Origin of the sequence: Chromobacterium subtsugae (genome assembly GCF_001676875.1) — a bacterium.
GTDB classification, from domain to species: Bacteria; Pseudomonadota; Gammaproteobacteria; order Burkholderiales; family Chromobacteriaceae; genus Chromobacterium; species Chromobacterium subtsugae.
Map to the genome: position 1 here is coordinate 1 of NZ_JYKA01000005.1, position 108969 is coordinate 108969.

Consider the following 108969-nt stretch of genomic DNA (forward strand, 5'->3'; position numbering starts at 1 on the left):
GGCCAGCCAGGCTGGCGACGACCGCGAAAGCCTGTTCGCCGCCACCTTCCTCTTGATGAGCGAAGAGCTAGGTGAACTGGTCAGCGCGCTGGTGGAGGCGCTGGGCGGGCTTGAGGATAGCCAAAAACACAAGGAGGCGGCGTGATGGTGCACAAATCAGGCATCCATACCCCTGGCCCGTGGCGCTGGGAATTCAATGGCAAGAGCAAGTCTATTCAACTGGTCGGCGGCCGCCCGCAGTTCGACAAAACCGTGATGGACTTCGAACGCTGGGGCATGAGTGGGGCGTGCCCGAGGTTCAACGAAAAGATCTCCGGAGACGAGCTCAACATCATGACTCGTGTATCAGACCGGAACGATTGGATCGCGCCGTTTGAAGGCCGCGTCCATCATGTCGATTGGTGCGCCGATGTTGTCCACCCAGACGCGCGCCTTATAGCCGCCGCGCCTGTTTTGCTGGCGGCGCTGGAGGCTGTGTGCGACTCATTCCAGCACGTCCCGCTCAGCCCTGGCGCGCTGCAGGACCTATTCAGAGCACGCGCCGCCATCGCGGCATGCAAGGAGTCGGCCACATGAGCAAGCAGCCCTTAAATGTGAAAAAGCCAGCCCGCCAGAAGCTTGAGCGGTTCAGCCATCAGATCAGCCTCACCCTGTCCGATGGCGAGCGCACGCTGCCGCTGGGCGTGGCCAATATCCAGTGGAAAGCCCCCCCGGCAGCACTTTGTCATCCTCGCAGCTTTTCATGGCCGCAGTGCTGGGCGCCCAGCGCCGCTACTCGGCCACCATCAAGGGGTTGGGCCTGCGCTACCTCTGGCAGATAGCCGACGATGCCGGCAACCGAGTGACGCTTCTGGAAATCGACCAGCGGCACATGGAGGCCAAGGATAAGAAAGAGCCGCTAACCATCAAGCGGCTGGGCTTTGACTCAGTCGAAATCGTATAGCAGGCCGCGCGAAGCGGCCATTTTCTTGCCCGGCGCCCGCTCGGCGCCCTGGAGAGCAACATGAACACCCACATCAGCACCATGCGCTACGCGATGCAAATCGCCGTACTGGCACAGCTCCTGGAGCAACGTGAGCGCCAGATCGAGCAATTGGCTACCGTCATCGCCATCAAGGACGAGCAACTAGCCACCCAGAATAGCGCGGCAATGGAATATGTCGCGCGCTGCGACGAGCTGGAAGCCCGCAATAGCGAGCTGGCGCGCCAGCGCGACTTGCTGGCGCTGGAGGCACAAGAACGGAGGGCGGCGTGAGCTACCAGACCTACGGCGAGGACTACCACGTCACGCCGCGGCCTGATCCTCTGCCGGCTGCCGCCGGCAAGGCCGATGAGCCGCGCTACCCCGATGACGGGGTGGAGAGCGACGGGGGCGAGCTGTAGCAACCGCTAGATAGAAAACTCCCAGCAAGCGCCATGATCCTTTCCATCCATGTCTCGAGTAAAGTGCTGGCCGCAATCCCGGCAGAGATATTTCTTCAGCTCTGTTTTTCGGAATCCAGAGCCTCCATACGGCTCGGAGCCATCACATACTAATTTTTTGTGAGGAGGAGTGGCGGACAACTGCCGGTTCAGGGTGTTGCATAGATCGCACGGCATGGAATTTCTCCAATGTGATGGAGAAGAAAATATATCCGATTTGGAGGCCCTCACGGGCCTCTTTCTTTTTGAGGAGGCGCGATGTCTGAAATCACCAACCCGTATGAGCAGGTGGAACTGGCAGCTGAAGCCGCCGGCTATCTGGGAGCACTGGACGAAGGAAGCGGCGAGCGCCAATGGCTGGCAGATCACTGCACTGGAGATGAATTCGATCCGCGCGAGAGCTTTGAAGACGCGGTGCGACTGATTTGCACGCTTGGCCTACTTGTCGAGGTTGATCGCGGTGCAGGGGTGGTGACTGTCGTGATAGGCGCTGATCACGTTGTTGACCACTGCACCATGACCGAGCGTTTCGACCCTGACGGGCGTTTCGACATGGATGCGCCGGCATCCCCAGAATATGCGCTGAAACTGGCCGTCACCCGTGCTGCCGCTGAGATTGGCAAATGCAAGGTGATGGGGACCGCCGCATGACCTGCCCCTACGACAGCTGGCTGCCCGATCAGCCGGCACCAATGCCCGCCGCGCCCGAACTGTACCGGCCCTCCAGCGGCCAGGCCGGCGAGTGGTTCATCAGTGAATGGTGCGCCCACTGCGAGCGGGACAAGTGCCAGAACGGCAGCAAACCCATGGACGAGTGTGGCCAGGACGATCTCTGCCAAATCCTCGGCCGCACCATGTTCCTGGACGTGGACGACCCGGACTACCCGCGCGAGTGGATCGACGACCCGGAGCACGGCCCACGCTGCACGGCGTTTGTCGAAATCGGCCAGCCGCTGCCGCCTGCGCGCGACACGCAAACCATCGATATGTTTCAGCTGCCCGACCAGGGCGAGGAGTGAGCATGTCCGCAGTCACCCGCCCCGCGCTCCGGTACCACGGCGCAAAGTTTCGCCTGGCACCGTGGATCATGCAGTTCTTCCCGCCGCATCAGACCTACGTGGAGCCGTTCGGGGGTGCGGCCGGCGTGCTGCTGCAGAAGCCGCGCTCGTACGCCGAGATCTACAACGACCTGGACGGCGACGTCAGCAACTTTTTCCGGGTGCTGCGGAATCCTCTCCAGCGCGCGATGCTGATCGAGGCCGTCACCCTGACGCCATATAGCCGCGCCGAGTTCGAACAAGCCTGGGAACCGGCCACCGATCCAATCGAGCGAGCTCGGAGGCTGTCCATCCGCGCGCAGATGGGCTTCGGCTCCGCCGGCGCGACCAAAGGGACGACCGGATTTCGCATTGACAGCCGGCGCGAATATGGCACTGCGCAGCACCTTTGGGCGTACTACCCGGACCAATTGGCTAATGCCGGACAGCGGCTGGCCGGCGTGCTGATCGAGAATGCCTCAGCTATCGATGTTATGCACCAGCACGATAGCGCGCAGACGCTCCATTTCGTGGACCCGCCGTACCTACACGAAACCCGCGTGCGCGGAGCGCAATATGGCCGTTACTACCGTCACGAGTTAAGCGACAACGATCATCGCGAGCTGTTGGGCGTGCTGCTGGATCTGGAAGGGTTTGTGGTGCTAAGCGGGTACCCGTCGGACCTCTACGACCAGGTCCTAGCCGGCTGGGAGCGGCACGTCACGGGCAGCAGGATTTCTGCAGGCCGAGGCGGTGCAGTCCGGACCGAGTGCGTTTGGCTCAACCCCGCATGCAGCGCGGCGCTACACCAGAACGACCTATTCAAGGAGATAGCATGACGCACCTGACCCAACTGGCGGACGCCGCGCGCGCCGTCATCGCAGCTTTCGACCGTGCCGGCGAGCTGACCGACGAACTGATCAGTGCGCTGGAGCTGGCACTGAATGGAGCCGAGCTGTCGCCGGCCACCGAGCAGAGCGGCGAGGCGGTGGCATGGATAGAGATTCACGGAAGTGGCGTGATATACGGTGTGTATATGAACGCGGCAGAGGATTTGCCGCTAAACGTTAGGCTCAATCTCTACACCCGCCCGCAGCCCGCGCCGGCGGTGCCGGATGATGGCGCTGTCCGCGAGACGTTGCTAAACGTCATCCGCCGGTTAAACCAGAATCCGTACAGCCTGACCAAGATCGAGTGCATACGCGAGGTGGAGGCAATGCTCGCCGCCGCGCCGCAGCCCCTGACCTGCACCTGCCCGTCTGGCGACGGCTCGCTACGCTGGCCGTGCCCGCGGCATCCGCCGGAGTCGGCATGACGACCGCCGCGCTACCGGCCCCGCCGGTCTACCGCTACACCCAGCGCCGCGACGGCGCCGTCATCTACGTTGGCCCGGAGCCGCCGGCACCCGAGCCCGGCACCAGCTGCACCCGGATGGCGTGGTTGGCGGTGCCGGGCATGGAGTGGGGCGGCCAGTGGGCCGATCCCGAGATTGTGTTTTGAAGGCCGCCAGAGGGCGGCCCAACTTTTTTCTACCAGCTGACAGGAAGTAGGAGAGCAAATGAAAAATGAAATCCTGGCGCTCCCAGTAAAGTGGGTGCGTGGAGAATTGTATTGCCGAACTACTGGTGAGCCAATGGAAACAGTATTGGCTCGAATTCGAGATGGTATATGGGCTGCGGGAAAACATTATAAGCGGACTGGTCCGCGAACTTTATGGATTAACTTGATAGAGGCCAGCATATGGGTGGATCAACAGCCGCACGTCGAGTCCCTCTTCCAGAAGGGGTCGAAATCCGAGAAGGATCCCGCGGAAGCAGCTTAAGAATTATGTTTATCTGGCAAGGGAAGCGTCGGCGGGAGACATTAGACGTTCCTGCTACGCCTGCAAACATTAAGTATGCAGCGCGATTGCGTGGCGAAATACAAAATGCGATTGCGCGCGGCACTTTTGATTATGCAGCGACATTCCCTAATTCAAAGCTTGCACGGAGTATGGTGCCCGCGGAGCGTAAACGTTACCTTATTAGCGATCTATTGGATAAGCAACTTGATACTGCCCGCAAGTTGCAATCCCTTTCTCCATCGACAATCGCCAGCTACACCCGATGGGCACGCTCACGGATTATACCGAAGTGGGGGCAAAACTATATCGACGAGATAACAACGCTTGAATTGCGAGATTGGATTGTTGGAATGTCGGCGTCAATGGCCCCAAAATCGGTTAGAAATTGCGTGGGGCTTTTATCCGTCACGCTCAGTCAAGCGGTGGCAGATGGCATTATCACGACGAACCCGCTTGAGCCGATTAAGCTGCGTACCCTGCTTCCCAGAAAGAGAAGGTCCGAGGATGATTCAATCGACCCATTCAACGATGAGGAGATCGCCCAGATACTAAAGGCGGCTGATGCAGAAGAGGTCCGTGCTCTGTGGATGTTCGCCTTCGCAACAGGGCTGCGCACGGGCGAGCTGATCGCGGTCAAGTGGCGTCACGTTCTTGAGGGGCGAGGCGTCATCAGGGTAGAGGACAACATAGTCTCGACCGATGAGGGGGTGGTCGAAAAGGCAACGAAGACGGACACGGTAAGGGAGGTACCCTTGCTGCCTGCGGCCGTGGAGGCGCTCGAAATTATGAAGGGAATCACCATGGCATCTGGTGCCAACGGGTACATCTTCATTAACCCTAACACTCGGCGGCGATGGGCCAGTGAGAGGGTGATGCGGAAGCATTGGGCGGCAACCCTGGGGGCAACCGCGCTTCGTTACCGAAACCAGTACCAGACTCGGCACACGTTTGCCTCTCGCCTGCTAATGGCCGGAGAACCAGAGTTGCTGGTGGCCAAATTGCTTGGCCATGTGACCGTTGAGATGGTGCGGCGGCACTATGGCCGTTACATCACGCAGCCAAATGGAATCGTGCTGAAGGGGGACTATTCAGGCTTTGGTACCGATCCCGAAGGCAAGGCGGGATGACTGCCAGAATTTGGGGCAGATTTGGGGCACGTTAACCCGTGTAAATCATCTTTAACTGGCCGCAGCCTAGCCAAGCATGAAAATAAAAAGCCGCCTGTAATCCTTGTAGAATCTAGCTTTTGGGCTGATTTGCGCGGATTAAGGCGGCTTAAAATTTGGCGGAGGCTGTGGGATTCGAACCCACGGACGGTTGCCCGTCGGCAGTTTTCAAGACTGCTGGTTTAAACCACTCACCCAAACCTCCCCGAAGTGGCTGATGTCAGGACTTTCGCATGCCGAGCGGCTGCCGTTTTTCCTGAATCATTAAGAGCTGCGGATTGTATCCCGACTTGCCGCTTTTGCCTAGAGGGCGGCGGCGTTTGAGGCCAGCATTTCCGCCGCGTGCTCGCGGGTGGTTTGCGTCAGCTCCGCGCCGCCCAGCATGCGGGCGATTTCCAGCACCCGCTGTTCAGCGTCCAGCGGCGAGATGCGGCTGAGAACCTGTCCCTTTTGCTCGCGCTTGCTGACCTGCCAGTGATGCTTGCCGCAGGACGCTACCTGGGGCAGGTGGGTGATGCACAGCACCTGGTAGCGCTGGCCCAGGTCGCGCAGCATGTGGCCTATCACCTCCGCCACGCGGCCGCCGATGCCGACGTCCACTTCGTCGAAGATCAGCGTCGGCACGCTGGCCACCTGGCTGATGACGACCTGCATGGCCAGGCTGATCCGCGATAGCTCGCCGCCCGAGGCCACCTTGGCCAGCGGACGCAGGCTGGTGCCGGCGTTGGCCGCCACCAGGTATTCGATCGATTCCATGCCGTGCGCGCCGGGCTCGGCCAGCGCCGACAGCTCGATGGCGAAGCGGGAGCCGCCCATCGCCAGCCGCTGCATTTCCTTGCCGATGCGCTCGGACAGTTCGCGCGCGGCCTGGCGGCGCTTGCCGGACAGCGATTCCGCCTGCGCGCGGTAGCGCGCCAGGCTGGCGGCTTCGGCCACGCTCAGCGCTTCGATGTCCACGCTGGCTTCCAGCGCGGCCAGCTGCTGCTGCCAGTCGGCCAGCTTGTCGCCCAGATCGGCCGGCTGGATGCGGTATTTGCGCGCCGCGCTCATCAATAGCTCCAGCCGCCGTTCCATTTCGGCCAGCTGGCCGGGGTCCTGGTCGATGTCGCTGGCGTAGTCGCGCAGGCTGTACACCACCTCGCGCAGTTCGGCGTCCACCGAGTCCAGCAGCGACAGGGTGTCGGCCAGGCGCGGGTCCAGGCTGGACAGCTTGGACAGCCGGCTTTGCACTTGGGCCAGCTGGGTGAGGCAGCTGTTGTCCTGTTCGGACAGCGTGTCCACCGCCAGCTGCGCGCTTTGCACCAGTTCGGCCGAGTTGGCCAGCCGGGTGTGGCTTTGGCTGAGGGTGTTCCATTCGTCCGGCTGCAGATTCAGGTCGGACAGTTCGCCGATTTGCCAGGTCAGGCGCTCGCGCTCCACTTCCGATTCGCGCGACAGCCGCTCGGCGTCGTTGCGCGCCTGGCGGGCAGCCTGCCATTCCTGCCAGGCTTTGTGCACGTCGCGGGCCAGCGCGACCGAACCGGCGTAGGCGTCCAGCAATTGGCGCTGGGTTTCGCTTTTCATCAGCGACTGATGGGCGTGCTGGCCGTGGATGTCCACCAGGAATTCGCCCAATTGCTTGAGCTGGGCCAGGGTGGCGGCCTGGCCGTTGACGAAGCTCTTGGAGCGGCCGCTGCGGTCGATCAGACGGCGCAGCAGCAGCACGCCTTCGTCGCCGGACAATTCGTTGGTTTGCAGCCAGGCGTCGATTTCCGGGCGCCGTTCGGTGGAGAACTCGGCGGTGATTTCGGCGCGCTCGGCGCCTTCGCGCACTTGCGCGCCTTCGGCCCGATCGCCTAGCAGCAGGCCCAGAGCGTCCAGCAGAATGGACTTGCCGGCGCCGGTTTCGCCGGTGAGCACGGTGAAGCCGGCGGCGAAGTCCAGCGCGATGCTGTCGACGATGACGAAGTCTTTTACGGTCAGCGAGAGGAGCATGGTGTGTGGTAGGTCCAGGTTACAGCAGGCGCTCGCCCCAGTGCAGCTTGTGGCGCAGCATGTCGTAGTAGTTGTAGCCTTCCGGATGCAGGATGCGCAGCGGATTGCGGTAGCGGCGGATCAGCACCCGGTCCATTTCCATCAGGTCGCAGTGCAGCTGGCCGTCGAAATGCACGCGCGCGTCCAGGCCGCGGGTGAGCATGAATTCCACCTCGCAGGAGTCGTTGACCGCAATCGGCCGATTGGACAGCGACTGCGGACAGATCGGCACCAGCGCGATGGCCTGCAGCGTGGGATGCAGGATGGGGCCGCCGGCCGCCAGCGAGTAGGCGGTGGAGCCGGTGGGGGTGGAGACGATCAGGCCGTCGGAGCGCTGGCTGTAGACGAACTGGTTGTCGATGAAGATTTCGAACTCGATCATCGAGCCGACGGCGCCGCGGCTGAACACCACGTCGTTGAAGGCCAGCGCGCTGGCGACTTCGGCGTCTTCGCGCACCACCGAGGCCTGCAGCAGGATGCGGTCTTCCGGCACGAACTGGCCGTGCAGGATGGCGTCGATCGACGTCAGCATCTCGTGCAGCGGAATGTCGGTCATGAAACCCAGCCTGCCCTGGTTGATGCCGACCAGCGGCACGCGGTAGGGCGCCAGCAGGCGGGCGATGGACAGCATGGTGCCGTCGCCGCCCAGCACGATGCACAGGTCGGCCAGCTTGCCCATGTCGTTGCGGTCTATCAGGGCGTGGCCGCCGGCTTCTTCCGCGCTGAGGCTTTCCTTGTCTATCAGCACGGTGGAGCCGCCCGCGGCCAGGTGGTCGGCCAGCTGCAGCAGCGAGGCGGTGATGCCCGGCTTGCTGTGTCTGGCCACCAGGCAGATGTGTTTGAACAGTCTTTCCATGCGGTGATTCTACTGGTTTGGCGGCGCTTCGTTGAAAAAACTGTCTTCGCTGCGTTTCTTGCCGGTGGCTTCCAGCGCCTTCAGGTAGAAGCGCACCAGATCGGCCAGCGAATCCACGCCCAGCTTGCTGAACAGGTTGGCGCGGTGGACCTCGATGGTGCGCGGCGACAAGTCCAGCTCGCGGGCGATTTCCTTGCTGGACAGGCCGTCGGCCACCAGTTCCAGCACTTCGCGCTCGCGGCCGCTGATGCGCGACAGCTGGCCCATCACTTCCTGGGTTTCCTCTTCTTTCTGATGCTGCTGGATGCTCAGCCGTATGCCCTTGCGCAGGCTGTCTATCAGCCGCGCCTGGTCGATCGGTTTGGTGAGGAAGTCTATCGCGCCGGTCTGGAAGGCGCGCCGGCATTGCTCGATGTCGCCGTGGCCGGTGATGAATACGATGGGAATGGCGATGTCGCGCTCTATCAGTTGCTCCTGCAGCGCCAGGCCGGTGATCTGCGGCATGCGGATATCCAGCACCAGGCAGCAGATCTGATTGCCTTGGTAGCCGTCGAGAAACTCCATCGCATTGGGAAATGTGACGGTTTTCATGCCCTGGGCGGTGATGAGCATGGCCAGCGAATCGAGCACCGCCGGGTCGTCGTCGACAATGAATACGGTGGGTGTCGTGTTTTGCATCAGGCTTCTACTCCGGATGGTGCCGCCACGCGGCGTGCGCCGCATGGCAGGTCGATGATGAATTCCGCTCCCGAGCCGGGTTTGTTGCCGGCGATCAGCTTGCCGCCGAAGGCTTCCACCGCGGTTTGGCAAATCGCCAGTCCCAGCCCCATGCCGTTGGGCTTGGTGCTGAAGAACGGGTCGAAAATCCGGTCCAGCTTGTCTGGGGGGATGCCGCTGCCGTTGTCGCTGATGATGAGCTGCACCCGCTCGCCCTGTCGGCGGGTGGTCAGGCTGAGCCGTCCCCAGGGGCGGGTGTGTTCCATGGCTTCCACCGCGTTGCGCGCCAAGTTCAGCACCACTTGTTCCAGCTGGATAGTGTCAGCGTATACCAACGGCAACTCGGTTGAGAAGTTTTGCTCGATGTGGATGTCGTGGTCCTGCAGTTCGTAGTCGAGCAGCGACAGCGCGTTGTGCACAGCCTGATTCAACTGCACCGGCACCAGTTGCTGGTTTTTGCGGGTGACGAATTCGCGCAGCCGGTGGATGATGCGGCCGGCGCGGTCGGCCTGGCTGACCGATGAGGTGAGGGCGCGGCGCAGCATCGCCATGTCGATCTCGTCGTCGTCCAGCAGGCTGAGGCCGGCCTGGCAGTAGCTCATGATGGCGGATAGCGGCTGATTGATTTCGTGGGCGATGCCGGAAGCCATTTCGCCCATGGTGTTGATGCGGGCGACGCGCGCCAGCTCCATTTCGTGCTGGCGCAGCCGCGTCTCGCTGGCCTCCAGCGCGGCCAGCATGCGGCGGCGTATCGGCGCGGTGTCGCGGAAGGTGATCACCGTGCCTATCAGTTGGCCGCTGCGGCCCAGCAGCGGCGCCACCGCGCCTTCCACCAGCAGCTTTTCGCCGTTGTGGCGCTTCAGGTAGCAGTTTTGCGCCAGGTACACCACCTGGCGGCTGGCGATGGCCTGGTCGACCGGGTCTTGCACCGGATTGCGCGAAAACTCGTAATGCAGCGGCACCACCTGTTGCAGCCGCCGTTGCAGCACCTGGGCGGCGGGCAGGCCCAGCAGGGCTTCCGCGGCGGGGTTCAGGTACTGGATGATCTGTCGGGTGTCGATGCTGATCACGGCGTCGCCGATGCCGCGCAGGGCGACGCTGGCGTATTCGCGTTCGCGGAAGATGTCGTCCTGTATCTGTTCGCGCGCCTGGCGGTTGTATTCCAGCAGCGCCAGGATCACCAGCAGCAGGTAGGCGGGCAGCAAGGCGAACAGCGCGCTCAGCAGGATTTCCCCGGGCGAGGCGCGTTCGAACTGCAGCTGCCGGCTCAGCACCAGATCGTAGGGCAGCGCGGCGGCGGACAGGCTGGCGCGGTGGCTGAGCCGGGGCAGCAGGGCGGCGGGCCAGCCGCCGGTCTGGTCGTCGGATTGGCGCAGCAGGGTCACGACGCCAGTGTCGGCGCCGCTGTCGTGGCGTTGCAGCTTCAGGGTGTACCGGTTTTCCAGTTGCGGCGGTAACGCTAGCAGCGGCTTCAGGTACAGCACCTGAACGATCACGCCGTCCGCCTGCTCTATGCGTATCATCGGCACCGGAGAGGGCGGGGAGGCGCGATAGACCGCCTGGAACAAGGCTAGCCCCAGTTCGCCATTGTTCAGCTGCAGGGTGGGGGACGAAGCTTGGGTATGGCCCAGCGCGCGGTTGATCGAGGAAGACAGCACGCTGTCGTCGAGCAGGTCCAGGCCCATTTCATTCCAGTCCCGCGAGCCCAGGCCGGGCTCCGCCATGCTGAGCGGCAGATAGCGCGGCCGCGGCGGCGCCGGGCGCCAGGCGGCGGCGTCGCGCCAGTTGTTGTGTTGGTCGTGCAGGTAGTCGCGTATCAGATAAGGCTTGCCCAGCAGCTGCGATTGCTGCCGTTCGAAGCCGGCGCGCTCGTCTTGGTCGACCAGCGGCTGGTAGCCGATGTAGTAAAGCTGGGGCTGGCTTTGCGCCGCCGCCAGCGCCAGCGAGCGGATGCGGGCCTGGCGGCCGGGGTGGGCGCTGCTGACGATGTCGCCGACCTCCGCTTGCAGCAGTTCGCTATTGCGCAGCCGATGGCTGATGTTCTGCAGCATCAGCTCGGCGGTTTGCTGGAATTCCTGGCGCTGCAGGCGGAGGTCCAGCAGCAGATTGTGCGCCAGCAGCAGGCCGAAGCCCAGCAGCCAGCACAGCGCGGCCAGCCATTTGCTGCGCGCCGATGCGCGGAGCAGCAGCTGCAGATGCGTTTTGATCGCGCAAAAAGGTGACGGGCGGGGCACTTCGACGTCTGGCATGCTTCAGGCTTTGATTGGATGCAAGTATGATGGGCTGCCGCTGGGCGGGCGTCATTATACCGGCGTCGTCCGGTTTTGCGCCGGCTAGTTTCGCATCAGGGCGGCAAATCGGCGGCGTATTTTTGCCAGTTTGGGAGAAATCACCAGTTGGCAGTAGTTTTGCTGCTGGTTCTGCGCGTAGTAGCCCTGGTGGTAGCCCTCGGCCGGATGAAAGCGCTGGGCGGGTTCGACGCGGGTGACGATGGGGTCGGCGAAGACTTGTTCGGCGCGCAGTTCCTGCAGCGTGCGTTCGGCGATGGCGCGTTGCCCGTCGTCCAGATAGAAGATGGCCGACGCGTACTGGCTGCCGACATCGTTGCCCTGGCGGTTGAGCGTGGTGGGGTCGTGCACGGCGAAGAACACTTGCAGCAGGGTGGCGTAGTCGATGCGCGCGGGGTCGAAATGGATTTCAACCACTTCCACGTGGCCGCTGTGGCCGGAGCAGACTTGTTTGTAGTCGGGGTCGGCGGTGTGGCCGCCGCAATAGCCGGACACCACTCGCTCCACGCCGTCAAGGCCGGAGTAGGCGGCGTCCAGGCACCAGAAGCAGCCGCCGCCCAAAATTGCCTTTTCCATAGATTTCTCCTTGCTCAGCGCCGCGGCGAGACGGTTTCGTCCAGCTCCCCGGCGCCGAAGATCCTGCATGCCAGTCTGACGGTTTCAGTCTGGATTGTCACGGTATCCGTAATCGGCACCGCATATCCGCCCGCCATGGCGACGACCAGCGCGGCGCCGTGGCGGCGGCAGGTTTCCATCACCAGGCGGTCGCGCCGCGCCAGCCCTTCCTGGCTGAGGGCCAGCCGGCCCAGGCGATCGCCGCGGTAGGGGTCCGCGCCGGCCAGGTAGTACGCCAGGTCGGGCGAGGCGGCGGCGAATACGCGCGGCAGCGCATCGGCCAGGATGGCCAGGTATTCGGCGTCGCCGGTGCCGTCCGGCAGGTCGATGTCCAGATCGCTGGAGACGCGGTCGAACGGGAAGTTGCGCGCGCCGTGCATGGAAAACGTGAAGATGCGGTCTTCTGTGGCGGTGATGGCGGCGGTGCCGTCGCCCTGATGCACGTCCAGGTCTATCACCAGCGCGCGGCGGATCTGCCCTTCGCTCAGCATCAGCAGCGCGGCGACGGCGACGTCGTTGAACACGCAAAAGCCGCTGCCGCGTCCGCGGCCGGCGTGATGGGTGCCGCCGGCCAGGTTGACACCGCAGCCTTGCTGCAGCGCGCTGCGGCTGGCGGCGATGGTGGCGCCCACCGAGCGTCGGCTGCGCTCGGCCAGCTGCATCGACCATGGCAGGCCGATTTCGCGTTGCTGCCGAGCGTCCAGGCAGCCGTTCAGCACTGCGTCGACATAGGCTGAGTCGTGCGCGCGCAGCAATTCATAGCGGCTGGCGGCGGGGGCGGGGTCCAGCCGTTCCGGCGCGAATTGCGCCACTTGCTCGGCCAGCAGCCGGTATTTTTCTGCCGGAAAGCGATGGCCTGCGGGCAGCGGCAGCGGAAACTGGTCGGTGCGGTAGATGCGCATGCTGCGGCTACAGCGCCCGGATCAGCGAAAAGCGCGGCATCTGCCGTCCTTCGTGGTCCACGGTTTCGTCGAACATGCCGGCGGGGCGGGTCCACAGCGTGAAGTCGCCGTAAAGCGCGCGGTACACGGCCATCGGCTCACCGGTTTCCGAATGCCGGGCGATGCCCAGCAGCTGGTAATGCCGGCGGTTGCCGTAGTGCTGGTAGATTCCGGGGACAGGCATGCGAGGCTCCTGGGCGCGACGGCGAAGGCGGCTGAGCATGCCGCGCCCAATGGACGGCGTCAAGAATGCCGGCTGCTCCAGCCATACACGCGAAAATCGCGGTCCAGCGCGAAACCGTGGTTTTCGTACAGCTTTTGGGCGGCCAGATTGTCGTGGGCGGTCTGCAGCATGATTTCTCCGCCTCCCAGGTCGCGGGCGTATTGCTGGCAGCGCTGGATCAGCATCCGGCCGAAGCCCTGGCCCCGGGCGTCCGGAGCCACGAATAAATCATGCAGCATCCAGCAGGGCTGCAGCGATAAAGAGGAAAAGCCGGTATACATCAGGGCGAAGCCTTGCGGGCGGTTGTCGGTCGCGACGACAAACGCCACCGCCTGGCGGCGGCGCAGCCGTTCGCTGAGGAAATCCAGGCACTGCTCCGGCGGCTGGCTTACCTTGTAAAAGGCCAGGTAGGCGGTGAATAGCGGCAGCCAGCTGCCGACGGATTCAGGGGTGGCGATGCTCAGTTGTGTGGCCATCGATAATCTCCGTCATGTTCTTGCGGGGCTGCGTTACAATAACGCCCTTTTTCAGCAGGTTAGACAATGAAGCTGGTGCTTGCCCCGATGGAGGGACTGGTTGACGACGTGATGCGCGATGTGCTGACCCGCATCGGCGGCATAGACATGTGCGTCACCGAATTCGTGCGGGTCACCTCGGCCTTGCTGCCCACGCGCACGTTCATGCGTCTGGCGCCGGAGCTGGAGCGCGCCGGCAATACCCGCGCCGGCGTGCCGGTGCGGGTGCAGCTGCTGGGCTCGGACGCCGCCTGCCTTGCGGAAAACGGCGCCAAGGCCGCCAGCCTGGGCGCGCCCGGCGTTGATCTGAATTTCGGCTGTCCCGCGCCGACTGTCAACCGCCACCGCGGCGGCGCCGTGCTGCTGAACGAGCCCGAATTGCTGCATGAGATCGTCGCCGCGGTGCGCCGCGCGGTGCCGGCGGCTATTCCCGTGACCGCTAAAATGCGGCTGGGCTACGAAGACAAGAGCCGCGCGCTGGAGTGCGCGCTGGCGATAGAAAGCGCCGGCGCTGGCGAATTGACGGTGCATGGCCGGACCAAGGTGGAAGGCTATCGCCCGCCGGCGCACTGGGATTGGATCGCCCGCATCCGCGAAACCGTGGCCATCCCGGTGATCGCCAATGGCGAAGTGTGGACGCTGGACGATTACCGCGCCATCCGCGCGGAAAGCGGCTGTGACACGGTGATGATAGGGCGCGGCCTGGTGGCGTGTCCGGACCTGGCCGCGCGCATTGTCGCCGGCGGTCCGGCGGCGCCGATGGATTGGGGCGAGATGATGCCCTGGGTGCTGGATTTCTTCCGCCAATGCTGGAGCAAGTCGGGCGAGAACCGTTATCCGGTGGCCAGGCTGAAACAGTGGCTGGGCCTGCTGAAGCGCACCTGGCCGGAGGCTGAGCAATTGTTTGAAGCGATACGCCGCGAGCAAGAGCCTGAAAAAATAGACAATATTCTGATGGCAAGATTGGGTAAGTAGATATACTCATACCGCAAAGCGGGATCTGTTGTTAAGATCAAAAAGTGCCTTGTTTCGGTATAAACAAGGCGCTGTAATTTCTGCCGGCCACCTTGGCTGCGGATCTTACACTTCCCCGATACCTTGCAGCCCTCCCTTTCACGGGAGGGATTTTTTTTGCCCGCCGCCATCCGCTATCTATAAAAACAGAAAAGCGGCGGAGATAGCATGGAATCCACATCCTCGGTCGGCTGGCTGGAGCGGCTGATCCCGCCTGTCTGGTACGGCTCGCTTACGGTCTTCGTCGCCGCTACCGCCATTTTCGCCCTTATGCTTTGCCTGGCGCGGCCGGATAGCCGCAAGCGGGTGTCGCGCACCATGCTGATCACGCTGGCGGCGTTGCTGGTGGTCAACTTCAGCGGCCAGACGGGCGCGGGGCAGATGGTGCGCCAGAGCGCCGTGGTGGTGATGGGGCTGGCGCTGATCCGCTTGTGGGCGATGCTGTTGTTCCGGCTGTTCATGCCCGCGCTGCGCCTGCATCCGCCCCGCATCCTCGAAGACATTCTGGTCACGGTCGGCTATATCGGCTGGGGCCTGGTGCTGCTGCGGCTGGCGGGCTTGGACCTTAGCCACATCGTCACCACTTCCGCGGTGATCACCGCGGTGCTGGCCTTCTCCATGCAGGATACGCTGGGCAATATCCTGGCCGGCCTATCGCTGCAGTTCGACAACTCGGTGGAAATCGGCGAGTGGATCAAGGTCGGCGACCTGGTGGGGCGGGTGGTGGAGATCAACTGGCGCGCCACCACGGTGGAAACCCGCAACTGGGAAACCCTGGTAATCCCCAACAGCGTGCTGATGAAGAACCACTTCGCCATCCTGGGCAAGCGCCATGGCTGCGCCCAGCAGTGGCGGCGTTGGGTGTGGTTCAACATCAACTGGGACACGCTGCCCACCCAGATCATCACCGTGGTGGAAAGCTCGCTGCGCGAGGCGCAGCTGCCGGGGGTGGCGTTGTCGCCCGAGCCCAACTGCATCCTGATGGGTTTCGAAAACGGTTACAGCCGTTACGCGGTGCGTTACTGGCTGACCAATCTGGCGGCGGACGACCTGACCGACTCCATCGTCCGCACTCATGTCGACGCCGCGCTGCGCCGGCACAATCTGCGCATGGCCTCGCCGTTTTACAATGTGCTGACCATCAAGGAAAACGAAAAATACATGGAAGCGCGGATGAAAAAGCATCTGGAGGAGCGGGTGCTGGCGCTGCGCAAGGTGGAGCTGCTGTCCAGCCTGAACGACGAGGAAATGGTGGTGCTGGCCGACCAGCTGAAATTCACCCCCTTCGTCACCGGCGACATCATCATGCACCAGGGATCGGTGGCGCACTGGCTTTACATCATGCTGTCCGGCGAGGTGGAGGTGTGGATCAGCCTGGCCGACGGCAACCGCAAGCTGGTGGACGTGCTCAAGGCGGGCAGCTTTTTCGGCGAGATGGGGCTGATGACCGGCGAGTCGCGCTCGGGCACCGTGATCGCTCGCTCCAATGTGGAGTGCCTGCGGCTGGACAAGGATGCGTTCCAGGCCATTCTGGTGTCGCGCAAGGAGTTGGCGGAGACCATCTCTTCCATCCTGGCCGAACGGCTGGAGGAGCGGCGCAACCGGATGCCGGAGGAGTTGCTGGACGGCGGCGACCCGGCGCCGCGCCGCGCCGAACTGGTGGAGCGCATCCGCAACTTTTTCGGCCTGAGCAAGCATTGAGCCTGCCGCCGCGGCGCGGATTCAGACAAACTGCACCGGCATGAAGTAGTCGCGGCCGGGCCGGCTCACCAGCACTTGCGGCTGGCCTTCTATCATCGCCCGGTAGGGGCGCGGCAGCCGTTTCCAATCGTTGAATTTCATCTTGATGCAATTGCTGGGCTTGCCCATTTGACTCTCCTTCGGATCAGTCCACCTTGTGGATGACGCGGGTGACCACGCCCCAGATGAAGAACGAAGCGTCTTCCGGCACTGTGATGGGTTGGTAGGCCGGGTTTTCCGGCAACAGCCGCAGGCCATTCGCGCTTCTTTCCAGTCTTTTGACCGTCAGCTCGCCGTTGAGCGCGGCCACCACCACCTTGCCGTTGCGCGGCTCGCGGCTGCGCTCCACCAGCAGCAGGTCGCCATCGTGGATGCCGGCGCCCTGCATCGAGTCGCCCTTCACCGTCACCATGAAGGTATCGCCGGGGCGGTTTACCAAGTGGGCGTTGAGGTCGATGTCCGCTTCTTTCAGATCATCGGCCGGCACCGGCGAGCCGGCCGGCACGCTGCTGGCGAACAGCGGCAGCGACAGCTCGCTCAACTGGCTCCCCAGCGTGCGGAAATTGCTGGCTTCCTCGCTGTTGGCGGTGCGCCAGCTGCGGTAATCGTCCAGCCATTGCTGCAGGATGGGCTTCAGGGGCTCCGGCACGCGCAGGGCGATGGTCTTGTCGCCGCCGAAGGCGGACTTGCGCCCGGCGCCGCTGCGCTTGCCGCCGCGCGGCTTGTCTTTTGGCTGTTCCATGATTTGATTTTGTACAATATCAAATCGAATTGCAAGCCGGATGGCGCGCCAGCTGTCATCTGTCGGCTGGAAAGGGCGGGAGGGCAGGAAAATGCAGGATGGCGGCTGTGGGTTTTCGATACGGCGGCTTGCGCGCCGCCGCGGTTTGTTATACGTTTCATATATTATTTGTGTATGGAACGGATATGGGCATAGTCAAGATTTCGGAGCAGATGCATGACAATCTGCGCACCGCCAGCGAGGCGTTGAGCCGCTCGATCAACTCCCAGGCCGAGCACTGGCTGCGCATCGGCATGCTGGCCGAGATCCATCCCGACCTGCGCTACAGCGAAATCTGCCAGCTGTTGCTGCGCTCCAGCCGGGAAGGTCAGGCCTTGGATCTGCGCCAGCAGCAAGCGGCGGAGGCGGGCCGATGAGCGGGGTGAAGATCAAGACGCCGGCCGAGGTGGCGAAGGCGCGCGAAGCGGGCAAGCTGGTGGCGGAGCTGCTGGCGATGATAGGCGAGCACGTGCGGCCCGGCGTCAGCACCGAGGAACTGGACGCGATCTGCCGCGAGCACATCGTCAAGGTGCAGCGCGCCATCCCGGCCAACATCGGCTACTACGGCTACCCCAAAACCATCTGCGCCTCGGTCAATCAGGTGGTGTGCCACGGCATTCCGTCGGAAAAGCAGATTCTGCAGAACGGTGACATCGTCAATATCGACGTGGCGGTGATCAAGGATGGCTGGCACGGCGACAGCAGCCGCATGTATTTCGTCGGCGCGCCGCGGCCGGAGGCGAAGTTGCTGGTGGATACCTGCCATCGGGCGATGTGGGCCGGCATCCGCGAAGTGCGGCCCGGCGCGACGCTGGGCGATGTCGGCCACGCGATCCAGGCCGTCACCCAGCAGGCCGGCTTCAGCGTGGTGCGCGAATATTGCGGCCATGGCATCGGCAAGGTGTATCACGAGGAGCCCGAGGTGCTGCATTACGGCCGGCGCGGCGCCGGGCTGCGGCTGCGGCCGGGCATGGTGTTCACCATCGAGCCGATGATCAACGCCGGCAAGGCGCCGACGCGCCAGCTGGACGACGGCTGGACGGTGGTGACGCAGGATGGCTCCTGGTCGGCGCAGTGGGAGCATATGGTGGCGGTGACGACGCAGGGCTTTGAAGTGCTGACGCCGTGGCCGGACGGCGAAGGCGGTTATCCGGCGCAGGCTTGAGCGATGGCGCGCGCCGAACGCCTGCTGGACCTGCTGCAATTGCTGCGCCGCCATCGCTATCCGGTGACGGCGGCGGCGCTGGCCGCCGAGCTGGGCATCAGCGTCCGCACCGTGTACCGCGATATCGCCAGCCTGCAGTTGCAGGGCGCTGACATCGCCGGCGAGCCGGGGCTGGGCTACCAGCTGCGGCCGGGCTTTTTGTTGCCGCCGCTGATGTTCGCCGAAGAAGAACTGGAAGCTCTGGTGCTGGGCATGCGCTGGGTGGCGAAGCGGGTCGACGCCCGGCTGGCGGACGCCGCCGGCAACGCGTTGGCCAAGGTGGCTGCGGTGCTGCCGGCCGAGCTGCGCTCGCAACTGGAAGACGCCGCCTTGCTGGTGGGGCCGGCGCAGACCGAGCCCGCCGCCGTCGACATGGCGCGGCTGCGCGACGCCATCCGCCAGCAGCGCAAGCTGGTGTTGCGCTACCGTGACGCCAAGGGCGAGGAAAGCCGGCGAGTGGTGTGGCCGTTCGCGCTGGGTTTTTTCGAGCAGGTGCAGGTGCTGGCGGCCTGGTGCGAGCTGAGGCAGGATTTTCGCCACTTCCGTTGCGACAAGATGATCAGCTGCGACAGCCCGGGCGAGCGCTATCCGCGCCGCCGCCAGGCCTTGCTGCGGGAGTGGCGCAAGCTGCATGGCATCGCGGAAGGCGCGGTGTGACGCCGCCTGGCGGCGCTTAGGCGGGCCTGGCGTGTTCGGCGGCGTGCTGGGCGAGGTAGGCGTCCAGATCGGCTCCGCCTATGCCCAATGTGGCCAGGATGGCTGCCATGAAGCTGACCGGAGCGGTGCCGGGCGCGGTGACGACGCGCTGGTCAGCGACGGCGTAGGGCACGTCCTGGTAATGCGCGCCGCCGGCATAACCCGGCACCGCCAGGTTTTCCGCCGAATTGGACGTATGGCGGACGCCGTTCAGCACGCCTGCCTGCGCCAGCATGCGGGTGCCGTCGCAGATGCCGGCCAGCGCGATGCCGCGGGCGCGGGCCTGGGTCAGCAGCGGCGTGAGGTCGGGCGCCTGGCCGGTGCGCCACAGCGTGCCGCCGCAGACGATCAATAGGTCCAGCTCGTCGAGGGAAATGGACTCTATCGCCAGGTGCGGAGTCACCATCAGGCCGCCGGAAGACGTAAGCGCCGCGCCGCCCGGCGCGGCGAAGCGGACGTCAAAGCCGTAGTAGCCGCGGCCGGCGGAGTTGATCAGGGCGGTTTCCCAGTCGGAAAAATTCTCTGTGAGCAGGGTGATGGCGCGCGTCATGCGGATTGTCCTTGTCTGGCGTGAATGAAGAAGGCCCGCCGCGGTGCGCGGCGGGCCTGCCAATCTAAGCGGCGCCAGTGACAATTCCTGTCAGCAGCCTGCGTCTCGTCCGCTTGGGGCGCTTACCGCAGCTGTTCCGAAAAGTGGTAGCAGACGATGTCCATATTGCGGTTCAGGTAGAAGCGGTGCGCGCGGTGGCGCTGCACGCCTGAATCCAGGTGGATCTCGGCGCAGCCGGCGTCCAGCGCGGCCTCGCGCAGCCACGCCATCATCCTGGCGCCGCAGCCTTGCGAGCGCGCCGATTCATCGGTGGACAGGTCGTCCACGTACAGGCTTTTGCCCATCATCAGGTTGCGGTGGATCCGGTAGCCGGCGACGCAGGCCACCTCGCCGTCTTCCAGCAAATAGGCCAGCCGGTAGCCTTCCGCCATCTGCGCGCGCACGACGGCGACGAAGCCGTCCTCTTGCAGATGCGGCCGCAACTGGCGCATCACGGCGAAACAGTCGGCGATTTCCTGGTCGGTCTGGACGTCTTGGATCAAGCTTTTCTCCTTAGCAGTCAAGGCGCGGCTGGCGGCAGCGCCTCGGAAAAGTGGTAGCTGGATATGCGCATGTCCCGGTTCAGATAGAAGCGGTGCGCGCGGTGGCGGTCGATGCCGGAATCGAGGTGAAGCCTGACGCAGCCTTCCGCGCGCGCGGCCTGGCGCAGCCAGTCCATCATCCGCGCGCCGCAGCCGCGGGAGCGCGCGGCCTCGGCGGTGGACAGCTCGCCCACGTACAGGCTTTTTTTCATCAGCAAATTGCGGCTGATCCGGTAGCCGGCGACGCAGGCCACCTCGCCGTCCTCCAGCAGATAGGCTAGCCGGTAGCCTTCGGCCATCAGTTCGCGCATGGCATCGATAAAGCCCGCTTCTTGCAGGCGCGGCCGCAGTTGGCGCAGCACGGCGAAGCAGCCGGCGATTTCCTGATCGGTCTGCGCTTGCCGGATCATGCGTTTCCACCCTCAGCTATGTGGCTGTACATCCAGAAGTCCCGCGATGGTCCGCGCACCTTGCGGTAGCTGCGCAGCAGGCCCTCGCGCTGGAAGCCGCAGCGTTCCAGCACCTGGATGGAGCGCGCGTTTTCCGGCAGCACGGTGGCCTGAATGCGCGCCAGGCCAAGATGGCCATGGCCCCAGGCGAGCAGGCTGGCGCAGGCGGCGCGGGCGATGCCGCGTCCCTGGGCTGCGGGAGACAGGTCGTAGGCGATTTCCGCGCTGGCGTTGGCTGGAGTCACGGTGTGGAAACCGGCGGTGCCGAGCAGGTGGTCGTCGCGGCTGTCGGCGATGGCGAAGCGCAGCGCGCTGACTTCGGTGAACTGCTCCGGCTGCCAGGCATAGTGTTCCAGCTCGGACGAGCAGCGCACGTTCCAGCTGGTGTGTTGGTAGATCTGGGGGAGGGTCAGGTAATCGTGCCAGGCCAGGATGTCGTCGGGGTACAGCGGTCGCAGCATGGCGTCGGGGTGGTCCAGCGCGGGCATTTCGGTGAACAGCATGCGGGTTCCTTGTTGTTTTGCTTCCAGGGCAACCGTCGCGCGGCGCTTGCTCGCAGGAAGAATATTCTCACCCGATGAATTTTTACCCGGCCGGCATTTTTGCGCAAGGAGCGGCCGCGGCGGCTCGCTCCAGCGGCTCAGGGCAAAGCCGCCCAGCCATGGCAGCCCACATACAGGCCCACCAGCGCGATCAGGCCGCCGGAGAAATAAGGCGCCTTGCGCGCGAAATCGCCGAATCCGCTCCAGCGCCGGGACACGTGCTTGACGCTGACGGCGGCCAGCACGCCGGACGCCACCATGGTCAGCGCCAATCCTATGCCGAAACACAGCACCAGCGTCGCGCCCAGCGCCACTTTCTTCAGCTGCAGGCATAGCAGCAATACGGTGATGGAAGCTGGGCAGGGAATCAGCCCGCCGGTCAGGCCGAACATCACGATCTGGCCGGTGGTGACGTCGCTGTTGGCGAAGCGGCGGCGAATGTCGTTGGCGTGGGCCAGTTCGTGCGGGTCCTGATAGCCATCTGTCAAAGCTTCCAGCGCAGCCGCATTGGCCGGCGCCGGATGGCCATGCTCGGCGAAGGCCACGTCGTAGTCGTGGCTGTGATGGCCGTAGCCCAGGCTGAGCCGGGCCATGAACTGGTGCGGTTCGGGGATGGCTTGCTCGGATTCGATAAAGCCGTCGCGTTGGACAAAGGCGAAGCGCTGGCGGCTGCCGTCCGGCCGTTCCGTTTCAACCCAGGCCTGCTCCGCCGGCCAGCCGTGGCCGCGCTTGGCTTCGTCATGCAAGCGGAAGCGCGGCGGCGCGCCATCTTCGAATATCTCTAATCGTACCGTGCCGTGGCCAGTGTCTATGATCCGGCTTTCATCATGCGGGTGCGCATGGCGGTGCCCATGTTGATGTTCGGCGCGCAGATTGCGCCAAGTGCGCCAGACCATCCAGCCCGCCACCGCGACGATCAGCGCCGCCGAAGCCAGCTGGAAATAGGGCTCGGCCTTTTCCATATTCCAGTTGCGGCCGAAATACAGCCCGGCCATCGCCACGGCCCACACCACTGCGGTATGGGACAGGGTAGCCGACAAGCCCAGCAGCACGGCCTGTTTCACCGTGCCGCGCACCGCCACGATGAAGGCGGCCATCATGGTTTTGGAATGGCCTGGCTCCAGGCCGTGCAGGGCGCCCAGCAGGATGGCGCTGGGGATGAACAGCCAGGCATTGCCTTGCTGCAGCAGGGAAGAAAATTCGGTCATGGGGCGCGCTTTCGGCATGTGTATGCGGCGCAGTATACTGCCCCCCAGTATAAATATGCTACCCTCCAGTATATTCCCCAAGATTCAGGCAGAGACGGCATGGCGCATACGATACGAGACAAGGCCAAGTTGCTGGCGCGGGTGCGGCGCATCCAGGGGCAGGCCGCCGCGTTGGAAAAGCGGCTGGATGCGGGCGATGAGGATTGCGGCGCGGTGCTGCAGCAAATCGCCGCCATTCGCGGCGCGGTGAACGGTCTGATGGCGGCGGTGATAGAAGGCCACCTGTCCGAGCATCTGGTGAACGAGCCGGAGCAGGCGCAAAGGCAGCGCGATCTGGACGCGGTGCTGCAGGTGCTCAAGTCGTATCTGAAATAGCTGGGGGCTGCGCGCGCCAGCTTGCATGCGGCGCGCTTGCTCCTGCTGGAGATTTTTGATGGTAAAGGGAACATAGGGCGGCTGCGGCGATGCTGCCAATCTGTCCGAAGATTGCGCGCGCTTGTTGGCGATGCCTTGTCCCTGGGCCGGCGAAGCCGGACAGGAACAGCAGGCCGTTGTATTTGACAGCGTGAACATAAGGGTAGGCAGACTGGTCCAGCGCGGCGTGATTGTTTCTTTCAATCCGCATCTGAGGCGTTCTTTGCGGCGTGCTGGATCGGGGTGGCGGATAGCCATGCATCTCAGCCTGGGGCGCGGCCTGGCCGGGCAATGGAGGCAAGCGGCCAATGCCGGGACAGCCAGTTCTGGAGCGTTGCCAGCGTCTGCTCTTCTTGCAAGGGATTGTCGCCGAGGCTCAACCACAAGAAGGCTTGCGCTTGAAAGCTTTGCTTGCGCCAGTCGTTTTCCAAACGGGACTTGATTGGTTTCAAATACAGGCACCCCAGATAGTGTTTGCCGTCCGGAGTCAGCAGGCAATAGGCAAAGGCCTGGCGCTGTTCGAACTCCGCAAGGTGGCGGCGCAGGTCGGCCAGGTTTTCGTCAAAGCTGATATCGGTAGGTGGCCAGTGATTTTGCGGGCCGAACACATGGCGGATGGCATTGGCGCTGCGGCATACCGCTTGATGGTCGGCTTTGGCATGGTCGGGGCTTAGCATCTCCAGCCTGAAATGGGGGAAGCAAGCTTGGCGGGGCGGGGTGAAGGTCGATGGCTTGAATGCTACTGACAAAAACTGACAGCAGGCTGGCTTAGCATGACTGCATGCCGAAGCGATTTCGGCGCTCACCCAAGGAGAACAGCCATGCAACACCCCGACTTCGTGATTTTGTACGTGGACCAGCCGATGCGCAGCGCAGATTTCTATTCGCGGCTGTTTGATCTGCAGCCGATCCAGCTGTCGCCCACCTTTGCGATGTTCAAGTTCGCGTCCGGCATGCGGCTGGGCTTGTGGTCGCGCCACACGGCGGAGCCTGCCGCCGAGATGATGGGCGGAGGCGGGGAAGTGGTCGTGCGGCTGGAGGATTTCGCCGCGCTGGATGCTTGCCTCGCCGATTGGCGCGCGCAGGGGCTGCGCATTGTGCAACCCATCACGGATATGGATTTTGGCCGCACCTTCACGGCGCTGGACCCGGATAGCCACCGGCTGAGAGCCTACGTGCGGACGGAGTGAAAACGAGCGGTTTGGGCCGGTCGCTTGTCTATTGTCCCGCAGACGTTGGCAGTTTGGCGCGGATGCGGGCGGAGGGTTCGGGCGGCGTCAGGGCGCGTCGCCCAGATTGGCGCAGACGCGTTGCAGCAAGCTGGCCAGAACCGCTTCTTCTTCGCGGCTGAAGCCCGCCAGCGCCCTGGCGTTGCCGGCCGCCATCGCAGGAATCGCCTGCGCCAGGCGTTCCCGTCCCAGCGCGGTGGCTTCCACGATTTGCGCGCGTTTGCCGGCGGCGGAGGGGCGGCGCAGGATCAGCTGGTCGCGCTCCAGCCTGGCCAGCGTCTGCGCCATCGATGGCTGCTCCACCTGCAGCAGGCGGGCCAGTTCCGCCTGGGTGGCGGCTTCGCCGTTTTTCAGCGCCGTCAGCACCGGCAGGCTGGCCATGCCCAGGCCCAGCGGCCGCAGTTGCGCCTCTGCATGGCGCGTCAGCGCATGCGCAGCACGCTTGATCAGCCAGGAGGGGACGGTGCGCAATTCGGTCTTCAGCATGGGAGGATTTCGGCTATTTGCATAGGTGCCTATTATATGTAAGCATAGGTGCCTATGTAAATAATCGTCTGGAGATTCGTCATGCCGCTTCCTTCTGGCGTCGCCATTGTCGGCGCGGGGCCCGCCGGCCTGTTGCTGGCCCGCGGCTTGCTTCTGCGCGGCATTCCGTTCACCTTGTTCGATCGCGACGCCTCGGCGGCCAGCCGGCCGCAGGGCGGCATGTTGGACCTGCACCCGGACACCGGCCAGCAGGCGTTGCGCAGCGTCGGCCTGTTCGAATCCTTCCTGCGGATCGCCCGCTATGAAGACCAGGGCATGCGGGTGTTCGACCGGGATGGCCGTCTGTTGATGGAAAAGGGCGCGGAGGGCGGCGACTGCCCTGAAGTGGACCGGGGACCGCTGCGCGACATGCTGCTGGATGCGTTGCCGGCTGGCTGCGTCCGTTGGGGCCATGCCTTGCGCGAAGCGGAGGCGCTGCCGGGCGGCGGCTTCGAGCTGCGCTTCGGCAACGGCGCGGCGCGCCGTTTTGACTTCGTGGTCGGCGCCGACGGCGCCTGGTCGCGGGTGCGGCCCTTATTGTCCCGCGCCGAGCCGATCTACGCAGGCTTGGTGTACCACGAACTGTCCATCTCCGACATCGACGCGGCGCATCCCGAGCTGTCCGCCTTGGTCGGCCGCGGCACGCTGGTGGCCAAGGGCGGCGGCAAGACGCTGTTCGCGCAGCGCAACGCCAACGCGCAAGTGCGGGTCTACGCGGTTTTGCGCCAGGCGCTGGCGGCGGACGGCCGGCGCGCCGCGCCGGCAAGCAAGGCGGAGTTGCTGGCGGCGTTCGCTGATTGGGATAGCAGCCTGCGGCGCTTGATCCAGGCGGCAGACGAGCCGGCGCGGCCGTGGCCCATCCATGCGCTGCCGGTGGGTCATCGCTGGAAGGGGCGCGACGACGTCACGCTGATAGGCGATGCCGCCCATTTGATGGCGCCGGCCGGCGAGGGCGCGAACCTGGCCTTGCGGGACGCTTGCGACCTGGCCGCCGCGCTGGGGCGCGACGATTGGCGCGCGGCGTTGCGCAGCCATGAGGCGCGGATGTTCGCGCGGGCGGAGCTTGCCGCGGCGCGCGCGCAGCGGATGCTGGCCGAGGGCGCGGCGGGCGATGGGCGGTTGCGCGAGGTGTCCTGACGCCGCGCCGGCTATTCGCCGTTCATGATCTTGGCCAGACTGGCCGGCGACGGCGCGCCTTGGGCCTTGCGCAGCGCGCCTGTTGCGTCGAGGTAGAAAATGGCGGGGGTGGAGAAGGCGCCGAAGCGCTCCATCAATTGGTGATTGGCGGCCAGTTTGTCGGCGGCGGCGCGCGGCGGGCGGGCCAGCGGCTGGATGCCGCCGCCGGGCTGCCGCTCGTGGCGCGCGAGCGCCGCCTCCGGGTCGGCGTCGGCCAGCAGCGCCATCGCCTTGCCGGGGCTGTCGGCTTCCAGGATGCCCACCAGGATGTGGCGCAGCTGCACCTTGCCGGCGTCCACCCAAGGGCGGGCGTCGCGCCAGAACTGGCTGCAATAGGGGCAGTTCGGGTCGGTGAAGACGTAGACCGCGCGCGGCGCTTTGGCGTCGCCGTCCGCTATCCAGGCGCTGTTTTCCAGTTGCCGCAGCATCGCCGCGCCAAACTGCCGGTCCAGCCCGGCCTGGTTCCATTTGTCGCCGCGCGCGTCGGTGATGGCGCCGGCGATGGCGTGTTGGCCGTCCGGGGTCAGATAGACGGTTTGCGGCCGGCTCAGGTAGAGCGCGGCATAGCCGGTGAGGCCGCCGGGCGCTTCGAAACTGTCCAGAATCTCGTAGCCTTGTTGCGCCAGCGCCTGGATGGGCGCCGGCAGCGAAGCGGCGGGGGCTGCCTGCAGGCCGCAGGGCAGGGCCAGCAGCCATGGCAGGCAGCGTTTGCCCAGTGAATTCATCAGTTGCCTCTTGTTGCCGCGCGCGCTGCGGCACTTTGCCGTCGTCAGCGCTGGGGTTGGCGATCGCGCAAGCGCCGAGGTGGATGGGCTTCGGCCCAGCCTTCGCGGCGCGGGATCCAGATGGACAGCGTTTGCGGGCTTATGTTCCGGCGGCTTGGCGCCGAAAGGGACGCGCTTGGCTAGCGCGCGGCATCTGGCCGGCGGCAGGCGTCGGGCAGGGCGGCATCCGGCAGGGTGCTGCTGCAAACCCAGCGGATTCGGCCCTGGGCATCCGGCACCGGGGCGAGCACCAAGGTGTTGACCTTGTTTCTCGGCAGCGACATAGATAGGGTGAGCGCGCCGCTTTGCTTGTCGTATGCTGCCGCGCGCACGGATTCGGGTTGCGCGCCGGCCGTGTAGCCGCTGTCCGCCAGGGTTGAGGGCAAGGCGCGGCGCTGGCTGTAATACCGGCCTATCGCTTCCTGATAGCCCTGGTTGGCGCTCAGCGCGTCGGCAACCTGGGCGCGGATGGCGTAGTTCTGATAAGCGGGGATGGCGGTTGCGGCAAGCAGGCCCGCGCCAAACAACGCGGCCATGACGATGGCGATGGCTGGCGCGATCCGGCTGACTCCGCCGCTTTTCGCCAGCCACGCCAGGCGAGCGTCCAGATTCGGCCCGGCCTTTTGCGCGCTGAGGCGTATCTTGGCTTGGCAACGCCGGTAGTAAAAGGCGTCTGCGCAGAGCGGCGGCAACAGCAGCATGCCTGCCATGAAGGCTAGATACAGCAGGGAAAGGAAGCCGCTGGCCTTGGCGCCCGCCAGCGCGGACAGCAGGCCAATCGCCAGCAGGAAGAGTCCGGGCAGCAGATAGTAGATCAGCGCGGGCAGCCACTGCTTGCGGTACAGCAGCCAGAAGAAGGTGATGAACAGATTGGGCCAATGCCAGCCGGCCCCAGGCTTGCCTTGGCTATCGAATCGCAGAAAACGCGCCAGGTAATATTCCTGCCGCTGGGGGCCGATGGCGGCGCGGTACAGCTGCTCGCGTTCGGCTTCGTTGAAGTTTTGCATGGGCGTTCTCAGGCGGCTTGGCGTCAGGCTTTGTGGAAGCAGCGGCCGCACACGGCGCGGTAGCGCGCTTCGCCGCCGATTTCCACTTGCGGGCCTTCCTTCACCCGTTGGCCCGCGCCGTCGATGCGGATATGCATCGTCGCCTTGCGGCCGCAATGGCAGATGGTCTTGATCTCCTCCACGTCGTCGGCCAGAGACAGCAGCCAGGCGGAACCGGGAAAGGGGTGTCCCTGGAAGTCGGTGCGCAGCCCGAAGCAAATCACCGGAATGTTGCGGGAGTGGGCGAGCCGGTGCAGCTGCTGCGCCTGCTCGGGCGTCATGAATTGCGCTTCGTCGATCAGCACGCAGGCGGTGTCGCCGTAATCGTGGGCCAGGAAATCGAAACCGGCGTCGAAAGTGTTGGACTCGCGCTGGATGTTCAGCCGCGAGGTGATCATGCCCACGCCGTAGCGGTCGTCGATGGCGCTGGTGTACAGCGCCACTTTCTTGTCCATCGACTCGTAATTGTTGGCGATTTGCAGCAGCTGGGTGCTTTTGCCGCTGTTCATCGCGGCGTAGCGAAAGAATAGTTTGGCCATGCGGGGTGCGGAAACGGGTGCCGGGGCGCGCAGCATACCATGACGGACCCGGCTTGTGAGGCCCGGCAAAGTGGCGGGCGGACGCGTTTTTGCTTCCCGCTCCACATTTGTTGATGAGTTTTCGCTTCCGCGCGGTTCATCTGCAATGGAAAGACCGCAATATGACTCGGCAAAACTTCACGCTTGCCGCGCCGCATCTTGCGGTCAATGCGTATTTTTCAATTGGGCGTTTACGGAACAAGGGGGTTATCGATCGTGTCAGCCATCTTGAGTCGAGTTTGCTTCATTGGATGGATCGCCTGCTTTGTCGGGAGCGGCGCTGCCCGCGCCTCCGCCATCACGGTAAGCGCCGCGCCGGTTTCGAGCTTGGCCGATGGCCGCGCCGGCGCCTTCGCGTTCGAATCGGTCACGCCGGGGCAGATCATCGATTTCGTCAAGCGCGCGCCAGCGGACAAGGCGGTGGTGACCGGCATGCTGTCATTGCCGCGGCAGGCGCAAGGCCCGGTTCCCGCCGTCGTGATCCTCCATGGCAGCCTCGGCATCAATCCGGGGGAGTGGATGTGGGCCAAGCGGATGAACGAGCTGGGCTACGCCAGCTTCGTCGTCGACAGCTTCTCCGGACGGCATATCGCGGAGACGGAAAAAGACCAGACGCGGCTGTCGATGGCGGCGGATATCGCGGACGGCTATGCCGCTTTGCGCCTGCTGGCCACGCATCCGGCGATCGACCCCAAGCGCATCGCCGTGATGGGATTTTCGCGCGGCGGCGTCGCCGCGCTTTATTCGTCGTTGGAGCCATTCCGAAAGGGCGTCATCGATGACGATGTGCGCTTCGCCGCGCATGTCGCGTTCTACCCCAGCTGCGGCATCCACTATGCGGCGAATCATCTGGATGGCGCGCCTGTCCTGATGCTGCTTGGCGGCAAGGACGACTACACGCCCGCCGCGCCTTGCCTCGACTATGCCGATGCTTTGAAGGCCAAGGGCGCGCAGGTGACGGTGAAAGTGTATCCCGACGCCTACCATGCCTTCGACCGGTTCACGCCGCTGCGCGCCGTTTCTAGCGCGACCAGCGCCAGGTTGTGCCATGGCGAATATGACCTGGATTCGGGCCGGTTCACCATGGCCGGCAGCGCTGGCGTCGTGTCTGGAGGCGAGGCGAAGATCGCTGCGCAGGCATGCCTGAGCCGGGGCGTCACCATAGGCGGAGACCCCGTCGGGCGCGAGCAATCGCCGGCGCTGGTCGCCGACTTTCTGAAGTCGGTGTTCGCGAAGGATAGATAGGAGAGGGCGGGCGGCCGCACGGGCTCGCCCGCCGCTTGCGTGTTTTTCCCTGTTCGACTTGGCGAGTGCGGCCTTAGAAGAAGCTGGCGATCTCCTCCAGCGGTTTCTTGCCGATATTGGGGACCATGCAATCGTCCGCCGGGTAGCCGGCCACCAGCAGGATGTAGGGCTTTTCGTGGGCGGGGCGGTCCAGCAACTGATTGAGGAAGTTCATCGGACTGGGCGTGTGGGTGAGGGTGGCCAGGCCAGCGTGGTGCAGGGCGGCGATCAGGAAGCCGGCGGCAATGGAAACGGACTCCGGCACGTAGTAGTTCTTGATCTCGCTGCCGTCCTCCAGCACGGTTTTCTTCTGGCCGAAGATGGCGATCAGGTATGGCGCGGTTTCCAGAAAAGGTTTGTCTGAATCCGTGCCCAGCGGCGCCAGAGCGTCCTTCCATTCCTGCGGCGCGCGGTGTGTATAAAATTCGCGCTCCTCGGCTTCGGCCCCTTCGCGTATCTGCCGTTTCCGTTCCGGGTCGCTGACGACGGCGAAATGCCAGGGCTGGTGATTGGCGCCGGAGGGCGCGGTGCCGGCGGCGCGCAGCGCGTTTTCTATCACTTCGCGCGGCACGGGCTGGCTGGTGAATTCGCGCACGGTCTTGCGGCGGCGGATGTCGGCGTAGAAGGCGCGGGAGCGCTCCACCATTTCCGTTTCCGGGTAGCGCTGAAAGGTGGAGAGCGGGATGAAGGCCGGTTGGCCCTGGTTGAACGGCAGTTTGCTCATGACGGCTCCTTTGGGCGGGATTTGCCGGCGGCATGGCCTTCCATGCTGTTGCGGCGCCGACGCATGGATGATTTCTCTGCGGCCATGCGATGGAATGGCAGCGGCTTTCATTGTAATGCAATCGGCATTATGCATTTGAAAAGCCGCTTGTCATGTAATTTTATTTCAAGTAAAGATACTTGATATGGAATTATCTCGCCGGGAGGGTGGGGAGGCGCTGGCAGGGCGGTAGGCGCAAAAAAAGCGCCCGATTGGGCGCTTGCGGCGTGGCGGAAGGTTTTACAGATCGCCGCCGGTTTCCAGGATGAAGCTGGCTTTGGCGTCTTGGCCCAGATGCTGCGCCAGGTAGGGCAGCACTTCGTTCAGCGTCTTGGGCAGCGTCCATGGCGCATTCAGGATGAACATGCCGCTGCCGTGCATGCCGAAACCGTCGGCGGACGGGCCTTGCACGTGCAATTCGGCGCGCAGCCAGTTCTTGGCCGGCAGCTTTTTCAGCGCCGGGATCATTTCCTTCATTTCCGCGCGCTGCAGGCAGGGGTACCACACCGCGTAGACGCCGGTGGCGAAGCGCTTCAGGCCTTCCTTCAGCGCGGTGTTCACGTTCTGGTAATCGCGTTTGTCTTCATAGGGCGGGTCGATCAGCACCAGCGCCCGGCGCGGCGGCGGCGGCAGGATGGCCTTGATGCCTTCGAAGCCGTTGGCCTGCTGGATCTGCACCCGGCGGCCGCTGCCTTCGAAGTTTTGCTGCAGCAGCTGCGCGTCGGTGGGGTGTAGCTCGAACAGGCGCAATTTGTCGCTTTCCGGCATCACATCGGCCGCGCACCACGGCGAGCCGGGGTAGAACTTCAGCTCGCCGTCCGGGTTCATCCGCTTGACCACCTCCACGTAGCCGCGCACGGCTTCGGGCAGGTCATCGCGCTGCCACAGCCGGGCAATGCCGCTTTCGAATTCGGCGTTTTTGGTGGCGTAGCCTTCCACCAGCGAATAGGCGCCGGCGCCGGCGTGGGTGTCGATATACCAGTAGGGCTTGTCTTTCTGGCCCAGGTAATTCAGCAGTTCGATCTCGATCAGGTGCTTGAGCACGTCGGCGTGGTTGCCGGCGTGGAAGGCGTGGCGGTAGCTGAGCATTATTGTTTTCTTTCAGATGGTTAGTTCGATTCCGGCGGCGCGCGCGGCATCGGCCCAGCCCAGGCGCGTCAGCAGCGCGGAGAAGTTCTCTTCCAGCGGGCAGTCCAGCCGCAGCGGCTGGCCGGTGACGGGGTGGGTCAGCCGCATTTCCACGCAGGCGAGCAGCATGCGCGCGCAGTCTAGCTGTTCGGCGAACATCCGGTTGTGGCGGCCCTTGCCGTGGGTGGAGTCGCCGATGATGGGGTGGGCGATGTGCTTCAGATGGCGGCGCAGCTGGTGGCGGCGGCCGGTCAGCGGCGCCAGCTCCACCAGGCTGTAGCGGCTGGTGGGGTAGCGCTCCACCGCTATCGGCAGCTCGATGCGGGCCAGCGTGCGGTAGTCGGTCTGGGCCGGCTGCGGCGCGGTTTCCACCTTTTCGCCTATCCACTCCAGATCGTCCGGGCGGCGGCTGAGCGGATGGTCGATATGGCCGGCGTCGTCGGCATGGCCGCGCACCACCGCCAGGTAGCGCTTGGCCACTTGCTGGCGCTCGAACTGCCAGCTCATTTCGCGGCTGGCGTCCTTGTCCAGCGCGAACAGCAGCACGCCCGAGGTGCCCTTGTCCAGCCGGTGCACCGGGTAGACGCGTTGGCCTATCTGGTCGCGCAGCAGCTGGATGGCGAAGCGGGTTTCGTTGCGGTCCAGCACGGTGCGGTGCACCAGCAGGCCGGCGGGTTTCTGGATGGCGATCAGTTGATCGTCCCGATAGAGTATCTGCAGCATGGGAATGACGGGTGTGGCCAGGCCGGGATTGTAGGGCTTGCGCGCCGCTTTGGGTATAGCCGGTTTGCTTTGCGTCCGATCAATTCAAACAAGAATGGCCATGATTTGAAAGCGATGCGAAAACCATCAAGGCCCGCCCCGCCTGGCTTGCGGGCGGATAGGGTCGGCCGGGGCGGGAAATGATTGCGACACGGTATTTCAAAGTCGAGAGGAAATGGTTTACAGCCCGGTTAACGGTCATTACAATTCGCCGCGCTCAGAAGAACGACGAAAGTGGTGTCTGCAGCCGGTTTTTGCATTGCGCAGGGAGCGGTTCAGGCCGCTTCGGCACAGCTGAGGCTGTAGTCCGGCGGTTACATGCCGTCTGCAATTTCAGCTGTCACCATTTCAAGTCCAGCGCTGCGGCACACTGCGCGCCCGCATGGCCCGTGTGCGCGTTGACCAACTAACTCCAAGAGTTATAGAGATGACAATTCAATTGAAACGTATCAGCTTTGCAGTTGCCGCCGCGGTTCTGTCGGCAGCGGCTTGCGCCAAGGACTTCACTCCCGCCGTGATTTACGATTCGGCCGGCAAGTTTGACAAGAGCTTCAGCGAAGCCGCCTACAACGGCGCCGAGCGTTTCAAGAAAGACTTCAAGGTCAACTACCGCGACGGCCAGATCTCGTCCGACGCGCAAAAAGAACAGCTGCTGCGCAAGATGGCCGGCAGCGGCGCCGACGTGGTGGTCGCCGTAGGCTTCAACTTCTCCCAGGCCGTGGAAACCGTGGCCAAGGAATTCCCCAAGGTCAAGTTCACCCTGATCGACGCCGTGGCCAAGGGCCCGAACGTGCAGAGCATCGTGTTCAAGGAACAAGAGGGCTCCTTCCTGGTGGGCATGGCCGCCGCGCTGAAGTCCAAGACCGGCAAAGTGGGCTACATCGGCGGCATGGACATCCCGATGATCCGCGCCTTCGGCTGCGGCTACGCCCAGGGCGCCAAGTACGCCAACAAGAACGTGGCTGTGCTGCAGAACATGACCGGCACCACCCCGCAGGCCTTCAACGACCCGGCGCGCGGCACCGAACTGGCCAAGAGCCAATTCGACCGCGGCGCCGACGTGATCTTCGTCGCTGCCGGCGGCACCGGCATGGGCGTGCTGCAGGCCGCCAAGAACGCCGGCAAGTTCTCCATCGGCGTGGACAGCAACCAGAACTACCTGTTCCCGGGCTCGGTGCTGACCTCGATGGTGAAAAAAGTGGACGTGGCCGTCTACAACACCTTCAAGGACGCCAAGGACGGCTCCTGGAAATCCGGCGTGCGCGTGCTGGGCCTGAAGGAGCAAGCCGTGGATTGGGCGCTGGACAAGAACAACCGTCCGCAGATCACGCCTGACATGGAAAAGAAGATCGCCGCCGCCAAGGCCGAGATCATCAGCGGCAAGATCAAGGTTGTCGATTACCGCGCCAACAACAGCTGCCCGGTACAATAATAAAGGCAGTGACATCCCCGGCCGGTGGCGGGGACGCAGCCGCGATGAGTTTCTCGTCGCGGCTGTTTGTTCATGCCGGGGGGTGGATTTGAATGAAGATCGGGAACATATAAAGCATGACCGAGTTTGCCATTGAGCTGACAGGCATCAACAAGAGTTTTGGCGCCGTGCAGGCCAACCGCGACGTGACGATGAGCGTGCCCAAGGGCAGCATTCACGGCGTCATCGGCGAAAACGGCGCCGGCAAGTCCACGTTGATGAGCATCTTGTACGGCTATTACCAAGCCGACAGCGGCACCATCCGCGTGAACGGCAAGGATGCGCGCATCCGCAACAGCCAGGAAGCCATCCGTTTGGGAATCGGCATGGTGCATCAGCACTTCATGCTGGTGGACACCTTCACTGTGCTGGAAAACATCGTGCTGGGCGCCGAAGGCGGCCGGCTGCTCAAGGGCGGCATGGACGAGGCCCGCGAGCACCTGAAGGAACTGAACCGCAACTACTCGCTGGAAGTGGACCCGGACGCGGTGGTCGGCGAGCTGGGCGTCGGCCTGCAGCAGCGGGTGGAAATCCTCAAGGCGCTGTACCGCGGCGCCGACGTGCTGATCCTGGACGAGCCGACCGCGGTGCTGACGCCGCAGGAAGCCGACCACCTGTTCCACATCCTGCGCTCGCTCAAAGAGCAGGGCAAGACGGTGATCCTGATCACCCACAAGCTGCGCGAAGTGATGGACAGCACCGACAATGTCAGCGTGATGCGCGCCGGCACCGTGGTGGCCAACGTCCGCACCTGCGACGTGGACAAGGAAAAGCTGGCCGACCTGATGGTGGGCCGCAAGGTGACGCTGAAGGTCGACAAGGCCGAGCGCGCGCCGGGCGCGGTGGTGCTGGACGTCAAGAGCCTGTGCCTGACCGACGAGCGCCAGGTCAAGCTGCTGGACGGCCTGAACTTCCAGGTGAAGGCGGGCGAGATCGTCGGCGTGGCCGGCGTGTCCGGCAACGGCCAGTCCGAATTGCTGGAGGTGCTGGCCGGCATGCGCGCGCCCAGCGCCGGCGTGGTCGCCTACAAGGGCGAAGACCTGCTCAAGCTGCCGTGCAAGCGCGCGCCGCGCGCCGCCGTCTACCGCCGCATGGGCATCAGCCACATTCCGGAAGACCGTTCGCGCGAAGGCCTGGTGAAGAGCTTCTCCACCTACGAGAACGCCATCCTCGGCTATCACGGCGACAAGACGCTGAACAGCGGCCCGCTGTATTCGCGCAAGAAGTTGGTGGAGCGGACCCGCGACTTCATCGCCCAGTTCGACATCCGTCCGGGCAATCCGCTGCTGCGCGTGGGCCTGCTGTCCGGCGGCAATCAGCAAAAAGTGGTGCTGGCGCGCGAAATCCACGCCAACCCCGATCTGCTGCTGATTGGCCAGCCGACGCGAGGCGTCGACATCGGCGCGATCGAATTCATCCACAAGCGGCTGATCGAGCTGCGCGACGAAGGCAAGGCCATCTTGCTGGTGTCGGTGGAACTTGAAGAAATCCTGGCGCTGTCCGACCGCATCCTGGTGATGGCCGGCGGCCAGATCACCGGCGAAGTGGCGGCCAAAGACGCCGACACCATTTCCCTCGGCCTGCTCATGGGGGGGCACAAGCATTGAAATTCGGACAACCATCCACTTTGCCGCGTTGGGCGCAGCTGACCATCCTGCCGGCGCTCAATCTGCTGGCCGCCTTGCTGGTGACGGGCTTCGTCACCTGGATGATTGGCGAAAATCCGTGGGAATGCCTGCAGTTGCTGATACACGGCGCCTTTGGCTACGGCGAGGGCGCCGGCTACACGCTGTTCTACACCACCAGCTACATTTTCGCCGGCCTGGCGGTGGCCACCGCCTTCCACGCGGGGCTGTTCAATATCGGCGGCGAAGGCCAGGCGTATCTCGCTGGCCTGGGCGTGACGCTGGTGATGCTGGGCTTCGACCACACGCTGCCGTCCTATGTGCTGATTCCGCTGGCGGTGCTGGCGGCGATGGGCTTCGGCGCGGCCTGGGCCTACATCCCGGCCTATCTGCAGGCCAAGCGCGGCAGCCACATCGTGGTCACCACCATCATGTTCAACTTCATCGCCTATTCGCTGATGTTGTACCTGATCAGCCACCAGTTGATCGAAGCCGGCTCGCAAAACCCGACCACCCGCCAGTTCGCCGAAACCGGCTGGATTCCGCAGCTGCACACGCTGTTCTCGTCGCTGCCGAATTCGCCGCTGAACCTGACCTTCGTGCTGGCGCTGCTGGCGTCGGCGCTGTTCTACCTGATCGTCTGGCATAGCCGCTGGGGCTTTGAACTGCGCACCGTCGGCACCAACGAGCACGCCGCCGGCTACGCCGGCATGAGCGTCAGCCGCGTCATCATCATCGCCATGTGCGTGTCCGGCGCGCTGGCAGGCCTGTCGTCGGTGAACGATCTGCTGGGCTCCTCGCATCGGATGAACGTGCTGTTCACCAACGGCGTGGGCTTCGTCGGCATCGCCGTGGCGCTGATGGGCCGCAACCACCCGGTGGGCATCATCCTGTCCGCGTTGCTGTTCGGCGCGCTGACCCAGGGCGGCTCCGACCTGTCGTTCGAGAAACCGATGATCACCCGCGAGATGATCCTGTTCATCCAGGGCTTGATCATCCTGTTCTGCGGCGCGCTGGAAAATCTGTTCGAGCCGTTCATCGCCGGCCTGTTCAAGCGCAAGGACAAAAAATAATGGAAATGTTCTTCAGTCTTCTCGACTCCACCGTCCGCGTGGCGACGCCCCTGGTGCTGGCCGCGCTGGCGGGCATGTTCTCCGAGCGCTCCGGCGTGGTGGACATCAGCCTGGAAGGCAAGATGCTGGTGGCGGCCTTCGCTTCCGCCGCCGCCGCCTACGTCACCCACAACCCGTGGCTGGGCCTGCTGGCCGGCATCATGGCCGCGGTGTCGATGGCGATGGTGCATGCCTTCGTCTCCGTCACCTATAACGGCAACCAGCTGATCTCCGGCATGGCGATCAACACCGTAGCTTCCGGCATCACGCCGGTGCTGGGCCTGGCCTGGTTCCAGCAGGGCGGCAACTCGCCGCAGCTGCCGGACGAAGGCCGCTTCCACGAGATCGTGCTGCCGTTCGCCGACGCGCTGCGCGACGTGCCGGTGGTGGGCCTGGTCTACAGCAAGCTGATTTCCGGCCACAGCATTCTGGTCTACCTCACCGTGTTCGTCGTGATTCCGCTGGTGACCTGGGTGCTGTACAAGACCCGTTTCGGCCTGCGCCTGCGCGCGGTGGGCGAAAACCCGCACGCGGCCGACACCGCCGGCATCTCGGTGGCCAAGGTGCGCTACACCGCCTTGTTCTGGGGCGGCGTGCTGTGCGGCATGGCCGGCACCTATCTGTCCGTCTACCAGACCGGCAGCTTCATCAAGGAAATGACCGCCGGCAAGGGCTTCCTGGCGCTGGCGGCGCTGATTTTCGGCAAATGGCGTCCGGTGCCGGCGGTGATCGGCTGCCTGCTGTTCGCCTTCGCCGATGCGATCCAGATTCGTCTGGAAGGCGTGGCGCTGCCGGTGATCGGCCAGATTCCGTCGCAAGCCATCGCGGTGATTCCTTACGTGCTGACCGTGCTGCTGCTGGCAGGCTTCGTCGGCCGGGCGCTGGCGCCGAAGGCCATCGGCGTGCCTTTCGTCAAGTCGCGCTAAGCCGCGAAGCCGCACCCCGAAAAGCCCGCCGGCTTCCTGTTGGCGGGCTTTTCGCATGCTCGCGCGTGCTATGATGGGCGATCGAATCCGATCCGGACGGGACACATTTTCATGTTGAGCTACCAACAGGCGCGCGACTGGCTGCTGGAACGCGCCAGGCCGCTGAGCGCGCGGCAAATCCTTCCCCTGGCGCAAATTCATGGCCGCGTTCTGGCGGAGCCGGTGCGGGCGGCGCTGGACGTGCCGCCGCACGACAACAGCTCGATGGATGGCTATGCGCTGCGTTGCGCCGACTTCGCCGCTGCCATGCCGGTGTCGCAGCGGATCGCCGCCGGCGCGGCGCCGCAGCCGCTGCAACCGGGCAGCGCGGCGCGCATCTTCACCGGCGCGCCGATCCCGCCGGGCGCCGACGCGGTGATCATGCAAGAGCAGGCGCAGCTGGACGCCGACGGTAAGGTGAGATTCGCCGCCGCGCCCCGTCCCGGCCAGAACATCCGGCTGCGCGGCGAGGACATCGCCAACGGCCAGGAAATCCTGCCGGCGGGCCGCCGGCTGACCGCCGCCGATCTGGGGCTGGCGGCTTCCATCGGCCTCGCCGCGCTGCCCGTGCTGCAGCCCTTGCGGGTGGCGGTGTTCCTCACCGGCGACGAGCTGGTCGAGCCCGGCCAGCCGCTGGCCGCCGGGCAGATCTACAATTCCAACCGCTACTGGCTGCTGCCGGCGCTGCGGCAACTGGGCTGCGAAACCATAGACCTGGGCGCGGTGCGCGACGACCTGGACGCCACCCGGCGCCTGCTGCGCGACGCGGCGGCGGCCGCCGACGTGGTGATCACCTGCGGCGGCGTGTCGGTGGGCGAAGAGGATCATGTCAAGGCGGCGGTGGAGGCCGAAGGCGAGTTGACGCTGTGGACGGTGGCGATCAAGCCCGGCAAGCCGCTGGCCTGCGGCCGGATCGGCGACGCCGACTTCATCGGCCTGCCCGGCAATCCGGTGTCCGGCTTCGTCACGCTGCAGACGCTGGTGCGGCCTTTCCTGCAAAAGCGGATGGGTTTGCCGTTGGCGGAGCAGGCGATCCAGCGCTATCCTGCGGCCTTCGCCTGGCCGAAGCCGGACGCGCGGCGCAGCGAGTTTCTGCGCGTGCGCAGGATGCTGACGGACGAGGGCTGGCAGCTGGAGCTGTATCCGCAGCAAAGCTCCGGCGCGCTGACCTCCTGCGCCTGGGCCGACGGCCTGGCCTGGCTGGAACCAGGCCAGACGGTGGCGCCAGGCGACAGCCTGCGCTATTGGGCGCTGGACCTGGCGTGACGCGCATCCGCTTTGTCGGCGAGAGCGGCGCCTTGCTTGGCGAGGCGGACGCGCAGGCGGGCGACAATCTGCTGGACATCGCCCGCCTGGCCGACGTGCCGCTGCACTGGCGCTGCGGCCAGGGCACCTGCGGCACCTGCAAGGTGAAAGTGCTGGCCGGCATGGGCGCGCCGCAGCGGCCGGGGCGCAAGGAGCGCAATGTGTTGCTGCGCGCCGGCGCCATCAGCGAGCAGCTGGCGGGAATGGAAGAGTGGGAGGAGGCTCAGCCTTGGCGGCTGGCTTGCCATCTGGCGCTGGCGGAGAGGGCGGATTGGGAAGTGCTGTGTCCCGATGACTGAGCCGAGCCGCCGCGATGAAAAAAGCCCCCGGGAGGGGGCTTTGTCGTTTTCGGGGCTCAGCCCTGCTCGCCTTCGCAGGCCAGCTCCTCGTTGTCGTCGCGCTCCAGCCAGTGGCGCAGCATGGTCAGGCCCACCGCCAGCAGGGTGGGGCCGATGAACAGGCCGATCACCCCCCAGGCGATCAGGCCGCCGATCACGCCGAGGAAAATCACCGACAGCGGCATCTGCGCGCCCTGGCTGATCAACAGCGGCTTGAGCACGTTGTCTATGGTGTTGATCAGCAAGAAGCCCCAAACCAGCAGGAAGATGCCCATGCCGGTGTGGCCGGTGTAGAACACCCAGCCGGCGGCGGGCAGCCAGACGATCAGCGTCGGCATCTGCGCCACCGCGACGATGAAGCACAGGAAGCCCAGCACCAGCGCGCCGGGCACCCCGGCGATCAGCAGGCCGATCACGCACAGTATGGTTTGCGCCAGCGCGGTGCCCACCACGCCGGTGGTGACGCTGCGTATGGTGCGGGCGATGACTTCCGGCAGGTCGCTGGCGGTTTCGCCGCCCAGCTTCACCACGATGCGCTCCACCAGCTCCCACAGCTTGTCGCCGTTGATCAGCAGCAGGCCTGCCACCACGATGGCCAGCACGATTTCCAGCAGGCTGAGGCCCAGGTTGGCGCCGCCTGACAGCAGCCACAGCGCCGCATCGTTGATGGCGGGGCGAATCTTCTCGAAAAAGCCGGGCAGATCGGCTTGCACGCCTTGCCACATCTTCTGCAGGCTTTCGCCGACCACCGGCAGATTCACCAGCCAGGATGGGGCGTCGGGCAGGCGGAAGCTGGTCAGATCGTGCGCCAGGTTGGCCAGATGGGGCAGGGTGTCGGCCAGCGTCAGCGCCATCAGCCCGATCGGAATGGCCAGCGCGGCGGACAGCGCCAGCACGATCAGCAGCGCGGCCAGCTTGCGGCGGCCCTTCAGGCGCAGGCACAGCCGGCTGTACAGCGGCCAGGCGGAAATGGCGATGATGGCCGCCCAGGTCAGGGCGCCGAGAAAGGGTTGCAGCACCTTGATGCAGGAAATCACCAGCAGGGCCAGGATGGCGATGCGGAACACGCTGAGGATGCTGATGTTGGGAAAACCATTGGCGACGGGCATGGAAGCTTCCGAGGTGGGTAGGCGGAACGAGACGGCCGGCGCCTGAGACGCCGGCCGGAATACGGCGCTAGTTTGCCACCTTGGCCAGCTCCCGGGCAAATGCCTCTGCCGGGGTGTAGCCCACCACGCGGTTGCGTTCGGCCGCTTGCGCGTCGAACAGGATGATGCCCGGCGGGCCGAACAGGCCGAAGCGCTTGAGCAGCGCCTGATGCTCGGGGCTGTTGGCGGTGACGTCGGCGCGCAGCAGCGTGAACCGGCCCAGCTTGGCCGCCACCTGCGCTTGCGGGAAGACCTCGGCCTCCATTTCCTTGCAGGCGATGCACCAGTCGGCGTAGAAGTCCAGCAGCAGCGGCTTGCCCGCGGCCTTGGCCTCGGCTAGCCTGGCGTCCAGCTCGGCGCTGGAATTCACCGGCTGGAAGTTGGCGTGCGGCTGGGCGGCGCCTTCCGCGTTGCTGGCGGCGATCAGCTTGAGCGGGTAGCGCGGATTGTCGGCGCCGGAGAGCAGGCCGACCAGTTGGGCGGCGCCCAGCAGGAACAGCAGCAGACCGAGCGCCTTGCCCAGCCGCGCGCGGCTGCCGGTGCCGGCGGACAGGCTGTCGAACGCGCCGAGGAACACCGCGGCGCCGATCAGCAGCGCCGCCCACAGCAGCATCACCAGCGCGGCCGGCAGGAAGGGGGTGGCCAGCCAGATGGCCAGGCCCAGCATCAGCACGCCGAAGGCCGATTTCACCGCCTTCATCCAGTTGCCGGCGCGCGGCAGCACATGGCCGCCGAAGGTGCCGATGGCGATCAGCGGCAGGCCCAGGCCCAGAGCCATCGCGTACAGCGCCGCGCCGCCCAGCGCCGCATCGCCGGTGCTGCCGATATAGCCCAGCGCCAGCGCCAGCGGCGGCGCGACGCAGGGGCCGATCAGCAGAGCCGACAGCGCGCCCATCAGGAACACGGTGGCGGCCTTGCCGCCGGACAGGCGGTTGGAGGCGTCGTTCAGTCGCGACTGGATGCTGCTGGGGAGCTGGATGGAGAACAGGTCGAACATCGACAGCGCGAACACCACCATCAGCGCGCTGGCGGTCAGCACCACGGCCGGCTGTTGCAGCCAGACGGTGAGCAGCGAGCCGGTGAGGCCGGCCGCCACGCCGACGGCGGTGTAGGTAAGCGCCAGGCCTTGCACGTAGATCAGGGACAGCAGAAAACCGCGGCGGCGGGTAAGTGTGGTGCCCTGGCCGGCAATCAGCGATGAAACGATGGGCAGCAGCGGGTACATGCAGGCGGTGAACGCCATGCCCAAGCCCGCCAGCAAAAAGGTGCCCAGTGTGGGCAGCCACCCTTTGGCTGCCAACTCGCTGTTACCGGCCGACGCTTTTCCCGAGGTGCCGACCTCCGTCCAGGCGCTAAGCTTGTTGCCGGAGCCGCCCGCCTGCCCCACCTTCAGCTTGTGGGTGTAGGGCGGGTAGCAGACGCCGGCCTCGGCGCAGCCTTGCAGCCTGACGTTCAGCTGGAAGTCGGCCGGCGCGCCGGCCGCCAGCGGAATGGCGATGGTCTGCTTGCCGTGGTAGATGACCTGCTTGCCGAAGTAAGGGTCGCTCTTTTCCTGGCCGGCCGGCAGCGCGGGCTTGCCGGTCAGGTCGGCCGGGGCGCTGCTGATGCTGATGCGGTCGCGGTACAGGTAGTAGCCGGGGGCGACATCCAGCGTCAGCTCCAACTGGTCGCCATGGCGGGCGACCTTGGCGGCGAACGCCTGTTCCGGCGGCAGCAGATCATCCTGGTTGACCGCGTGGGCGGGCAGGGCGAAGCTCAGACAGGCGAGCAGCGCCGCCAGCCATTGCCAGGCGGTTCGGTAGGTGGAATATAGGTATGCTTGCACTTGCAGACTCTTCTGGGGGTTGGCGATGAGGGTGTGACGACGCGGACGGAAGACGGTTCCGTTTTTATGCGGCGTGATGCAATATGCATCAAATCACGCGATCCGGCAAACCGGAAGGTCTGCGGGTTCAGCGGCTAGTATATCCGGGCCGGACGGCGGCAGGCAGCCGCCGGCTTGTGAAAAATAAGAATGAGGTTATCAGAGGGGCTTATGCGGGAAACCATACACTTCGCCCACGCCAACAGTTTTCCGGCGTCGGTGTATCGCAAGCTGCTGGGGCGGCTGGCCGAACGCCACCACGTCGGCTATCTCGACACCATCGGGCATGATCCGGCCTACCCGGTCACCGATTGCTGGCCGCGGCTGGTGGAGGAGAGCATCCGCTTCATCGAGTCGAACTACGCCGGCCCGGTGGTCGGCGTCGGGCATTCGCTGGGCGGCTTTCTGATGTTTTACGCCGCCTTGAAGCGGCCGGAGCTGTTCCGCGCCATCATCATCATGGATTCGCCGCTGATGGGGCCGTCGCGCTCCTTCGGCATCTGGCTGGCCAAGCGGCTGGGCTTCATCCAGCGGGTGACGCCGGGCGGCAACACGCTGAAGCGGCGCGACAACTGGGCGTCGGTGGAGATGGTGCGCGATTACTTCGCCCGCAAGCCGGCGTTCGCCCGTTTCGACCCGGAGTGCCTGGCCGACTACGCCGAACTCGGCACCCAGGACGACGGCCGCGGCGGGCGGCGGCTGAAATTCCGCCCGCAGGTGGAGCATGACATCTACGCCACCTTGCCGCACGATTTCCCCCGCCATCGCGGCCGGCTCAAGGTGCCGGCGGCTTTTTTAGCCGGCGCCGGCTCCGACGTGCTGGGCGAATCCGACCTGCGCTTCATGCGCAGGCATTTCCCGATGCGGGTGGAAACCCAGCGGGGCAGCCACCTGTTTCCGCTGGAACACCCGCTAGAGACGGCCGACCGCATCCTGCAGCTGCTGGAGCAACTGGCGCCGCGCCAGCCGTGAGAGCCGGTCTTTTGCGCCAGGTGCTTGCGAGCGGCGGCCATCTCGCGGAAACTTAGCCTATCGAAAGGCCAGTTTGTCATCGTGAAAGACGGGAACCCGTGTCGGAATCACTACTCAAGCAACACCGCGACGCCATCGACGCCATCGACGTCGAAATCCTCACCCTGCTGAACCAGCGCGCCAGCCATGCCCGCGAGATCGGCGAGATCAAGGGCGGCGGCATCATCTACCGTCCGGAGCGCGAGGCGCAAGTGCTGCGCCGGCTCAAGGATCTCAACCCCGGTCCGCTGCCGAGCGAGTCCATCGCCCGCCTGTTCCGCGAAGTGATGTCGGAATGCCTGGCGCTGGAAAAGCCGCTGTCCATCGCCTATCTGGGGCCGGAGGGCACCTTCAGCCAGCTGGCCACGGTCAAGCACTTCGGCCATGCCGCCCGCGCCGTCGCCTGTGCTTCCATCGACGAAGCCTTCCGCCTGGTGGAGTCGCGCGCGCTGGATTACGTGGTGGCGCCGGTGGAAAACTCCACCGAGGGCGCGGTCGGCCGCACGCTGGACCTGATGGTCAGCTCGCCGCTGAAGATTTGCGGCGAAGTGGTGCTGCGCATCCATCACCATCTGCTGCGTAGCGCGGAGGGGTTTGACGGCATCCGCCGCGTCTACGCCCATGCCCAGGCGCTGGCGCAATGCCACGAGTGGCTGAACAAGAACCTGCCGGCCGATGTCGAACGGGTGTCGGTCGCCAGCAATGCCGAGGCGGCGCGGCTGGCTTCGGAAGATGCCTCCGCTGCCGCCATCGCCGGCCAGGCCGCCGCCGAGCGTTACGCGCTGCTGAAACTGGCGGAAAACGTAGAGGACGAGCCCAACAACACCACCCGTTTCCTGGTGCTGGGCCTGCAGGATGTCGGCGTCACCGGCCAGGACAAGACTTCGGTCGTGGTGTCCGCCCCCAACCGCCCGGGCGCGGTGCACCAGTTGCTGGAGCCGGTGGCCGCCAATGGCGTGTCGATGAGCAAGTTCGAGTCGCGGCCATCGCGCGCGGGACTGTGGGACTATGTGTTCTTCATCGACCTGGAAGGCCATCGTCAAGACGAGCGGGTGCAAAAAGCGCTGGCTGGCCTGGGCGAGCGCACCTCCTTCGTCAAGGTGCTGGGCTCCTATCCGGCTGCGGTGTTGTGAGGCTTTAAGACTCCAACGGGGCCGGAACTGTCCGGCCCTTGTTCTTTTGGGAATGCATGAGATGAGCGAGATAAAAGCGATCTGCCTGTTTTGCGGCTCCAACAAGGGCGCCAAGCCCGAATACGAGGCCGCCGCCCGGATTTTCGGCCGCACGCTGGCCGAGCGGGGCGTCACGCTGGTCTACGGCGCCGGCAAGGTGGGGCTGATGGGCGTGGCTGCCGACGCGGCGCTGGAGGCCGGCGGCCGTGTGGTGGGAGTGATCCCCGAATTTCTGAAGGCCAAGGAAGTGGCCCATCTGGGGCTGAGCGAGTTGCACGTCACCGAGACCATGCACCAGCGCAAGGCGCTGATGGCTCAGTTGTCCGACGGTTTCATCGCCTTGCCCGGCGGTTTCGGCACTTTCGACGAGCTGTTCGAGATTTTGACCTGGGCGCAGCTGTCGGTGCATGACAAACCGGTCGGAGTGTTGGATGCGGCAGGCTTCTTCCAGCCTCTGCAAGCCATGGTGCGCCATGCGGTGGAAGAGGGCTTCGTGCCCCCGGGCAATCTCGATCTGTTCCGCATCGACGCCAGCCTGCCGGCCATTCTGGACTGGATGCGGGCTTATCGCCCGCAACCGGTGGCCAAGTGGCTGGAGCTGGCGAAAACCTGATGCCGGCCATGCGTTCTCCGTCCGCCAATCGGGCGACTGTCTGGCAGCGCCTGCGCCGCGCGGCCAGCTGGCCGCTGGTGCTGCTGCTGGCCGCCGTCATCGCGTTTGAAGAGTATGCGTGGGACGAGCTTGCCGCGGGGCTGGCGTGGCTGGCCAAGTGGCCGCCGCTGACGCGGCTGGAGCGCTGGGTGGCCACGCGTTCGCCGCGCGTGGCGCTGGCGCTGTTCCTGTTGCCGGCGCTGGCGCTGCTGCCGGTGAAACTGGGCGCTTTGTTCCTGATCGAGCAGGGGCACGCGCTGTTGGGGCTGGGGGTGATTCTGCTGGCCAAGCTGGGCGGGACGGCGCTGGTGGCGCGCTTGTTCGCGCTGACGCGTCCGGCCTTGATGCAGGTGGCGTGGTTCGTCCGGCTGTACGGGAAGTTCAATGCCTGCCGCGATTGGGCGTTCGAGCGGCTGCGCAGTTCGCTGCCGTGGCGTTGGGCCCGGCTGGCGTTGCGTCGGGTTAGGCGTTGGCGCGGACAGCCGTCGGCATTCTCGCGGCTGGTGCGCAGGCTGGCCGGCAAATGGACGCATGCGCGGCGTTCCGAGGGACGGAGCGGCGCGAGAGGGGAAACCGAATGATCATAGTGATGAGCGGCAAGGCCGCGGAAGCGGATATCCAGGCGGTGGCCGAGCGCATCGCCGCCGCCGGCTTGAGCGCCCATGTTTCGCGCGGCTTGGAGCGCACGGTGATAGGCGCGGTGGGCGAGGAGCGCGGGTTGGAGCCGGCGATGTTCGAAGACCTGGCCGGCGTGGAGCGCGCGTTGCGGGTGGTCAGCGAATACCGGATCGTCTCACGCGAGGCGCAGCCGGAGGGCAGCGCGATCCGCATCGGCCATTGCGAATTCGGCGACGCCGGCTTCGCCTGGCTGGGCGGTTGCGCCTCCGCCCGCGGGCTGGATGAGCTGGCGCCGGTGGCGCGCAGCGTCAGCGAGGCGGGCGGCGGGCTGATGTTCGGCGGCGGCGCGCGCCGTCACGGCAATCCCTATCAGCACCAGACTTTCGGCGTCGCCGAACTGGAGGCCTTGCGCGAGGTTTCCAGCCGCTTTGGCCTGGCCGCTGCGGCGGAGCTGTCCGATGTGCGCCTGCTGGACATGCATCTTGAGCTGCAACTGGACGCGCTGCTGATCGCGCCGGACAGCTTGCGCAATATCGAGCTGTTGCGCGAAATCGGCCGCATCAACAAGCCTGTCATCTTGCAGCGGGACAATCGGACATCGCCGGCCGGCTGGCTGCTGGCCGCCGAGCGCATCGCCGCCGGCGGCAACCACCAGATCGTGCTGTGCGATTGCGGCCGCGAAGGCGACGGCCCGGGGATGGATGTCGGCGAGATCGCCTGGCTGCGGCAGGAGACGCACCTGCCGGTGATCGCGGCGCCGGTCGCCGCCGGCGGGCAAGCGCTGGCGCAGGTGCTGGCGCGCGCGGCGCTGGCCGCCGGCGCGAGCGGCCTGCTGCTGGAGACCGACCGCGACGGCAGAATGGCGGCGGGCGGCCTGGCGGATTGGCTGTCGGGCCTGCAGCCGGTTGGGCGTTAGCAGGGCGATGCGATGACGGCGCTGCCGGAGCTGTTGGGCAAGATCGCCGAATGCCAAGCCTGCGCCTCGTCGTTGCCGCATGCGCCGCGCCCGGTGCTGCGCGCCTCGACGCGTTCGCGCATTCTGCTGGCGGGGCAGGCGCCGGGCAGCCGCGTGCATCAGAGCGGCATCCCCTGGGACGATGCCAGCGGGCGGCGCTTGCGCGAGTGGCTGGGGGTGGACGAGGCGGTTTTTTACAATGAAGACTGCTTCGCCATCGTGCCGATGGGATTCTGTTATCCGGGCACGGGGGCGAACGGCGATTTGCCGCCGCGGCCGGAATGCCGGCGGTTATGGCACCCGCAGTTGCTGCCGCTGTTGACGGATGTGAGGCTGGTGCTGGCGGTGGGGGCCTATGCCCAGGCTTATCACCTGCCGGACCGCAAGGCGACGCTGACGGAAACGGTTGCCGGCTGGCGCGAATATCTGCCGCGCCGCATGCCGCTGCCGCATCCCAGTCCGCGCAACCAGCTATGGCTGAGCCGTCATCGCTGGTTTGAAGAAGAGCTGTTGCCGGAACTGAAATTGCGGGTCGCCGCCGCGCTGGAGCCTTGATCGCGGCGGCTCGGCCTGCCTATGAGCAAAAACTCTAAAATTGTGGATTTTCCCCATGCACCGGGCGATAATGCCGCCCAGCACTATGGAGAGACCCGTCACAATGAAGTGTGTTGATGATTTTCGTCTAAGGCTGGGCAAGCAGGAGCTGGTCCCCGTCATGATAGGCGGCATGGGAGTGGACATTTCCACCGCGACCCTGGCTTTGGAAGCCGCCAGGCTGGGTGGGGTCGGCCACATTTCCGATGCGATGGTTCCCACCGTCACCGACCGCCGCTTCAATACCAAATACGTCAAGAGCAAGCTGGCCCGTTACAAATTCAACGTCGAAAACCCGGACAAGTCGCTGGTGCAGTTCGACCTGGGCCTGCTGGAGGAAGCCACCCGCCTGCATGTGGGCAATACCATGCAGCGCAAGGAGGGCGGCGGCCTGGTGTTCATCAACTGCATGGAAAAGCTGACGATGAACGCGCCGAAGGAAACGCTGCGGGTGCGCATGCGGGCCGCGCTGGACGCCGGCATCGACGGCATCACCCTGGCCGCGGGCCTGCACTTGGGCTCTTTCGCCCTGATCGAAGACCACCCCCGTTTCCGCGACGCCAAGCTGGGCATCATCGTGTCTTCGTTGCGCGCCTTGCAGCTGTTTCTGAAGAAGAACGGCCGCAGCGGCCGGCTGCCTGACTACGTCGTGGTGGAGGGGCCGCTGGCTGGCGGCCACTTGGGCTTCGGCATGGATTGGGCGCAATACGATCTCGCCAGCATTTTCGGCGAAATCCGCGACTGGCTGCGGTCCGAGCAGCTCGATATTCCGCTGATCCCGGCTGGCGGCATCTTCACCGGCAGCGACGCCACCGCTTTTCTGGAAGCGGGCGCCGGCGCGGTGCAAGTCGCCACCCGCTTCACGGTCAGCCGCGAGTGCGGCCTGCCGGAGAAGGTGCAGCAGGAGTATTTCAAGGCCAGCGAGGAAGACATCGAGGTCAACCAGCTGTCTCCCACCGGCTATCCGATGCGGATGATCAAGAGTTGCCCGGCCATCGGCGACAGCATCCGGCCGAATTGCGAAGCCTATGGTTATTTGCTGGACGCCAAGGGCAGCTGCTCCTACATCGACGCCTATCACAAGGCGCAACAAGAGGCCGCGCCGGGCGCCAAGCGCGCGCCAGTATGGGAAAAAACCTGTCTGTGCACCCATATGCGCAATTTCGATTGCTGGACCTGCGGCCATTACGCTTACCGGCTGAAAGATACCTCGCACCGCCGGGAAGACGGCAGCTATCAACTGTTGAGCGCCGAGCACGTGTTTCAGGACTACCAGTACAGCAAGGACAACAAGATCGCGCTGCCTCCCCGTGAGGTGTGCCTGATGGTGGGCTGAGGCGCGGTTTTCCGCTTGGTTGGCGGCATCCATTCCCTGAGGGGATTGGGTGCCGTTTTTGCATTGTCGATGGCGCGCGGCATGCAGTGGCTTAGGAGGGGCAGCCATTCTAATGGCATTGCGCTTTCCGTTTGTCCATGGCAGTCTTGCTGGCTGTTCTGGCCGGAACCTGCGCCGCAGGCCGGCTGATTGTTTGCATCATCCCCTGGCCTGTTCTACCATCGGCGCAGCAAACGGCTTTGCGGAGCGCCCGTTTGCGGGCGGAGCGCCATGCCTGCATCGCATAGTTGCGGTATATTCCGGAATGATTTCCATTTTCTTGCGAACAAGTAATAAACAATGAGCAAAATCGACAAGCATGACCAGCAGGAAGCGGTTTCCCAAAAAATACGCTATCGCTTGAAACAGGCGGGAGCGCGCTTCCACGCCAACGACAATATCGCCGCCTTCATCGAGGAGGGCGAACTGGACGCCCTGCAGGACGAAGTGCAGGCCAAATTGGCGGGCGTGCTGGAAAGCCTGGTGATCGATACCGAGAATGACCACAATACGCGGGATACGGCCAAGCGGGTGGCCAAGATGTTCGTGCGCGAGGTCTTCCGGGGCCGCTATGCGGCGATGCCGTCCAGCACCGAGTTTCCCAATGTCGAGCGTCTCAATGAATTGATGATCGTCGGCCCCATCACGGTGCGCAGCGCCTGCTCGCATCATCTGTGCCCCATCATCGGCCGGGTGTGGGTGGGCGTGATGCCGAATGAAAATTCCAATTTGATCGGCTTGTCCAAGTACGCGCGTCTGATCGACTGGGTGATGACCCGGCCGCAGATCCAGGAGGAGGCGGTGTCGCAGATCGCCGAATTGTTGATGCGCAAGCTGCAGCCGGACGGTTTGGCCATCGTGATGGAGGCCGACCACTTCTGCATGCACTGGCGCGGCGTGAAGGACAGCAACAGCAAGATGACCAATAGCGTGATGCGCGGCTCTTTCCTCACCAACCCCGATCTGCGCCGCGAGTTCCTGTCCCTGATGCACAAACCCTGAAAGGAGCATGGCCATGCTGGTTCGCCTGATCTATTGCAGCCGGGCGCAACAACTGATAGACCAGGCGCTGGTGGACGACATCTTGAGCGCCTCGCGTAAATACAATCCCGCTCTGGGTATCACCGGGCTGCTGTGCTACAGCAAGGATGTTTTTATGCAGGTTGTTGAGGGCAGCAGGGCGCATGTCAACCGCTTGTACCTGAAGCTTGCGCGCGATCCCCGCCATCATTCGCTGACCTTGCTGTCTTTTCACGAGATAGAGCAGCGCAAGTTCGCCAACTGGAGCATGGCTGAGGTGGCGCTGGACAAGCTGAACGCCTCGCTGATCCTGCGCCATTCGCCGCTGCCGGCGCTGGAGCCGTTCACCATGCCCGGCGCCGGCGCGGAACGCCTGCTGGAGGATCTGGCCGAATCCGGCAGCATCCAGTACCGCTGAGCATTTTCTCATGCGGGCGGCTTGTCGCCGCCCTCGCTTTATGACATCCACGGAAAACAAACCATGTCCCGATTCCGCATCATCGCCGCGCTGGCCCTGCTGGGCGCCGCAGCGGCAGTCCAGGCGGCGCCCGCCGTCAAAACCTTGCCGTCCGGCGTCAAGATCGAGATCCTCGCCGCCGGCAAGGGCGCGACGCCCAAGGCCAGCGACACCGTCAAGGTGAACTACCGCGGCACTTTCAAGGACGGCAAGGAGTTCGATAGCTCCTACAAGAACGGCGGCCCGATCAGCTTCCCGCTGAATCGCGTGATTCCGTGCTGGACCCAGGGCGTCAGCGCGCTCACCGTGGGCAGCAAGGCCAAGCTGTTCTGCCCGGCGGCCACCGCTTACGGCAGCCGCGGCGCGCCGGGCGCGATCCCGCCGAATACCGATCTGTATTTCGAGGTGGAACTGCTGGAAATCCAGAAGTAAGCTCGAGCGATGATAAAAAAAGCCCGCATGCGCGGGCTTTTTTGTTGGCGGGAGGCGTCCGGCGCTCAGGCGGGGAACAGCGCCGCCAGCGGCGCGACGATGCGCTCCAGGTAATCGGCGTCGGTCTGATCGAAGCTGGAGAGCTGGTCCGAATCGATGTCCAGCACCGCGACGACTTTGCCGGCGGCGTCGCGAATGGGCACCACCACTTCGGAGCGGGCGCTGGACGAGCAGGCGATGTGGCCGGGGAAGGCGTCGACGTCGTCGACCAGCAGCGTGCGGTTCTGCGCCCAGGCGCTGCCGCAGACGCCGCGGCCATGCGGGATGCGGGTGCAGGCGATGGGGCCCTGGAACGGCCCCAGCACCAGCTGCTCGCCCTTGACCAGGTAGAAGCCGGTCCAGAGCCAGTCGAAAGTCATCGCCAGCGCGGCGGACAGGTTGGCCAGCGCGGCGACGAGGTCGGTTTCTCCGGCGACGAGCGCGTGAGCTTGCGGCAGCAGCGCCTGGTATTTCTCTTCCTTGCCGCCGTTTTCGACGATCAGATGTTCAGCCATGGGTATTGCTTGTCAGTTGGGTGGGATGTGACAGCATACACGGCTTTGGCAAAAAGAAAACGCCACCCGGGGTGGCGTTGTTCTCGACCGGCGCTGCCGGCGTCACATCATGTGCTGGCCGCCATTCATGGCGATATTGCTGCCGGTGATGAAGCCGGCGTTTTCGGAGCAGAGGAAGCCGACCAGCGCGGCGATTTCTTCCGGCTTGCCCAGCCGGCCCACCGGAATCTGGGCGACGATCTTGCTGCGCACGTCCTCCGGCACCGCCATCACCATTTCGGTGGCGATGTAGCCTGGGGAGATGGTGTTGACCGTCACGCCCTTCTTCGCCACTTCCTGCGCCAGCGCCATGGTGAAACCATGCATGCCGGCCTTGGCGGCGGAGTAGTTGGTCTGGCCGAACTGGCCCTTTTGGCCGTTGATCGACGAGATATTGACGATGCGGCCGAAACCCGCCTCCAGCATGCTGTCCAGCACCGGCTTGGTCATATTGAACACCGAGTCCAGATTGGTGCGGATCACCGCGTCCCAATCGTCTTTGCTCTGCTTCTTGAAGCTGGCGTCGCGGGTGATGCCGGCGTTGTTCACCAGAATGCTGATCGGGCCGATGTCCTTGGCGATGCGGGCGGCGATGTCCTGGCAGGCGGCGAAGTCGGTGACGTCGCATTGGTAGCTGTGGATGTCGTTGAAGCCAAGGCCCTTCATGTCGGCATGCCAGGCTTGCTCGCGGCCCGGTTTGCTATAGGTGGTCACTACGATGTGGCCGGCTTCTGCCAATGCTTTGCAAATGGCGGATCCAATGCCGCCCATGCCGCCGGTGACCAGCGCAATCCTTTTCGTCATGATGCTGACTCCTCTGTCGTTGCCTACGTTTATTCTTCCGTAATGCTCATTCCCTTTTGTTACAGCATATGTAGGCAGCCATAAAAAGTAAATAAAGAGCGTGTGCTCTTTTATTTACAATCTTACCGGCGCTAGCTCTTGAGTCAGCCGTTGCAGCAAGTCCAGCCGATGCCGGCTAATGGCGCCTGTTTCTGCTGCAGCCATGATCGCACAATTCGGCTCTACGCGATGCGTGCAGTTGTGGAAACGACACTGGCCAATATACTGGCGCATCTCCGGGAAATAGTGGATTAAATCCGCTGCTTGCAGGTGCTTTAAGCCAAATTCTTGCAGGCCTGGCGAATCGATCAGGTGACTGCTTTCGTCCAGGTGGTATAGCGCCGCGTGGGTGGTGGTGTGGCGGCCTGAGTCGAGCGCGATGGAGATGTCGCCGATGCGCGCGTTGGCGTCCGGCAGCAGCGCGTTGGTGAGCGTGGACTTGCCCATGCCAGACTGCCCGACCAGCACGCTGGTATGCCCTTGCAGCAAGGGCAGCAGCGGCGAGAAATCCTGCTTGGCCGACAATGTGACCAGTTGGTAACCAAGCTTTACATAGAGTTGCAATTTCGCCAGCAGCGCCGGCGTTTCCGGCAGGTCGCACTTGTTGACCACGATGACGGGTTCGATGTCGCCGGCTTCGGCGGCGATCAGGCAGCGGCCCAGCAGCTCTTCGTTGGGGCTGGGCACGGCGGCGATGACGAACAGGATGCGGCTGACGTTGGCGGCGATCACCTTGGCCTTCCAGTCATCCTGGCGGTAAAGCAGGCTGCTGCGCTCGCGCGAGCGCTCGATCACCGCCTGCTCCTGGTTCTGGATCAGGATGTCGACGAAATCGCCGCAGGCGAAGTCGACGCGCTTGCCGCGGGTGGTGCAATCGTAGGTGCGGCCGTCGGCTTCGACGATGAAACGGCGGCCATGGCTGCGTATGATCTGTCCGGTGCTGGCTGTCATGGGCGGCTGATCAGGGCTTCGGCTTTGGCCGCGCAGATGAAGTCGTTGAGGGTGAGGCCGCCGGCGTCGTGGGTGCTGAAGTTCACCACCGCGCGGTTGTAGTGCACCGACATGTCCGGATGATGGTCTTCGCGATGGGCGATCCAGGCCAGCGCGTTGACGAAGGCCATGGTGTCGTGGAAGTCGGCGAAGCGGAAGGTCTTGCTCAGCTCGATGCCGTCGATTTGCCAGTCCGGCAGGCCGGACAGCAATTGCTTGACGGTGTTTTCCGCCAGCGGGCTTTGGCCGTGTTGCGGGGTGCAGGACAGTTCCAGCAGATTCATGATTGGCTTCCTTTCAGGTGTTGGATGCGCAGCGCGGCGGGCGGGTGCGAATCGTAGAAGGCGGAGTGGATAGGGTCGGGCGTCAGCGTGGCGCCGTTGTCGCGGTACAGCTTCACCAGCGCGCTTTGCAGGTCGGCGGCGCGGGTTTCACCGGCGGCGAAGTCATCGGCCTCGTATTCGTGCTTGCGCGACGAGCGGCTGGACAGCGGCGTCAGCGGGAAGGTGAAGGCGGGAATGGCGATCATGAACAGCAGCAGCGCCATCGCCGTGCTGGGCGCGGTGACGCCGAGGCCGGCGTAGAACCAGGGCGCGTGCAGCAACTGGCCGAGCAGGGCCAGGAACAGCAGCGACAGCGTGAAGGCCACCGCGATGCGCTTGGCGATGTGGCGGCGCTTGTAGTGGCCCAGCTCGTGCGCCAGCACCGCTTCGATCTCGTCGTGGCTCAGCTTTTCCAGCAATGTGTCGTAGAACACGATGCGCTTGCCGGCGCCGAAGCCGGTGAAATAGGCGTTGCTGTGGCTGGAGCGGCGCGAGCCGTCCATCACGTAAACGCCGTTGCTGCGAAAGCCGGTGCGGGCGAGCAGCGCGTCTATCCTCGCCTTCAGCGCCTCGTCCGCCAATGGCCAGAACTTGTTGTACAGCGGCGCGATCAGGATCGGGTACAGCACCAGCCCCAGCAACTGCACCAGGCACAGCACCAGCCACACCCACAGCCACCATGCAGGCCCGGCGATGTCCATCAGCCACAGCACTACCGCCAGCAGCGGCAGGCCGATCAGGATGGAGATGCCGATGCCGCGCAGCTGGTCCAGCAGGTAAAGCCGCGGCGTCATTTTGTTGAAGCCGAAGCGCACTTCGACGCCGAAGGTGCCGTACAGGCTGAGCGGCAGCGATATCAGGCTGCTGAGCACGGTCATGCAGACGATCAGCGCCATGCCGGACAGCAGCGGGGAGGCGAACCACTGCTGGCTGTGGAGGGCCAGCCACTGCAGGCCGCCGCCGAAAGTGAAGGCGGCCGCCAGCGCGGTGTCCACCCAGGCCGACAGCAGGCCGAGCCGTGTTTTGGCGATGGTGTAGTCGGCGGCGTGCCTATGCTGCTCCAGCGTGATATTGTCGCGGAAGGCGGCGGGCACGGCATGGCGGTTGCCGCCGACATGGCGGATGTGGCGCCAGCCCAGCCACAGCTTCAGGCTGAGCGTGGCCGCCAGCGCGATGGCGAAGAGTAGGGAGAATGCCTCTATCATGGGTATCCGTACGGGTATCGGGTTTGCCGCGGAGGCGGCAATGAAGGAAAATGGCAGGGTTTTCTAAAGACTGACTAGTATGGCACAAGATACCAATAACCTCATCTGGCTCGACATGGAAATGACGGGCCTGAATCCTGACTCCGACCGCATCATCGAAGTGGCGATGATCGTCACCGACAGCCATCTGAACGTGGTGGCCGAGTCGCCGGTGCTGGTGGTGCACCAGAGCGACGCCATCCTGGATGGCATGGACGACTGGAACAAGAACACCCACGGCAAGAGCGGCCTGATCGAGAAGGTCAAGAACTCCGCTATCAACGAAGCCGAGGCCGAACAAGTGCTGCTGGCGTTCATGATGCAGTACGTTCCGGAGCGCGGCAGCCCGATGTGCGGCAACACCATCCATCAGGACCGCCGCTTCATGGCGCGCTGGATGCCCAAGCTGGAGGCCTACTTCCACTACCGCAATCTGGATGTTTCCACGCTGAAGGAGCTGTGCAAGCGCTGGAAGCCGGAGGTGGCCAAGGGCGTGGTGAAGCGCGGCAAGCACGAGGCGCTGGCGGACATCCTCGAGTCTATCGAGGAAATGCGCTACTACCGCGAGCACTTCCTCAAGCTTTGAGGCGCGGGGCAACATTGCCTGACAGCGGGGCCGGCGCGGAGTAACGCCGGCCCTTTTGTTCACCAGTTCATCATTCCACTGGCAGAAAACATGGTCGCACATCGCCACGCCGACATAAACGCCACGCCGATCTGGGCCAAGCTGCACCAGCATCAGCGCGCCACCCGCCACATGCATATGCGGGAGCTGTTCGACACCGACCCTCAGCGTTTCCAGCGCTTTTCGCTGGAGTTGGACGGACTGCTGCTCGACTACTCGAAAAACCGCATCACCGAGCGCACGCTGGAATTGCTGTTCGACCTGGCGCAGGCGGCCGACCTGAAAGGCTGGATGGAGCGGATGCGCGCGGGCGAGCGCATCAATGTCAGCGAAGACCGCGCGGTGCTGCACACCGCGCTGCGGCTGCCGGCGGGCGCCGCATTGCAGCTGGACGGCCGCAACGTGACGGCAGAAGTGCATGATGTGCTGGACAGGCTGCGCCGCTTCAGCGACAGCGTGCGCGACGGCGCCTGGCTGGGGTTTTCCGGCCAGAGGATACGCGATGTGGTGAATCTGGGCATAGGCGGTTCCGACCTGGGGCCGCGGGTGGTGCAGGAGGGCTTGGCCGCCTACGCGCATGCCGAACTCAATGTGCATTTCGTGTCCAATGTCGACGGCCAGCACCTGGCGCGCACGCTGGCGCGGCTGGATCCCGCCACCACGCTGTTCATCGTCGCCTCCAAATCGTTCACCACGCCGGAGACGCTGCTCAACGCCCAGGCGGCCAAGGCCTGGTTTCTGCAGGCCGGCAGCGAGGCTGACATCGCGCGCCATTTCGTGGCGGTTTCCACCAACGAGCCGGCGGTGCGCGCCTTCGGCATCGATCCGCAGCAGATGTTCGGCTTCTGGGACTGGGTGGGCGGGCGCTATTCGGTGTGGTCCGCCATCGGCCTGCCGGTGATGATGGCGGTGGGTTACGACAATTTCCGCGCCTTCCTGGACGGCGGCCACGCGATGGACCGCCACTTCTTCGAGGCGCCGTTCTGCGCCAACATGCCGGTGCTGATGGCGCTGATAGGCATCTGGTACAACACTTTCTACCAGGCCCATACCCATGCCATCATGCCTTACGACCACGGCCTGCGCAGCCTGCCGGCCCATATCCAGCAACTGGACATGGAGTCCAACGGCAAGCGGGTGGGGCGTTTCGGCGAGGCGCTGGATTTCGACACCGGGCCGGTGATCTGGGGCGAGGAGGGCGCCAATAGCCAGCACGCTTTCTTCCAGCTGCTGCATCAGGGCACCCGCTTGGTGCCGTGCGACTTCATCCTGCCGCTGAACAGCCACTATCCGGTCGCCAACCAGCACGAGGTGCTGGTGGCCAACTGCCTGGCGCAGACCGAGGCGCTGATGCGCGGCAAGGCCGAAGCCGAAGTGATGCAGGAACTGAGCCACTTGTCCGGCGAAGAACTGGACATGCTGCTGCCGCAGAAGCTGTTCCCCGGCAATCAGCCGTCCAACACGCTGGCGCTGGACCGGCTGACGCCGTACAGCATGGGCATGCTGATGGCGCTGTACGAGCACAAGGTCTTCGTGCAGGGCGTGATCTGGGGCATCAATTCCTTCGATCAATGGGGCGTCGAATACGGCAAGCAGCTGGCGCGGCGCATTTTGCCCGAGTTGTCGGGCGCAGCCGCCGAGCTGTCGCATGACAGCTCCACCAACGGGCTGGTCAAACATTTCAGGGAACGTCATGGCAGATAGCAAACAGTTGGCGGTCGATCTGGGGCTGCTGTTGTCGGCGCGCGGCGAGAGCGTGGCTACCGCCGAGTCGTGCACCGGCGGCTTGATCGCCGCGGCGCTGACCGATGTGCCCGGCAGCTCCGCCTGGTTCAGCCACGGCATCGTCAGCTACGGCAACCAGGCCAAGCAGCAATTGCTAGGCGTGCAGGCCGCGTCGCTGATCGACCATGGCGCGGTCAGCGAAACGGTGGTGCGGGAGATGGCGCAGGGCGGCCAGACGCTGGCGGATTCGGACTGGGCGGTGGCGGTGTCCGGCATCGCCGGGCCGGGCGGCGGCTCGCCGGAAAAGCCGGTGGGCCTGGTCTGGTTCGCGATCGCCCATCCGGGTGGGCAGACCGAGGCCTGGCGCTGCCTGTTCGCCGGCGATCGCGAGGCGGTCAGGCGGCAGGCGGTATGCGAGGCCCTGTCGCAGCTGGAAAAGCGTGTCCGCAGCCATGTCCATCTGGCGTGACGGCGGGGGGCTGGGCGGGCGCGGCAGCCTGCCGGTCCGATTCAGGATTTTGCATATGGGTAGCGAATGGAGTTTTACGCATTTCCGGCGATAGCCTTGTTGTTCGTCGGCATCTTCACCCGCGAGGTGATCGCGCCGGCCTCCCGCAATACCTGCGACCGGCGCTGGCTGGCGTTGGCGTCGATTCTGGGCGCGGCCACGGCGGCGGTGACGCTGGCTGTCGGTTTTCTTTTCGCCGGCTTGATCCGTGAAGTTTCGCTGATCCCGGCGGCGCGCGGCTGGCCGGACATCGCAGTCGGCGCGGCCAGTTTCCTGCTGACCAGTTTCGTCTTCTATTGGTGGCACCGGGCGACGCACGCTTCCGACTGGCTGTGGCGGGTGTTTCACCAGCTGCATCACAGCCCGAAGCGGGTGGAGGCGTTGACCGCGCTCTACGCCCATCCGCTGGATTCCGCGGCGGCGGTGCTGATCAGCGCGTTTTCCAGCTATCTGGTGTTGGGCGCGACGCCAGCGGCAGCCGCCTGGGCGCTATTCTTCACCAGCGTGTTCGATCTGTTCCTGCACAGCGACCTGAAAACGCCGCGTTGGCTGGGATATCTGTTCCAGCGGCCCGAAATGCACACTGTGCACCATGCCTACGGCCACCATGCCCAAAACTACGGCCTGCCGGTTTGGGACTTGCTGTTCGGCACCTGGAGCAATCCGGCGGAGCGGGTGGCGCGGCTGGGTTTCGATGACGATAAGGCGGAGCGGGTGCGCCACATGCTGTTGTTTCGCGATGTCCACAAAAGCGGCGCTGACGACGCCGAACGTTGACGCCGTCGGCGCTCAGTCGTCGTCGGGCTGCACTTTTTTGCGGGCCCTGGGGTGGGCGTTGTCGTAGACCTTGGCCAGGTGCTGGAAGTCCAGCGCGGTGTAGATCTGGGTGCTGGACAGGTTGGCGTGGCCCAGCAGTTCCTGCACCGCGCGCAGGTCGCCCGACGACTGCAGCATGTGCGAGGCGAAGGAGTGGCGCAGCATGTGCGGGTGCACGTGCTGATTGGCGCCGGTCTTGATCGCCCAGTCGCGCAGGCGGTTTTCGATCTGCCGTCCGCCCAATCGCCGCCCGTGGCGGGCGGTGAATAGCGCGCTTTCGCCATCTTGCGCCACCCTTTGCGCCAGCCACTTGTTCAGCCAGCTGGCCGCTTCGGCGCCTATCGGCGTCAGCCGCGTCTTGTTGCCCTTGCCGCGCACGCGCAGCAGATGGTCGGCGAAGTCGACGTCGTCCAGATTCAGCGCCACCGCTTCAGATAGGCGCAGTCCGCAACTATAGATCAACTCGAAAATGGCGCGGTCGCGCACTTCCAGCGCGTCGTCGCCGTCGATGCGGTCCAGCAGTGCGGCGGCGCTGTCCACCGGCAGGGCCTTGGGCAGCAGGCGGTCGCGTTTGGGCGCGTGCAGGCTGGCGGCGGGATTGTCGTCGCGCAGGCCGTTTTGCTGCAGCCAGTGATAGAACTGCCGCCACGACGACAGCCGGCGCGCCAGGGTGCGGCTGCCCAGGCCCTGGGCGTGCAGCTTGGCCAGCGCCCGCTTCAATTCGTTGACGCCGGCGGCGGCCAGCGGCGCCGGCCGCAGCATGGCGGCCAGCAGATTCAGGTCGGCCCGGTAGGCGGACAGCGTGTGGGCGCTGCGCCCGGCTATCGCCAGCTGGTCGATGAAATGCCGGATCGGGTCGTCCATGTCAGTTGCGGCGTCGGGCCATCTGCATCAGGCGCTCGAACAGCTGCAGATCCTGTTCGTTTTTCAGCAGCGCGCCGGCCAGCGGCGGAGGGGCGTTGCGCGCATGGCGGTTTTCCAGCTCGTCGGCGCCGATGTTTTCGCCGCACAGCAGCTTCAGCCAGTCCAGCAGTTCGGAGGTGGTAGGCTTTTTCTTCAGGCCCGGCAGCTCGCGGATGGAGAAGAACACTTCCAGCGCCTGCTTGACCAACTGCTGGCGGATGTCGGGGAAGTGCACGTCGATGATGGACTGCATGGTGTCGGCGTCGGGGAAGCGGATGTAATGGAAGAAGCAGCGGCGCAGGAAGGCGTCCGGCAGCTCTTTCTCGTTGTTGGAGGTGATGATGATGATGGGACGCTGGCGCGCGCGCACGAACTGCTGGGTTTCATGGACGAAGAATTCCATCTGGTCCAGTTCGCGCAGCAGGTCGTTGGGAAACTCGATGTCGGCCTTGTCTATCTCGTCTATCAGCAGCACCGGCGCCTGTTCGGCCTCGAAGGCTTGCCACAGCTTGCCCTTGATGATGTAGTTGGCGATGTCGTGCACTTTGTCGCCGCCCAGCTGGGAGTCGCGCAGCCGCGACACCGCGTCGTATTCGTACAGGCCGTGCTGGGCCTTGGTGGTGGATTTGATCGGCCAGACGATCAGCTCCCGGCCCAGGCTGGCGGCGACCTCTTCAGCCAGCATGGTCTTGCCGGTGCCGGGTTCGCCCTTGATCAACAGCGGGCGTTGCAGGGCGATGGAGGCATTGACGGCCATCATCAGATCGTCGGTGGCGATATAGCGTTCGGTGCCGGTGAAGCGCGTGTTCATTGTCGGTTTCGGTATCTTGGGTGGTGGAATGCAAAAAGCAGCCGCGGGGACTGTGCGCCGCGGCTGCTTCCATTTTTGGGCTCAGCGGGCGAATTCGCGCTCGAGATCGTCGAGAGAGATGCCCCAGCTTTTCATCATGTAGCTGAGCAGAGCCATTTCGCTGTCGCTGATGGTGCCGTCCGACTTGCTGATGTCCATGGCCAGCACGCAGGTCAGGATGCGCTTGCGGTGGTCGCTGACTTCGGACAGCAGGTTGTCGATTCTTTCGCGGTCCAGCAGGCGGATCGCGCCATCGTCGCCGGCTTCGTCCGACACATCGTCGCAGAAGTCGCGCAATACCTGGGCGAACTGTTTGCGCGGCAGGTTGATCAGGTGGTAGACATGCAGCTTTTCCAGCAGCTCAAGCTCGCGCGGGTCCATATTGCCGTCGGTGATCATGAACATGGCCAGGAGTCTGGCCAGCGCCTCTGGGCTGTTGGGCGGGTAGTTTCTCATGGCGCCATTCCTTTTTTCTATTGGCTGAGCTTGCCGGAAAACGCTTCCGGCATGGGGGCGACTTTGCGTGCCTGGTAGTCGAAAAAGACGATACCTGTCTTCAATCTTGCCACTTCTTTGCCAGTGTTGTCATCGACTGCTTGATAAATGAGGTCGAGGCCGTGGCGGCCGATATCCGCGACGCCGATGCGGAAGCGCAGCCGGTCGCCGTGGAAGGCCTCGGCGCGGTAGCAGGCGGCGACGTCGGCGATGACGATGCCGGCTCCCTCCACCGCCAGTTCGCTGGCGTAGCCCAGCTGTTTGAACAGGCGCAGCCTGGCTTCCTGGGCCAGTCTGAGCAGCGCGTCGTTGCCAAGATGTCCGGCGTAGTTGATGTCGCCGATGCGGACTTCCAGCGCGGTGTCGAAAATGAAGCGGGGCGGCAGTTCTATCTGGATGCGGGCCATGGCGGGATCCTGCGGAGGTGGGCTGTGTGGCGGATATGGCCTTTATGTCAAAGGAAGCTAATCTGTGTCAAACGGTACCGGCAAGGGTTTGATAGACTGAAGGTGTAGGCCAAACTCGTAGAGGAGCTGAGCGTCATGTATCAGAGAATCTTTGTGCCTGTCGACGATAGCGACACTTCCAATATGGCGCTGAACGAGGCGTGCAAGCTGGCGAAGGAGTTCGGGTCGTCGATCAGGCTGGTCCACGTGGTGGATCTGGCGCAGTTCGGCTGGGGCGGGACGGAGTTTCTGGACGCCACCGAATTGCAAAAGTCGATCAAGCAAGCCGGCGAGCAGGTGTTGGGACAGGCCGGCGAGCGCGCGAGGGCGCTGGGCGTGGAGCCGGAGTGCAAAATCCTGGAGAGCTGGGGCGACAAGATCGCCGCGGTGTTGTCCGACGACGCCAGCGTCTGGGGCGCGGATCTCTTGGTGATGGGCACCCATGGTCTGGGCGGCCTGATGCACCTGCTGATGGGCAGCGTGGCTGAAGGCGTGCTGAAGGTGGCCGACATGCCGGTGCTGCTGATCCGCAACCCTGGCGATTAGTCAGCAGGCATGGGCGGCGGCGCCTGTCGGCGATTGTTCGACATTCGGAATGTGAAAAAGCCAGCGCGGCGGAGGCCGGGCTGGCTTTTTTGTCGGACCGGATATCAGCCGGCGGTGGCTTCGGCGCCGCCTTCCTGAGCTTCGATCTTGGTGCGAACCGCTTTGCGCAGGCTCTTGTACAGATCGGGGTGGGTCTCTTTCAGGTACTCGACGATCTCGAAGTCTTCGCGGCGTACCTTGGACAGGTCGATCTGCTCGACATGCACCAGGCGCAGCAGTTCGCGCACCGGCTTGGGCATGTTGCGGCCGCTTTCGTAGCGGGAGCCGCCGGATTGGGTGACGCCGATGCGGCTCCAGAATTCTTGCTGGTTCAGGCCAAGCTTGCGGCGGATTTCCCGAGGGTTCGGGATTTTTTCAAACAGTTTCATGAGTGTTCCTCTCGTATCTGAACAAATGGTTCTAGTATTTTTTTAGGACTTCGCCCTGCTTACTAAAAATAGCAAAAAAAATTCAACAGGAATATTTATGATGCAGGGAAATTAGTGAAGTTCCATGAATTTGAAAATTCAACTTTGCTAATGTTAGCGGAATCTTATCGTCAAGGACAATGGGATTTGATGGCGACGTCGTAATTTGGCTGAAAAAGTGTCGCAAATCTGCAATTGAGCTTGGCGGAACTAAAGAGGGGAGGGGTGGCGAGCCTGACCCCCGGCACTTGCACTAAATAACTGTGGCTGCTTCCTTCCGGACCTGACCAGGTTCGCTATCGTGCAATGCGGGGAGGCCCGCCATAGAGAAAACGGATTGTATCCAAAGCCGTGCTAGTTGCCAAGCATTTTTTATGCAGCGCTTTGCCTCCCCGCCGCCGAGCATGATGAGGAGGGCGGCCGCTATTGCCTGCCGGCCACGCCGGGTGCAGACTCTGGAACAGACTCAATAGCCAAGCGCAGGATTGTCTCATGCCTACAGACGCATCCGGATTGCTGTCCGAACTGATCCGCTTCGATACCACCAGCCGTTATTCCAATCTGCAGCTGATAGAGTGGGTGCGGGAATATCTGGCCGGCTTCGGCCTGACAAGCCGCCTGACTTATAATGATGATGGCAGCAAGGCCAATTTGTTCGCGCGCATCGGCGCCGAGGACCTGCCTTTGATCGTGCTGTCCGGCCACACCGACGTGGTGCCGGTGGATGGGCAGGATTGGCATTATCCGCCGTTTGAGCTGACCGCCGGCGGCGATGGCCGCTTGTACGGCCGCGGCAGCGCCGACATGAAAGGCTTCATCGCCTGCGTGCTGGCCCGAGTGCCGGATTTCGTCAGGCTGGCCGCCGAAGGCAAGCTGGCGCAGGGCATAGGCATCGCGCTGTCCTACGACGAGGAGGTGGGCTGCCTGGGCGTGGGGCGCATGATAGACGCGTTGATCGCCGATGGCGTGGATGTCGCCGGCTGCCTGGTGGGAGAGCCGACGTCGATGAAGCCGGTGATCGCGCACAAGGGCATCGCCCACTATCGCTGCGTGGTCAAGGGAAGAGCGGCGCATTCGTCGCTGACGCCGCATGGCGTCAACGCCATCGAGTTCGCCGCCCGCCTGATCACCCATATCCGCAAGCTGGCAGATGCCGAGGCCGCGTTTGGCCACCGGCAGCCGCTGTACGACGTGCCGTTCACCACCATGCAGACTGGTTTGGTGCGCGGCGGCGTCGCCTGCAATATCGTGCCGGCCGATTGCGAGTTCATGTTCGAGTGCCGCTGGTTGCCGGGCGACGACCCGCAGCGGTTGGTGGCATCGGTCGCCGACTACGCCGCCACCTTGGAGCAGGAAATGCAGGCGGTGGCCGGCGAGGCGCAGATTCGCATCGAGCCGGTGGTATACAGCCCCGCTTTCGAGTCCGACCCGTCGTCGTCCATCCGGCGCTACGTCGTCAGCCTGTGCGGCTGCGAAGGCGGCGCCGGCGTCGCCTACACCACCGAAGCGGGTCTGTTCAGCCAGGCCGGCATGCCTTGCGTGGTGCTGGGGCCGGGCTCGATCGAGCAGGCGCACCGGCCGGACGAGTTTATCGAGGTGGCGCAGTTGCAGGCCTGCTATGATTGGTTGGGCAGGCTGGCGGACGAGTTGATCCAGCCCAGATAGCTGTAAAAATTGTTTTGCACACATACAAAATAGGCTTCACAATCCACGCCCTGTAGCATCGAAGGTCATGTGAGCCCGCCCGGACGACCTCCGCGCGGGCTCGTTTCATTTGTGGTGGTAGAGAGAACAACAATGAGTGTGGACAAATCCAAATCGGGTGGAGAGGTCAAGCTGAGGGATGGATTCACGTCCAGCTTCGGCGTGCTGGCGGCGACGCTGGGCTCGGCGGTAGGCCTGGGCAATATCTGGAAGTTCCCGTATCTGACCGGCACCAATGGCGGCGCCGGTTTTCTGGTGGTGTACGTGCTGGCCACGCTGCTGGTGGGACTGCCGGTGATGATCTCCGAGATCATGCTGGGCCGCAAGGCCAAGCGCGATGCGGTGACCACGTTGGCCAAACTGGCGCCGGCCGGGCAGCCGTGGTGGCTGGTGGGCGCTTTCGGCGTGTTTGCCGCCTTCCTGATCATGGCTTTCTATTCCGAGGTTGCCGCCTGGGTGTTCGCCTATATTTTCAAGGCGATCGCCGGCGATATCCTGTCCAACGATCCCAAGGTGACGTCCGGCGCCTTCACCGCGCTGATCACGAATCCGGTTCAGTCGCTGCTGTGGCAATGGCTGGTTCTGGGCCTGATCGGCGGCATTCTGCTGATGGGCGTGTCGAAGGGGATCGAAGCGGTCACCAAGAAGCTGATGCCGCTGCTGTTCGCGCTGCTGCTGGTGATAGGCGCGCGCAGCCTGATGTTGCCGGGGGCAAGCCAGGGCCTGGCTTTCCTGTTCACCCCGGACTTCTCCAAGATCACCGCCGGCGTGGTGCTGACCGCGGTGGGTCTGGCTTTCTTCAAGCTGTCCATCGGCATGGGCACCATGATCACCTACGGCAGCTACTTCCGCGACGATCAAGACGTGCCGCTGACCACCTTCCGGGTGATGTGCGCGGATCTGTTCGTGTCGCTGCTGGCCGGCATCGCCATCTTCCCGGCGGTGTTCGCCTTCGGCTTCCAGCCTGCCGCTGGTCCGTCGCTGCTGTTCATCACCATTCCAGCGGTGTTCGCCAGCATGCCGCTGGGACATCTGTTCATGGTGGTGTTCTTCGTGTTGGCCGCCATAGCCGCCACCGGCGCGATGCTGTCTATCCTGGAGGTGCCGGTGTCGGTGGTGAGCGAGCGCTTCGGCATCAGCCGCGTCAAATCCACCATCATCAATCTGTTGCTGTTGGCGTTGGTGGGCGCGGGCTGCGCGCTGTCCAACAGCCTGACCGCCGATATCAAACTGCACGGCATGACGATGTTCGACCTGTTCGACTTCGTCACGTCCAATGTGCTGATGCCGCTGGGCGGGATCTGCCTGTGCCTGTTCACCGGCTGGGTGTGGGGCTACGACCGCTTCCGCGACGCGCTGAGCAATGGCGGCGCGCTGAATAACGCGCGTCTGCTGAAGGCGCTGTTCTTCGTGGTGCGCTTCGTGTCGCCGGTGCTGATCCTGGTGGTGATGCTGAAGGGCTTGAAGGTGATTTGAGGCGGTTTTGCCATGCCCGGCAGCGCGTGCGCGCCGGGCATGGCGCTCAGGAAGGCGTGCCGTCTTCGTCGCCGCTGACTACCGGCGGCGCAACGAAGCCGTTGATGTCGCGGGCGCTTTTTTCCAGCAGCAGGACGATGGCGGTATTGGCCGCGCCGAACAGCCAGCTGGCCAGCAGGAACACCGAATAGGCTGTGAGCTTGTCGGCGAATAGGGCGTTGCCGTGCAAGGTCAGTTCGGCGGGGTCGAAAATCGAGTAAAAAACGGCGGTGGCCGCCACCGCGATGATGAAAGACGGCCAGAACAGCAGGATTCCCTTTTTCATGAAAAGCCTCCGAATATCGGCCTCGGCGCCGGCGCGGAGCGTCCGGGCGCGATGGCCATACTTCTGCTTATGTCATCGGGCCGGCTTTGTCGATGCCGCGCATGCGGCCCTGCCCGTGGGGACAGGCAATCCGTTGTGGGGCGATCGGCATCCGCCATGTTAGACTGTTGTTCGGCTGCGAACTTATTTGCGTTCGAATGGCAACAAGCAAGACTGGATTTTCTTTGGCCGGCTCTGGCAGCCGGCTCATCTGCAAAGCAATGGAGCCTGGTATGACCTCTTCGATCTTCGCCGGTGTGGAACTGGCGCCGCGTGACCCCATTCTCGGTCTCAACGAAGCATTCAATGCGGACGCCCGCGATACCAAGGTCAACCTTGGCGTCGGCGTGTATTCCGACGACAACGGCAAGATTCCGCTGCTGGGCGCGGTCAAGGCCGCCGAGAAAGCCAGGCTGGAAGCGCTGCCGGCGCGCGGCTATCAGCCTATCGAAGGTCCGGCGGCTTACGACAAGGCAGTGCAGAACCTGCTGTTCGGCCAGGATGGCGAGCTGCTCGCCGCCGGCCGCGTGGTGACCGCGCAGGCCTTGGGCGGTACCGGCGCGTTGAAGATCGGGGCGGATTTCCTCAAGCGGCTGAATCCGGCGTCCAAGGTGTACATCAGCGACCCGTCCTGGGAAAACCACCGCGCGCTGTTCGAATCGGCCGGTTTCCAGGTGGAAAATTACCCTTATTATGAGGCGGCCAGCCGCGGCGTGGATTTCGCCGCGATGAAGTCGCATCTGGCGGCGCTGGACGCGGGTTCGGTCATCGTGCTGCACGCCTGCTGCCACAACCCCACCGGGGCGGACATGTCCGCGGCCCAATGGGACGAGGTAGTGGCGGTTTGCCGCGAGCGCGGCCTGGTGCCGTTCCTGGACATGGCTTACCAAGGCTTTGCCGATGGCATCGAAGCCGATGCGCTGGCGGTGCGCCTGTTTGCCGCCTCCGGCATGCAGTTCCTGGTAGCCAGCTCCTTCTCCAAGAGCTTCTCGCTGTACGGCGAGCGCGTGGGCGCGCTATCGATCGTGACGGCAGGCAAGGACGAGTCCGCCCGGGTGCTGTCGCAGCTGAAGCGAGTGATCCGCACCAACTACTCCAATCCGCCGATCCATGGCGCGGCCATCGTCGCCGCGGTGCTGTCCAGCCCGGAACTGCGCCAGCAGTGGGAAGACGAGCTGGCGGGCATGCGCGATCGCATCCGCGCGATGCGCCTGCGGCTGCTGGCGGCGATCAAGGCGCATGGCGCCGCGGTTGACTTCTCCTTCGTCACCGCTCAGCGCGGCATGTTCTCCTATACCGGCCTGAGCGCTGCTCAGGTGGAGCGGCTGCGCGCTGAGTTCGGCATCTACGCGGTGTCCACCGGGCGGATTTGCCTGGCGGCGCTCAATAGCAAGAATGTCGATTACGTGGCGGCGGCAATCGCCGCGGTGATCCGCGATTGATGAGTTTTTGACTCGCGCGCAAGGCCTCGGAAACGCTCCGGGGCCTTATTTTTTGGGGTGCGCGATGCAGCGGAAAAGTAGTTCAAATGCGGATTTGTCATGAATTGAAATGTCAATGGCATTTGCTGTTCGCGGCTGTGACATCCAGGCGAAAGATTGGGTGGCCAAAAGGACAGTTTTGATCTAGCGGCTGCGATATTTTCCTGAGATGGCATTGTCTGCGTCGGTAAATATCCTCATGATGCGTGAAGACATCAGTGAATGTCAGGTTGCAAACCGTCAGCTTCGGCGACGGCGCAATACAAAATAATCCAACAGCTTGTTAGAGGGGAAACCCTCGGGGTAGATGCCATGACTGCGACTTTTCCTGAAGTGCTGGTTCCGCAGGCCATAACTGCGGGTGCTTTTGACGCGGATGATGCCGATGTCCGCAATAACCTTGGCCTCCTTGGCCTGCTTGATGTTTATTCCCGCGACGGCAGCTATCGGCTGACCGTTTCGCTGGAGCCGGTGGATCCGGACAGGCAGCCCAGCTTGTGGGCGCTGGAAGTGGAGATGGAAGTGTGCGCCGACGGCAAGGTCGCGCGCCGCGCCGGGCAGCAGCTGGAGTATTCCGGTTCGACCCCTGGCAGCCATCTGCGCAAGTTGCTGGCCAGCGGCGAGCTGCACGGCTACTTGCTGCAGGGGACGGCCGCCGCGGCTTGATCTGGTTTGAGCTGAAACAAAAAAGCCACTATCGCGAGTGGCTTTTTTGCGTCCATGGATGGGCATGTCAGACGGCGTGTCTCTCGTACAGCGAGCGGAAGGCGTGCATGTATTCCGGCTGCACATAGGGCTTGAGCAGCGCCAGCACCTGCAGCACGCCGCGGTGGCCGGACTCCTCGGTGATCGGCGCCTTGGGGCGGGAGGTCTGCTCGAAAGCGAACCAGAATTTCACCACCAGCCAGATGTTGATGCTGACGCCCTCGATGTCCTCTTCGTCCATCTTCAGCAGTCCCAGGCGGATGAATTCGCGGAAATGCTCGCCGAGGATGTTTTTCAGCTCGGTGTTGACGAACTGGTGGTACTCCGACTGCATCTGCGGATTGCGCGCCAGCATGCCGGGCAGGTCGTAGAACATGAAGCGGAACTGCCACATCGCCAGGAAGGCGGTGTCCAGATAGTTGACCAGATCGTCCACCGTCATCTTGCGGTCTTCCGGCACCGCCAGTCGCTGGTTGATGAACTCGCGATACATGGTGAATATCTGGTAGACGATCTCTTCCTTGTTGCGGAAGTGATAGTAGAGATTGCCCGGGCTGATGCCGAGGTGCGCGGCGATGTGGTTGGTGGTGATGCTGCGCTCGCCCTGTTCGTTGAACAGCTTGAGGCTCTCCTGAATGATGCGGTCGTAGGTCTTGATTCTGGTTTTACTCATGATGCACCGGCTGGTAATGACTTCGCATAGCGCAATTGTATACGATGTTTGGAGTTCTAGCTCTATTTTTTACGATTGGACGACAGGGTAACAGTCGGCCAGGAATTGATGCAGGATGGCTTGCTCGATACGTTGCCGCTCCCGCGCCGGAATGGCGATGCGCAGGATCAACTGGTAGCGCTTTTCGTCGACCGGCTGGATGGAAATGCGCGGCTCCACCGATGGAATGTCGACCAGATAGCGTTTGGCCATGTCCTCCATGTGGCGGCGCGCCACGTCCACGTGCGGCAGGCAGGCGCTTTCCGCCGCGCTCATCAGCATCTGCTCGGCGCGGGCGGGCGGCACTTCATAGGCCAGCGGCACGTTGACGATATGCATCACGTACTCGCCCATGTAGTTTTCGCGTATCACCGGGGTGGACAGCAGCAGGCTGTTGGGAAAGGTCAGCGCCCGGCCCGTCATCTGGTGCGAGCTGTGGTTGGGGCCGATTTCCATCACGGTGGTGGACAAGAGGCCGATGTCCACCACGCGGCCGCGAACGGCTCCGATCTCGACGTGATCGCCCAGGCTGTAGCTGTTCGACATCTGCCGCACCACGCCGCCGGACAAGCACATGATCAGCTCCTTGGTGGCCAGGATCAGGGCGGCGGCGAATGCCAGCATGGAGACGGCCAGCGTCTGCAGCTCGTTGGCCCAGATGAAGCCTATGCCCGCCAGGCCGGTGAGAAACAGGCCGTTGCGGGTGTTGATCGACCAGCGGCGGCGCTCCTCGACCGGCACGCCGCTGTTGGCTGCCAGCAGCCGGTCCACCACCACGCGGATGATCAGCAGGGTCAGGATCAACAGCAGCGAGCGGGTGATTTCATGCGAGTAGTTTTCCCGCAGGAAGGCGACCAGGTCGAGGAGGGTGTGCATGGGCTCAGTCGTTCAGCTTGACCGCGTGCTCGCGGGTTTCGTGGAAGACGATGTCCGGCCAGCGTTCCTGCGTCAGCTGCAGGTTGACGCGGTTGGGCGCCAGGTAGGCCAGATTGCCGCCGGCGTCGGTGGCGATGTTCATCTGCAGCGATTTGACGAAATCGTCCAGCTTCTTGCGGTCGTCGCAGGTGAACCAGCGTGCCGACCAGATGCTGGCGGATTCGAAGATGGCGTCGACGCCGTATTCGGCGGCCAGGCGGCTGGCCACCACTTCGAACTGCAGCACGCCCACCGCGCCCAGGATCAGATCGCCGCCGCTATGCGGCTTGAATACTTGCACCGCGCCTTCTTCGCCCAGTTGTTGCAGGCCTTTTTGCAGTTGCTTCAGCTTCAGCGGGTTCTTGATGCGCACCGAGCGGAACATTTCCGGCGCGAAGAAGGGAATGCCGGTGAAGGCCAGCTCTTCGCCTTCGGAGAAGCTGTCGCCGATCTGGATGTTGCCGTGGTTGGGGATGCCGATGATGTCGCCGGCGTAGGCCTCTTCCACGATTTCGCGGTCGTGCGACATGAAAGTCACCACCGAGGAGGCGGCGATGTCGCGGTTCAGCCGCAGATGCTTCATTTTCATCCCGCGCTCGAACTGGCCGGAGCACACGCGCAGGAAGGCGATGCGGTCGCGGTGCTTCGGGTCCATATTGGCCTGGATCTTGAACACGAAGCCGGAGAATTTGCCCTCTTTCGGGTCCACGCTGCGAACGGTGGCGTCGCGCTCTTGCGGCGCCGGCGCCCAGTCGATCAGCGCGTTGAGGATTTCGCGCACGCCGAAGTTGTTGATCGCCGAGCCGAAAAACACCGGAGTGAGGGTGCCGGCCAGGAATTCGTCCAGGCTCCACTCATTGGAGGCGCCCTTGACCAGCTCGATCTCCATGCGCAGCTGTTCCATTTCCAACGGGAACAGTTCGTCCAGGCGCGGGTTGTCTATGCCCTGGATCACCTCGATGTCGGATACCAGCTTCTCCGCGCCGGCCTCGAACAGGATCACCGCGTCGTTCAGCAGGCTGTATACGCCGCGGAAGGTCTTGCCCATGCCGATCGGCCAGGTGATCGGCGAGCAGCGGATCTTCAGCACGTCTTCCACTTCGTCCAGCAATTCCAGGCTGTCGCGCACTTCGCGGTCGCACTTGTTCATGAAGGTGACGATGGGGGTGTTGCGCAGGCGGCAGACGTTCAACAGCTTGATGGTCTGCTCTTCCACGCCCTTGGCGGCGTCGATCACCATCAGCGCGCTGTCCACCGCGGTCAGCACGCGGTAGGTGTCTTCGGAGAAGTCCTGGTGCCCCGGGGTGTCCAGCAGGTTGACGGTGTGATCGCGGTAGTCGAACTGCATCACCGAAGAAGCCACCGAAATGCCGCGCTGCTTCTCGATCTCCATCCAGTCGGAAGTAGCGAACTTGCCGCCTTTCTTGCCCTTGACCGTGCCGGCCATCTGGATGGCGCCGGAGAACAGCAGCAGCTTTTCCGTCAGCGTGGTTTTACCGGCGTCGGGGTGGGAGATGATGGCGAAGGTGCGGCGATGCGAGACTTCTTCGGCAATGCGGGACAGTTCGGCGGACATGGGCGGCTTGCTTGAAATTCAATAAAGCCGGGTATTTTACCGGACTTGGGGGCTTGAGGAAGTTTTATGTTAATATTTGAGAACGATTATCAATTACAAAAATTTCCGTGATGCAACCAAGAAGCGCCGCAGTACACCCTGGCTCTCCCTCAATCTTTCCATTTTGCTTGTCCGCGATCGCCTTTGGCCTGGCTAGCCACGCCGCCCTGGCAGCGGAGCAGTCCACGCTCGAGACCGTCAAAGTCAGCGCCGAAGCGCTGGTCTTGAGGCCGGCGGCCAGCAAGCTCGCGCAAGAGGAAATCGCCCGCCCGCAGGCGAAATCGCTGGCCGAGGTGCTGGATGCGTTGCCTGGCGTCAACGCCGGCGGCTCGCCGCGTCCCGGCGGACAAACCATCAACGTCTGGGGCTTTGGCGACGTGGAGCAAGTGCAAGTGTATCTGGACGGAGCCGGGCAGGGCTTCGACAAATACCAGCAGGGCACCTCTTTCGTCGATCCGGAGCTGCTGGGCTCGGTGGAGGTGATCAAGGGCGGCCATTCGCCGTTTTACGGCAACGGCGCCTTCGGCGGCGTGGTGAAGGCGGAAACCAAGACCGTCAATGAACTGCTGTTGCCGGGGCGCAGCGTGGGCGGCTTCGCCAAGCTGGGCTATCAGGATAATGGCCACCGCTTCAGCCAGTCGCTGGCGGCGTATGCCGGCGGCGCCGGCCAGCCAGCCGACATCCTGGCCTATGTCACGCACAGCAAGGGAGGCGACGGCACGCAGCCGGACGGCACGCCTTACCGCTTCTCCGGCGGCGAGCAGCAAGGCGGCATGCTGAAGCTGGGCTGGCGGCCCGCCGACGGCCATAGCCTGAAACTCGGTTTTGTGCGCCAGGACGACGAGCTGCGCACGCCGTGGGCGGCCCGGCGCGGCGACATCCCGGCGCCCAGCGCTTACGATATCGCCAAGTACGGCCTGGAGGAGGCCTGGCTGCGCAAAACCGTGTGGCGCGAGCAGACGGTGGAGTCGATGACCGCCGACTGGAGCTATGTCAGCAGCGATCTGCCCTGGCTGGATCTGCGGCTCAGCTACGCGCAGTCGCGGCGCTTCCAGCATGACACCCGGCCGGACGGGGTGAACAGCTCGGCCTTCGATTCGCAGTTCGGCAAGGAAAGCTGGGTCAGCCAGCGCGATAAACAGTGGGAGCTGCGCAATGTGGCCAACCTGGGCGAAGGCTGGTCCAGCCAGCAGGTGACGGTCGGCGTCGCCTGGTCGCGCAAGGATCGCGACGCCATCGCCTACATGCCGAGCAAGGCCAGGGATCCCAGTTACAACTACGGGCTGATGAACCCGCGCTATTCGCCGCCGGGCAGCGAAACCATGCAGTCGGCCTACTGGGTGCACGAATGGAGGCCGCTGGACGGCTTCAGCCTGACGCCGTCGCTGCGTTACGACCATATCGAGGTGCGCGGCAGGCAGAACCTGGCGCCCACCTACAACAATCCGGCCAAGGGCCACGACTACAGCGCGCTGGCGTTCGCCGGCTGGTCGCCGCGGCTGGCCGCCAGTTGGCGTTTCCTGCCGCGCTGGACGCTGGACGCCGGCTATGCCCACACTTGGCGCGCGCCGAACGCCGATGAAGTTTACGACGTGCAGACGCTGGGCAGCACCACCGCCAGCAGCCGCCAGCTGCGGCCGGAAAAGCTGAAAGCGCTGAAGTTGGGCCTGGCTTACGACGGCGGCGGCGTGCTGGCCGCGGGCGACAAGCTGTCGGCCAGCCTCGCCTGGTTCCGCCAGGATGTCACCGACGCCATCGGCCAGCGCATCGGCCCGAACCGCGGCGACGCGCCCGGCGCGCCGCTGCCGGCGGTGATCGGTTTTTACCGCAACCTGCCGGGTTATGTGATTCGCGGTTTCGAATTCGACAGCCGCTACCAGTGGCGCGGCGCTTTCGCCAGTTTGTCTTTGTCCTCCGTCGTCGGCGAGCGCCGCCACAGCTTGCGCGACCCGTGGGGCAAGGACGAGCCGATGGTGGACATCCCGCCGCGCAAGGCGGTGCTGACCGCCGGCTATACCTTCGCGCCGGCGGGGCTGACGCTGGGCGCGCAGGGCAAGTTCGTCCGCGCGCAGGACCGGGTGCCGCAAAACGTCAACCCGGAGGCCGTCGGCTACGCCTATCCGGCCCAGCATGGTTACGCGCTGGCCGGGTTGTTCGCGGTGTGGCAGCCGGCGACGGCCGGGCTGAAGGGCATGGAGGTGAGGCTGGCGGTGGACAATCTGTTCAACCGCAGCTACCAGCCTTACCTGACCGAAGGCGCGGAAGGCATGGGGCGCGCCATCCGCAGCAGCGTGTCCTGGCGTTTCTGAGCGCATCGCGCAATCTTCGCAAACCGGCCCCAGGCCGGTTTTTTTATGGCGGCGGCGGATTGGAAAACGGCCAGTCGGCTACAATATCGTCCAAACGACAATTCAAACCAAGGAGGCTTGCCGTGTTCACCGGTATCGTCCAGGGCGTGGCCGAAGTGGTCGCCATCGAGGAAAAACAGGATTTCCGCACTCATATCGTCCGCTTGCCGCAGGCGATGCTGCCCGGCCTGCAGCTTGGCGCCTCCGTCGCCCATAACGGCTGTTGTCTGACCGTCACCCAAGTCGACGGCGATCGGGTGCATTTCGACCTGATGCGCGAGACGCTGCGCATCACCAATCTGGGCGAGCTCAAGACCGGCGACGCGGTCAACGTCGAGCGCGCCGCGCGCTTCGGCGACGACATCGGCGGCCACGCGATGTCCGGCCACGTGATGGGCCTGGCTGAGGTCGTCGAGGTGATCGAATCCCCCAATAACCGCACAATCTGGTTCGAGTTGCCCGCCGGGCTGGAAAAATACGTGTTCGCCAAAGGCTATATCGGCATAGACGGCATCAGCCTCACCGTGGGCGCGGTGGAGGGGCGGCGCTTCTGCGTGCACCTGATTCCTGAAACGCTGACGCGCACCAATATCGCCGCCCGCCGGCCCGGCGCGCGCATCAATATCGAGATAGACCCGCAAACCCAGGCCATCGTCGACACTGTCGAGCGGGTGCTGGCGCAGCGCGGCCAGGCATGATTTTGCGGGATTTGCCGGTGGTGGCGTCGTGGAGCGGCGGCAAGGACAGCTGCCTCGCGCTGTGGCGCGCGGTCCAGGCCGGCGCCAGGCCGCAGGCGCTGCTGACCATGCTGGACGAGACGGGCGAGCGCTCCCGCTCGCACGGGGCGCGGCCCGAGGTGCTGGCGTTGCAGGCCGATGCGCTGGGCTTGCCGCAGCGGTTGGGGCGCGCGAGCTGGAATGATTACCGCGAGGTGTTCGTCGAGCGGCTGCGGGCCGCCGCGGCGGACGGCGCGCGCGCGGTGGTGTTCGGCGACATCGACCTCGCCGCGCATCGCGAATGGGAAGAGGGCGTCTGCGCCGAGGCGGGCCTTGAAGCGATCCTGCCCTTGTGGCAGCAAGCCCGCGCCGATCTGGTGCGGGAATTCGTCGCGGCGGGCTTCGTCGCCCGCATCGTGATGGTCAATGCCGCGCTGGCGGACGAGAAGTGGCTGGGGCGGATTGTCGACGCCCGGCTGATTGCAGAGATGCTGGCCGAAGGGGTGGATCCCTGCGGCGAGGCGGGAGAGTTTCATACCCTGGTGGTGGACGGGCCGCTGTTCGCCCGGCCGCTGGCGCTGCGCGACGGCGCGGTCGCCCATCTGGGCGACTATCGCGCCCTGGATTTATTGCCCGCGTGAGACGGGCAGACTGAACAAAGGAAGAAGCATGGCCATTTCTCCGATTCAAGACATCATCGCCGACATTAAGGCCGGCAAGATGGTGGTGCTGATGGATGCCGAAGACCGCGAGAACGAGGGCGACCTGGTGATGGCGGCCGAATTCGTCACGCCGGAGGCGATCAATTTCATGGCCAAGCACGGCCGCGGCCTGATTTGCCTGACGCTGAGCGAAGAGCGTTGCAAGCTGCTGAACCTGCCGATGATGGCGACCAACAACGGCACCAGCTTCGGCACCAACTTCACCGTATCGGTGGAGGCCGCTGAGGGCGTGACCACCGGCATTTCCGCCGCTGACCGCGCCCATACCATCCAGACCGCGGTGGCGAGGCTGGCCAAGGCCAGCGACTTGGTGCAGCCCGGCCACGTGTTTCCGCTGAAGGCGCAGAACGGCGGCGTGCTGATCCGCGCCGGCCATACCGAGGCCGGCTGCGACCTGGCGATGCTGGCCGGCGTGGAGCCGGCCGGCGTGATCTGCGAGATCATGAACGACGACGGCACCATGGCGCGCTTGCCGGAGCTGATCGAGTTCGCCAAGCAGCACGGTTTGAAGATAGGCACCATCGCCGACTTGATCCAGTACCGCAGCCGCACCGAGTCGCTGGTGGAAAAGGTGGGCGAGCGTCCGGTGGAGACGCCGTTCGGCAGCTTCGACCTGCATGTGTTCCGCGACATCACCACCTCCGCCACCCATCTGGCGCTGAGCAAAGGCAAGATCCGCGCCGACAAGGAAACCCTGGTGCGCGTGCACGAGCCGCTGTCGGTGATAGACGTGCTGGCGCCGCTGTGCAGCCACCACAGCTGGACCGTGCCCAACGCGCTGGAAACCATGGAGGAGACCGGCGGCGGCGTGATGATCCTGCTGTATCGCGATGAAACCGGCCAGGATCTGGCCGAGCGTGCGCTGGGTCAGGAGGCGGCGCGGCAGAAGTGGGACAGCAAGACTTTCGGCATCGGCGCGCAAATGCTCAAGGCGCTGGGCGTGGGCAAGATGAAACTGATGTCCAGCCCGGTGAGCCTGCCGTCGATGGCCGGCTTCGAGCTGGAAGTCACCGGCTTCTGCCAGCCCGGACATTTTCACGTGGATGGCCAGGGCGGCCCAGGCGTGGCCTAAATGCGGCAATTACGTTACAATTGCCGGCTTTCCTTAGTGTTTTCGCCGCGAGGACAAACCAATGCTTGATGCAATCCAGTGTATTGAACCCAATTTTTCCGGCAAGGGCCTGAAAGTCGGCATCGTGATGGCGCGTTTCAACACGCCGGTGTGCCATGGCCTGCGCGACGCTTGTCTCGCCGAGCTGGAGAAGCTGGGCGTGGCCGCTGGCGACATCACCCTGGCCACCGTGCCGGGTGCGCTGGAAGTTCCGCTGGTGCTGCAAACCATGGCCCAGACCGAGCGCTTTGACGCGCTGGTGGCCCTGGGCGCGGTGATCCGCGGCGAAACCTATCATTTCGAGCTGGTATCGAACGAATCCGGCGCCGGCGTCACCCGCGTCGGCCTGGACTTCGATATTCCGGTAGCCAATGCCATTCTCACCACCGAGAACGACGAGCAGGCGGAAGTCCGCATGCAGGAGAAGGGGGCGGACGCCGCTCGCGTCGCGGTGGAAATGGCCAATCTGCACAAGACGCTGCGCGGCTGAATTCCCGCCGCCAGCCATCCGTGGGAAGCGGTCGCCGCGCGCGCCGCTTCCCTTGCTCTTTTGAGGAATCGCCACCATGAAAACCGCCCGCCGCCGCGCCCGCGAATTCGCCGTACAAGGCATTTACGAGTGGGAACTGAACCAGGACCGCCCGGCCTCGCTGATCGAGAAGCATCTGCGCGAGAACGAATACTTCGCCAAGGCCGATGAGGCGCTGTTCCGCAACATCCTGTACGGCGTACTGAAGGATGTGTCCACGCTGTCCGCCCAGATCGGCCGCTACTACGAGCGCGCCGAGGACGAAGTCAGCCCGGTGGAGCGCGCCGTGCTGCTGATGGCCGCGCTGGAACTGACGCAAAGCCCGGAAACCCCGTATCCGGTCATCATCAACGAAGCCATCGAGATCACCAAAACCTTTGGCGGCACCGATGGTCACAAATTCGTCAACGGCGTGCTGGACAAGCTGGCCGCCGACGTTCGCGGCGACGAAGTCCTGGCGCAGAAACAGCGCCGCAAGCAGGATTGATCGTTCCGCCCGCCCTTGGGTCGGCCGGAATCCACGACACCCGCTGCTGGCGGGTGTTTTTGCGTGAGGGGTCATGAACGAGTTCGAACTGATAGCCCGCCATTTCCAGCGTCCGGCGCCGTCGGCGCTGCTGGGCGTCGGCGACGACGCCGCCATCGTGCGGCCGACGCCCGGCTGCGACCTGCACATGTCGGTGGACATGCTGGTCGAGGGGCGGCATTTCTTCGCCGACGTGGCGCCGCGCGCGCTGGGCCACAAGACGCTGGCGGTGAACCTGTCGGACATGGCGGCGATGGGCGCGCGGGCGCGCTGGGCGCTGCTGTCCATCGCGCTGCCGAAGGCGGATGAGGCCTGGGTGGCGGAATTCGCCGCCGGCTTTCACGCGCTGGCGCTCGAACATGGCGTGGAGCTGATAGGCGGCGACACCACTTGCGGTCCGTTGACGCTGTCGGTGACCGTGCTGGGCGAGGCGCCGTCCGGGCAGGCGCTGCGCCGCGACGCCGCGCGGCCCGGCGACGATGTCTGGGTGTCCGGCGAGCTGGGCCTGGGCGCGCTGGCGGTGCGCCAGCGCCTGGGCTGGCTGACGGTGGACGACGCGGATCTGCTGCAAACGGCGCGGCAGAGGCTGGAATACCCGCAGCCGAGGCTGGCGCTGGGCCGCCTGCTGTTGCCTGTCGCCCATGCGGCGGCGGACGTGTCCGACGGCCTGATGGCCGACCTGGGCCACATCCTGGCTGCCTCCGGCGTGGCGGCCGAAATCCAGGCCGACGCCTTGCCGTCCGATCCCCGGCTGGAGGCGCTGCGCGCGCGGCATCTCGACTGCCTGGCTGCCGGCGGCGACGATTACGAACTGGTGTTCACCGCGCCGCCGCAACGGCGCGCGCAGGTGGAGGCCGCCGGCGCGCAATGCGCTTGCCGGGTCTCCCGCATCGGCCGCATCGTCGAAGGCAGCGGCGGCAAGCTTTTGGACGCCGCCGGCCACCCGATCCCTTTACAGAAAGAAGGCTATGACCACTTCGGCTGATACCCCGCTCATCGTTCCCAATTGGCGTTTCCTGTTGAGCCACCCCGCCCATCTGCTGTCTTTCGGCTTCGGCAGCGGCCTGATGAAGAAAGCTCCCGGCACCTGGGGCACGCTGGTGGCCTATCCCTTGTTCTTCCCGCTGCTGGCGCTGGGGGTGGACGGCTGGTGGCTGATGGCCTTGTGCGCGCCGCTGTTCGCGCTGGGAGTGTACGTGTGCGGCATCACCGGCAAGGCGCTGGGCGTGCACGACTACGGCGGCATCGTCTGGGACGAGGTGGTGGGCATGCTGATGGTGCTGGCTTTCGCGCCGGCTAGTTGGCAGGGCTGGCTGCTGGCCTTCGCGCTGTTTCGCTTGTTCGACATCGTCAAGCCCTGGCCGATCCGTTGGTTCGACCAGCGCGTCGGCGGCGGCTTCGGGGTGATGGTGGATGACGTCATCGCCGCGCTGTTCGCGCTGGCGGCGCAGTGGCTGATCTGGCGCGCCTTGTAAACAGCGGGAATCTAATCCCCGGCGATGTATCAAAGCCGTTACAATTCGGCAATAACAGCAGGTGGCGGCGCTGGCCGGGGTCGCGGCGCCGCCATGACTAAAAACATGCCCAGCCAGGATGCGGGCAGCTTGAAATCGGGGTTTTGATTGTGTGGGTCGTAGTGTTTCTGTTGCTGCTGCTGGCTGCGGCCGGCTGGCTGGTGAAAACCGGCAAGATATCGTTGCCATCGTTGACGAGCAAACTGGACGGGCTGCTGGGGGTGGAAGGCCGGCCTGAGCGTTACGAGCCGGACTACTTCGCCGAGCCGCGCGAGACGCCTCCCGCGCCCGAGGCCGAAGCGGCAATGGCCGCGCGCAGCGAAGACTCGGTAGACGCGCCTGAAATCGAAACGGTTCCGCCGCAGCCCGAACCGCCGCAAGCCCAGGCCGTGCGGCCAGAAATCCGCCTGCCGCGCCGCGTCGCGCCGCCGCCGGAAGCGCCGCGCGAGACCATCGTGCTGCCGCGTCGCCCGGAGCCGCCGGCGCGCGAAGCGCCCGTCGAGCTGCCCAAGCTTGAGCTATCGCGCGAATACCGCAAGAAAACCCGCCTGCCGCCCCGGTCGCGGGAGGACGAGCTGCCGGTCATCGGCCTGTCGGAAATGCAAAGCAATATGCGGCAGGATTTTCGCCGCCGCCAGCGCGCCAGCGGCGTGGCAATGCCGGCAGGCGAGGGCGAGCTGCCGGTGATAGGCAGCCATGAGGTGAGGGAGAAGGTCGCCAGCCTGCATGCCCATCGCCGCGCAGCGCCTCCTGTTCAGCCGTCGTTGCCCAAGGTGGAGCTGGCGCCCATCGTTCGCGCCAATTTACCGCCGGCGGGCAAACCCGCGCCCGCATTCCGCCCCCCCGAGGCGGTCGCGCATCCGCAAGCCGCGGCCATGATTCGGCCTGCCGCCGCGCCGGCGATGCCTGCGGCGGAAACGGCGGCGCGTCCGGTCGCAATGCCAGTCGAAGCGGCCGAGCCGCCTGCGGCGGCGGCGCCTATCCCGCCTTCAGAGCCGCTTGCGGCGGCAGCTGAATCCATTTCCGCGATGGCCCCGCAGCCATGGCCGGTACTCGACAGCGAGACGGCGGCGATGGCCGCGTCCGCGCCGGATGAGCCCGAGCAGACGACAACTGAGCTGACGCGCGAGGCGGCGCCTGTCGCGGCGGCCGAGCCGGCGGCGCAGACCGCGCCGGAATGGCAAGCCGCCGCCGAAGCGGAAGCCGGGTTTGACGCGGAAACCGAGGTTGAGACAGCGGCCGCGGATGACGAGCCCGCGCAAGCCGCCCGCACGCCTTGGCGCTGGCCGCAAACCCGCGAAGTGCTGGTGCAGCAGGAAAACGCCAGGCCGGCCATCGTGCAGCAAACCGTGCTGCAGAGCGAAGCCCTGGCCGCGCCGTCTCTGGCCGCCACCACCGACAAGCTGGCCGCCAATCCCATGCCTTGGGTGCTGATAGACAAGGCAGCCGATGCGCCGCCGCCTGAGCCTAGCCTGCAGGCCGCGGATGCCGAAGCGTCCGAGTCAACAGCCGAGGCGCCGGCCTGGACGGAGCGCGCCGCTTACGACGACTCCATCCTGCCGGGCTTGGAGCTGCTGCGTCCCGCCGATGCCGTCACCGTGGCCTGCAGCCAGGATGAGCTGCTGGAGCGCGGCATCGTCATCGAAGAGAAGTGCGCCGAATTCAAGGTCAAGGTCAGCGTGGTGGATGCTTATGCCGGCCCGGTGATCACCCGTTACGAGGTGGAGCCGGCGGTGGGCGTGCGCGGCAACCAGGTGGTGAACCTGATGAAGGACCTGTCGCGCGCGCTTGGCCTGGCGTCCATCCGCGTGGTGGAGACCATTCCGGGCAAAACCTGCATGGGCCTGGAGCTGCCCAACCCCAAGCGGCAGATGATACGGCTGTCGGAAATCTTCGCCGCCGATGTGTTCCAGCAGCCGGCCTCGCGGCTGACGCTGGCGCTGGGCAAGGACATCACCGGCGAGCCGGTGACGATGGACCTGGCCAAGGCGCCGCACCTGCTGGTGGCCGGCACCACCGGCTCCGGCAAGTCGGTGGGCGTCAACGCGATGATTCTATCGATGTTGTATAAAGCCACGCCGGACGAAGTGCGCTTCATCATGATCGATCCCAAAATGCTGGAGTTGTCGGTCTACAACGATATTCCCCACTTGCTGGCGCCGGTGGTCACAGACATGAAGCTGGCCGCCAACGCGCTGAACTGGTGCGTCGGCGAGATGGAGCGCCGCTACCGGCTGATGAGCTCGCTGGGCGTGCGCAATCTGGCCGGCTACAACCAGAAGGTGCGCGAGGCGGCCGAACAAGGCCAGCGTATTTCAAACCCGTTCAGCCTGACTCCGGAAACGCCGGAGCCGCTCGACAAGCTGCCTTTCATCGTGGTGGTGGTGGACGAGTTCGCCGATCTGATGATGGTGGCCGGCAAGAAGATCGAAGAGCTGATCGCCCGCCTGGCGCAAAAGGCGCGCGCCGCCGGCATCCACCTGATTCTGGCCACCCAGCGGCCGTCGGTGGACGTGATCACCGGCCTGATCAAGGCGAATATCCCGACGCGGATCGCCTTCCAGGTGTCCAGCAAGATAGACAGCCGCACCATTCTGGATCAGATGGGCGCGGAAAGCCTGCTGGGCCAGGGCGATATGCTGTTCCTGCCGCCCGGCACCGGCTATCCGCAGCGGGTGCACGGCGCCTTCGTCACCGATGACGAGGTGCACGCGGTGGTCGAACACCTGAAGCAGTTCGGCGAGCCGGACTATGTGGAAGGCCTGTTGACCGGCGAGAGCGAGGCGGACGAGGCTTCGGCCGACGCCACGGCCAAGGCGCAGGCGGCGACAGAGTCCGACCCCTTGTACGACGAGGCAGTGGAGATCGTGCTGCGCACCCGCAAGCCATCCATCTCCGGCGTGCAGCGCCATCTGCGCATAGGCTACAACCGCGCCGCGCGTTTGATCGAAGAGATGGAAGCGGCGGGCATCGTCAGCGCGATGGAAAGCAACGGCAACCGCACGGTGCTGGTGCCGCAGCGCGATTTCTAGCGCGATCGCGGCCAATGAAAAAAGCGCGCCGCGAGGCGCGCTTTTTTCATGCTTGCAACCGGCCAGGGCTTAGGGCCACAGCTGGCAGTATTCGGTGTTGGCTTCGTAGTTGCCGCTGACCGAGCCGTCGGCGTTGATCTTCTTGACCCAGCCATTGGGCTGGCGGCTGGTCGGCTTGACGCCGCAGTTGCTATGCACCCAGTGGATGCCTACGCCGCTGGTATAGAGTTGGCCGCACAGTTGCAGGCGGTCGCCTGCCTGGATGGTGCTCAGCGGGTAGGGCACGCTCTCGCCTGCGGTGTCGTAGCCGGAGGCGTATACATTGTCCATCGCCACATCGTAGGTGCGGCCGTCCTGGTCGGCGCGCAGACGGACATGGGTGTGGGACAGCTCCACGCCGTTCAGGTCCTGGCCGGATGCGAACTGCGGGCCGGACACCACGGTGCCGGTCAGGTAGCTGCCGGCGGCGGCGCGACAGTCGGATTTGCCATCGGCCAGCGCGGCAAACGATACGCCCAGCAGGCAGGCGGCCATTACGATTGATTTCATCAGTTTCACCCTTGCAGTTTTAGTTTGATGGTTTTAATGCAGGGGCAATTCTAGTCAATCGGGATATTGCGTATGTTTCGGTTTTGAGAATAATTATGTTTTTTGTTTGCTCGGCGTTAACAAGTGTGAATTCACGCGGCCGGCAATGAAAAAACGCGCCGAAGCGCGCTTTTGATCGTATGGCCAGAGCCGTTCAGCGGCGGCGGGACGCCTCGTCGCGGCGAATGCGGATGGGCACCAGCCGGGGCTGCTCTTGTTCCGGGGTGGCCAGCAATTTGGCGACAGCGATGACCGCGGCGACAAGGGCGGCGAAAAGAAGAACTTGCATGGTATGACTCCCCGTAACGGATGAGGCGTGTTTCGGATCAGAATTCTGGCCTCTTGCTTCATTCTGGGCTACAACCTGCTCCAGACTCAAGGGAAAAGTTATGTGCCAACGTTAAATTTTCAAGCGCGGGCGGCAGTTTTTTTCAAATCCCGCATCGCCTGGTCCAGGCCGCCCAGCGTCATCGGCCGCATCCGCTGCGCCATCAATTGCCGCAGCATGGCCACAGACTGGGTGTATTGCCAATGCTCCTCGCCCAGCGGGTTCAACCAGACCGCGTGCTTGAAGTGTGCCAGCAGGCGTTTGAGCCAGGTTTCGCCCGACTCCTCGTTCATGTGCTCGACGCTGCCGCCGGGATAGGCGATCTCATATGGGCTCATGCTGGCGTCGCCGACGAAGATCAGCTTGTAATCGTCGCCGAAGGTGTGGATCAGGTCCCAGGTGGAAAAGCGTTGGCTTTGGCGGCGGTTGTTGTCCTTCCAGACCGATTCGTACACGCAGTTGTGGAAGTAGAAGTACTCCAGATGCTTGAATTCCGACTTCACCGCGGAAAACAGCTCTTCGCAGGCGCGGATGTGATCGTCCATCGAGCCGCCGACGTCGAACAGCACCAGCACCTTCACGCTGTTGCGCAGCTCGCGCTGCATCCTGAGATCCAGCATGCCGGCCTTGCGCGCGGTGGCGGCGATGGTGGCGTCCAGGTCCAGCACTTCCTCGGCGCCGTCGCGGGCGAATTCGCGCAGGCGGCGCAGCGCCAGCTTGATGTTGCGGGTACCCAGCTCCACCTGGTCGTCGAAATTGCGGAATTCGCGCTGGTCCCACACCTTGACCGCTCGGCGGTGGCGCGACTGGTTCTGGCCTATCCGTATGCCTTCCGGATGGTAGCCGAAAGCGCCGAAGGGGCTGGTGCCGCCTGTGCCTATCCATTTGTTGCCGCCCTGATGGCGCTCCTTTTGCTCCTCCAGCCGCTGGCGCAGGGTTTCCATCAGCTTGTCCCAGCCTAGCGCCTGCAGCCGGCGCTTTTCCTCGTCGCTCAGGTATTTCTCAGCCTGCTTGCGCAGCCATTCCTCGGGGATGGCGCGCTGCAGGTCGTCCAGCGCCATTTCCAAGCCGCGGAAGTGCTGGCCGAACACCTGATCGTAGCGGTCGAAGTGCTTTTCGTCCTTGACCAGCGCGGTTCGCGCCAGATAGTAGAAATCGTCCAGGCTGCCGAAGGCGACATGGAGCCGCAAGGCTTCCAGCAGCGTGAGGAATTCTTTCAGGGTGACCGGCAGTCCGGCGTTGCGCAGCGCGTAGAAGAAGTCGATGAACATGATGGACCGGCGAGGTGACAGCGGGTTTGGCGGGTGCTAATCTTGCCTAGAGCCCAGGCTCTAAACATTTGTTTGGCTACTACTAAAAGGATAATACTATGGACGCCATCAAAATGCCCACCCAAGAGGAAGGCTCGCTGCTCGAAGCGTTCGGCCGGCTCAAGTCGATCGCCCAGGCCACGCCCTATCCCGCGCTGGAAATGCGCCGCGCCTGGCTGGGCGCGCTGGAGCGCCTGATACAGGAAAACCGCGAGACGCTGATCGCCGCGGTGAATCAGGATTTCGGCCAGCGCAGCGCGGTGGAGACCCGCCTGGCGGAGCTGTTCCCCTCGCTGGAGGCGATCCGCCACGCCCGCCGGCATCTGAAAGGCTGGATGAAGCCGGAGCGGCGCCGGGTGTCGTTCTGGTTCATGCCGGCGAGCGCCAGCGTGCTGCCGCAGCCGCTGGGCGTGGTGGGCGTGGTGGTGCCGTGGAACTACCCGCTGTTCCTGGCCTTCGGCCCGATCGTCGCGGCGCTGGCGGCGGGCAACCGGGTGATGGTGAAAATGTCCGAATACACGCCGGCCACCGGCGCGTTGCTGAGCGAGCTGGCGCTGCGCTATTTCGGCCGCGACCTGTTGACCGTGGTCAACGGCGGTCCGGAACTGGGCCAGGCGTTCACCCGGCTGCCGTTCGATCATCTGTTGTTCACCGGCTCCACCGCGGTGGGGCGGCACGTGATGCGCGCCGCGGCCGACAATCTGACGCCGGTCACGCTGGAGCTGGGCGGCAAATCGCCGGCGCTGGTGGCGCGGGGGGCCGATCTGCGCCGCAGCGCCGAGGCCATCGTCGCCGGCAAGCTGATGAACGCCGGACAAACCTGCGTGGCTCCCGACTATGTGCTGGTCAACGAAAAGGACTGCGGCCTGCTGCTGGACGAGATCCGCGCCGCCGCGGCGCGCGCCTACCCGACGCTGGCCGACAACCCCGACTACAGCGCCATCATCAACGACCGCCACTACCAGCGCCTGCAAGGCTGGCTGGAGGCGGCGCGCCAGGCCGGCGCCCGCATCGACGCGGTGAATCCGGCCAACGAAAACCTGGCCGCCCGCCGCAAATTCCCGCTGACACTGGTGCAGCGCTGCCCGGACGACTGCGCGCTGATGCAGGAGGAGATTTTCGGCCCCATTCTGCCGATTGTCGCCTACGACAAGTTCGACGAGGCGCTGAGCTACATCAACAAGCGGCCGCGGCCGCTGGCGCTGTATCTGTTCGACAACGATCCGCTGCGGGTGGAGCGGGTGCTCAAGGAAACCGTGTCCGGCGGCGTCAGCGTCAACGACACCTTGCTGCATGTGGTGCAGGACGATCTGCCGTTCGGCGGCGTGGGGCCGTCGGGCATGGGGCATTACCACGCGAAAGAAGGCTTCCTCGCCTTTTCCAAGCTCAAGCCGGTGTTCCGCCAGAGCCGGCTGTCCGGCAGCCGGCTAACCCGGGCGCCTTACGGCCGCATGGTCGAATGGCTGCTCAAGCTGATGCTGCGCCGCTGACATGCCCAGCCGCCGTGAACTGCTGAAAACCGGCGCGCTGGGCGCGGCGGCGCTGTTGTTGGCCGGCTACTGGGCCACGCCGCAGGCCGACCCGCTGGCGCAGCCGGGCGGCGCGGCCACGCTATGGCTGCAGCCGCAGGACGCGGCCATCATCCGCGCGCTGGCGCCGGTGATGCTGGGCCTGGATGGCCTGCCGCTGGAGCAGGTGGCGGCTGGGGTGGACAGGGCGGTGCTGGGTTTGCCGCCGGCGCTGCGCCAGGAGCTGCGGCAGCTGTTCGATCTGCTGCAGAATCGCTGGGCGCGCCGCTGGCTGGCCGGCATCGGCTCGCCTTGGGCTTCGGCCGCGCCGCACGAACTGGAACGCTTTCTGCGGCGCTGGCGCAATAGCCGCTTCCAGCTGAAGCGCAGCGTCTATCAGGCGCTGCACCAATTGATCAACGCCGCCTGGTACGGCAACCCCGCCAGTTGGGCCGCGCTGGGCTATCGCCTGCCGGAAGGCGTGGTGGGGATGCTGCCTTGAGCGGCAAGATCCCCGATCCGATCCGCGCCGGACTGGCCTTGGGCTGGAAAGCGTTCGATGGCGCCGCGCAGGGCCAGGATCTGGCTTGGGATGCCGATGTGGCGATCATCGGCAGCGGCGCGGGCGGCGCGGTGGCGGCCGAGGCGCTGAGCGCAGCCGGTTTGGACGTGCTGATTCTGGAGGAGGGCGGTTTTTACAGTTCCAGCGATTTCCGCATGCTGGAGGCCAAGGCCTATCCGGAGTTGTATCAGGAGTCGGCAGGCCGCCAGACGGCGGACAAGGCCATCAGCATTCTGCAGGGGCGTTCGGTGGGCGGCGGCACCACGGTCAACTGGACCAGCAGCTTCCGCACGCCGCCGGATACCTTGCGCTGGTGGCAGGAGCGCTATGGCCTGGCGTCGCTGACCCCGGAAGCCATGCGGCCCTGGTTTGAAAAGGCGGAGGCCAGGCTGGGCATCGCGCCCTGGGACGGGCAGCCCAACGGCAACAATCTGGTGCTGGAGCGCGGCTGCCAGGCGCTGGGCCTGCGCCACGCCAGGATACGGCGCAATGTGCGCGGCTGCTGGAACCTGGGCTATTGCGGCATGGGGTGCCCGACCAATGCCAAGCAGTCTATGTTGGTCACCTGCATTCCCCAGGCGCTGGAGCACGGCGCGCGGCTGTTGTCGCGGGCCCGCGTCGATCGCTTGCAGGCGAATCAATCCAGCAGCCGGATCGTCCAGGTCCATGGCAGCTTGCTGGCGGCGGACGGGGTCCTGGCGACCGGGCGGCGCTTCGTGGTGCGCGCCCGCCATGTGGTGCTGGCGGCGGGGGCGATAGGCTCTCCCGCCATTCTGTTGCGCAGCGGTTTGGCGGATTCGTCGGGCCAGACCGGCAAGCGCACCTTTCTGCATCCGGTCGCTTTGTGCGCGGCCCAGATGCCGGAATTGATCCAGCCGTTCAACGGCGCGCCGCAAACCGTTTATTCCGACCACTTCATGCATACCCAATCGCTGGACGGGCCGCTGGGCTTCAAGCTGGAGGTGCCGCCCATCCACCCCTTGCTGGCCAGCGTCACCTTTCCCGGCTGGGGAGCCCGGCAGGCGCAACTACTGCGGCAGTTGCCGCATCTGCACGCCACGCTGGCGCTGTTGCGCGACGGTTTCCATCCGGACAGCCAGGGCGGCGAGGTGCGTCTGCGCGGCGACGGCTCGCCGCTGCTGGATTATCCGTTGAACGATGTGATCTGGGATGGGGTGTACCGCAGCTGGCTGGCGATGGCCGAGCTGCAATTCGCCGCCGGCGCCAGCCTGGTGATGCCGCTGCACGAGCGGGCCGAGCCAGTCAGCTCATGGCGGCAGGCGCGGGAGCAGATAGCGGAATTGCCATTGCAGGCCTTGCAGGCCAAGTTGGTCAGCGCGCACGTAATGGGCGGGATGGCGATGAGCGATGATCCCAGCCGCGGCGTGGTGGACGAATACGGCCGGCACTGGCTGTGGCGCAACCTGACCATCATCGACGGCTCGATTTTTCCCACCAGCATAGGGGCCAATCCGCAGCTGTCCATCTATGCCTTCGCCTGGCGCGCCGCCGACGCTCTGATCCGGCAATTGGGGCGGGAGGGCTGAGCTCAGCGCGGCTCGGTTTGTTGGCGCAGCTGTTCGATGGCCACGCTCGCCGCGCTGGCCGCCACGGCGTAGGCGCCGTCATCCAGCGCCTGTTCCGCCTGGCTGAACTGCTGGCGGTTGACCAGGCCGGCGATCTTGGCGGCTTCCAGATGGAGGATGGCGTGGCGGCTAAGGCAAGTCTGGTACACGCTCAGGTGGCCGAAGCGGCTTTGCCCGGGGCCGTGCAGCCACTTGCCCAATTCGCAGCAGTCGTCGCGGCCGATGTTGTCCTCATCCATCCGCTCTTGCATGAAAATCGCCACCCTGAACCGGGTTTCCCATTCCACGTGTTTGAGCAAGGCCTGTTGCAGATCCATCTCTTTTCAACCGGGTTTCATTTGCGCCAAGCGCGCCGTCTGCCTGGCGGCGGCCGGGAAGTTCGAATTCGACAAGCCATTATTGGTGAATGGTGTTGTCAGATATTTTTATAGATAGACTAAGTAAATTCACTTATCAAGAATGAGCGAGCGCGGCCTCGTCGCCGAGGCCGCGCCGTGATGGGCGGCAGGGATCAGCCGCGCGATTCGTCAAGCGGAGGAGCGGTTTCCGTTTCCGCCTGCGGCGCAGACGGCGGCGGCAGGAAGAAGGCCAGCGGCTGCCGCAGGAAGCGCTTGGCCAGCATGGGCACCAGCGGCAGCAGCATGGTGCCGGACAGCTTGCGCGAGCGCAGCGCCACCCACAGCGCCATGAAGAAGCTGACCGCAAGGTTGGTCATGCCGATCAGGGCGACGCCGGCGCAGCCCAGCAGCACCGCGGACAACGGCACCTGGAAGTCCAGCGCCACGCTGGCGAAGGCCAGGTTGGCCGACGAGAAGGTGATGTGGCGGATGTCCAGCGGCAGGCCGAGGATGGTGCCTATCGTGCCGGACAGGAACAGGAATATCCCGGCGATGGCGGCATGCGGCAGGGCCAGGCTGTGTAGCGGGTCGATCTCGTGCAACAGCTTTTGCGCCTTGGCGGCATCCACCACCGGCGCGCCGAACAGCGCGCTCCAGCCCAGCGCGATCAGCGCCGCGGTGGGAATGGCCAGCAGCACATTGCCCATGATGGCGACGAATTGGGTGCGCACCACCTTGGTGATCAGGTCGGCCAGCACTTCCAGCTGCTTCTTGCGGCCGTTCTGCTCGTGCAGCGCCGCCGCCAGGCGGGCTGCGGTCATCGCGGGCTGCTTGGTGGCGATGGTCAGGTGCAGGATCTGCACGATGATGAAGCCGATCGCGTAATTCAGGCCGAAGGCGATGCCTTCCCACAGCAGCGGCAGGTGGCCGCGCGCAAGCATCAGCTTGATCAGCGCCATGAAGCCGACGATGAAGCCGGCGCCCATCGCCGCCTTGCCCATCTTGGCCCAGTCGCGGCGGTCCTCGGCGATGTAGTGCTCGCCATGGCGGCCGGCATGCTCGGTGACTTGCAGCGCCAAGAGCTCGGTGTTGGACTTGAACAGGTCGCGCAGGCTGTACTTGCGGTTTTCGGCGCGGGCGAAGTCCACCAGCAATCGGAATAGCTGGGGCTTTTCCGCCGGGTCGTGCTCGGGCGACAACAGCTCCAGCAGCGCGCGCAGCCGGGCTATGCTTTGCGCCAGCCGCAGGCCGTGGTAAGTGAGGCTGACGGAAATGCCGTAACGGGCGGCGTTTTTGCGCACTTTGCCGAGGATGGCTTCGCACTGCTCCAGCAGCACCAGCACCTGTTTTTCGTCTTCCGGCGGCGGCGTGCCGTCCACCAGCGCCTGGTGGTAGCCATCCACGTAACGCTGCACTTCGGCGTTCAGGTGCATGAAGGGCGAGGCGAAGCGCTCTACTTCGGGGCAGACCCGCACCAGCTCTGGCTCCAGGCCGATGGCGGTGATGCGGGCCGACAGCACTTGCACGGACTCCAGCAATTGCAGTCGGGTCTGGCGCTCGCTGTCCTGGCGCGGCGCTTCGTCCCAGGCCAGAGCGCGCCACAGCGCGTGCCAGGTGGCGTCGGGCACCGCCTCCAGCCACAGATAATCGTGCTTGTGGCTGAACAGCAGGCCGAAGCGGTCGCGCAGCGAGTCGGGATTGTGGGGCATGGGCAGCGCGCGCTCGCCCAGACGGTGCAGCAACGTAGTGCCGAAGCCGTCGTTGGCCAGGATGCCGGCTTCGGTGTAGAGCGGAATCTGGCGGGTTTCCGCCAGCAGCGTGCACAGGGCCAGGCGCAGCGCCTGGCGGTAGTCGGCGTGATGTTCCAGCAGAAAAGACAACGCTTGCAGATTGACGGTGGACTGCTGCGGCGCCTGTCCGTTGCCGGGGCGCAAGGCGGCCACCAGCAAGGCGAGGGTTTCGGTTTTGCCGGGCTCCTGGCAAAGCCGGCGCAGCGAGGATTCCAGGTCGGGAGCGGTGTGTTCTGTCATGTTTTACCAGGTTGGGCGCGCGCTGGCGCGCGGACTTGAGGGGATGCTTGTCATTTTAGGGCATTTGTCCGGCCTGCGGCAGGGGGCGGGGCCGGCCGGAGGCCGCCGCGGGCGATTGACACCTTACTAACCAGTAAGTAGAGTGATTTGATGAGCAATGGTTCCGACAGCAAAAACGACACCCGCAAGCGCATCCTCGACCTGGCCGAGGAGTTGCTGCTGACCCGCGGCTTCAATGGTTTCAGCTACCAGCACATCAGCAGCGCGCTGGGGGTGCGCAACGCGGCCATCCATTACCATTTTCCCAAGAAGAGCGACTTGGGCGTGGCGCTGATCCAGCGCTATCGCCGCCGCTTCCTGCGCTTCACCGAACAGCAGGCGGACTGGGACGCGCCGCGCAGGCTGGAAAGCTATTTCGGCTTGTCGGACCAGTATTACCAGCAGCACAAGCAGATCTGCCCCAGCGGCATACTCAGCACCGAATTCCAGACCTTGCCGGAAGATATGCAGCAGGAGGCGTCCGCTTTCATCGACGAGATGCGGCAGTGGGCGGTCGCCATCGTCAGGCTGGGACGGGATGTCGGCCTGATGCGCTATGCCGGCACGCCGGAAGCGGTGGGCATGATGCTGTTTTCCGCCTTGCAAGGCGGTTTGCAGCTGGCGCGCATCGACGACGGCGCCTTGCCGCTGCTCAAGCAGCAGGTCAGGGTGACGCTGGGCCTGGGCGAATCATGACAACACGAAGAACAGAACTACAGAGGGGTTAAACATGGAATACCGCAAGAACAGCATGAGCCGGATCGCCGACAAGGTGGGCCGCCTGCCGGTGGGCTGGCGCCGCCCGGTGTTGTCGATGATGTTCGGCAAGATCGTGCCCTTCCTCTCCACCGCCGGCTTGCGTTTCGAGGATGTCGGGCACGACAAGCTGACCGTCTCCATCCGCAACCGCAAGAAGGTGCAAAACCACATCCGCGGCGTGCATGCGGCGGCGATGGCCTTGCTGGCGGAAACCTCCACCGGTTTCGTGGTCGGCATGAACATGCCGGACGACAAGCTGATGCTGCTCAAGTCGATGAAGGTGAATTACGTCAAGCGTTCGCAGGGCGATATGCGCGCGGTGGCCAGCCTGACGCCACAGCAGATCCAGCAGATGTACGAGCAGGACAAGGGCGAGGTGCTGGTGGAGGTGTTGGTCACCGACGACTCCGGCGAATCGCCGATCGTCTGTGAAATGTTGTGGGCCTGGATTCCCAAGAAGCGTCCGGAGGCGAGCGCGGCATGATCGACTTGCAAACCCTGACCGTCGAACTGAACGACAAGGTCGCGCTGCTGCGCTTCAATCGCGCGGACAAGGCCAACGCGCTCAATCAGCAAATGTGGCAAGACCTGCGCAGCGCGCTGGACTGGGCCGATGCCGAGAGCGGCGTGCGCGCGGTGGTGCTGGCCGGGCACGGCAAGCATTTCTGTTCCGGCATCGACCTGTCGATGCTGATGGGCCTGCAAGCGCTGATTCAGGATGAGTGCGAAGGCCGCAAACGCGACAAGCTGCGCCGGGTGATCTTGGATCTGCAGGACTGCGTGACCAGCCTGGAGCGCTGCCGCAAGCCGGTGATCGCGGCCATTCAAGGCGCCTGTCTGGGCGGCGGGCTGGATATCGTGCTGGCGGCGGACTTCCGTTTCGCGGCCGAGAGCGCGATGTTCGGCGTGCGCGAGGTGGACATCGGCATGGTGGCGGACGTCGGGTCGCTGCAGCGCCTGCCTCGGGTGGTGGGCGAGGGCGTGGCGCGCGAGCTGGCGCTGACCGGCCGCGACATGGCGGCGCGGGAAGCGCTGGATGTCGGCCTGGTCAACCGCGTGCTGGCGGACGCCGACGCCGTGCTGGCGGCGGCGCTGCAAAGTGCCAGGCTGATCGCCGGCAAGTCGCCGCTGGCGGTGCGCGGCAGCAAGGAAGTGCTGAATTACAGCCGCGACCACAGCGTCGCCGACGGCTTGCAGTTCGTCGCGGGCTGGAATGCGGCGATGCTGATTTCGGAAGACATCCAGAAGGCCGGCATGGCGGCGATGCTGAAGCAGGAAGCCAGCTTCCGCGATTGAGCGGCGCCGCGTTGGCGGCCGGCGTATGGGCATGAAAAAAGAGGCGCCGCTGGCGCCTCTTGCTCATTGCGGGAGGGGGCTTAGTTGCCGCCCACGGTCGACACCACTTCCCACTTGCCGTTCTTCACCTGGTAGACAGTGACGGCGCCGTTCTTGATGTCGCCCTTGTCGTCGAAGGCGATCTTGCCGGTCACGCCGCTGTAGTCGGTTTTGCCGACTTCAGGCAGGTAGGCTTTGGGGTCGGAGGATTTGGCGCGCTTCATCGCATCCACCAGCACCATCACCGCGTCGTATTCGAACGGCGCGTAGATCTGCACGTCGGTGTTGAATTCCTTCTTGAACTTCTCGTCGAAGGCCTTGAAGCCCGGCATCTTGTCGCGCGACACGCCGCAGCTGGACGCGTACTGGCCGTCGGAGGCGTCGCCGGCGAGCTTGATGAATTCCGGGGTCTGCCAGCCGTCGCCGCCCATCAGCTTGGCCTTGATGCCCAGGCGCTGCATCTGCTTGGCCAGCGGGCCGGCTTGCGCGTCCATGCCGCCGTAGAACACCAGGTCGGGTTTGGCCGACTTGATCGAGGTGAGGATGGCGTTGAAATCGGTGGCGGTGTTGTTGGTGAATTCGCGTTTCACCACTTCGGCGCCCTTGGCCTTGACCGCGCCTTCGAACTGGTCGGCCAAGCCCTGGCCGTAGGCGGTGCGGTCATCGATGATGGCGATCTTCTTGGCTTTCAGCTCGCCGGCGGCGAATTCGCCCAGCGCCTTGCCCTGCTGCACGTCGTTGGCGATCACGCGGAAGGTGGTCTTGAAGCCTTGCTTGGTGTAGTCCGGGTTGGTGGCGGACGGCGAGATCTGCGGGATGCCGGCGTCGGAGTAGATCTTGGAGGCCGGGATGGTGGTGCCGGAGTTAAGGTGGCCGACCACGCCGGCCACGCCGGCGTCAACCAGGCGCTGGGCGACCTGGGTGCCGATTTTCGGGTCGCCCTGATCGTCTTCCGACACCAGTTCGAACTTGACCTTCTTGCCGCCGATTTCCACGCCCTGGGCGTTGAGGTCCTCGATGGCCAGCTTGGCGCCGTATTCGTTGTCCTTGCCCAGGTGGGAGATCGGACCCGACATCGGCGAAACCTGGCCGATCTTGACCACAGCGGCGTCGCCGCCGGCGGCTTGCGCCGGAGCGGAGGAGGCCTGTCCCGAGGCCGGCTGCTCCTGCTTGCTGCAGGCAACCATGGCGATGGCTGCGGTAGCGATCAGGCTGAGGCGAGCGTATTTGTTCATTGAGCGTTCCCCTGAATCTTATCTGCGTAGACTTTAGATGATCTCTTTGGTAAACCAACAACACCATTAAGAGGCTGTTAGTTGCAACTGATTATGGTGACCAGTTTGCAAGGGTGTCAATCTGGAAAGACGCTGACCCAATGACTATAGGACCATTATTTACATTTTGCGGCAAACAAGTAAAAAACGGGCGCGCGGCTTGAATGCCCGCGCGCCCGGATGGTCTTTTATCTTGTTGATTTTGAAGAAATAGCGGGTAGTGATGCCGCCTGTGGCCTTAAGGCCTGATGTCAGCTGGATGCCCCTTTTTCACGCGCTCGCGCTTGGCGGGCGCGGCCATCTTCTGCCGGATTTTCCAGCCAGCCGGCAAGATTGTCTTTTACAATTGTCGCAAGTGAGACTATCCATTGCGAGTCTTCATTCAGGCAGGGAATGTAGCGAAATTCGCCACCGCCGCTGCTCAGGAAGGTTTGCTTGCCTTCCATCGCGATTTCTTCCAGGGTTTCCAGGCAGTCGCCGACAAAGCCGGGACAGATGACATCCACCTTGGCGGTTTTCGCCTTGCCCAGCTGTTCCAGCACCTCGCTGGTATAGGGTTTCAGCCATTCGGTGCGGCCGAAGCGGCTCTGGAAACTGATGACATATTGATCGGGCGCGAGACGCAGGGCCTCGGCCAACAGCCGGCCGGTCTTCTGGCATTCGCAGTGATAAGGGTCGCCCTTGTCGCGGGTGAAGCGCGGCACGCCGTGGAAGCTCATTACCAGCTTGTCCGGCTGCTGGCCATATTGCCAGTGCTTGCGCACCTGTGCAGCCAACGCGGCTATATAGCCCGGATTATCGTGGAAATGGCGCACGGTGCGCACTTCCGGCATATTGCGCAGCCGCGTCAGCACGCGGAACGCCTCATCCAGCGCGGTGGCGCTGGATGAGGCCGCGTACTGCGGATACAGCGGCAGCAGCAGCAGCTTTTCCACACCTTGTTCGCGCATCTTGCCTATCACGCTTTCGATGGACGGATTGCCGTAGCGCATCGCGTAATCGACCACCAGTCCCGTCATCCCCATTTCGCCCAGCTGGCCTTTCAGCAACTTGGCCTGGCTGCGAGTGTGCGTCAGCAGCGGCGAGCCATCCTTGGTCCAGATGCTGGCGTATTTGCGGGCCGATTGCTTGGGCCGGGTGTTCAGGATGACGCCGTTGAGGATCAGCCACCACGGCAGACGCGGAATCTCGATCACGCGCGGATCGGACAAAAACTGCTTCAGATAGGGGCGCAGCGCCTGGGCGGTGGGGGCGTCCGGCGTGCCCAGGTTGATCAGCAGCACGCCGGTCTTGGGCGCGTAGTCGTGGCGGAAAGCCGGTTCAGGCAGATAGCGGGGCATGGCCATCCTTTTATTGTGGGGAAGGGACGCCGGCATGGCGGCGTCCGCGGTCTCAGTCTTCTCGGGCCGGGGCCAGCACGGTCCGGTTGCCGTTGCTTTCCATCGCCGACACCAGGCCGGCGGCCTCCATTTGCTCGATCAGCCGCGCGGCGCGGTTGTAGCCTATGCGCAGATGGCGCTGCACCGAGGAGATCGACGCCTTGCGGGTTTTCACCACGATGGCGACGGCTTCGTCGTACAGCGGATCGGCCTCGGCGTCGGACTCGCCATCCAGGCCGCTGGAGCTGGCGCCATCGTCGCCGTCGGCCTGGCCGGTGAGGATGCCTTCGATGTAATCCGGTTCGCCGGTGGTCTTCAGGAATTCCACCACGTGATGGACTTCATCGTCGGAGACGAAGGCGCCGTGCACGCGGTTGGGGTAGCCGGTGCCGGGAGGCAGGAACAGCATGTCGCCCTGGCCTAGCAGCGCTTCCGCGCCCATTTGGTCCAGGATGGTGCGGCTGTCGATCTTGCTGGACACCTGGAAGGCGATCCGCGTCGGGATATTCGCCTTGATCAGGCCGGTGATCACATCCACCGACGGCCGTTGGGTAGCCAGAATCAGATGAATGCCGGCGGCGCGCGCCTTTTGCGCTAGGCGGGCGATCAGCTCTTCGATCTTCTTGCCGGCCACCATCATCAAGTCGGCCAATTCGTCTATCACCACCACCACCAGAGGCAGGGTGTCGAGGGGCTCCGGCGTTTCCGGCGTCAAACTGAACGGATTGGGAATCTTCTCGCCGCTCTTGTCCGCATCTTTGATCTTCTGGTTGAAGCCGGCCAGATTGCGCACGCCCAATTTGGACATCAGCTTGTAGCGCCGCTCCATTTCTCCGACGCACCAGTTCAGCGCGTTGGCCGCTTGCTTCATGTCGGTGACCACCGGCGCCAGCAAGTGCGGAATGCCTTCGTATACCGACAGTTCCAGCATTTTCGGGTCCACCATGATCAGGCGGACTTCCTTGGGCGTGGCCTTGTACAGCAGCGACAGGATCATCGCGTTGATCGCCACCGATTTGCCGGAGCCGGTGGTGCCGGCCACCAGCACGTGCGGCATCTTGGCCAGGTCGGCCGAAACTGGCTGGCCGGCGATGTCCTTGCCAAAGGCGATGGTGAGCTTGGACGCCATGTTCTGATAGCTGTCGGAGCCGATGATCTCGGTCAGCCGCACGATCTGGCGCTTGGGGTTGGGCAGCTCCAGGCCCATATAGGTTTTGCCGGGTATGGTTTCCACCACGCGGATGGAAACCAGCGACAGCGCGCGCGCCAGGTCCTTCATCAGGTTGACGATTTGCGCGCCCTTGACGCCGACCGCGGGCTCTATCTCGTAGCGGGTGATCACCGGACCCGGGTAGGCGGCGATCACTTTGACGTCGACGCCGAAGTCGGCCAGCTTGCGCTCGATCAGGCGCGAGGTGTATTCCACGGTGTCCTGTGATACCGGCTCCTGCTGCTCCTTGGCAGCATCCAGCAGAGTCAGGCCGGGCAGGGCGGCGTCCTTGGGGTCGGCGAACAGAGATTGCTGCACCGGCTTTTGGGCCTTGGCCGACACTGGCACCTCCAGCACCGGCGGCTCGATGCGCACCGGCGTGGTTTCCTCGATTTTCTTCTTGGCGACGGAAACCTTCTCTTCGCGCTTCTGCGCGGTTTCCTTGCCGATTTCGCGGTCCTTTTTCGCCTGCCAGCCATTCCATAGCCGGATGGCACCGTCTTCCAGCGCCGCGCCGATGCGCTCCATCAGGTCCAGCCAGGAGAGGCCAGTGAACAGGGAAAATCCTATAGCAGACAATACGCCCAGCAGCAGATAGGCGCCGGACAGCCCCAGGCCGTGGGCGATGCCCTTGCCGATGAAGTGGCCGAGCATGCCGCCGGCCTCCAGCGGCAGCGTCACCGCCTTGCCTTCCAGCACGATGGCCTCGAAGCTGGCGCTGGATAGCAGCAGCAGGAAGAAGCCGCCGACCGCGGCCATCGTGATTGGGCTGAACTTGAAACCCAGCGATTCCATGCGGCGGTAGCCCCAGCCTATCGCCACCAGGCAGAACACCACCAGCCACCAGGCGGAAAGGCCGAAGATGTATAGCAGCATGTCCGACAGCCAGGCGCCGAAAGCGCCGCCGTAGTTGCGCACGGTGGGGTCGGAAGAGCTATGCGACCATGAAGGGTCTTGCGGAGAGTAGCTGGCCAATACCAGCACAAGATACACCGCGGCCACCGCCATCAGCAGCCACCATGCCTCGCGCAGCAGGGCGGCCAGCTGCGGCGGCAGCGGCGTCTGGTTATTCTTGACTACGGCTTTGCGCTTGAAAAATCGCATTTACGATTGCAACCTGTTGAATTTTATAGAAATCTTTGTTTTTGTGGCATTCGGGCGTGCATGGCTAACTGATGATTTTTGTGAGGATTATGCACATGATAATACTGTCTTCTGAATGGTCATAAGTCTACCACGGCGGCGGAATTGTGTTGATGAATAGCGATTGCTATCAACTTGCATCATGCTGCGCCAAAGAGTTGGGCAGATGAAGTGGCGGGATATTGTTCGGCAAAAAAGGTGATATGACGGAGTGTTGCGCGGTGTCGGCCCTTTGATTGATAGCCTGCATGCCATCGAATGGAAAAACCGGTTATGTAGCTAGTATAAGGCATGCAAACACCCCGCGTGAGCGGGGTGTTTCGGTGCGAGCCAGCTTAGCTCGGAAGGATCCGGTATTGCAAGCGATCAATCAGCCCGCCGCTGCTGATGCCGGTAAACGTAATTTGACACCCGTCCATCGCCTCCAGCGTAGCCGAGTTGGCGTTGAAGTTGCCGACTTTCTTTATCGATCCGGAAAGATCAAATTCCAGATAGCTGACAACCATATAGCCTTGATTGGTTCTGGCCTGCATCTTTTTTAGAATAACAACGCCATCATTGGGCATGGTTACCGTCAAGGATTGCAGGCCTTTGGTGTTGCCGCCATAGGAAGTGCTGCCGACAGTAATATTCACTAGCGCGTCACCCCAATAGAAGGTGACCTGGCTGCCTGACATGTTGACACCTTGGAGAGCGCCGCCGGCGCCGCCAAACGTTTGCTTGATTTCGGCCATGATACTTTCCTTTTAAGGTGCTGATTTAATATCGGTGAAATTCAATGGCTATTGCCAAAATAAATATAGGAGAAGGCGTGTGCGGCAGACCTGTCCTTTGGGTTGGTATTTGGCCATCAGTCCTTGGTTGGTGATGCCGGCGTCGAGCCAATGAGCAAGGAGCTTGTCTAGGCGCTGAAGGGGGATGTTTCTGTCGGGCGCCGATGTCGATCGCTCTTTTGTATTGGAGAGTCTGCTGGATGGAATGAATTAACCCTATTAGGTTTAGTGGTATGGATTCATTGTCTGATTGAACTCGGAGGGGCGCCTGTTGCCAAACATTGGGTGTGGATGGCTACAAAGAGAGGCGGCTGGAGGCGAGTTTTCCCATGGTGTGTGATGCGATGAGCCTGGTTGAAGCCTTGGCGCAACTCGATACGTTCTTGTATGAATGGAAAAGGGAGAGGCTTGTTCGTCAACTTTGGTTTGAATAATCGCTGTTTCTTGTTCGGTGTATTGTTTGGCGGGCTTGTTTAAGACGACCCTGCCGGTCATTGAAAAACAGCGTCAACGTGAGAGTGCGCTACCTATCTGGTGATAGGTTTGTGCGCGCGCTGACCGCAGGAATGCCGGCCGGGCAATCTCTGGCCATGGTTTGGCGATGGCGTCCGCGGATTTTGGCCGGCTTGCGTGGGGAAAATCCTGCTTGGGAATCGTTATGGTGCGATCATGTGCCATGATCCTGGTGGATCATGGCCTGATCTTATCGGGGATGCAGCGCGCCCAGCACGCGAGGCCCCTGCGCGCCGGTGACGGCAGGCAGGTTTCCGGCTTGGCGCTGGTTGAAGCGCCAGCCCAGCCAGGCGAAGGCGATGGCTTCTATCAGCTGGGCCGGCAGCCCGAGCGCCTCCACCGGCTCGATGTTCTGGCCGGCTAGCAGGCGCGCCAGCTCGGCCAGCAGCGCGCCGTTGCGCGCACCGCCGCCGCAGACGTAGACCGCCTGGTTGTCCGGGCAATGCCGCAGGATGGCGTCGGCGATGCAGCTGGCGCTGAAGGCCAGCAGGGTGGCCTGCACGTCGGCCGGAGCCAGCGTTTGCGGCTGACGCGCCAGTTGCCGGGCCAGCCAGTCGTCGTCGAACAGGTCGCGGCCGGTGCTCTTGGGCGGAGCCTCGCGCAGATAAGGTTCGGCCAGCATGCTTTGCAGCAGCGGCGGATCTACCCGGCCGCTGGCCGCCCAGCGGCCGTCGTCGTCGTAGGGCTGGCCGGTGTGGCGCAGGCACCAGGCGTCCATCAGCATATTGCCGGGGCCGCAGTCGAAGCCTATGGCTTCCCGGCCCGGATGCAGGCGCGCCAGATTGCTGATGCCGCCGATGTTGAGGATCACCCGACGTTCGCGCTCGCTGGAGAACACGCATTGCTGGAAGGCGGGCACCAGCGGCGCGCCATGGCCGCCGGCGGCCACGTCGCGGCTGCGGAAGTCGGCGATCACGTCGATGCCGGAGAGCTCCGCCAGCCGCGACATATTGCCCAGCTGTATGGTGTAGCCAGCGTGCGGGGCGTGGCGTATGGTCTGGCCGTGGCAGGCTATCGCGCGGATGTCGGCGGGCGCGTGGCCGCTGCGGGAGAGCAGCTCGGCGGCGGCGCGGGCGTAGATTTCCGCCAGCCGGTTGGCCAGCCGCGCGCTGCGGTGCAGTTCGTCGTCGCCGCGCGGCTGCAGCGCCAGCACTTCTGCCTTCACTTCGTCCGGATAGGGCAGCGCGTGCTCCGCCAGCAACTCCGGGCGGCCTTCGGCGTCGAAACGCGCCAGCACGGCGTCTACGCCGTCCAGGCTGGTGCCGGACATCATACCAATATATAGCTCGCTCATCAGTCGACCTGCGCTACGTTGACCGGGATATTCTGCAGCAACTGCAGCCTGGCGCTCAACTGCGCGCGCTTGGCGCCGAACTGGGCCAGCTGGGTCTTGCCCAGGTCCGGCGCTTGCAGCGCGTTGGTGGCCGGGTCTACCGGCTGGTCGTTGATCCTCACTTCGAAGTGCAGATGCGGGCCGGTGGCTCGGCCGGTGCTGCCTACGTAGCCGAGAATGTCGCCAGCCTTGACTTTGCCGCCCGCGCGCACGCCCTTGCCGAAGGCGCTCATGTGCGCGTACAGCGTGGACAGCTTGCTGTTGTGGCGGATCATCACCATGTTGCCGTAGCCGTTCTCGCGCTGGACTTTCACCAGCTCGCCGTCGGCCGGCGCCACGATGGGCGTGCCGGCGCTGGCGGCGTAATCTATGCCGGAGTGCATGCGCAGCGCGTGCAGCACCGGGTGCATGCGCAGGCCGAAGCCCGAGCTGATGCGCGCGCCGGCCACCGGCTGGCGGCTGAAGCCTTTCTTCACCGGGCGGCCGGCGGCGTCGTAGTAGGCGCCGCTTTCGCTGTCATGGGCGAAGTAAAACGCCTGATGCAGTTTGCCCTGGCGTTCGATCGACACCGCCAGCAGATTGCCGCTGGCGATGGAAGCGCCGGCGTACACCATGGTTTCGTACACCAGATTGATGCGGTCGCCGCGTTTCAGGCTGGAGAGTTCGAACTGATCGGCGAAAACTTCGGACAGCTGGTTGCGGATGTCCGCCGGCACGCGAGCGGCGGTCAATTCGGCGGCGGCGCTTCTCTTCAGTGTGATCGAGCGCACGGTTTCCACGCTTTCGGCCGCCACCGGGTCGGCGCTGGCCTGCCATTTGCCGTCGCGCTTCTCCAGCGCCACCAGCACCTGTTCGCCGTTGTCGTCATCCTGCAGGAAGCGCAAGCCGAACAGCTCGCCGGCGTCGTTGGTTTGCACCGTCAGCGTGGCGCCCACCTTGAGCTTGAGCAGGTCCTTCGCCAGCGGACTGGTGTACAGGAAGGCGTTGGCCTCCTTGTCGCGCACGCCGACGCGGTTGAGCACGCGCGCCACGGTGTCGCCGCGCTTGATGCTTTCATCGCGCCAGTAGCGGGTCTGGCTGTCGGCGAATTGGAATTTCGGCAGCGCCAGGCGTTCCACCACCTGTTGCTGCACCACCTCCGGGCCGCGGGTTTCCTTGGCGCCCACCGCCACGGCGAAGGCGGTGGCGGTGCCCAGCATGGGCAGGCAGGCGGCCACGCCGAGCCAGCTGAGGTGGTGGTTGATCAGCTTGGACGCGCATTTTTGCGGGATGTGTAGCAGTTTGCGATAATCCATCAATTTTCCGGGCGGGCCGCGGCTCGCCATGCATAAACATTGATCAGGGTCCGGTCCCGCGCATGTCGGGGAGGCCGGCGCCAAACAGGGTTGGTTCGGCGAGTCGCGCGATAGTTCCGGCAAAGCGGCCAGTTTGCCGCAGAATCGCTCTCCGGCCAAATGCCCCATGGTCAAAATGGCGCGGATCCGCAATCCATCTGGCAAGAATATGAAATTAATCCTGTTGTTACCGGGCCTGGCCTGGCTGGACGCCCATGACGGCGGCGAAGTGAGCAAGGCGCTGCCGCTGCCCGCGCTGCAGCAAATGCTGGGCAAGGGGCGGCTTGAGCGCAAGGAACGCGGCTTGTCGGCGTGCGTCGAACAGCTGTGGGGCGCGCCGCCCGCCGGCCTGGCCGCGCTGGCGGCCGAGCAAGCCGGCCTCGCCGGGGACGGCGAATGGCTGTTCGCCGACCCGGTTCACCTGCGGGTGGACCGCGACCGGGCATTGCTGGCCGATGTCGGCGTGATGCAGATCAGCCTGGACGAAGCGCGCGGCCTGACCGACGCGCTCAACCGCCACTTCGGCGAAGACGGCTTGGCCTTCCACCCGCAGCAAGCGGGGCGCTGGCTGCTGAATGCGCCCAAGCCGCTGACGGCGCGCTTCGATCCGTTGTGGGATGTGGTGGGAGAGGACATCAATCGCCACCTGCCGCAAGGCGAGGGCGGCCTGGCCTGGAGCCGCATGCTCAACGAATTGCAGATGCTGCTATACACGCAGCCGCTCAACGACGCGCGCGAAATGCGCGGCGATTTGCCGGTCAACAGCGTATGGCTGTGGGGCGAGGGCGCGCCCGCGCCCTGGAAGGCGCCGGCGCCGGCGCTGCTTGCCGACGACGAATCGCTGCAGCTCTTGGCTGCGCGCAGCGGCATGGCGGTGGACGCCGCGCCGTTCGCTTTCGACGGCTTGCCGCTGGACGGCGACTGCCTGCTGATGCTGGACGCGCTGCAGGCGGCGGCGCAATATCGCGACGCCTGGGGCTGGCGCGAGGCGCTGCAACGGTTGGAGCAGGACTGGTTCGCGCCGCTGCAGGGCGCCGTTCGCCAAGGCAAGATCAGCGAATTGACGCTGATCGCCACCGGCCCCGCCGGCTTCGAGCTGACGCTGAAGCCCGCCGATTTGTGGAAATTCTGGAAACGCGCGCTGCCATTGGCGGCGCTTTACTGAGAGCCTATGTCGCAGATCGTCACCCGGGAAGTTCCCGTTCCGTTGCAGCAAACCCTGCTGCAGCAAGGCCTCACGCCGCTGCAGGCGCGGCTGTACGCCGCGCGCGGCATCGCCGACAGCGCGGAGCTGGATTACGGCCTCAAGGGCCTGCTGCCGTTCCAGAACCTGAAAAACGCCGAAGCGATGGCCATGCGCCTGGCCGACGCCATCGCCGCCCGCCAGCGCCTGCTGGTGGTGGCCGACTACGACGCCGACGGCGCCACCGCCTGCGCGGTGGCGGTGAAGGGGCTGTCCGCGCTGGGCGCGACGATAGACTTCATCGTGCCCAACCGCTTTGAGTACGGTTACGGCCTGACGCCGGAAATCGTCGAACTGGCGGCGCGGCAGCGTCCTGACATCATCATCACAGTCGACAACGGCATCGCCAGCGTGGCCGGGGTGGATGCGGCGCGCGCGCGCGGCATCGAGGTGCTGGTGACCGATCACCACCTGCCGGGCGACACGCTGCCGGACGCGCTGATCGTCAACCCCAATCAGCCGGGCTGCGAATTCCCGTCCAAGAACCTGGCCGGCGTCGGCGTGATGTTCTACGTGCTGATGGCGCTGCGGGTGGAAATGCGCCGGCGCGGCGTATTCGACGAGCGCAGCCAGCCCAATCTGGGCGAGTTGCTGGACCTGGTGGCGCTGGGCACGGTGGCCGACGTGGTGCGGCTGGACCGCAATAACCGCACGCTGGTGGAGAACGGCCTCAAGCGCATGCGCGCCGGGCGGATGGCGCCGGGCATCGCCGCGCTGTTCAAGGTGGCCGGCCGAGCCAGCTACAAGGCCAATACTTTCGACCTGGGCTTCACCCTGGGACCGCGGCTGAACGCCGCCGGCCGCCTGGACGACATGAGCTTGGGCATCGCCTGCCTGTTGTCCGGCAACGAGCAGCAGGCGACGGCGCTGGCGCAGGAGCTGGACAAGCTCAACCGCGAACGGCGCAGCATCGAGCACGGCATGCAGGACGAGGCGCTGGCGGCGCTGTCCGGCATCGACGCCGGCAACCGCTACACGCTCACGCTGTTCCGCGACGATTGGCACCAGGGAGTGGTCGGCATCGTCGCCTCGCGGCTGAAGGAACGCTTCCATCGCCCGACCATCGTGTTCGCGCCCGGCGACGAAGGCGAAATCAAGGGCTCCGGCCGCTCCATTCCGGGCTTCCACCTGCGCGACGCGCTGGATCTGGTGTACAAGCGCCACCCGGGGCTGATCCTGAAGTTCGGCGGCCACGCGATGGCGGCGGGGCTGACGCTGGACGAGGGGCGCTTCGGCGAGTTCCAGCAGGCTTTCGAAGCGGCGGCGCAGCAACTGCTGGATGAAAAGCAGCTGACGCGCACCATAGAAACCGACGGCAGCCTGCCAGCGCGCGAATTGAGCCTGCAACTGGCCGAGCAGCTGGCGGCGGAGGTCTGGGGCCAGGGCTTCCCGGTGCCGTACTTCCACGATCAATTCCTGGTGGTGAACCAGAAGCTGGTGGGCGACAAGCACTTGAAGCTGCGGCTGGCGCGCGAGGGGCAGGAATTCGACGCCATGCTGTTCAACCATGCCGACTGGCTGCCGGACCGCATCCAGGCGGTGTACCAGCTGATCGCCAACGAGTGGCAGGGTCGCAAGGAATTGCAGGTCTACCTGCAACACTGGGCAGAGGCGTGAAGTAGGGTGGATGTCTTGAGGGCGATCCGCCATTTCTCCACCATGCGGGGCGGAGCGGCCGGTTAGCCGGGAACCCCGCCCTGCGCGGGCATCAAGCGGGATGGAAAGCGAAATGGAAATGTTGATCATCGGCCTGCTGGTCGGTTTGATGGGCGGCGGCGCGGCCTGGTTCGCCGCTCGGGCGCGCGCCGCGCGCGAGCTGGCAGAACTCAAGCAGCAAGCCGCGCAGCTGGATGCGCAGTGCGCCGGCTTGCGGGAACAGCTGGACGAGGCGCGCCGCCGCGAGAGCGCCGCGGCGCAAACAGCGCAGGAACAGAGCCGGCAACTGGCCGACGGCCAGACCCAGCTAGGCGCGTATGTGGCCCGAGCCCAGCGGGTGCCGGAGCTGGAACGCCAGCTGGACGAGCGCGAAAAGCAGCTGGAGGCGCTGCGCGGCGAATTGCGCGCGGCGTCGTCGCAACTGGCGGCGCGCGAGGAGCAGGGGCGGGTGCTGGAGGCGCTGGAAGCGCGCAGCCTGCAGCAGGGCCAGGACATCACCCGCTTGACCGCCCGCGAGCAGGAATTGGCCACCTTGCTGGAAAGCGAGCGGCGGCAAAACCAGGAGAAGCTGGCATTGCTGATGGATGCCCGCCAAGCGCTGTCCGACCAATTCAAGGCGCTGGCCGGCGACATTCTGGAAGAAAAATCCAAACGCTTCACCGAACAGAATCAGCAAAACCTGGGCGCCTTGCTCAATCCGCTGAACGAGCGCATCCAGAATTTCGGCAAGCTGGTGCAGGACACTTACGACAAGGACAGCAAGGAGCGCCTGTCGCTGGAGGTCGAACTCAAGCGGCTGCAGGAGCTGAACACCCGGCTGGGCGACGATGCGACGGCGCTGACCAATGCGCTGACCGGCGCCAGCAGCAAGGCGCAGGGCACCTGGGGCGAGATGGTGCTGGAAAAGGTGCTGGAAACCTCGGGCTTGCATAAGGACCGCGAATACCGGGTGCAGGTGTCCGACGTGGTGCAAACCGAAGACGGCGCCAAGCGCTACCAGCCGGACGTGGTGATAGACCTGCCGGAAGGCAAGCAGCTGGTGGTGGACTCCAAGGTGTCGCTGAACGCCTATGTCCGTTACACCGCGGCGGAGGACGACGCGGCGCGCGAGGCCGAACTCAAGGCCCACATCGCCGCCATCCGCGCCCATATCCGCACGCTGTCGGAAAAGCGCTATCAGGATCTATACCAGCTCAACACGCTGGACTTCGTGTTCATGTTCATTCCGGTGGAGCCAGCCTATTTGCTGGCGGTGCAGCACGACATGAGCCTGTTCAACGAGGCCTTCGAGCGCCGCATCATGATCGTCGGCCCCAGCACGCTGCTGGCGACGCTGCGCACCGTCGCCAGCATCTGGCGCTATGAATACCAGAACCAGAACGCGCAGGAGATCGCGCGCCAGGGCGGGGCGATGTATGACAAGTTCGCCGGTTTCGTCGCCAATATGGAAAAGTTGGGCAAACAGCTGGACAGCAGCCGCGACACCTTCGGCGACGCGATGCGCCAGCTTTCCAGCGGGCGCGGCAACCTGATGAGCAGCGCCGAGCGGCTGCGCAAGCTGGGCATCCGCAACAACAAGCAGTTGGCGGCGCAGTTGCGGCTGGACGACGCCGGCGACGGCGAAGAGGACGGCGAGGCCTAGTCGGAAGCTTGGCCAATGGCATGCGACCCCGCGTGGCAGCGCGCGAGCGGCGGGCGGCGGGCGGCGGGCGGCGGGCGGCGGGCGGCGGGCGGCGGGCGGCGAAAATACATTACCATGACGCCTCTTTCATTTCGTATCGAATATCGCGATGAGCAAGATCAGGGTAGGTTTGATTTTCGGCGGCCAGTCGTCCGAGCATGAGGTTTCCCTGCAGTCGGCCAGGAATATCCTGGAGGCGCTGGATCAGGACAGATTCGAGGCTTTGCTGATCGGCATAGACAAGCAGGGCCAATGGCATGTCAGCCAGCCCGCCGACTTTCTACTGAATGCCGATGATCCGGCCCGCATCGCGCTGCGCCAGTCGGGCGAAGGCCTGGCGCTGGTGCCCGGCCAGAGCGAACGCCAGCTGGTGGCCGCCGCCGACGCCCATCCGCTGGCGCAGATCGACGTGGCTTTTCCCATCGTCCACGGCTCTCTGGGCGAAGATGGCTCGCTGCAGGGTTTGCTGAAAATGGCCAACATCCCCTTCGTCGGCGCGGGCGTGCTGGGCTCGGCCGTGTGCATGGACAAGGACGTGGCCAAGCGCCTGTTGCGCGATGCCGGCCTGAGTGTCGCGCCCTTCGTCACGTTGACGCGGGGCAAGGCCGAGCAGGCCGATTTCGCGGCCATCAGCGCCAAGCTCGGGCTGCCGCTGTTCGTCAAACCGGCCAATCAGGGTTCGTCGGTCGGGGTCGGCAAGGCGCGCAACGAGGCGGAGTTCCGCGCGGCCCTGGCCGAGGCGCTGCGTTACGATCACAAGGCGCTGGTGGAGCGGGCGGTGGTTGGCCGCGAGATCGAGTGCGCGGTATTGGGCAATGACCATCCACAGGCCAGCGGCTGCGGCGAGATCGTGCTGAACGACGAGTTTTACGCTTACGACACCAAGTATCTGAACGAGGGCGGCGCGCGGGTGGCAGTGCCGGCCGACATTCCGGATGAAGCCTGCCAGCGCATCCGCCGCATCGCCATTCAGGCTTTCCAGGCGCTGGAGTGCCGCGGCATGGCGCGGGTGGATGTATTCCTGACCCCGGACGGCGAGGTGGTGATCAACGAGTTGAACACCTTGCCCGGCTTCACCAATATCAGCATGTATCCCAAGCTGTGGCAGGCGGCGGGCCTCTCGTACGCCGAACTGATCACGGCCTTGATCGAGCTGGCGTCGGAGCAGGGCGCGATGGACGCGGCGCTGTGCCGCAGCGCCGGCTTGCCTGGCTCTGCTTAAGCTTTTTCGGCGTTTTTATCTATATTTGTTTACACGAGGGGTGGCGCTGGGTAGAATCTCGCCGCTTCAATTGGCGAGTTGTATGCGCGGCCCTCGCGGCTGCCGCTTGCGATTTCGTTTCGTTCCTGTCCGGCGCGGTTCTCTGGGGTGCGCCGGGCACGGTCCGCTTCCTCTGAAGCGCCAGTTCGGCGTGGCCGGCCTGGCAAACCATCTCAAAACTACTACTAGAAAAGCTGATGAAAATGACGTTTGCGATCAAGACCGCAGGCTGCGCCGTAGCCGCCGCCCTGCTTGCCGGCCCGGTGCTGGCCAAGGACTTCAATGTGGCCGTGGTGTACGACCAGGCCGGCAAGTTCGACAAGAGCTTCAACGAAGCGGCCTATACCGGCGCCGAACGCTTCAAGAAAGAGTTCAAGATCAATTACCGCGAAGGTCAGCCCAGCAACGATGCGCAGAAGGAACAAGTGCTGCGCAATATGGCGCGCAAGGGCGCCGATCTGGTAGTGGCGGTAGGCTTCGCCTACTCCCAGGCCATCGAAACCGTGGCCAAGGAGTTCCCCAACACCAAGTTCACGCTGGTGGATTCGGTAGCCAAGGGCGCCAACGTGCAGAGCATCGCCTTCAAGGAGCAGGAAGGCTCCTTCCTGGTGGGCATGGCCGCCGCGCTGAAGTCCAAAACCGGCAAGGTAGGCTACCTGGGCGGCATGGACGTGCCGCTGATCCGCGCCTTTGGCTGCGGTTACGCGCAAGGCGCGCGTTACGTGAACCCGAAGGCTGTGGTGCTGCAGAACATGCTGGGCACCACCCACACCGCCTTCAATGACCCGTCGCGCGGCAACGAGCTGGCCAAGAGCCAGTACGACCGCGGCGCGGACGTGATCTTCGCCGCCGCGGCGCTGTCCAATGTCGGCGTGATCCAGGCGGCCAAGGCCTCCGGCAAGTTCTACATCGGCGTGGACAGCAACCAGAACTACATGCAGCCGGGCACGGTGCTGACCTCGATGGTCAAGCGCGTGGACAACGCCGTGTATGAAACCATGCGCGACGCCAAGGACGGCCAATGGAAGCCCAGCGTCAAGTTGATGGGCCTGAAGGAAAACGGCGTGGATTGGGCGCTGGACAAGTACAACCGCGCGCTGATCACGCCGGAAATGGAGAAGAAGATCGTCGCCGCGCGCAAGGACATCATCGCCGGCAAGATCAAAGTGGTGGACTACCGCGCCGGCAACAGCTGCCCGGTGAACTAAGCGGCCAAGCCGCCGCCGAAGCCGGGCCTGACAGGCCGCGCGGTTCCGGTGTCTCGATCATGACAGCGCCCTTGGGCGCTGTTTTTATTTCCGCGCCGGCCATTCCCGCCTGCCTGCCGGCCATTCTCATGTCCCTTCTTTTACGACGCACCGCTTGCCTTGCGTTTGCCAGAGCTGTCGCTGGCTGATTAATATCTGGACGGCATTTTAAAATATTGCGCAATATGAGTCAGGTATGATTTCGCGTTGGGCCGGATAATCCATCCGAGATGCCCGCGCCGCCGTTTCGCCATCAGGCTGAAGCCTTGGCGGGCGGCCGGGCCATTCAATCACTCACGCCGCAGGGCCAGACAGCAAGGGACCAAGATGAAAGACCTTACCGAAGGCGCAATCACCCGCCACATCCTGACGATGGCGGCGCCGATTGCGATCGGCATGATTTTCCAGGCGCTTTATTTTCTGATCGATCTGTATTTCATCGGCGAACTGGGCGCCAATGCGCTTGCCGGCGTCGGCGCCGCCGGCAACGCGGCTTTCCTGGTGCTGGCATTGACGCAGGTGCTGGGCGTGGGCACGGTGGCGCTGATTTCGCAGGCGGTGGGCCGCAAGGACCGCGCCGAGGCGAACCTGGTTTTCAACCAGTCGCTGATGCTGGCGCTGCTGGTCGGCCTGACGGTGCTGTTGCTTGGTTATGCCGCCGCGCATGCCTATATGGCGTCGGTGTCTTCCGATCCGGCAACCATCGCCGCGGGCCGCACGTACCTGCATTGGTATATGCCGGGACTGGCGCTGCAGTTCGCCCTGGTTTCCATGGGTTCGGCCTTGCGCGGCACCGGCATCGTCCAGCCTACGCTGGTGGTCCAGCTGTTGAGCGTCATCATCAACGCCATCCTGGCGCCGGTGCTGATCGCCGGCTGGCTGACCGGCCATCCGCTGGGCGTGGCCGGCGCCGGCTTGGCCAGCACGCTGTCGCTGGTGGCGGCGGTGGCGGCCTTGTGGTTCTATTTTCATCGGCTTGAGCATTATGTCAGCGTGGATCGGCGCTTGCTGGCGCCGCGCTGGCGCGAATGGGGGCGTATCCTGGCCATAGGCTTGCCGGCTGGCGGCGAGTACGCGTTGATGTTCCTGTTTTCGGCGGTCATCTATTGGGCGATCCGCGATTTCGGCGCGGCGGCGCAGGCGGCTTTCGGCGCCGGCTCGCGCCTGGTGCAGGGACTGATTCTGCCGGCGATGGCGGTGGCCTTCGCCGCCGGCCCCATCATCGGACAGAATTTCGGCGCCGGCCGCGCCGACCGGGTGCGCAGCTGCTTTGGCTCGGCGCTGTTGCTGATCAGCGCATTGATGGCGGCGCTGGCCGGGTGGGTCTACTGGCAGGCGGAAAGCCTGATCGGCTATTTCGCCAAGGATGGCGAGGTAGTGCGTTACGGCGTGCAGTTCTTGCAACTGATCAGCTGGAACTTCATCGCGCAGGGCGTGATTTTCACTTGCTCCAGCGTGTTCCAGGGGCTGGGCGATACCCGTCCGGCGCTGTTGAGCTCCACCGTGCGCCT

General features: G+C 64.4%; 115 protein-coding genes, 1 tRNA gene and 1 other RNA gene (1 of these 117 only partly in view). 65 read left to right on the forward strand and 52 right to left on the reverse strand.

Annotated elements, in window-relative coordinates:
* Positions 1–141: 141 nt before the first annotated feature.
* The 10 genes from MY55_RS07630 to MY55_RS22605 all read left to right on the forward strand — a co-directional run bounded on the left by MY55_RS07630 (position 142) and on the right by MY55_RS22605 (position 5429).
* Positions 142–576 carry a hypothetical protein gene (locus MY55_RS07630; protein WP_157889274.1) on the forward strand — a complete coding sequence of 145 codons (435 nt, stop codon included), beginning with the start codon at positions 142–144 and terminating at the stop codon, positions 574–576.
* 166 nt (positions 577–742) lie between these two features.
* The gene (locus tag MY55_RS07635; RefSeq protein ID WP_065202197.1) at positions 743–943 is read left to right on the forward strand and encodes a hypothetical protein; all 201 of its coding nucleotides are present in this window, start codon (positions 743–745) and stop codon (positions 941–943) included.
* Positions 944–1003: 60 nt separating this feature from the next.
* Entirely contained in the window at positions 1004–1255 is a 252-nt protein-coding gene (locus MY55_RS07640) for a hypothetical protein (RefSeq protein ID WP_065202198.1), read from the forward strand.
* Positions 1252–1383 (forward strand): hypothetical protein, encoded by a 132-nt coding sequence (locus tag MY55_RS24435; RefSeq protein WP_279625438.1) that lies wholly within the window; start codon positions 1252–1254, stop codon positions 1381–1383. Before MY55_RS07640 ends, MY55_RS24435 begins: the two co-directional genes overlap by 4 nt.
* 297 nt (positions 1384–1680) lie before the next feature.
* Entirely contained in the window at positions 1681–2073 is a 393-nt protein-coding gene (locus MY55_RS07645) for a hypothetical protein (protein ID WP_065202199.1), read from the forward strand.
* Positions 2070–2441: a hypothetical protein gene (locus MY55_RS07650; RefSeq protein ID WP_065202200.1), complete on the forward strand. Its 372-nt coding sequence runs from the start codon at positions 2070–2072 to the stop codon at positions 2439–2441. The genes MY55_RS07645 and MY55_RS07650 overlap by 4 nt, the downstream gene beginning before the upstream one ends.
* A 2-nt stretch (positions 2442–2443) precedes the next feature.
* Positions 2444–3298 (forward strand): DNA adenine methylase, encoded by an 855-nt coding sequence (locus tag MY55_RS07655; RefSeq protein ID WP_065202201.1) that lies wholly within the window; start codon positions 2444–2446, stop codon positions 3296–3298.
* A complete protein-coding gene (locus MY55_RS07660) occupies positions 3295–3774 on the forward strand; it encodes a hypothetical protein (protein WP_065202202.1) in 480 nt (159 codons plus the stop codon). The genes MY55_RS07655 and MY55_RS07660 overlap by 4 nt, the downstream gene beginning before the upstream one ends.
* Positions 3771–3959, forward strand: coding sequence for a hypothetical protein (locus MY55_RS07665; protein ID WP_065202203.1), 189 nt, complete (start codon positions 3771–3773; stop codon positions 3957–3959). The genes MY55_RS07660 and MY55_RS07665 overlap by 4 nt, the downstream gene beginning before the upstream one ends.
* 240 nt (positions 3960–4199) lie before the next feature.
* Complete coding sequence (locus tag MY55_RS22605) at positions 4200–5429, forward strand: Arm DNA-binding domain-containing protein (RefSeq protein WP_081284646.1); 1230 nt, start codon at positions 4200–4202, stop codon at positions 5427–5429.
* Positions 5430–5585: 156 nt separating this feature from the next.
* On the opposite strand, the gene MY55_RS07675 is transcribed toward MY55_RS22605, so the two are convergent.
* The 9 genes from MY55_RS07675 to MY55_RS07715 all read right to left on the reverse strand — a co-directional run bounded on the left by MY55_RS07675 (position 5586) and on the right by MY55_RS07715 (position 13597).
* Positions 5586–5673 (reverse strand) — tRNA-Ser (locus tag MY55_RS07675).
* 98 nt (positions 5674–5771) lie between these two features.
* Positions 5772–7442, reverse strand: coding sequence for a DNA repair protein RecN (gene recN, locus MY55_RS07680; RefSeq protein ID WP_047237688.1), 1671 nt, complete (start codon positions 7440–7442; stop codon positions 5772–5774).
* A gap of 19 nt (positions 7443–7461) precedes the next feature.
* On the reverse strand, positions 7462–8337 hold the full coding sequence (locus MY55_RS07685) for an NAD kinase (RefSeq protein ID WP_065202205.1): 876 nt from the start codon (positions 8335–8337) through the stop codon (positions 7462–7464).
* A 9-nt stretch (positions 8338–8346) separates the two neighbouring features.
* Entirely contained in the window at positions 8347–9015 is a 669-nt protein-coding gene (locus MY55_RS07690) for a response regulator transcription factor (protein WP_043577439.1), read from the reverse strand.
* Positions 9015–11303 (reverse strand): ATP-binding protein, encoded by a 2289-nt coding sequence (locus MY55_RS07695; protein ID WP_052877955.1) that lies wholly within the window; start codon positions 11301–11303, stop codon positions 9015–9017. Before MY55_RS07695 ends, MY55_RS07690 begins: the two co-directional genes overlap by 1 nt.
* An 84-nt stretch (positions 11304–11387) precedes the next feature.
* Positions 11388–11918 (reverse strand): peptide-methionine (S)-S-oxide reductase MsrA, encoded by a 531-nt coding sequence (gene msrA / locus MY55_RS07700; protein ID WP_065202206.1) that lies wholly within the window; start codon positions 11916–11918, stop codon positions 11388–11390.
* A gap of 14 nt (positions 11919–11932) precedes the next feature.
* Positions 11933–12859, reverse strand: coding sequence for a histone deacetylase family protein (locus MY55_RS07705; protein WP_047237685.1), 927 nt, complete (start codon positions 12857–12859; stop codon positions 11933–11935).
* Positions 12860–12866: 7 nt separating this feature from the next.
* Positions 12867–13082 (reverse strand): DUF1653 domain-containing protein, encoded by a 216-nt coding sequence (locus MY55_RS07710; RefSeq protein WP_043577436.1) that lies wholly within the window; start codon positions 13080–13082, stop codon positions 12867–12869.
* Between the two features lie 59 nt (positions 13083–13141).
* Positions 13142–13597 (reverse strand): GNAT family N-acetyltransferase, encoded by a 456-nt coding sequence (locus MY55_RS07715; protein ID WP_052258156.1) that lies wholly within the window; start codon positions 13595–13597, stop codon positions 13142–13144.
* Positions 13598–13663: 66 nt separating this feature from the next.
* Between MY55_RS07715 and MY55_RS07720 the strand changes: the two genes are divergently transcribed.
* Complete coding sequence (locus MY55_RS07720) at positions 13664–14611, forward strand: tRNA dihydrouridine synthase (RefSeq protein WP_047237684.1); 948 nt, start codon at positions 13664–13666, stop codon at positions 14609–14611.
* A gap of 207 nt (positions 14612–14818) precedes the next feature.
* Positions 14819–16351 (forward strand): mechanosensitive ion channel family protein, encoded by a 1533-nt coding sequence (locus MY55_RS07725; RefSeq protein WP_047237683.1) that lies wholly within the window; start codon positions 14819–14821, stop codon positions 16349–16351.
* A 21-nt stretch (positions 16352–16372) separates the two neighbouring features.
* On the opposite strand, the gene MY55_RS23990 is transcribed toward MY55_RS07725, so the two are convergent.
* On the reverse strand, positions 16373–16519 hold the full coding sequence (locus tag MY55_RS23990) for a hypothetical protein (RefSeq protein WP_167595293.1): 147 nt from the start codon (positions 16517–16519) through the stop codon (positions 16373–16375).
* 16 nt (positions 16520–16535) lie between these two features.
* On the reverse strand, positions 16536–17132 hold the full coding sequence (locus MY55_RS07730) for a LexA family protein (protein WP_043577433.1): 597 nt from the start codon (positions 17130–17132) through the stop codon (positions 16536–16538).
* 185 nt (positions 17133–17317) lie between these two features.
* On the opposite strand from MY55_RS07730, the gene MY55_RS07735 reads away from it, so the two are divergent.
* From MY55_RS07735 to MY55_RS07745, 3 genes are read left to right on the forward strand one after another with little or no spacing between them, the layout of a single operon-like run.
* On the forward strand, positions 17318–17548 hold the full coding sequence (locus MY55_RS07735; RefSeq protein ID WP_043577432.1) for a ParD-like family protein: 231 nt from the start codon (positions 17318–17320) through the stop codon (positions 17546–17548).
* On the forward strand, positions 17545–18336 hold the full coding sequence (gene map / locus MY55_RS07740; RefSeq protein WP_043577431.1) for a type I methionyl aminopeptidase: 792 nt from the start codon (positions 17545–17547) through the stop codon (positions 18334–18336). The genes MY55_RS07735 and map overlap by 4 nt, the downstream gene beginning before the upstream one ends.
* 3 nt (positions 18337–18339) lie before the next feature.
* On the forward strand, positions 18340–19032 hold the full coding sequence (locus MY55_RS07745) for a helix-turn-helix transcriptional regulator (protein WP_043577430.1): 693 nt from the start codon (positions 18340–18342) through the stop codon (positions 19030–19032).
* Positions 19033–19048: 16 nt separating this feature from the next.
* Here the strand turns inward: MY55_RS07745 and MY55_RS07750 are convergent, their stop codons facing one another.
* From MY55_RS07750 to MY55_RS07770, 5 genes are all read right to left on the reverse strand, one after another.
* On the reverse strand, positions 19049–19621 hold the full coding sequence (locus MY55_RS07750) for a type 1 glutamine amidotransferase family protein (protein ID WP_065202207.1): 573 nt from the start codon (positions 19619–19621) through the stop codon (positions 19049–19051).
* Between the two features lie 122 nt (positions 19622–19743).
* A complete protein-coding gene (locus MY55_RS07755; RefSeq protein ID WP_244270670.1) occupies positions 19744–20163 on the reverse strand; it encodes a GNAT family N-acetyltransferase in 420 nt (139 codons plus the stop codon).
* 17 nt (positions 20164–20180) lie between these two features.
* Positions 20181–20612, reverse strand: coding sequence for a GNAT family N-acetyltransferase (locus tag MY55_RS07760; protein WP_065202208.1), 432 nt, complete (start codon positions 20610–20612; stop codon positions 20181–20183).
* Positions 20609–21154 carry a GNAT family N-acetyltransferase gene (locus MY55_RS07765; RefSeq protein WP_047249778.1) on the reverse strand — a complete coding sequence of 182 codons (546 nt, stop codon included), beginning with the start codon at positions 21152–21154 and terminating at the stop codon, positions 20609–20611. Before MY55_RS07765 ends, MY55_RS07760 begins: the two co-directional genes overlap by 4 nt.
* 137 nt (positions 21155–21291) lie before the next feature.
* Entirely contained in the window at positions 21292–22401 is a 1110-nt protein-coding gene (locus MY55_RS07770; protein ID WP_065202209.1) for a nickel/cobalt efflux protein RcnA, read from the reverse strand.
* A gap of 99 nt (positions 22402–22500) precedes the next feature.
* On the opposite strand from MY55_RS07770, the gene MY55_RS07775 reads away from it, so the two are divergent.
* Complete coding sequence (locus MY55_RS07775; RefSeq protein ID WP_047238605.1) at positions 22501–22776, forward strand: metal/formaldehyde-sensitive transcriptional repressor; 276 nt, start codon at positions 22501–22503, stop codon at positions 22774–22776.
* A gap of 302 nt (positions 22777–23078) precedes the next feature.
* Here the strand turns inward: MY55_RS07775 and MY55_RS07780 are convergent, their stop codons facing one another.
* Entirely contained in the window at positions 23079–23492 is a 414-nt protein-coding gene (locus MY55_RS07780; RefSeq protein ID WP_065202210.1) for a hypothetical protein, read from the reverse strand.
* Between the two features lie 144 nt (positions 23493–23636).
* Here MY55_RS07780 and MY55_RS07785 point away from each other — a divergent pair, with 144 nt between their 5' ends.
* The gene (locus tag MY55_RS07785; protein ID WP_065202211.1) at positions 23637–24005 is read left to right on the forward strand and encodes a VOC family protein; all 369 of its coding nucleotides are present in this window, start codon (positions 23637–23639) and stop codon (positions 24003–24005) included.
* A gap of 87 nt (positions 24006–24092) precedes the next feature.
* Here the strand turns inward: MY55_RS07785 and MY55_RS07790 are convergent, their stop codons facing one another.
* Entirely contained in the window at positions 24093–24530 is a 438-nt protein-coding gene (locus tag MY55_RS07790; protein ID WP_043577410.1) for a MarR family winged helix-turn-helix transcriptional regulator, read from the reverse strand.
* Positions 24531–24611: 81 nt separating this feature from the next.
* Here MY55_RS07790 and MY55_RS07795 point away from each other — a divergent pair, with 81 nt between their 5' ends.
* The gene (locus MY55_RS07795; protein WP_065202212.1) at positions 24612–25706 is read left to right on the forward strand and encodes an FAD-dependent oxidoreductase; all 1095 of its coding nucleotides are present in this window, start codon (positions 24612–24614) and stop codon (positions 25704–25706) included.
* Positions 25707–25717: 11 nt separating this feature from the next.
* On the opposite strand, the gene dsbG is transcribed toward MY55_RS07795, so the two are convergent.
* The 3 genes from dsbG to MY55_RS07810 form a co-directional block, all read right to left on the reverse strand.
* Positions 25718–26470 (reverse strand): thiol:disulfide interchange protein DsbG, encoded by a 753-nt coding sequence (gene dsbG / locus MY55_RS07800; protein WP_043577406.1) that lies wholly within the window; start codon positions 26468–26470, stop codon positions 25718–25720.
* Positions 26471–26649: 179 nt separating this feature from the next.
* Complete coding sequence (locus MY55_RS07805) at positions 26650–27516, reverse strand: pilin (protein ID WP_065202213.1); 867 nt, start codon at positions 27514–27516, stop codon at positions 26650–26652.
* A 23-nt stretch (positions 27517–27539) separates the two neighbouring features.
* Positions 27540–28094: a thymidine kinase gene (locus MY55_RS07810; protein ID WP_043577402.1), complete on the reverse strand. Its 555-nt coding sequence runs from the start codon at positions 28092–28094 to the stop codon at positions 27540–27542.
* 255 nt (positions 28095–28349) lie between these two features.
* Between MY55_RS07810 and MY55_RS07815 the strand changes: the two genes are divergently transcribed.
* On the forward strand, positions 28350–29378 hold the full coding sequence (locus MY55_RS07815; protein ID WP_157889275.1) for a dienelactone hydrolase family protein: 1029 nt from the start codon (positions 28350–28352) through the stop codon (positions 29376–29378).
* 73 nt (positions 29379–29451) lie between these two features.
* On the opposite strand, the gene MY55_RS07820 is transcribed toward MY55_RS07815, so the two are convergent.
* The 3 genes from MY55_RS07820 to MY55_RS07830 all read right to left on the reverse strand — a co-directional run bounded on the left by MY55_RS07820 (position 29452) and on the right by MY55_RS07830 (position 32031).
* Complete coding sequence (locus MY55_RS07820) at positions 29452–30141, reverse strand: nitroreductase family protein (RefSeq protein ID WP_043577400.1); 690 nt, start codon at positions 30139–30141, stop codon at positions 29452–29454.
* 279 nt (positions 30142–30420) lie between these two features.
* Complete coding sequence (locus MY55_RS07825; RefSeq protein WP_043577398.1) at positions 30421–31269, reverse strand: 23S rRNA (adenine(2030)-N(6))-methyltransferase RlmJ; 849 nt, start codon at positions 31267–31269, stop codon at positions 30421–30423.
* Positions 31270–31281: 12 nt separating this feature from the next.
* Positions 31282–32031 carry a tRNA pseudouridine(65) synthase TruC gene (locus MY55_RS07830; RefSeq protein ID WP_065202215.1) on the reverse strand — a complete coding sequence of 250 codons (750 nt, stop codon included), beginning with the start codon at positions 32029–32031 and terminating at the stop codon, positions 31282–31284.
* 466 nt (positions 32032–32497) lie between these two features.
* Here MY55_RS07830 and MY55_RS07835 point away from each other — a divergent pair, with 466 nt between their 5' ends.
* The 6 genes from MY55_RS07835 (at position 32498) to MY55_RS07860 (ending at position 38847) form a co-directional block, all read left to right on the forward strand.
* The gene (locus tag MY55_RS07835; protein WP_162837608.1) at positions 32498–33502 is read left to right on the forward strand and encodes a BMP family lipoprotein; all 1005 of its coding nucleotides are present in this window, start codon (positions 32498–32500) and stop codon (positions 33500–33502) included.
* Between the two features lie 116 nt (positions 33503–33618).
* Positions 33619–35148, forward strand: a complete 1530-nt coding sequence (locus MY55_RS07840; protein WP_065202216.1) for an ABC transporter ATP-binding protein — start codon at positions 33619–33621, stop codon at positions 35146–35148.
* Positions 35145–36239, forward strand: coding sequence for an ABC transporter permease (locus tag MY55_RS07845; protein WP_043577384.1), 1095 nt, complete (start codon positions 35145–35147; stop codon positions 36237–36239). The genes MY55_RS07840 and MY55_RS07845 overlap by 4 nt, the downstream gene beginning before the upstream one ends.
* Positions 36239–37204, forward strand: a complete 966-nt coding sequence (locus MY55_RS07850) for an ABC transporter permease (protein WP_047236713.1) — start codon at positions 36239–36241, stop codon at positions 37202–37204. The genes MY55_RS07845 and MY55_RS07850 overlap by 1 nt, the downstream gene beginning before the upstream one ends.
* A 111-nt stretch (positions 37205–37315) precedes the next feature.
* Positions 37316–38509: a molybdopterin molybdotransferase MoeA gene (locus MY55_RS07855; protein ID WP_065202217.1), complete on the forward strand. Its 1194-nt coding sequence runs from the start codon at positions 37316–37318 to the stop codon at positions 38507–38509.
* Positions 38506–38847 carry a 2Fe-2S iron-sulfur cluster-binding protein gene (locus MY55_RS07860; protein WP_065202218.1) on the forward strand — a complete coding sequence of 114 codons (342 nt, stop codon included), beginning with the start codon at positions 38506–38508 and terminating at the stop codon, positions 38845–38847. Before MY55_RS07855 ends, MY55_RS07860 begins: the two co-directional genes overlap by 4 nt.
* A gap of 56 nt (positions 38848–38903) precedes the next feature.
* Here MY55_RS07860 and MY55_RS07865 read toward each other — a convergent pair whose 3' ends face one another.
* Both MY55_RS07865 and MY55_RS07870 read right to left on the reverse strand, forming a co-directional pair.
* Entirely contained in the window at positions 38904–39995 is a 1092-nt protein-coding gene (locus MY55_RS07865; protein ID WP_052877954.1) for an AI-2E family transporter, read from the reverse strand.
* Between the two features lie 67 nt (positions 39996–40062).
* The gene (locus tag MY55_RS07870; RefSeq protein WP_065202219.1) at positions 40063–41859 is read right to left on the reverse strand and encodes a protein-disulfide reductase DsbD; all 1797 of its coding nucleotides are present in this window, start codon (positions 41857–41859) and stop codon (positions 40063–40065) included.
* Positions 41860–42069: 210 nt separating this feature from the next.
* On the opposite strand from MY55_RS07870, the gene MY55_RS07875 reads away from it, so the two are divergent.
* From MY55_RS07875 to MY55_RS07920, 10 genes are all read left to right on the forward strand, one after another.
* Positions 42070–42870, forward strand: coding sequence for an alpha/beta fold hydrolase (locus tag MY55_RS07875; protein ID WP_043577372.1), 801 nt, complete (start codon positions 42070–42072; stop codon positions 42868–42870).
* Between the two features lie 98 nt (positions 42871–42968).
* A complete protein-coding gene (gene pheA, locus MY55_RS07880) occupies positions 42969–44042 on the forward strand; it encodes a prephenate dehydratase (RefSeq protein ID WP_043577369.1) in 1074 nt (357 codons plus the stop codon).
* A gap of 61 nt (positions 44043–44103) precedes the next feature.
* Entirely contained in the window at positions 44104–44694 is a 591-nt protein-coding gene (locus MY55_RS07885; protein ID WP_047236708.1) for an LOG family protein, read from the forward strand.
* An 8-nt stretch (positions 44695–44702) separates the two neighbouring features.
* Complete coding sequence (locus tag MY55_RS07890; RefSeq protein ID WP_047236718.1) at positions 44703–45314, forward strand: hypothetical protein; 612 nt, start codon at positions 44703–44705, stop codon at positions 45312–45314.
* A complete protein-coding gene (locus tag MY55_RS07895) occupies positions 45311–46267 on the forward strand; it encodes a hypothetical protein (protein ID WP_052941590.1) in 957 nt (318 codons plus the stop codon). Before MY55_RS07890 ends, MY55_RS07895 begins: the two co-directional genes overlap by 4 nt.
* A 12-nt stretch (positions 46268–46279) precedes the next feature.
* Entirely contained in the window at positions 46280–46861 is a 582-nt protein-coding gene (locus MY55_RS07900) for a uracil-DNA glycosylase family protein (RefSeq protein ID WP_047257622.1), read from the forward strand.
* Between the two features lie 103 nt (positions 46862–46964).
* Positions 46965–48236 (forward strand): nitronate monooxygenase, encoded by a 1272-nt coding sequence (locus tag MY55_RS07905; protein ID WP_043577362.1) that lies wholly within the window; start codon positions 46965–46967, stop codon positions 48234–48236.
* 339 nt (positions 48237–48575) lie between these two features.
* Entirely contained in the window at positions 48576–49277 is a 702-nt protein-coding gene (gene folE, locus MY55_RS07910) for a GTP cyclohydrolase I (protein WP_043577359.1), read from the forward strand.
* 13 nt (positions 49278–49290) lie between these two features.
* Positions 49291–49713: a BLUF domain-containing protein gene (locus tag MY55_RS07915; protein ID WP_043577453.1), complete on the forward strand. Its 423-nt coding sequence runs from the start codon at positions 49291–49293 to the stop codon at positions 49711–49713.
* A 63-nt stretch (positions 49714–49776) separates the two neighbouring features.
* Positions 49777–50184 (forward strand): FKBP-type peptidyl-prolyl cis-trans isomerase, encoded by a 408-nt coding sequence (locus tag MY55_RS07920; RefSeq protein WP_043577357.1) that lies wholly within the window; start codon positions 49777–49779, stop codon positions 50182–50184.
* 65 nt (positions 50185–50249) lie between these two features.
* Here MY55_RS07920 and MY55_RS07925 read toward each other — a convergent pair whose 3' ends face one another.
* The 5 genes from MY55_RS07925 to MY55_RS07945 all read right to left on the reverse strand — a co-directional run bounded on the left by MY55_RS07925 (position 50250) and on the right by MY55_RS07945 (position 54138).
* Entirely contained in the window at positions 50250–50738 is a 489-nt protein-coding gene (locus MY55_RS07925; RefSeq protein WP_065202220.1) for a GAF domain-containing protein, read from the reverse strand.
* A 102-nt stretch (positions 50739–50840) separates the two neighbouring features.
* Complete coding sequence (phbB, locus tag MY55_RS07930) at positions 50841–51581, reverse strand: acetoacetyl-CoA reductase (protein WP_043577352.1); 741 nt, start codon at positions 51579–51581, stop codon at positions 50841–50843.
* A 114-nt stretch (positions 51582–51695) separates the two neighbouring features.
* Positions 51696–52571, reverse strand: coding sequence for a ribosome small subunit-dependent GTPase A (rsgA, locus tag MY55_RS07935; protein ID WP_047236705.1), 876 nt, complete (start codon positions 52569–52571; stop codon positions 51696–51698).
* The gene (locus tag MY55_RS07940) at positions 52568–52894 is read right to left on the reverse strand and encodes a 4a-hydroxytetrahydrobiopterin dehydratase (protein WP_043577347.1); all 327 of its coding nucleotides are present in this window, start codon (positions 52892–52894) and stop codon (positions 52568–52570) included. The genes rsgA and MY55_RS07940 overlap by 4 nt, the downstream gene beginning before the upstream one ends.
* On the reverse strand, positions 52891–54138 hold the full coding sequence (locus MY55_RS07945) for a M48 family metallopeptidase (protein WP_043577345.1): 1248 nt from the start codon (positions 54136–54138) through the stop codon (positions 52891–52893). The genes MY55_RS07940 and MY55_RS07945 overlap by 4 nt, the downstream gene beginning before the upstream one ends.
* Positions 54139–54217: 79 nt before the next feature.
* Here MY55_RS07945 and orn point away from each other — a divergent pair, with 79 nt between their 5' ends.
* From orn to MY55_RS07965, 4 genes are all read left to right on the forward strand, one after another.
* Positions 54218–54763, forward strand: a complete 546-nt coding sequence (orn, locus tag MY55_RS07950; RefSeq protein ID WP_043577343.1) for an oligoribonuclease — start codon at positions 54218–54220, stop codon at positions 54761–54763.
* Between the two features lie 90 nt (positions 54764–54853).
* Complete coding sequence (pgi, locus tag MY55_RS07955) at positions 54854–56506, forward strand: glucose-6-phosphate isomerase (protein WP_047249758.1); 1653 nt, start codon at positions 54854–54856, stop codon at positions 56504–56506.
* Complete coding sequence (locus tag MY55_RS07960; RefSeq protein ID WP_047236702.1) at positions 56496–56996, forward strand: CinA family protein; 501 nt, start codon at positions 56496–56498, stop codon at positions 56994–56996. The genes pgi and MY55_RS07960 overlap by 11 nt, the downstream gene beginning before the upstream one ends.
* 66 nt (positions 56997–57062) lie before the next feature.
* Complete coding sequence (locus tag MY55_RS07965) at positions 57063–57812, forward strand: sterol desaturase family protein (RefSeq protein WP_047243342.1); 750 nt, start codon at positions 57063–57065, stop codon at positions 57810–57812.
* Between the two features lie 12 nt (positions 57813–57824).
* On the opposite strand, the gene xerC is transcribed toward MY55_RS07965, so the two are convergent.
* The 4 genes from xerC to MY55_RS07985 form a co-directional block, all read right to left on the reverse strand.
* On the reverse strand, positions 57825–58715 hold the full coding sequence (gene xerC / locus MY55_RS07970; protein ID WP_047243341.1) for a tyrosine recombinase XerC: 891 nt from the start codon (positions 58713–58715) through the stop codon (positions 57825–57827).
* Position 58716: 1 nt separating this feature from the next.
* Entirely contained in the window at positions 58717–59565 is an 849-nt protein-coding gene (locus tag MY55_RS07975; protein WP_047236700.1) for an AAA family ATPase, read from the reverse strand.
* A gap of 81 nt (positions 59566–59646) precedes the next feature.
* Entirely contained in the window at positions 59647–60060 is a 414-nt protein-coding gene (locus MY55_RS07980; protein ID WP_047236699.1) for a TerB family tellurite resistance protein, read from the reverse strand.
* A 17-nt stretch (positions 60061–60077) separates the two neighbouring features.
* Positions 60078–60506: an acyl-CoA thioesterase gene (locus MY55_RS07985; RefSeq protein WP_047236698.1), complete on the reverse strand. Its 429-nt coding sequence runs from the start codon at positions 60504–60506 to the stop codon at positions 60078–60080.
* Positions 60507–60641: 135 nt separating this feature from the next.
* Between MY55_RS07985 and MY55_RS07990 the strand changes: the two genes are divergently transcribed.
* Positions 60642–61091 carry a universal stress protein gene (locus MY55_RS07990; RefSeq protein ID WP_043577326.1) on the forward strand — a complete coding sequence of 150 codons (450 nt, stop codon included), beginning with the start codon at positions 60642–60644 and terminating at the stop codon, positions 61089–61091.
* Between the two features lie 104 nt (positions 61092–61195).
* Here MY55_RS07990 and MY55_RS07995 read toward each other — a convergent pair whose 3' ends face one another.
* Both MY55_RS07995 and ffs read right to left on the reverse strand, forming a co-directional pair.
* Positions 61196–61519, reverse strand: a complete 324-nt coding sequence (locus MY55_RS07995; RefSeq protein ID WP_043577324.1) for a helix-turn-helix domain-containing protein — start codon at positions 61517–61519, stop codon at positions 61196–61198.
* Between the two features lie 263 nt (positions 61520–61782).
* Positions 61783–61881, reverse strand: an RNA gene (ffs, locus tag MY55_RS08000) — signal recognition particle sRNA small type.
* Between the two features lie 169 nt (positions 61882–62050).
* Between ffs and argE the strand changes: the two genes are divergently transcribed.
* Positions 62051–63223, forward strand: coding sequence for an acetylornithine deacetylase (gene argE / locus MY55_RS08005; RefSeq protein ID WP_065202221.1), 1173 nt, complete (start codon positions 62051–62053; stop codon positions 63221–63223).
* Between the two features lie 132 nt (positions 63224–63355).
* Positions 63356–64738, forward strand: a complete 1383-nt coding sequence (locus MY55_RS08010; RefSeq protein ID WP_043577321.1) for a sodium-dependent transporter — start codon at positions 63356–63358, stop codon at positions 64736–64738.
* 46 nt (positions 64739–64784) lie between these two features.
* Here the strand turns inward: MY55_RS08010 and MY55_RS08015 are convergent, their stop codons facing one another.
* Entirely contained in the window at positions 64785–65063 is a 279-nt protein-coding gene (locus tag MY55_RS08015; protein WP_043577319.1) for a hypothetical protein, read from the reverse strand.
* Positions 65064–65335: 272 nt separating this feature from the next.
* Between MY55_RS08015 and MY55_RS08020 the strand changes: the two genes are divergently transcribed.
* Positions 65336–66544, forward strand: a complete 1209-nt coding sequence (locus tag MY55_RS08020; RefSeq protein ID WP_065202222.1) for an amino acid aminotransferase — start codon at positions 65336–65338, stop codon at positions 66542–66544.
* Positions 66545–66895: 351 nt separating this feature from the next.
* The gene (locus MY55_RS08025; RefSeq protein WP_043577314.1) at positions 66896–67249 is read left to right on the forward strand and encodes a hypothetical protein; all 354 of its coding nucleotides are present in this window, start codon (positions 66896–66898) and stop codon (positions 67247–67249) included.
* A gap of 67 nt (positions 67250–67316) precedes the next feature.
* Here the strand turns inward: MY55_RS08025 and MY55_RS08030 are convergent, their stop codons facing one another.
* The 3 genes from MY55_RS08030 to MY55_RS08040 all read right to left on the reverse strand — a co-directional run bounded on the left by MY55_RS08030 (position 67317) and on the right by MY55_RS08040 (position 70491).
* Entirely contained in the window at positions 67317–67961 is a 645-nt protein-coding gene (locus tag MY55_RS08030; RefSeq protein WP_043577311.1) for a TetR/AcrR family transcriptional regulator, read from the reverse strand.
* A 69-nt stretch (positions 67962–68030) separates the two neighbouring features.
* Positions 68031–68876, reverse strand: a complete 846-nt coding sequence (locus tag MY55_RS08035) for a mechanosensitive ion channel domain-containing protein (protein ID WP_043577308.1) — start codon at positions 68874–68876, stop codon at positions 68031–68033.
* Between the two features lie 4 nt (positions 68877–68880).
* Positions 68881–70491, reverse strand: a complete 1611-nt coding sequence (locus tag MY55_RS08040) for a peptide chain release factor 3 (protein WP_065202223.1) — start codon at positions 70489–70491, stop codon at positions 68881–68883.
* Positions 70492–70658: 167 nt separating this feature from the next.
* On the opposite strand from MY55_RS08040, the gene MY55_RS08045 reads away from it, so the two are divergent.
* The 9 genes from MY55_RS08045 to MY55_RS08085 all read left to right on the forward strand — a co-directional run bounded on the left by MY55_RS08045 (position 70659) and on the right by MY55_RS08085 (position 81028).
* Entirely contained in the window at positions 70659–72839 is a 2181-nt protein-coding gene (locus MY55_RS08045; RefSeq protein WP_157889276.1) for a TonB-dependent receptor domain-containing protein, read from the forward strand.
* A gap of 122 nt (positions 72840–72961) precedes the next feature.
* Entirely contained in the window at positions 72962–73576 is a 615-nt protein-coding gene (locus MY55_RS08050) for a riboflavin synthase (RefSeq protein WP_047243339.1), read from the forward strand.
* Complete coding sequence (locus MY55_RS08055; RefSeq protein ID WP_043577297.1) at positions 73573–74235, forward strand: Dph6-related ATP pyrophosphatase; 663 nt, start codon at positions 73573–73575, stop codon at positions 74233–74235. The genes MY55_RS08050 and MY55_RS08055 overlap by 4 nt, the downstream gene beginning before the upstream one ends.
* A 28-nt stretch (positions 74236–74263) precedes the next feature.
* Positions 74264–75388 carry a bifunctional 3,4-dihydroxy-2-butanone-4-phosphate synthase/GTP cyclohydrolase II gene (gene ribBA, locus MY55_RS08060; protein ID WP_043577294.1) on the forward strand — a complete coding sequence of 375 codons (1125 nt, stop codon included), beginning with the start codon at positions 74264–74266 and terminating at the stop codon, positions 75386–75388.
* A 61-nt stretch (positions 75389–75449) separates the two neighbouring features.
* Positions 75450–75917, forward strand: a complete 468-nt coding sequence (gene ribH, locus MY55_RS08065) for a 6,7-dimethyl-8-ribityllumazine synthase (protein ID WP_043577291.1) — start codon at positions 75450–75452, stop codon at positions 75915–75917.
* 76 nt (positions 75918–75993) lie between these two features.
* Positions 75994–76443: a transcription antitermination factor NusB gene (nusB, locus tag MY55_RS08070; protein ID WP_043577289.1), complete on the forward strand. Its 450-nt coding sequence runs from the start codon at positions 75994–75996 to the stop codon at positions 76441–76443.
* Positions 76444–76516: 73 nt separating this feature from the next.
* Positions 76517–77467 carry a thiamine-phosphate kinase gene (thiL, locus tag MY55_RS08075; RefSeq protein ID WP_065202225.1) on the forward strand — a complete coding sequence of 317 codons (951 nt, stop codon included), beginning with the start codon at positions 76517–76519 and terminating at the stop codon, positions 77465–77467.
* Positions 77451–77957 (forward strand): phosphatidylglycerophosphatase A family protein, encoded by a 507-nt coding sequence (locus MY55_RS08080; protein ID WP_043577284.1) that lies wholly within the window; start codon positions 77451–77453, stop codon positions 77955–77957. Before thiL ends, MY55_RS08080 begins: the two co-directional genes overlap by 17 nt.
* Positions 77958–78106: 149 nt before the next feature.
* A complete protein-coding gene (locus MY55_RS08085; protein ID WP_157889277.1) occupies positions 78107–81028 on the forward strand; it encodes a DNA translocase FtsK in 2922 nt (973 codons plus the stop codon).
* 69 nt (positions 81029–81097) lie between these two features.
* Here the strand turns inward: MY55_RS08085 and MY55_RS08090 are convergent, their stop codons facing one another.
* From MY55_RS08090 to MY55_RS08095, 3 genes are all read right to left on the reverse strand, one after another.
* Positions 81098–81577 (reverse strand): hypothetical protein, encoded by a 480-nt coding sequence (locus MY55_RS08090; protein WP_052258469.1) that lies wholly within the window; start codon positions 81575–81577, stop codon positions 81098–81100.
* A gap of 193 nt (positions 81578–81770) precedes the next feature.
* On the reverse strand, positions 81771–81905 hold the full coding sequence (locus MY55_RS24440) for a hypothetical protein (RefSeq protein WP_279625439.1): 135 nt from the start codon (positions 81903–81905) through the stop codon (positions 81771–81773).
* A gap of 119 nt (positions 81906–82024) precedes the next feature.
* Entirely contained in the window at positions 82025–83215 is a 1191-nt protein-coding gene (locus tag MY55_RS08095; RefSeq protein WP_043581453.1) for a vWA domain-containing protein, read from the reverse strand.
* Between the two features lie 98 nt (positions 83216–83313).
* Between MY55_RS08095 and MY55_RS08100 the strand changes: the two genes are divergently transcribed.
* The 3 genes from MY55_RS08100 to MY55_RS08110 are packed head-to-tail and all read left to right on the forward strand — an operon-like array spanning position 83314 to position 86871.
* On the forward strand, positions 83314–84744 hold the full coding sequence (locus MY55_RS08100) for a coniferyl aldehyde dehydrogenase (protein ID WP_065202226.1): 1431 nt from the start codon (positions 83314–83316) through the stop codon (positions 84742–84744).
* 1 nt (position 84745) lies between these two features.
* Complete coding sequence (locus MY55_RS08105; protein WP_047236222.1) at positions 84746–85264, forward strand: twin-arginine translocation signal domain-containing protein; 519 nt, start codon at positions 84746–84748, stop codon at positions 85262–85264.
* Positions 85261–86871, forward strand: a complete 1611-nt coding sequence (locus MY55_RS08110) for a GMC family oxidoreductase (RefSeq protein ID WP_047243334.1) — start codon at positions 85261–85263, stop codon at positions 86869–86871. Before MY55_RS08105 ends, MY55_RS08110 begins: the two co-directional genes overlap by 4 nt.
* 2 nt (positions 86872–86873) lie before the next feature.
* Here the strand turns inward: MY55_RS08110 and MY55_RS08115 are convergent, their stop codons facing one another.
* Entirely contained in the window at positions 86874–87227 is a 354-nt protein-coding gene (locus MY55_RS08115) for a CZB domain-containing protein (RefSeq protein ID WP_043581461.1), read from the reverse strand.
* Between the two features lie 194 nt (positions 87228–87421).
* Complete coding sequence (locus tag MY55_RS08120) at positions 87422–89278, reverse strand: site-specific recombinase (RefSeq protein WP_099049620.1); 1857 nt, start codon at positions 89276–89278, stop codon at positions 87422–87424.
* A gap of 150 nt (positions 89279–89428) precedes the next feature.
* Between MY55_RS08120 and MY55_RS08125 the strand changes: the two genes are divergently transcribed.
* The 3 genes from MY55_RS08125 to MY55_RS08135 are packed head-to-tail and all read left to right on the forward strand — an operon-like array spanning position 89429 to position 91372.
* A complete protein-coding gene (locus tag MY55_RS08125; protein ID WP_065202227.1) occupies positions 89429–90013 on the forward strand; it encodes a TetR/AcrR family transcriptional regulator in 585 nt (194 codons plus the stop codon).
* A gap of 34 nt (positions 90014–90047) precedes the next feature.
* Positions 90048–90560, forward strand: coding sequence for a DUF4442 domain-containing protein (locus tag MY55_RS08130; protein WP_043581505.1), 513 nt, complete (start codon positions 90048–90050; stop codon positions 90558–90560).
* A complete protein-coding gene (locus tag MY55_RS08135) occupies positions 90557–91372 on the forward strand; it encodes a crotonase/enoyl-CoA hydratase family protein (protein WP_065202228.1) in 816 nt (271 codons plus the stop codon). Before MY55_RS08130 ends, MY55_RS08135 begins: the two co-directional genes overlap by 4 nt.
* An 80-nt stretch (positions 91373–91452) precedes the next feature.
* Here the strand turns inward: MY55_RS08135 and MY55_RS08140 are convergent, their stop codons facing one another.
* The 6 genes from MY55_RS08140 to MY55_RS08165 all read right to left on the reverse strand — a co-directional run bounded on the left by MY55_RS08140 (position 91453) and on the right by MY55_RS08165 (position 100331).
* Complete coding sequence (locus tag MY55_RS08140) at positions 91453–92646, reverse strand: branched-chain amino acid ABC transporter substrate-binding protein (RefSeq protein ID WP_043581501.1); 1194 nt, start codon at positions 92644–92646, stop codon at positions 91453–91455.
* Between the two features lie 290 nt (positions 92647–92936).
* Entirely contained in the window at positions 92937–94025 is a 1089-nt protein-coding gene (gene hemH, locus MY55_RS08145; RefSeq protein WP_065202301.1) for a ferrochelatase, read from the reverse strand.
* Between the two features lie 52 nt (positions 94026–94077).
* The gene (locus MY55_RS08150) at positions 94078–96378 is read right to left on the reverse strand and encodes a DNA translocase FtsK (RefSeq protein ID WP_052877951.1); all 2301 of its coding nucleotides are present in this window, start codon (positions 96376–96378) and stop codon (positions 94078–94080) included.
* A gap of 374 nt (positions 96379–96752) precedes the next feature.
* On the reverse strand, positions 96753–97151 hold the full coding sequence (locus tag MY55_RS08155; protein ID WP_043572019.1) for a hypothetical protein: 399 nt from the start codon (positions 97149–97151) through the stop codon (positions 96753–96755).
* Positions 97152–97893: 742 nt separating this feature from the next.
* A complete protein-coding gene (locus tag MY55_RS08160; RefSeq protein WP_065202229.1) occupies positions 97894–98997 on the reverse strand; it encodes an anhydro-N-acetylmuramic acid kinase in 1104 nt (367 codons plus the stop codon).
* Complete coding sequence (locus MY55_RS08165) at positions 98997–100331, reverse strand: M23 family metallopeptidase (RefSeq protein WP_065202230.1); 1335 nt, start codon at positions 100329–100331, stop codon at positions 98997–98999. The genes MY55_RS08160 and MY55_RS08165 overlap by 1 nt, the downstream gene beginning before the upstream one ends.
* A gap of 208 nt (positions 100332–100539) precedes the next feature.
* On the opposite strand from MY55_RS08165, the gene MY55_RS08170 reads away from it, so the two are divergent.
* The 6 genes from MY55_RS08170 to MY55_RS08195 form a co-directional block, all read left to right on the forward strand.
* A complete protein-coding gene (locus MY55_RS08170) occupies positions 100540–101535 on the forward strand; it encodes a hypothetical protein (RefSeq protein ID WP_043572518.1) in 996 nt (331 codons plus the stop codon).
* Between the two features lie 6 nt (positions 101536–101541).
* The gene (gene recJ / locus MY55_RS08175) at positions 101542–103230 is read left to right on the forward strand and encodes a single-stranded-DNA-specific exonuclease RecJ (RefSeq protein ID WP_065202231.1); all 1689 of its coding nucleotides are present in this window, start codon (positions 101542–101544) and stop codon (positions 103228–103230) included.
* Between the two features lie 112 nt (positions 103231–103342).
* Positions 103343–104911 carry a DNA recombination protein RmuC gene (locus MY55_RS08180; protein ID WP_047243392.1) on the forward strand — a complete coding sequence of 523 codons (1569 nt, stop codon included), beginning with the start codon at positions 103343–103345 and terminating at the stop codon, positions 104909–104911.
* Between the two features lie 148 nt (positions 104912–105059).
* A complete protein-coding gene (gene ddlA / locus MY55_RS08185) occupies positions 105060–106172 on the forward strand; it encodes a D-alanine--D-alanine ligase (RefSeq protein WP_043572028.1) in 1113 nt (370 codons plus the stop codon).
* 236 nt (positions 106173–106408) lie between these two features.
* Positions 106409–107419 carry a BMP family lipoprotein gene (locus MY55_RS08190; protein ID WP_080509398.1) on the forward strand — a complete coding sequence of 337 codons (1011 nt, stop codon included), beginning with the start codon at positions 106409–106411 and terminating at the stop codon, positions 107417–107419.
* 366 nt (positions 107420–107785) lie between these two features.
* On the forward strand, positions 107786–108969 hold the 5' portion of the coding sequence (locus MY55_RS08195) for an MATE family efflux transporter (RefSeq protein ID WP_065202232.1). The gene runs 172 nt beyond the window's last position; 1184 of the gene's 1356 nt are visible here — the first part of the coding sequence; its start codon is at positions 107786–107788; its stop codon lies beyond the right edge, outside the window.

What these genes read in the sequence shown, in the direction of transcription:
- ribH (WP_043577291.1), top strand. Translation starts at nt 75,450, where the DNA reads ATGCTTGATGCAATCCAGTGTATTGAACCCAATTTTTCCGGCAAGGGC.
- MY55_RS07770 (WP_065202209.1), bottom strand. Translation starts at nt 22,401, where the DNA reads ATGACCGAATTTTCTTCCCTGCTGCAGCAAGGCAATGCCTGGCTGTTC.
- MY55_RS07895 (WP_052941590.1), top strand. Translation starts at nt 45,311, where the DNA reads ATGATCATAGTGATGAGCGGCAAGGCCGCGGAAGCGGATATCCAGGCG.
- nusB (WP_043577289.1), top strand. Translation starts at nt 75,994, where the DNA reads ATGAAAACCGCCCGCCGCCGCGCCCGCGAATTCGCCGTACAAGGCATT.
- MY55_RS07890 (WP_047236718.1), top strand. Translation starts at nt 44,703, where the DNA reads ATGCGTTCTCCGTCCGCCAATCGGGCGACTGTCTGGCAGCGCCTGCGC.
- MY55_RS07915 (WP_043577453.1), top strand. Translation starts at nt 49,291, where the DNA reads ATGCTGGTTCGCCTGATCTATTGCAGCCGGGCGCAACAACTGATAGAC.
- MY55_RS07660 (WP_065202202.1), top strand. Translation starts at nt 3,295, where the DNA reads ATGACGCACCTGACCCAACTGGCGGACGCCGCGCGCGCCGTCATCGCA.
- MY55_RS08015 (WP_043577319.1), bottom strand. Translation starts at nt 65,063, where the DNA reads ATGAAAAAGGGAATCCTGCTGTTCTGGCCGTCTTTCATCATCGCGGTG.
- MY55_RS07985 (WP_047236698.1), bottom strand. Translation starts at nt 60,506, where the DNA reads ATGGCCCGCATCCAGATAGAACTGCCGCCCCGCTTCATTTTCGACACC.
- MY55_RS07750 (WP_065202207.1), bottom strand. Translation starts at nt 19,621, where the DNA reads ATGACGCGCGCCATCACCCTGCTCACAGAGAATTTTTCCGACTGGGAA.
- MY55_RS07820 (WP_043577400.1), bottom strand. Translation starts at nt 30,141, where the DNA reads ATGAGCAAACTGCCGTTCAACCAGGGCCAACCGGCCTTCATCCCGCTC.
- MY55_RS24440 (WP_279625439.1), bottom strand. Translation starts at nt 81,905, where the DNA reads ATGCAAGTTCTTCTTTTCGCCGCCCTTGTCGCCGCGGTCATCGCTGTC.
- MY55_RS07765 (WP_047249778.1), bottom strand. Translation starts at nt 21,154, where the DNA reads ATGCTGTTCACCGAAATGCCCGCGCTGGACCACCCCGACGCCATGCTG.
- MY55_RS07850 (WP_047236713.1), top strand. Translation starts at nt 36,239, where the DNA reads ATGGAAATGTTCTTCAGTCTTCTCGACTCCACCGTCCGCGTGGCGACG.
- MY55_RS07980 (WP_047236699.1), bottom strand. Translation starts at nt 60,060, where the DNA reads ATGAGAAACTACCCGCCCAACAGCCCAGAGGCGCTGGCCAGACTCCTG.
- xerC (WP_047243341.1), bottom strand. Translation starts at nt 58,715, where the DNA reads ATGGACGACCCGATCCGGCATTTCATCGACCAGCTGGCGATAGCCGGG.
- MY55_RS08120 (WP_099049620.1), bottom strand. Translation starts at nt 89,278, where the DNA reads ATGACAGAACACACCGCTCCCGACCTGGAATCCTCGCTGCGCCGGCTT.
- MY55_RS07705 (WP_047237685.1), bottom strand. Translation starts at nt 12,859, where the DNA reads ATGCGCATCTACCGCACCGACCAGTTTCCGCTGCCGCTGCCCGCAGGC.
- MY55_RS07715 (WP_052258156.1), bottom strand. Translation starts at nt 13,597, where the DNA reads ATGGCCACACAACTGAGCATCGCCACCCCTGAATCCGTCGGCAGCTGG.
- MY55_RS07865 (WP_052877954.1), bottom strand. Translation starts at nt 39,995, where the DNA reads ATGCCCGTCGCCAATGGTTTTCCCAACATCAGCATCCTCAGCGTGTTC.
- MY55_RS07730 (WP_043577433.1), bottom strand. Translation starts at nt 17,132, where the DNA reads ATGGAACAGCCAAAAGACAAGCCGCGCGGCGGCAAGCGCAGCGGCGCC.
- MY55_RS07960 (WP_047236702.1), top strand. Translation starts at nt 56,496, where the DNA reads ATGGCAGATAGCAAACAGTTGGCGGTCGATCTGGGGCTGCTGTTGTCG.
- MY55_RS07745 (WP_043577430.1), top strand. Translation starts at nt 18,340, where the DNA reads ATGGCGCGCGCCGAACGCCTGCTGGACCTGCTGCAATTGCTGCGCCGC.
- MY55_RS08155 (WP_043572019.1), bottom strand. Translation starts at nt 97,151, where the DNA reads ATGGCCGAAATCAAGCAAACGTTTGGCGGCGCCGGCGGCGCTCTCCAA.
- MY55_RS08190 (WP_080509398.1), top strand. Translation starts at nt 106,409, where the DNA reads ATGAAAATGACGTTTGCGATCAAGACCGCAGGCTGCGCCGTAGCCGCC.
- map (WP_043577431.1), top strand. Translation starts at nt 17,545, where the DNA reads ATGAGCGGGGTGAAGATCAAGACGCCGGCCGAGGTGGCGAAGGCGCGC.
- MY55_RS07645 (WP_065202199.1), top strand. Translation starts at nt 1,681, where the DNA reads ATGTCTGAAATCACCAACCCGTATGAGCAGGTGGAACTGGCAGCTGAA.
- recN (WP_047237688.1), bottom strand. Translation starts at nt 7,442, where the DNA reads ATGCTCCTCTCGCTGACCGTAAAAGACTTCGTCATCGTCGACAGCATC.
- ddlA (WP_043572028.1), top strand. Translation starts at nt 105,060, where the DNA reads ATGAGCAAGATCAGGGTAGGTTTGATTTTCGGCGGCCAGTCGTCCGAG.
- MY55_RS07945 (WP_043577345.1), bottom strand. Translation starts at nt 54,138, where the DNA reads ATGATAGAGGCATTCTCCCTACTCTTCGCCATCGCGCTGGCGGCCACG.
- MY55_RS07825 (WP_043577398.1), bottom strand. Translation starts at nt 31,269, where the DNA reads ATGCTCAGCTACCGCCACGCCTTCCACGCCGGCAACCACGCCGACGTG.
- MY55_RS07780 (WP_065202210.1), bottom strand. Translation starts at nt 23,492, where the DNA reads ATGCTAAGCCCCGACCATGCCAAAGCCGACCATCAAGCGGTATGCCGC.
- hemH (WP_065202301.1), bottom strand. Translation starts at nt 94,025, where the DNA reads ATGCCCCGCTATCTGCCTGAACCGGCTTTCCGCCACGACTACGCGCCC.
- MY55_RS07855 (WP_065202217.1), top strand. Translation starts at nt 37,316, where the DNA reads ATGTTGAGCTACCAACAGGCGCGCGACTGGCTGCTGGAACGCGCCAGG.
- MY55_RS07720 (WP_047237684.1), top strand. Translation starts at nt 13,664, where the DNA reads ATGAAGCTGGTGCTTGCCCCGATGGAGGGACTGGTTGACGACGTGATG.
- MY55_RS07690 (WP_043577439.1), bottom strand. Translation starts at nt 9,015, where the DNA reads ATGCAAAACACGACACCCACCGTATTCATTGTCGACGACGACCCGGCG.
- MY55_RS23990 (WP_167595293.1), bottom strand. Translation starts at nt 16,519, where the DNA reads ATGGGCAAGCCCAGCAATTGCATCAAGATGAAATTCAACGATTGGAAA.
- MY55_RS07900 (WP_047257622.1), top strand. Translation starts at nt 46,280, where the DNA reads ATGACGGCGCTGCCGGAGCTGTTGGGCAAGATCGCCGAATGCCAAGCC.
- MY55_RS08035 (WP_043577308.1), bottom strand. Translation starts at nt 68,876, where the DNA reads ATGCACACCCTCCTCGACCTGGTCGCCTTCCTGCGGGAAAACTACTCG.
- MY55_RS08160 (WP_065202229.1), bottom strand. Translation starts at nt 98,997, where the DNA reads ATGAGCGAGCTATATATTGGTATGATGTCCGGCACCAGCCTGGACGGC.
- MY55_RS07810 (WP_043577402.1), bottom strand. Translation starts at nt 28,094, where the DNA reads ATGGCCAAACTATTCTTTCGCTACGCCGCGATGAACAGCGGCAAAAGC.
- MY55_RS07995 (WP_043577324.1), bottom strand. Translation starts at nt 61,519, where the DNA reads ATGAAACTGTTTGAAAAAATCCCGAACCCTCGGGAAATCCGCCGCAAG.
- folE (WP_043577359.1), top strand. Translation starts at nt 48,576, where the DNA reads ATGAGCAAAATCGACAAGCATGACCAGCAGGAAGCGGTTTCCCAAAAA.
- MY55_RS07940 (WP_043577347.1), bottom strand. Translation starts at nt 52,894, where the DNA reads ATGAATCTGCTGGAACTGTCCTGCACCCCGCAACACGGCCAAAGCCCG.
- MY55_RS08170 (WP_043572518.1), top strand. Translation starts at nt 100,540, where the DNA reads ATGAAATTAATCCTGTTGTTACCGGGCCTGGCCTGGCTGGACGCCCAT.
- MY55_RS07685 (WP_065202205.1), bottom strand. Translation starts at nt 8,337, where the DNA reads ATGGAAAGACTGTTCAAACACATCTGCCTGGTGGCCAGACACAGCAAG.
- MY55_RS07650 (WP_065202200.1), top strand. Translation starts at nt 2,070, where the DNA reads ATGACCTGCCCCTACGACAGCTGGCTGCCCGATCAGCCGGCACCAATG.
- MY55_RS07840 (WP_065202216.1), top strand. Translation starts at nt 33,619, where the DNA reads ATGACCGAGTTTGCCATTGAGCTGACAGGCATCAACAAGAGTTTTGGC.
- MY55_RS07905 (WP_043577362.1), top strand. Translation starts at nt 46,965, where the DNA reads ATGAAGTGTGTTGATGATTTTCGTCTAAGGCTGGGCAAGCAGGAGCTG.
- MY55_RS08030 (WP_043577311.1), bottom strand. Translation starts at nt 67,961, where the DNA reads ATGAGTAAAACCAGAATCAAGACCTACGACCGCATCATTCAGGAGAGC.
- rsgA (WP_047236705.1), bottom strand. Translation starts at nt 52,571, where the DNA reads ATGACAGCCAGCACCGGACAGATCATACGCAGCCATGGCCGCCGTTTC.
- MY55_RS08125 (WP_065202227.1), top strand. Translation starts at nt 89,429, where the DNA reads ATGAGCAATGGTTCCGACAGCAAAAACGACACCCGCAAGCGCATCCTC.
- recJ (WP_065202231.1), top strand. Translation starts at nt 101,542, where the DNA reads ATGTCGCAGATCGTCACCCGGGAAGTTCCCGTTCCGTTGCAGCAAACC.
- ribBA (WP_043577294.1), top strand. Translation starts at nt 74,264, where the DNA reads ATGGCCATTTCTCCGATTCAAGACATCATCGCCGACATTAAGGCCGGC.
- pgi (WP_047249758.1), top strand. Translation starts at nt 54,854, where the DNA reads ATGGTCGCACATCGCCACGCCGACATAAACGCCACGCCGATCTGGGCC.
- MY55_RS07925 (WP_065202220.1), bottom strand. Translation starts at nt 50,738, where the DNA reads ATGGCTGAACATCTGATCGTCGAAAACGGCGGCAAGGAAGAGAAATAC.
- MY55_RS07785 (WP_065202211.1), top strand. Translation starts at nt 23,637, where the DNA reads ATGCAACACCCCGACTTCGTGATTTTGTACGTGGACCAGCCGATGCGC.
- MY55_RS07975 (WP_047236700.1), bottom strand. Translation starts at nt 59,565, where the DNA reads ATGAACACGCGCTTCACCGGCACCGAACGCTATATCGCCACCGACGAT.
- MY55_RS07710 (WP_043577436.1), bottom strand. Translation starts at nt 13,082, where the DNA reads ATGCCTGTCCCCGGAATCTACCAGCACTACGGCAACCGCCGGCATTAC.
- MY55_RS08105 (WP_047236222.1), top strand. Translation starts at nt 84,746, where the DNA reads ATGCCCAGCCGCCGTGAACTGCTGAAAACCGGCGCGCTGGGCGCGGCG.
- argE (WP_065202221.1), top strand. Translation starts at nt 62,051, where the DNA reads ATGCCTACAGACGCATCCGGATTGCTGTCCGAACTGATCCGCTTCGAT.
- MY55_RS08025 (WP_043577314.1), top strand. Translation starts at nt 66,896, where the DNA reads ATGACTGCGACTTTTCCTGAAGTGCTGGTTCCGCAGGCCATAACTGCG.
- MY55_RS07735 (WP_043577432.1), top strand. Translation starts at nt 17,318, where the DNA reads ATGGGCATAGTCAAGATTTCGGAGCAGATGCATGACAATCTGCGCACC.
- MY55_RS07830 (WP_065202215.1), bottom strand. Translation starts at nt 32,031, where the DNA reads ATGCTGCAGATACTCTATCGGGACGATCAACTGATCGCCATCCAGAAA.
- MY55_RS07760 (WP_065202208.1), bottom strand. Translation starts at nt 20,612, where the DNA reads ATGATCCGGCAAGCGCAGACCGATCAGGAAATCGCCGGCTGCTTCGCC.
- MY55_RS07990 (WP_043577326.1), top strand. Translation starts at nt 60,642, where the DNA reads ATGTATCAGAGAATCTTTGTGCCTGTCGACGATAGCGACACTTCCAAT.
- MY55_RS07640 (WP_065202198.1), top strand. Translation starts at nt 1,004, where the DNA reads ATGAACACCCACATCAGCACCATGCGCTACGCGATGCAAATCGCCGTA.
- MY55_RS08180 (WP_047243392.1), top strand. Translation starts at nt 103,343, where the DNA reads ATGGAAATGTTGATCATCGGCCTGCTGGTCGGTTTGATGGGCGGCGGC.
- MY55_RS22605 (WP_081284646.1), top strand. Translation starts at nt 4,200, where the DNA reads ATGGGTGGATCAACAGCCGCACGTCGAGTCCCTCTTCCAGAAGGGGTC.
- MY55_RS07635 (WP_065202197.1), top strand. Translation starts at nt 743, where the DNA reads ATGGCCGCAGTGCTGGGCGCCCAGCGCCGCTACTCGGCCACCATCAAG.
- MY55_RS07795 (WP_065202212.1), top strand. Translation starts at nt 24,612, where the DNA reads ATGCCGCTTCCTTCTGGCGTCGCCATTGTCGGCGCGGGGCCCGCCGGC.
- MY55_RS08135 (WP_065202228.1), top strand. Translation starts at nt 90,557, where the DNA reads ATGATCGACTTGCAAACCCTGACCGTCGAACTGAACGACAAGGTCGCG.
- dsbG (WP_043577406.1), bottom strand. Translation starts at nt 26,470, where the DNA reads ATGAATTCACTGGGCAAACGCTGCCTGCCATGGCTGCTGGCCCTGCCC.
- MY55_RS07805 (WP_065202213.1), bottom strand. Translation starts at nt 27,516, where the DNA reads ATGCAAAACTTCAACGAAGCCGAACGCGAGCAGCTGTACCGCGCCGCC.
- MY55_RS08140 (WP_043581501.1), bottom strand. Translation starts at nt 92,646, where the DNA reads ATGAACAAATACGCTCGCCTCAGCCTGATCGCTACCGCAGCCATCGCC.
- MY55_RS08020 (WP_065202222.1), top strand. Translation starts at nt 65,336, where the DNA reads ATGACCTCTTCGATCTTCGCCGGTGTGGAACTGGCGCCGCGTGACCCC.
- MY55_RS07965 (WP_047243342.1), top strand. Translation starts at nt 57,063, where the DNA reads ATGGAGTTTTACGCATTTCCGGCGATAGCCTTGTTGTTCGTCGGCATC.
- MY55_RS08095 (WP_043581453.1), bottom strand. Translation starts at nt 83,215, where the DNA reads ATGTTCATCGACTTCTTCTACGCGCTGCGCAACGCCGGACTGCCGGTC.
- MY55_RS08090 (WP_052258469.1), bottom strand. Translation starts at nt 81,577, where the DNA reads ATGAAATCAATCGTAATGGCCGCCTGCCTGCTGGGCGTATCGTTTGCC.
- MY55_RS07725 (WP_047237683.1), top strand. Translation starts at nt 14,819, where the DNA reads ATGGAATCCACATCCTCGGTCGGCTGGCTGGAGCGGCTGATCCCGCCT.
- MY55_RS07775 (WP_047238605.1), top strand. Translation starts at nt 22,501, where the DNA reads ATGGCGCATACGATACGAGACAAGGCCAAGTTGCTGGCGCGGGTGCGG.
- MY55_RS07655 (WP_065202201.1), top strand. Translation starts at nt 2,444, where the DNA reads ATGTCCGCAGTCACCCGCCCCGCGCTCCGGTACCACGGCGCAAAGTTT.
- MY55_RS08080 (WP_043577284.1), top strand. Translation starts at nt 77,451, where the DNA reads ATGACCACTTCGGCTGATACCCCGCTCATCGTTCCCAATTGGCGTTTC.
- MY55_RS08055 (WP_043577297.1), top strand. Translation starts at nt 73,573, where the DNA reads ATGATTTTGCGGGATTTGCCGGTGGTGGCGTCGTGGAGCGGCGGCAAG.
- orn (WP_043577343.1), top strand. Translation starts at nt 54,218, where the DNA reads ATGGCACAAGATACCAATAACCTCATCTGGCTCGACATGGAAATGACG.
- phbB (WP_043577352.1), bottom strand. Translation starts at nt 51,581, where the DNA reads ATGACGAAAAGGATTGCGCTGGTCACCGGCGGCATGGGCGGCATTGGA.
- msrA (WP_065202206.1), bottom strand. Translation starts at nt 11,918, where the DNA reads ATGGAAAAGGCAATTTTGGGCGGCGGCTGCTTCTGGTGCCTGGACGCC.
- MY55_RS08040 (WP_065202223.1), bottom strand. Translation starts at nt 70,491, where the DNA reads ATGTCCGCCGAACTGTCCCGCATTGCCGAAGAAGTCTCGCATCGCCGC.
- MY55_RS07885 (WP_047236708.1), top strand. Translation starts at nt 44,104, where the DNA reads ATGAGCGAGATAAAAGCGATCTGCCTGTTTTGCGGCTCCAACAAGGGC.
- MY55_RS07695 (WP_052877955.1), bottom strand. Translation starts at nt 11,303, where the DNA reads ATGCCAGACGTCGAAGTGCCCCGCCCGTCACCTTTTTGCGCGATCAAA.
- MY55_RS07920 (WP_043577357.1), top strand. Translation starts at nt 49,777, where the DNA reads ATGTCCCGATTCCGCATCATCGCCGCGCTGGCCCTGCTGGGCGCCGCA.
- MY55_RS08115 (WP_043581461.1), bottom strand. Translation starts at nt 87,227, where the DNA reads ATGGATCTGCAACAGGCCTTGCTCAAACACGTGGAATGGGAAACCCGG.
- MY55_RS07835 (WP_162837608.1), top strand. Translation starts at nt 32,498, where the DNA reads ATGACAATTCAATTGAAACGTATCAGCTTTGCAGTTGCCGCCGCGGTT.
- MY55_RS08130 (WP_043581505.1), top strand. Translation starts at nt 90,048, where the DNA reads ATGGAATACCGCAAGAACAGCATGAGCCGGATCGCCGACAAGGTGGGC.
- MY55_RS07875 (WP_043577372.1), top strand. Translation starts at nt 42,070, where the DNA reads ATGCGGGAAACCATACACTTCGCCCACGCCAACAGTTTTCCGGCGTCG.
- MY55_RS08100 (WP_065202226.1), top strand. Translation starts at nt 83,314, where the DNA reads ATGGACGCCATCAAAATGCCCACCCAAGAGGAAGGCTCGCTGCTCGAA.
- MY55_RS08165 (WP_065202230.1), bottom strand. Translation starts at nt 100,331, where the DNA reads ATGGATTATCGCAAACTGCTACACATCCCGCAAAAATGCGCGTCCAAG.
- MY55_RS07665 (WP_065202203.1), top strand. Translation starts at nt 3,771, where the DNA reads ATGACGACCGCCGCGCTACCGGCCCCGCCGGTCTACCGCTACACCCAG.
- MY55_RS08150 (WP_052877951.1), bottom strand. Translation starts at nt 96,378, where the DNA reads ATGCGATTTTTCAAGCGCAAAGCCGTAGTCAAGAATAACCAGACGCCG.
- MY55_RS08010 (WP_043577321.1), top strand. Translation starts at nt 63,356, where the DNA reads ATGAGTGTGGACAAATCCAAATCGGGTGGAGAGGTCAAGCTGAGGGAT.
- MY55_RS07790 (WP_043577410.1), bottom strand. Translation starts at nt 24,530, where the DNA reads ATGCTGAAGACCGAATTGCGCACCGTCCCCTCCTGGCTGATCAAGCGT.
- thiL (WP_065202225.1), top strand. Translation starts at nt 76,517, where the DNA reads ATGAACGAGTTCGAACTGATAGCCCGCCATTTCCAGCGTCCGGCGCCG.